At 68.4% G+C, this 113,678-nt stretch carries 110 protein-coding genes, 1 tRNA gene and 1 pseudogene (2 of these 112 running past the window's edge); 61 read left to right on the forward strand and 51 right to left on the reverse strand.

Annotated features, from left to right (window positions below):
- Together FHU38_RS18175 and FHU38_RS18180 are read left to right on the forward strand one after the other, a co-directional pair.
- Positions 1-70, forward strand: the 3' portion of a protein-coding gene (locus FHU38_RS18175) for a globin (protein WP_167173026.1). 332 nt of this gene lie to the left of the window's left edge; the window shows 70 of its 402 coding nt (coding positions 333-402); its start codon lies beyond the left edge, outside the window; its stop codon occupies positions 68-70.
- A 4-nt stretch (positions 71-74) separates the two neighbouring features.
- Positions 75-1,583: an alpha-amylase family glycosyl hydrolase gene (locus FHU38_RS18180; RefSeq protein WP_167173028.1), complete on the forward strand. Its 1,509-nt coding sequence runs from the start codon at positions 75-77 to the stop codon at positions 1,581-1,583.
- Between the two features lie 8 nt (positions 1,584-1,591).
- Here FHU38_RS18180 and FHU38_RS18185 read toward each other — a convergent pair whose 3' ends face one another.
- Positions 1,592-2,515 carry an NBR1-Ig-like domain-containing protein gene (locus tag FHU38_RS18185; RefSeq protein WP_167173031.1) on the reverse strand — a complete coding sequence of 308 codons (924 nt, stop codon included), beginning with the start codon at positions 2,513-2,515 and terminating at the stop codon, positions 1,592-1,594.
- Positions 2,516-2,789: 274 nt separating this feature from the next.
- On the opposite strand from FHU38_RS18185, the gene FHU38_RS18190 reads away from it, so the two are divergent.
- From FHU38_RS18190 to FHU38_RS18200, 3 genes are read left to right on the forward strand one after another with little or no spacing between them, the layout of a single operon-like run.
- Positions 2,790-3,638: a peptidoglycan-binding domain-containing protein gene (locus FHU38_RS18190; RefSeq protein WP_167173033.1), complete on the forward strand. Its 849-nt coding sequence runs from the start codon at positions 2,790-2,792 to the stop codon at positions 3,636-3,638.
- A gap of 41 nt (positions 3,639-3,679) precedes the next feature.
- The gene (locus FHU38_RS18195) at positions 3,680-4,546 is read left to right on the forward strand and encodes a M23 family metallopeptidase (RefSeq protein ID WP_167173035.1); all 867 of its coding nucleotides are present in this window, start codon (positions 3,680-3,682) and stop codon (positions 4,544-4,546) included.
- Positions 4,547-4,562: 16 nt separating this feature from the next.
- On the forward strand, positions 4,563-5,411 hold the full coding sequence (locus FHU38_RS18200; protein WP_243852293.1) for a peptidoglycan-binding domain-containing protein: 849 nt from the start codon (positions 4,563-4,565) through the stop codon (positions 5,409-5,411).
- A gap of 96 nt (positions 5,412-5,507) precedes the next feature.
- Here FHU38_RS18200 and FHU38_RS18205 read toward each other — a convergent pair whose 3' ends face one another.
- From FHU38_RS18205 to FHU38_RS18240, 8 genes are all read right to left on the reverse strand, one after another.
- The gene (locus FHU38_RS18205) at positions 5,508-6,143 is read right to left on the reverse strand and encodes a hypothetical protein (RefSeq protein ID WP_167173038.1); all 636 of its coding nucleotides are present in this window, start codon (positions 6,141-6,143) and stop codon (positions 5,508-5,510) included.
- A complete protein-coding gene (locus FHU38_RS18210; protein WP_167173040.1) occupies positions 6,140-6,577 on the reverse strand; it encodes an acyl-CoA thioesterase in 438 nt (145 codons plus the stop codon). Before FHU38_RS18210 ends, FHU38_RS18205 begins: the two co-directional genes overlap by 4 nt.
- On the reverse strand, positions 6,574-11,556 hold the full coding sequence (locus FHU38_RS18215) for an NAD-glutamate dehydrogenase (RefSeq protein ID WP_167173042.1): 4,983 nt from the start codon (positions 11,554-11,556) through the stop codon (positions 6,574-6,576). The genes FHU38_RS18210 and FHU38_RS18215 overlap by 4 nt, the downstream gene beginning before the upstream one ends.
- Before the next feature lie 100 nt (positions 11,557-11,656).
- Positions 11,657-13,813, reverse strand: a complete 2,157-nt coding sequence (locus FHU38_RS18220) for a hypothetical protein (RefSeq protein WP_167173044.1) — start codon at positions 13,811-13,813, stop codon at positions 11,657-11,659.
- A gap of 72 nt (positions 13,814-13,885) precedes the next feature.
- On the reverse strand, positions 13,886-15,562 hold the full coding sequence (gene ettA / locus FHU38_RS18225) for an energy-dependent translational throttle protein EttA (RefSeq protein WP_167173046.1): 1,677 nt from the start codon (positions 15,560-15,562) through the stop codon (positions 13,886-13,888).
- A gap of 111 nt (positions 15,563-15,673) precedes the next feature.
- Positions 15,674-16,138: a single-stranded DNA-binding protein gene (locus FHU38_RS18230; RefSeq protein WP_167173049.1), complete on the reverse strand. Its 465-nt coding sequence runs from the start codon at positions 16,136-16,138 to the stop codon at positions 15,674-15,676.
- Positions 16,139-16,313: 175 nt separating this feature from the next.
- Positions 16,314-18,281, reverse strand: coding sequence for a cytochrome c oxidase assembly protein (locus tag FHU38_RS18235; protein WP_167176247.1), 1,968 nt, complete (start codon positions 18,279-18,281; stop codon positions 16,314-16,316).
- Positions 18,282-18,370: 89 nt separating this feature from the next.
- Positions 18,371-19,558 (reverse strand): MFS transporter, encoded by a 1,188-nt coding sequence (locus tag FHU38_RS18240; protein WP_167176249.1) that lies wholly within the window; start codon positions 19,556-19,558, stop codon positions 18,371-18,373.
- 96 nt (positions 19,559-19,654) lie between these two features.
- Here FHU38_RS18240 and FHU38_RS18245 point away from each other — a divergent pair, with 96 nt between their 5' ends.
- From FHU38_RS18245 to FHU38_RS18285, 9 genes are all read left to right on the forward strand, one after another.
- Positions 19,655-20,737 carry a LacI family DNA-binding transcriptional regulator gene (locus FHU38_RS18245; protein ID WP_167173051.1) on the forward strand — a complete coding sequence of 361 codons (1,083 nt, stop codon included), beginning with the start codon at positions 19,655-19,657 and terminating at the stop codon, positions 20,735-20,737.
- 190 nt (positions 20,738-20,927) lie between these two features.
- Positions 20,928-21,329, forward strand: a complete 402-nt coding sequence (locus FHU38_RS18250; RefSeq protein ID WP_167176251.1) for a peptidase inhibitor family I36 protein — start codon at positions 20,928-20,930, stop codon at positions 21,327-21,329.
- Positions 21,330-21,349: 20 nt separating this feature from the next.
- Positions 21,350-21,493 carry a hypothetical protein gene (locus FHU38_RS18255; protein WP_167173053.1) on the forward strand — a complete coding sequence of 48 codons (144 nt, stop codon included), beginning with the start codon at positions 21,350-21,352 and terminating at the stop codon, positions 21,491-21,493.
- Between the two features lie 219 nt (positions 21,494-21,712).
- Positions 21,713-21,789: transfer RNA gene (locus FHU38_RS18260), tRNA-Arg, on the forward strand.
- A 79-nt stretch (positions 21,790-21,868) separates the two neighbouring features.
- Positions 21,869-22,087, forward strand: coding sequence for a hypothetical protein (locus FHU38_RS18265; protein ID WP_167173055.1), 219 nt, complete (start codon positions 21,869-21,871; stop codon positions 22,085-22,087).
- Positions 22,088-22,631: 544 nt separating this feature from the next.
- On the forward strand, positions 22,632-22,823 hold the full coding sequence (locus FHU38_RS27510) for a hypothetical protein (protein ID WP_243852294.1): 192 nt from the start codon (positions 22,632-22,634) through the stop codon (positions 22,821-22,823).
- Between the two features lie 721 nt (positions 22,824-23,544).
- Complete coding sequence (locus tag FHU38_RS18275; RefSeq protein WP_167173057.1) at positions 23,545-24,840, forward strand: ATP-grasp domain-containing protein; 1,296 nt, start codon at positions 23,545-23,547, stop codon at positions 24,838-24,840.
- A complete protein-coding gene (locus tag FHU38_RS18280) occupies positions 24,841-26,865 on the forward strand; it encodes a CocE/NonD family hydrolase (RefSeq protein WP_167173059.1) in 2,025 nt (674 codons plus the stop codon). It abuts the gene before it with no gap.
- A gap of 470 nt (positions 26,866-27,335) precedes the next feature.
- Entirely contained in the window at positions 27,336-28,841 is a 1,506-nt protein-coding gene (locus FHU38_RS18285) for a SulP family inorganic anion transporter (protein ID WP_167176253.1), read from the forward strand.
- Between the two features lie 30 nt (positions 28,842-28,871).
- Here FHU38_RS18285 and FHU38_RS18290 read toward each other — a convergent pair whose 3' ends face one another.
- Entirely contained in the window at positions 28,872-29,261 is a 390-nt protein-coding gene (locus FHU38_RS18290; protein WP_167173061.1) for a RidA family protein, read from the reverse strand.
- A 96-nt stretch (positions 29,262-29,357) separates the two neighbouring features.
- Here FHU38_RS18290 and FHU38_RS18295 point away from each other — a divergent pair, with 96 nt between their 5' ends.
- The 10 genes from FHU38_RS18295 to FHU38_RS18335 all read left to right on the forward strand — a co-directional run bounded on the left by FHU38_RS18295 (position 29,358) and on the right by FHU38_RS18335 (position 40,341).
- Positions 29,358-29,711: a winged helix-turn-helix transcriptional regulator gene (locus tag FHU38_RS18295; RefSeq protein WP_390623304.1), complete on the forward strand. Its 354-nt coding sequence runs from the start codon at positions 29,358-29,360 to the stop codon at positions 29,709-29,711.
- Positions 29,712-29,865: 154 nt separating this feature from the next.
- Entirely contained in the window at positions 29,866-30,252 is a 387-nt protein-coding gene (locus tag FHU38_RS27800) for a LysE family translocator (RefSeq protein ID WP_279590186.1), read from the forward strand.
- Positions 30,252-30,515, forward strand: coding sequence for a LysE family translocator (locus FHU38_RS27805; protein ID WP_279590187.1), 264 nt, complete (start codon positions 30,252-30,254; stop codon positions 30,513-30,515). Before FHU38_RS27800 ends, FHU38_RS27805 begins: the two co-directional genes overlap by 1 nt.
- 206 nt (positions 30,516-30,721) lie before the next feature.
- Positions 30,722-30,904, forward strand: coding sequence for a hypothetical protein (locus FHU38_RS18305; protein ID WP_167173063.1), 183 nt, complete (start codon positions 30,722-30,724; stop codon positions 30,902-30,904).
- Positions 30,905-31,209: 305 nt separating this feature from the next.
- Positions 31,210-33,000: an acyclic terpene utilization AtuA family protein gene (locus tag FHU38_RS18310; RefSeq protein WP_167173066.1), complete on the forward strand. Its 1,791-nt coding sequence runs from the start codon at positions 31,210-31,212 to the stop codon at positions 32,998-33,000.
- Positions 32,987-34,465, forward strand: a complete 1,479-nt coding sequence (locus tag FHU38_RS18315) for a CoA transferase (RefSeq protein ID WP_167173068.1) — start codon at positions 32,987-32,989, stop codon at positions 34,463-34,465. The genes FHU38_RS18310 and FHU38_RS18315 overlap by 14 nt, the downstream gene beginning before the upstream one ends.
- Before the next feature lie 160 nt (positions 34,466-34,625).
- A complete protein-coding gene (locus FHU38_RS18320; protein ID WP_167173070.1) occupies positions 34,626-36,128 on the forward strand; it encodes a polysaccharide biosynthesis tyrosine autokinase in 1,503 nt (500 codons plus the stop codon).
- Between the two features lie 18 nt (positions 36,129-36,146).
- Positions 36,147-36,782 (forward strand): arsenate reductase/protein-tyrosine-phosphatase family protein, encoded by a 636-nt coding sequence (locus tag FHU38_RS18325; RefSeq protein ID WP_167173072.1) that lies wholly within the window; start codon positions 36,147-36,149, stop codon positions 36,780-36,782.
- Positions 36,783-37,129: 347 nt separating this feature from the next.
- A complete protein-coding gene (locus tag FHU38_RS18330) occupies positions 37,130-39,067 on the forward strand; it encodes a nucleoside-diphosphate sugar epimerase/dehydratase (protein WP_167173074.1) in 1,938 nt (645 codons plus the stop codon).
- On the forward strand, positions 39,064-40,341 hold the full coding sequence (locus FHU38_RS18335; protein WP_167173076.1) for a nucleotide sugar dehydrogenase: 1,278 nt from the start codon (positions 39,064-39,066) through the stop codon (positions 40,339-40,341). The genes FHU38_RS18330 and FHU38_RS18335 overlap by 4 nt, the downstream gene beginning before the upstream one ends.
- Positions 40,342-40,353: 12 nt before the next feature.
- Here FHU38_RS18335 and FHU38_RS18340 read toward each other — a convergent pair whose 3' ends face one another.
- The 4 genes from FHU38_RS18340 to FHU38_RS18355 are packed head-to-tail and all read right to left on the reverse strand — an operon-like array spanning position 40,354 to position 44,344.
- Positions 40,354-40,965: a GTP-binding protein gene (locus FHU38_RS18340; protein ID WP_167173078.1), complete on the reverse strand. Its 612-nt coding sequence runs from the start codon at positions 40,963-40,965 to the stop codon at positions 40,354-40,356.
- Positions 40,946-41,314, reverse strand: a complete 369-nt coding sequence (locus tag FHU38_RS18345) for a DUF742 domain-containing protein (RefSeq protein WP_167173080.1) — start codon at positions 41,312-41,314, stop codon at positions 40,946-40,948. The genes FHU38_RS18340 and FHU38_RS18345 overlap by 20 nt, the downstream gene beginning before the upstream one ends.
- On the reverse strand, positions 41,311-41,733 hold the full coding sequence (locus tag FHU38_RS18350; protein WP_167173082.1) for a roadblock/LC7 domain-containing protein: 423 nt from the start codon (positions 41,731-41,733) through the stop codon (positions 41,311-41,313). Before FHU38_RS18350 ends, FHU38_RS18345 begins: the two co-directional genes overlap by 4 nt.
- A gap of 46 nt (positions 41,734-41,779) precedes the next feature.
- Positions 41,780-44,344, reverse strand: a complete 2,565-nt coding sequence (locus FHU38_RS18355) for a sensor histidine kinase (RefSeq protein WP_167173084.1) — start codon at positions 44,342-44,344, stop codon at positions 41,780-41,782.
- Positions 44,345-44,644: 300 nt separating this feature from the next.
- On the opposite strand from FHU38_RS18355, the gene FHU38_RS18360 reads away from it, so the two are divergent.
- From FHU38_RS18360 to FHU38_RS18375, 4 genes are all read left to right on the forward strand, one after another.
- The gene (locus tag FHU38_RS18360) at positions 44,645-45,190 is read left to right on the forward strand and encodes a rhodanese-like domain-containing protein (RefSeq protein ID WP_313886823.1); all 546 of its coding nucleotides are present in this window, start codon (positions 44,645-44,647) and stop codon (positions 45,188-45,190) included.
- A 111-nt stretch (positions 45,191-45,301) separates the two neighbouring features.
- Entirely contained in the window at positions 45,302-45,757 is a 456-nt protein-coding gene (locus FHU38_RS18365; RefSeq protein WP_167173086.1) for a MarR family winged helix-turn-helix transcriptional regulator, read from the forward strand.
- 57 nt (positions 45,758-45,814) lie between these two features.
- Positions 45,815-46,159, forward strand: a complete 345-nt coding sequence (locus tag FHU38_RS18370; RefSeq protein ID WP_167173088.1) for an L-rhamnose mutarotase — start codon at positions 45,815-45,817, stop codon at positions 46,157-46,159.
- Positions 46,160-46,172: 13 nt separating this feature from the next.
- Entirely contained in the window at positions 46,173-46,856 is a 684-nt protein-coding gene (locus tag FHU38_RS18375; RefSeq protein ID WP_167173090.1) for a FadR/GntR family transcriptional regulator, read from the forward strand.
- Between the two features lie 21 nt (positions 46,857-46,877).
- Here the strand turns inward: FHU38_RS18375 and FHU38_RS18380 are convergent, their stop codons facing one another.
- Positions 46,878-47,627, reverse strand: a complete 750-nt coding sequence (locus FHU38_RS18380) for an SDR family NAD(P)-dependent oxidoreductase (RefSeq protein ID WP_167173092.1) — start codon at positions 47,625-47,627, stop codon at positions 46,878-46,880.
- 3 nt (positions 47,628-47,630) lie between these two features.
- The gene (locus FHU38_RS18385; protein WP_167173094.1) at positions 47,631-48,488 is read right to left on the reverse strand and encodes a fumarylacetoacetate hydrolase family protein; all 858 of its coding nucleotides are present in this window, start codon (positions 48,486-48,488) and stop codon (positions 47,631-47,633) included.
- A 154-nt stretch (positions 48,489-48,642) separates the two neighbouring features.
- Between FHU38_RS18385 and FHU38_RS18390 the strand changes: the two genes are divergently transcribed.
- The 12 genes from FHU38_RS18390 to FHU38_RS18445 all read left to right on the forward strand — a co-directional run bounded on the left by FHU38_RS18390 (position 48,643) and on the right by FHU38_RS18445 (position 60,260).
- Positions 48,643-49,920 carry an enolase C-terminal domain-like protein gene (locus FHU38_RS18390; protein WP_167173097.1) on the forward strand — a complete coding sequence of 426 codons (1,278 nt, stop codon included), beginning with the start codon at positions 48,643-48,645 and terminating at the stop codon, positions 49,918-49,920.
- Entirely contained in the window at positions 49,913-50,863 is a 951-nt protein-coding gene (locus FHU38_RS18395; RefSeq protein WP_167173099.1) for an aldo/keto reductase, read from the forward strand. The genes FHU38_RS18390 and FHU38_RS18395 overlap by 8 nt, the downstream gene beginning before the upstream one ends.
- Positions 50,860-51,720: an amidohydrolase family protein gene (locus FHU38_RS18400; RefSeq protein WP_167173101.1), complete on the forward strand. Its 861-nt coding sequence runs from the start codon at positions 50,860-50,862 to the stop codon at positions 51,718-51,720. The genes FHU38_RS18395 and FHU38_RS18400 overlap by 4 nt, the downstream gene beginning before the upstream one ends.
- Positions 51,717-53,297, forward strand: coding sequence for a sugar ABC transporter ATP-binding protein (locus FHU38_RS18405; protein ID WP_167173103.1), 1,581 nt, complete (start codon positions 51,717-51,719; stop codon positions 53,295-53,297). Before FHU38_RS18400 ends, FHU38_RS18405 begins: the two co-directional genes overlap by 4 nt.
- Positions 53,294-54,301 (forward strand): ABC transporter permease, encoded by a 1,008-nt coding sequence (locus FHU38_RS18410; protein ID WP_167173105.1) that lies wholly within the window; start codon positions 53,294-53,296, stop codon positions 54,299-54,301. Before FHU38_RS18405 ends, FHU38_RS18410 begins: the two co-directional genes overlap by 4 nt.
- 52 nt (positions 54,302-54,353) lie before the next feature.
- Positions 54,354-55,319 carry an ABC transporter substrate-binding protein gene (locus tag FHU38_RS18415; RefSeq protein ID WP_167173107.1) on the forward strand — a complete coding sequence of 322 codons (966 nt, stop codon included), beginning with the start codon at positions 54,354-54,356 and terminating at the stop codon, positions 55,317-55,319.
- Positions 55,320-55,442: 123 nt separating this feature from the next.
- Positions 55,443-56,603 (forward strand): acyl-CoA dehydrogenase family protein, encoded by a 1,161-nt coding sequence (locus FHU38_RS18420; RefSeq protein ID WP_167173109.1) that lies wholly within the window; start codon positions 55,443-55,445, stop codon positions 56,601-56,603.
- A 325-nt stretch (positions 56,604-56,928) separates the two neighbouring features.
- Positions 56,929-57,618: an FkbM family methyltransferase gene (locus tag FHU38_RS18425; RefSeq protein WP_167173111.1), complete on the forward strand. Its 690-nt coding sequence runs from the start codon at positions 56,929-56,931 to the stop codon at positions 57,616-57,618.
- Positions 57,615-57,788, forward strand: coding sequence for a hypothetical protein (locus FHU38_RS18430; protein WP_167165483.1), 174 nt, complete (start codon positions 57,615-57,617; stop codon positions 57,786-57,788). Before FHU38_RS18425 ends, FHU38_RS18430 begins: the two co-directional genes overlap by 4 nt.
- 65 nt (positions 57,789-57,853) lie before the next feature.
- The gene (folP, locus tag FHU38_RS18435; RefSeq protein ID WP_208416682.1) at positions 57,854-58,666 is read left to right on the forward strand and encodes a dihydropteroate synthase; all 813 of its coding nucleotides are present in this window, start codon (positions 57,854-57,856) and stop codon (positions 58,664-58,666) included.
- A complete protein-coding gene (locus FHU38_RS18440; protein WP_390623305.1) occupies positions 58,645-59,175 on the forward strand; it encodes an SRPBCC family protein in 531 nt (176 codons plus the stop codon). Before folP ends, FHU38_RS18440 begins: the two co-directional genes overlap by 22 nt.
- 5 nt (positions 59,176-59,180) lie before the next feature.
- On the forward strand, positions 59,181-60,260 hold the full coding sequence (locus FHU38_RS18445; RefSeq protein ID WP_167173115.1) for an NAD-dependent epimerase/dehydratase family protein: 1,080 nt from the start codon (positions 59,181-59,183) through the stop codon (positions 60,258-60,260).
- A gap of 43 nt (positions 60,261-60,303) precedes the next feature.
- On the opposite strand, the gene FHU38_RS18450 is transcribed toward FHU38_RS18445, so the two are convergent.
- Complete coding sequence (locus tag FHU38_RS18450; protein ID WP_167173117.1) at positions 60,304-61,485, reverse strand: site-2 protease family protein; 1,182 nt, start codon at positions 61,483-61,485, stop codon at positions 60,304-60,306.
- Between the two features lie 87 nt (positions 61,486-61,572).
- Here FHU38_RS18450 and FHU38_RS18455 point away from each other — a divergent pair, with 87 nt between their 5' ends.
- On the forward strand, positions 61,573-61,800 hold the full coding sequence (locus tag FHU38_RS18455; protein WP_208415732.1) for a Rho termination factor N-terminal domain-containing protein: 228 nt from the start codon (positions 61,573-61,575) through the stop codon (positions 61,798-61,800).
- 22 nt (positions 61,801-61,822) lie between these two features.
- On the opposite strand, the gene FHU38_RS18460 is transcribed toward FHU38_RS18455, so the two are convergent.
- The 3 genes from FHU38_RS18460 to FHU38_RS18470 all read right to left on the reverse strand — a co-directional run bounded on the left by FHU38_RS18460 (position 61,823) and on the right by FHU38_RS18470 (position 64,148).
- Entirely contained in the window at positions 61,823-62,227 is a 405-nt protein-coding gene (locus FHU38_RS18460; RefSeq protein ID WP_167173119.1) for a hypothetical protein, read from the reverse strand.
- A 71-nt stretch (positions 62,228-62,298) separates the two neighbouring features.
- Positions 62,299-62,613: a DUF2795 domain-containing protein gene (locus FHU38_RS18465; protein WP_167173121.1), complete on the reverse strand. Its 315-nt coding sequence runs from the start codon at positions 62,611-62,613 to the stop codon at positions 62,299-62,301.
- A 206-nt stretch (positions 62,614-62,819) separates the two neighbouring features.
- Entirely contained in the window at positions 62,820-64,148 is a 1,329-nt protein-coding gene (locus FHU38_RS18470; protein ID WP_167173124.1) for an aminotransferase-like domain-containing protein, read from the reverse strand.
- Positions 64,149-64,217: 69 nt separating this feature from the next.
- Here FHU38_RS18470 and FHU38_RS18475 point away from each other — a divergent pair, with 69 nt between their 5' ends.
- Complete coding sequence (locus FHU38_RS18475) at positions 64,218-65,015, forward strand: alpha/beta fold hydrolase (RefSeq protein WP_390623306.1); 798 nt, start codon at positions 64,218-64,220, stop codon at positions 65,013-65,015.
- Positions 65,016-65,290: 275 nt separating this feature from the next.
- Positions 65,291-65,842 carry a hypothetical protein gene (locus tag FHU38_RS18480; protein ID WP_167165485.1) on the forward strand — a complete coding sequence of 184 codons (552 nt, stop codon included), beginning with the start codon at positions 65,291-65,293 and terminating at the stop codon, positions 65,840-65,842.
- A gap of 18 nt (positions 65,843-65,860) precedes the next feature.
- On the opposite strand, the gene FHU38_RS18485 is transcribed toward FHU38_RS18480, so the two are convergent.
- On the reverse strand, positions 65,861-66,967 hold the full coding sequence (locus FHU38_RS18485; RefSeq protein WP_167173126.1) for an NAD(P)/FAD-dependent oxidoreductase: 1,107 nt from the start codon (positions 66,965-66,967) through the stop codon (positions 65,861-65,863).
- 417 nt (positions 66,968-67,384) lie between these two features.
- On the opposite strand from FHU38_RS18485, the gene FHU38_RS18495 reads away from it, so the two are divergent.
- Positions 67,385-68,431, forward strand: a complete 1,047-nt coding sequence (locus tag FHU38_RS18495) for an iron-containing redox enzyme family protein (RefSeq protein ID WP_167173128.1) — start codon at positions 67,385-67,387, stop codon at positions 68,429-68,431.
- Between the two features lie 18 nt (positions 68,432-68,449).
- Here the strand turns inward: FHU38_RS18495 and FHU38_RS18500 are convergent, their stop codons facing one another.
- Genes FHU38_RS18500 through FHU38_RS18520 form a run of 5 tightly spaced genes read right to left on the reverse strand, consistent with a single transcriptional unit; the run spans position 68,450 to position 70,279 of the window.
- Entirely contained in the window at positions 68,450-68,707 is a 258-nt protein-coding gene (locus tag FHU38_RS18500; RefSeq protein WP_167173130.1) for a CDGSH iron-sulfur domain-containing protein, read from the reverse strand.
- On the reverse strand, positions 68,679-69,338 hold the full coding sequence (locus FHU38_RS18505) for a HemK2/MTQ2 family protein methyltransferase (protein ID WP_167173132.1): 660 nt from the start codon (positions 69,336-69,338) through the stop codon (positions 68,679-68,681). Before FHU38_RS18505 ends, FHU38_RS18500 begins: the two co-directional genes overlap by 29 nt.
- Before the next feature lie 4 nt (positions 69,339-69,342).
- Complete coding sequence (locus tag FHU38_RS18510) at positions 69,343-69,615, reverse strand: DUF4235 domain-containing protein (protein WP_167173134.1); 273 nt, start codon at positions 69,613-69,615, stop codon at positions 69,343-69,345.
- Positions 69,612-69,869, reverse strand: coding sequence for a DUF3618 domain-containing protein (locus FHU38_RS18515; protein WP_167173136.1), 258 nt, complete (start codon positions 69,867-69,869; stop codon positions 69,612-69,614). The genes FHU38_RS18510 and FHU38_RS18515 overlap by 4 nt, the downstream gene beginning before the upstream one ends.
- Positions 69,866-70,279, reverse strand: coding sequence for a phage holin family protein (locus tag FHU38_RS18520; protein ID WP_167173139.1), 414 nt, complete (start codon positions 70,277-70,279; stop codon positions 69,866-69,868). Before FHU38_RS18520 ends, FHU38_RS18515 begins: the two co-directional genes overlap by 4 nt.
- 140 nt (positions 70,280-70,419) lie before the next feature.
- On the opposite strand from FHU38_RS18520, the gene FHU38_RS18525 reads away from it, so the two are divergent.
- From FHU38_RS18525 to FHU38_RS18540, 4 genes are all read left to right on the forward strand, one after another.
- Positions 70,420-70,863 carry an ATP-binding protein gene (locus FHU38_RS18525; protein ID WP_167173141.1) on the forward strand — a complete coding sequence of 148 codons (444 nt, stop codon included), beginning with the start codon at positions 70,420-70,422 and terminating at the stop codon, positions 70,861-70,863.
- 83 nt (positions 70,864-70,946) lie between these two features.
- Positions 70,947-71,393 carry a DUF4383 domain-containing protein gene (locus FHU38_RS18530; RefSeq protein ID WP_167173143.1) on the forward strand — a complete coding sequence of 149 codons (447 nt, stop codon included), beginning with the start codon at positions 70,947-70,949 and terminating at the stop codon, positions 71,391-71,393.
- A 38-nt stretch (positions 71,394-71,431) separates the two neighbouring features.
- On the forward strand, positions 71,432-72,376 hold the full coding sequence (locus FHU38_RS18535; RefSeq protein WP_167173146.1) for a glycosyltransferase: 945 nt from the start codon (positions 71,432-71,434) through the stop codon (positions 72,374-72,376).
- Positions 72,377-72,392: 16 nt separating this feature from the next.
- Positions 72,393-73,604, forward strand: a complete 1,212-nt coding sequence (locus tag FHU38_RS18540) for a glycosyltransferase (protein WP_167173148.1) — start codon at positions 72,393-72,395, stop codon at positions 73,602-73,604.
- Between the two features lie 58 nt (positions 73,605-73,662).
- Here FHU38_RS18540 and FHU38_RS18545 read toward each other — a convergent pair whose 3' ends face one another.
- From FHU38_RS18545 to FHU38_RS18560, 4 genes are read right to left on the reverse strand one after another with little or no spacing between them, the layout of a single operon-like run.
- Positions 73,663-76,194 (reverse strand): ATP-dependent Clp protease ATP-binding subunit, encoded by a 2,532-nt coding sequence (locus tag FHU38_RS18545; RefSeq protein WP_167173150.1) that lies wholly within the window; start codon positions 76,192-76,194, stop codon positions 73,663-73,665.
- A 57-nt stretch (positions 76,195-76,251) separates the two neighbouring features.
- Positions 76,252-77,151 (reverse strand): glycosyltransferase family 2 protein, encoded by a 900-nt coding sequence (locus FHU38_RS18550; protein ID WP_167173152.1) that lies wholly within the window; start codon positions 77,149-77,151, stop codon positions 76,252-76,254.
- Positions 77,148-77,987, reverse strand: coding sequence for a glycosyltransferase family 2 protein (locus FHU38_RS18555; RefSeq protein WP_167173155.1), 840 nt, complete (start codon positions 77,985-77,987; stop codon positions 77,148-77,150). The genes FHU38_RS18550 and FHU38_RS18555 overlap by 4 nt, the downstream gene beginning before the upstream one ends.
- The gene (locus FHU38_RS18560) at positions 77,984-78,853 is read right to left on the reverse strand and encodes a polysaccharide pyruvyl transferase family protein (protein WP_167173156.1); all 870 of its coding nucleotides are present in this window, start codon (positions 78,851-78,853) and stop codon (positions 77,984-77,986) included. Before FHU38_RS18560 ends, FHU38_RS18555 begins: the two co-directional genes overlap by 4 nt.
- Before the next feature lie 62 nt (positions 78,854-78,915).
- Between FHU38_RS18560 and FHU38_RS18565 the strand changes: the two genes are divergently transcribed.
- The 9 genes from FHU38_RS18565 to FHU38_RS18605 all read left to right on the forward strand — a co-directional run bounded on the left by FHU38_RS18565 (position 78,916) and on the right by FHU38_RS18605 (position 89,051).
- A complete protein-coding gene (locus FHU38_RS18565) occupies positions 78,916-79,890 on the forward strand; it encodes a UDP-glucuronic acid decarboxylase family protein (protein ID WP_167173158.1) in 975 nt (324 codons plus the stop codon).
- 150 nt (positions 79,891-80,040) lie between these two features.
- On the forward strand, positions 80,041-81,672 hold the full coding sequence (locus tag FHU38_RS18570; protein ID WP_167173160.1) for a carbamoyltransferase family protein: 1,632 nt from the start codon (positions 80,041-80,043) through the stop codon (positions 81,670-81,672).
- Positions 81,672-83,153, forward strand: a complete 1,482-nt coding sequence (locus tag FHU38_RS18575; protein ID WP_167173162.1) for an HAD-IIIA family hydrolase — start codon at positions 81,672-81,674, stop codon at positions 83,151-83,153. The genes FHU38_RS18570 and FHU38_RS18575 overlap by 1 nt, the downstream gene beginning before the upstream one ends.
- Positions 83,150-84,202 carry a glycosyltransferase family 9 protein gene (locus FHU38_RS18580; RefSeq protein ID WP_167173164.1) on the forward strand — a complete coding sequence of 351 codons (1,053 nt, stop codon included), beginning with the start codon at positions 83,150-83,152 and terminating at the stop codon, positions 84,200-84,202. Before FHU38_RS18575 ends, FHU38_RS18580 begins: the two co-directional genes overlap by 4 nt.
- Positions 84,199-84,762 carry a D-sedoheptulose-7-phosphate isomerase gene (locus tag FHU38_RS18585; RefSeq protein WP_167173166.1) on the forward strand — a complete coding sequence of 188 codons (564 nt, stop codon included), beginning with the start codon at positions 84,199-84,201 and terminating at the stop codon, positions 84,760-84,762. The genes FHU38_RS18580 and FHU38_RS18585 overlap by 4 nt, the downstream gene beginning before the upstream one ends.
- Positions 84,759-86,120, forward strand: a complete 1,362-nt coding sequence (locus tag FHU38_RS18590) for a PfkB family carbohydrate kinase (RefSeq protein WP_167173168.1) — start codon at positions 84,759-84,761, stop codon at positions 86,118-86,120. The genes FHU38_RS18585 and FHU38_RS18590 overlap by 4 nt, the downstream gene beginning before the upstream one ends.
- Before the next feature lie 18 nt (positions 86,121-86,138).
- Complete coding sequence (locus tag FHU38_RS18595; RefSeq protein ID WP_167173170.1) at positions 86,139-86,813, forward strand: SDR family oxidoreductase; 675 nt, start codon at positions 86,139-86,141, stop codon at positions 86,811-86,813.
- Positions 86,804-87,736, forward strand: a complete 933-nt coding sequence (locus tag FHU38_RS18600; protein ID WP_167173172.1) for a glycosyltransferase family 9 protein — start codon at positions 86,804-86,806, stop codon at positions 87,734-87,736. Before FHU38_RS18595 ends, FHU38_RS18600 begins: the two co-directional genes overlap by 10 nt.
- Positions 87,729-89,051 carry a UDP-glucose dehydrogenase family protein gene (locus FHU38_RS18605; protein ID WP_167173174.1) on the forward strand — a complete coding sequence of 441 codons (1,323 nt, stop codon included), beginning with the start codon at positions 87,729-87,731 and terminating at the stop codon, positions 89,049-89,051. The genes FHU38_RS18600 and FHU38_RS18605 overlap by 8 nt, the downstream gene beginning before the upstream one ends.
- Before the next feature lie 67 nt (positions 89,052-89,118).
- On the opposite strand, the gene FHU38_RS18610 is transcribed toward FHU38_RS18605, so the two are convergent.
- Positions 89,119-89,472 carry a CBS domain-containing protein gene (locus FHU38_RS18610; protein ID WP_167176265.1) on the reverse strand — a complete coding sequence of 118 codons (354 nt, stop codon included), beginning with the start codon at positions 89,470-89,472 and terminating at the stop codon, positions 89,119-89,121.
- A 195-nt stretch (positions 89,473-89,667) separates the two neighbouring features.
- Between FHU38_RS18610 and FHU38_RS18615 the strand changes: the two genes are divergently transcribed.
- The 4 genes from FHU38_RS18615 to FHU38_RS18630 all read left to right on the forward strand — a co-directional run bounded on the left by FHU38_RS18615 (position 89,668) and on the right by FHU38_RS18630 (position 93,246).
- Positions 89,668-90,054 carry an STAS domain-containing protein gene (locus FHU38_RS18615; RefSeq protein WP_167173176.1) on the forward strand — a complete coding sequence of 129 codons (387 nt, stop codon included), beginning with the start codon at positions 89,668-89,670 and terminating at the stop codon, positions 90,052-90,054.
- Between the two features lie 50 nt (positions 90,055-90,104).
- The gene (locus tag FHU38_RS18620) at positions 90,105-90,557 is read left to right on the forward strand and encodes a hypothetical protein (protein WP_167173178.1); all 453 of its coding nucleotides are present in this window, start codon (positions 90,105-90,107) and stop codon (positions 90,555-90,557) included.
- Positions 90,558-90,612: 55 nt separating this feature from the next.
- A complete protein-coding gene (locus FHU38_RS18625) occupies positions 90,613-91,533 on the forward strand; it encodes a hypothetical protein (protein ID WP_167173180.1) in 921 nt (306 codons plus the stop codon).
- Positions 91,534-91,617: 84 nt separating this feature from the next.
- Positions 91,618-93,246, forward strand: coding sequence for an MFS transporter (locus tag FHU38_RS18630; RefSeq protein ID WP_167173183.1), 1,629 nt, complete (start codon positions 91,618-91,620; stop codon positions 93,244-93,246).
- 64 nt (positions 93,247-93,310) lie between these two features.
- On the opposite strand, the gene FHU38_RS18635 is transcribed toward FHU38_RS18630, so the two are convergent.
- The 20 genes and pseudogenes from FHU38_RS18635 to FHU38_RS18730 all read right to left on the reverse strand — a co-directional run.
- Positions 93,311-94,177, reverse strand: coding sequence for a sugar phosphate isomerase/epimerase family protein (locus FHU38_RS18635; RefSeq protein WP_167176267.1), 867 nt, complete (start codon positions 94,175-94,177; stop codon positions 93,311-93,313).
- Positions 94,170-95,189: a sugar phosphate isomerase/epimerase family protein gene (locus FHU38_RS18640; RefSeq protein WP_167173185.1), complete on the reverse strand. Its 1,020-nt coding sequence runs from the start codon at positions 95,187-95,189 to the stop codon at positions 94,170-94,172. The genes FHU38_RS18635 and FHU38_RS18640 overlap by 8 nt, the downstream gene beginning before the upstream one ends.
- The gene (locus tag FHU38_RS18645; protein WP_167173187.1) at positions 95,186-96,586 is read right to left on the reverse strand and encodes an alkaline phosphatase family protein; all 1,401 of its coding nucleotides are present in this window, start codon (positions 96,584-96,586) and stop codon (positions 95,186-95,188) included. The genes FHU38_RS18640 and FHU38_RS18645 overlap by 4 nt, the downstream gene beginning before the upstream one ends.
- Positions 96,583-97,683, reverse strand: a complete 1,101-nt coding sequence (gene eboE, locus FHU38_RS18650) for a metabolite traffic protein EboE (RefSeq protein ID WP_167176269.1) — start codon at positions 97,681-97,683, stop codon at positions 96,583-96,585. Before eboE ends, FHU38_RS18645 begins: the two co-directional genes overlap by 4 nt.
- 2 nt (positions 97,684-97,685) lie before the next feature.
- Complete coding sequence (locus FHU38_RS18655; RefSeq protein WP_167173189.1) at positions 97,686-98,549, reverse strand: TatD family hydrolase; 864 nt, start codon at positions 98,547-98,549, stop codon at positions 97,686-97,688.
- Positions 98,546-99,943 carry an EboA domain-containing protein gene (locus tag FHU38_RS18660; RefSeq protein ID WP_167173191.1) on the reverse strand — a complete coding sequence of 466 codons (1,398 nt, stop codon included), beginning with the start codon at positions 99,941-99,943 and terminating at the stop codon, positions 98,546-98,548. The genes FHU38_RS18655 and FHU38_RS18660 overlap by 4 nt, the downstream gene beginning before the upstream one ends.
- Positions 99,940-100,812 carry an SCO3242 family prenyltransferase gene (locus tag FHU38_RS18665; protein ID WP_167173193.1) on the reverse strand — a complete coding sequence of 291 codons (873 nt, stop codon included), beginning with the start codon at positions 100,810-100,812 and terminating at the stop codon, positions 99,940-99,942. The genes FHU38_RS18660 and FHU38_RS18665 overlap by 4 nt, the downstream gene beginning before the upstream one ends.
- The gene (locus FHU38_RS18670; RefSeq protein ID WP_167173195.1) at positions 100,794-101,942 is read right to left on the reverse strand and encodes an inositol-3-phosphate synthase; all 1,149 of its coding nucleotides are present in this window, start codon (positions 101,940-101,942) and stop codon (positions 100,794-100,796) included. Before FHU38_RS18670 ends, FHU38_RS18665 begins: the two co-directional genes overlap by 19 nt.
- Before the next feature lie 147 nt (positions 101,943-102,089).
- Positions 102,090-103,478, reverse strand: a pseudogene (locus tag FHU38_RS18675) (ThuA domain-containing protein); the annotation flags it as partial.
- Positions 103,479-103,577: 99 nt separating this feature from the next.
- Positions 103,578-104,687 (reverse strand): Gfo/Idh/MocA family protein, encoded by a 1,110-nt coding sequence (locus tag FHU38_RS18680; RefSeq protein ID WP_208416690.1) that lies wholly within the window; start codon positions 104,685-104,687, stop codon positions 103,578-103,580.
- 44 nt (positions 104,688-104,731) lie between these two features.
- The gene (locus tag FHU38_RS18685) at positions 104,732-105,787 is read right to left on the reverse strand and encodes a substrate-binding domain-containing protein (protein ID WP_167173201.1); all 1,056 of its coding nucleotides are present in this window, start codon (positions 105,785-105,787) and stop codon (positions 104,732-104,734) included.
- Positions 105,784-106,845 carry an ABC transporter permease gene (locus FHU38_RS18690; protein ID WP_167173203.1) on the reverse strand — a complete coding sequence of 354 codons (1,062 nt, stop codon included), beginning with the start codon at positions 106,843-106,845 and terminating at the stop codon, positions 105,784-105,786. Before FHU38_RS18690 ends, FHU38_RS18685 begins: the two co-directional genes overlap by 4 nt.
- On the reverse strand, positions 106,842-108,329 hold the full coding sequence (locus FHU38_RS18695) for a sugar ABC transporter ATP-binding protein (protein ID WP_167176271.1): 1,488 nt from the start codon (positions 108,327-108,329) through the stop codon (positions 106,842-106,844). The genes FHU38_RS18690 and FHU38_RS18695 overlap by 4 nt, the downstream gene beginning before the upstream one ends.
- A gap of 197 nt (positions 108,330-108,526) precedes the next feature.
- Complete coding sequence (locus FHU38_RS18700; RefSeq protein WP_167173205.1) at positions 108,527-110,020, reverse strand: ArnT family glycosyltransferase; 1,494 nt, start codon at positions 110,018-110,020, stop codon at positions 108,527-108,529.
- Between the two features lie 141 nt (positions 110,021-110,161).
- Positions 110,162-110,569, reverse strand: a complete 408-nt coding sequence (locus FHU38_RS18705) for a nitroreductase/quinone reductase family protein (RefSeq protein WP_167173207.1) — start codon at positions 110,567-110,569, stop codon at positions 110,162-110,164.
- 156 nt (positions 110,570-110,725) lie between these two features.
- Positions 110,726-112,126, reverse strand: coding sequence for a dihydrolipoyl dehydrogenase (gene lpdA, locus FHU38_RS18710; protein WP_167173209.1), 1,401 nt, complete (start codon positions 112,124-112,126; stop codon positions 110,726-110,728).
- 8 nt (positions 112,127-112,134) lie between these two features.
- On the reverse strand, positions 112,135-112,839 hold the full coding sequence (locus tag FHU38_RS18715) for a lysophospholipid acyltransferase family protein (protein WP_313886880.1): 705 nt from the start codon (positions 112,837-112,839) through the stop codon (positions 112,135-112,137).
- A 5-nt stretch (positions 112,840-112,844) separates the two neighbouring features.
- The gene (locus FHU38_RS18720) at positions 112,845-113,024 is read right to left on the reverse strand and encodes a hypothetical protein (protein ID WP_167173212.1); all 180 of its coding nucleotides are present in this window, start codon (positions 113,022-113,024) and stop codon (positions 112,845-112,847) included.
- Between the two features lie 15 nt (positions 113,025-113,039).
- On the reverse strand, positions 113,040-113,447 hold the full coding sequence (locus FHU38_RS18725) for a nitroreductase family deazaflavin-dependent oxidoreductase (RefSeq protein ID WP_167173214.1): 408 nt from the start codon (positions 113,445-113,447) through the stop codon (positions 113,040-113,042).
- Between the two features lie 40 nt (positions 113,448-113,487).
- Positions 113,488-113,678 carry the end of a threonine ammonia-lyase gene (locus FHU38_RS18730; protein ID WP_167173216.1) on the reverse strand. The gene runs 769 nt beyond the window's last position, so 191 of the gene's 960 nt are visible here — the last part of the coding sequence; its start codon lies off the right edge, out of view — the gene reads right to left on this strand; its stop codon occupies positions 113,488-113,490.

Consider the following 113,678-nt stretch of genomic DNA (forward strand, 5'->3'; position numbering starts at 1 on the left):
GCCGTACCGTAGCCAACTCTGGCAGTACCTGGAAATGGCGGCGCACTCGCTGGTGAACAGCTGGGAGTGAACCCGTGCGAAGACGCGGCGCGCCGCCCCGGCCGAATGACTCGTCGTGGTGGCAGCACGCGGTGTGTTACCAGGTCTTCGTGCGCTCCTTCGCCGACTCCGACGGCGACGGTGTCGGCGACCTCGAGGGTGTCCGCGACCGGCTCGGCTACCTGGAACTGCTCGGCGTTGACGCTGTCGCGCTCTCGCCGTTCTACCTCTCCCCGAACGTCGCGGACGGCTACGACATAGCGGGCCCACGCGCGGTCGACCCGGTGCTCGGTGGGATCGACGCATTCGAACGGCTTGCCGGTGACCTACACCGGCGCGGTCTGCGGATTCTCCTCGACGTGGCGCCAGGCCACACCAGCGACCGGCACAGCTGGTTTCTCGACGCGCTGGTTGCCGCACCCACGGTGCCGCAACGCCTGCGCTACCACTTCCGCGAGGGCAGCGGCACGGCAGGTGAGTTGCCGCCGAACGACTGGCTCGATGCCGACGGAGCTTCGGCATGGTCGCGCGCCGACGACGGCCAGTGGTACCTGCACCTGCTCGGGCCAGGCAGGCCGGATCTGAACTGGGCCGACCCCACGGTGCGGGCGGACTTCGAGAGGACGCTTCGGTTCTGGCTCGATCGTGGGGCCGACGGCTTCCGCCTCATCGCCGCACATGCGCTGAGCAGGTCGACCGAGCCGGCCGACACGGTTGTCGGCGGCACCTCCCCGCCCTTGGACCGCGACGGAGTACACGAGGCGCTGCGAGCGATCCGTGCGCTACTCGACCGCTATCCAGGTGCCATGGCGATCGGCGAGGTCGGCAGTCGCGGGTGGCATGCCGCTCTCGGCCGGCTGCTGCCGCCCAACCAGCTACACCTCGCCACCGATCGCAGGTTCGCGTCGGCACCGTTCGACGCCGACGCGGTGCAGGCGACGATCTCCTCCACCCTCGCCGCCAGCGCCGCTACAGCGACGACACCGGCGTGGACGCTCACCACACACGACGGAACCCGGCCGGTCTCGCGCTACGGCGGTGGGCAGCGGGGGCGGGACCGCGCACGTGCGATGGCACTGGTGCAACTGGGACTGCCGGGGACGGCCTGCGTGTTCAACGGCGACGAGCTGGGTCTGCCCGATGGGGAACAAGGGCCACGTTCGCCCGTGGCCTGGCAGGGCAGCGAACCGCCGTTCGGCTTCTCCGCACCGCCCGGCACGTGGGTGCCGATGCCACGTGACTGGGCGGGGCTGACGGTGGAGTCCCAACTCGAGCGACCGGACTCGACGCTGTCGCTGTACCGGCGCGCGCTCGAACTGCGGCGCACCCACCCGGCAGGCACGGGCGAGGAGTTGGAATGGTACGGCGCTCCGCCGGGCTGTTTCGCCTACCGCAGGCCGGGCGGTCTGGTGTGCGCGCTCAACACATCGGCCGCGCCGATTCCGCTGCCCGATGGGGAGGTGTTGCTGTCGAGTGCACCCCTCACCGAAGGCAAGCTGCCCGCCAACGCCGCGGCGTGGCTGATCGCGGCTCGGCGGCGGTAAGACGGCGGCTACCCCCGCACCCTCACCTCGAAGTAGAGCGGCCGGTAACCGGGCATCAGCACGCGGCCTGACGAATCGACCATCTTCCAACGCACCTTGCAGTCCGCGGGCGTCTTCGACGGCGTCCGAACCGTGACCGTGATCTGCACGCTCTGCCGGGGAAAGGTGTGGTTGATCGGAATGCGCTCAGGGGTGGCGCAGTCAGCAGGGCCGATCGGGAGGTCGATCCGTTGCAGGTAGCGGTTACGCCATTCCACCGAGCCGGTGTTGCGGATCTCCCAGATCTTGACGAACTGTGAGTCGGGCTCCACCACGGTGCCGTCGGGGTAGGTCACATCCCGGATGAACTTGCTGGCGTCGCCCTCGTAAACCATGGCCCGGGGGTCCGCGCTCTCGGTGCCGTCGGCCGAGGTGATGCGGAAGGCGACGATGGCCAGCACAGCGACGACGGCCGCGGGGACGAGAATGAGGAGCCACCTCGACCGCCACCACGGCCGCCCTGGACTGAGCGCTTCGTCGGTGTCGGTGTGGTCGGGTGCCTCGGCTTGGACTTCGGCTGCGGAGCCTGCCTCGACATCGGGGCTGGCTCCGGCTTCGGGTTCGGCTTCGGCTTCGGGTTCGGGTTCGGGTTCGGGTTCGGAGCTGGCAGCGGCGTGCTCCCTGGCATCCGACAGCGCGCGCGACACCTCCTGCCAGCGGGTGTGCCACTCGGTCTCGTCACCGTCGCAGGCACGCACGAACTCGCGCACGGTTTCCCACGGTTGCAGCCGATGCCCGGTGACCGTCAGATGCAGTGTCGCGTGGGAAACAGCACCCGATTTGGCGGCCATACGGCGGAAGGACGGCTCGCCCGCCCGCTCCCGAAGGTCCCTCAACTCGGCCATGAACGCTTCGAGCTCGATCGGTCTTTCCACAGCCTCTGGTCCGGGCACGCGTCTCCTCCTCCGGTGCGTACCTGCTCGGCCCGCTGCACCACCACCGATGTGTCAATTTGACACGAGTTCGTGTCACATCATGTGGCGCGGCAACGTTAACACGGGCGTGGCCGACACACCGGTGTGAACAGCGAAATCCCGGTGTCGCACCGCCGCTTGGCCCAGCGGCCGGTGCTGTCTGACGTCAGGGAGATCGTCAGCGGGGTACCGCTCGCCCAGTTGCCCGGCCAAGGTCGCACCAGCGTTGTCATCCGATGCAAGGAGCGGCTTTGTGAAACCACTACCGGCAGGAGTGGCGGTCGCCGCGGGACTCGTCGCGCTCGCGACCGTTCCCGCGATCGCCTCCAGTTCCGCAGACCCGACCCCGGCCGCCCCGGCCACGGTCAGCATGGAAGCGGTACTCCGCGCCGCACAGATCGACCCGCAGCGCCACGACCAGAAGGTGATTTCCGGAGCTGGTCCCAGCGTCACCGCCGTCGAGCGTGCCTTGCGGGCACGGGGGTTGCTCGAACAGCAGTACGTGGACGGACATTTCGGCACCAAGACCGTCTCCGCCTACGCCGCCTACCAACGTTCGCTCGGCTACGAGGGACTCGCCGCCAACGGACTTCCCGGCCGGTCGTCGCTGGTCCGGCTCGGCGCCGACCGCTTCGACGTGACCCACGTCGTCCGGCCCGGTGCCCGCACCACCCACACCGGCAAGGTCGTGAACGAACGAACGAAGGCGATGCTGCGCCAGGCGCAGCGGCTGGCCGGCCGCACGTTCGAGCTCGACCAGGGCTCGTACAACCCAGGCGGCGACCCGACGTCCGCGGGCACCCACGACGGCGGCGGCGTGGTCGACATCAACGTCGACAGCATGAACCGTGCCCAGCGGACCAAAGCCGTGAAGGCGCTGCGCCAGGTCGGTTTCGCCGCTTGGTACCGCACCCCGAGCCAGGACGACTGGCCGTACCACATCCACGCCGTGGCGATCAACGACCCCGACCTCTCCAGCCCGGCCCAGCACCAGGTGGGCGACTACTACCTCGGCAGGAACGGCCTCGCCAACGAAGCCCCCGACGACGGACCGGAGGTCAAGCCCATCCGCACCTGGGAGCAATACCAACAGACGCGTTGACAGCTCCAACGTCGAACACCACGAGAACTTCGGAGGAAGGTATGAGATTGACCGGAAAACTAGCCGCACTCGGTGCGCTCGCTGCCACGACCGCCGCCGCGTTGCTGGTGGGTGGAGCCACGCAGGCTTCCGCGGCACCCAACTTCCAGATGCCGTTCAAATGCGGCTACACCGCCACGGCGGCCACCTTCAGCGGCCACAAACCGGCGTACTCGGTGGACTTCCAGAAGTCCGGCATCACCGGTGACGCGGTGCTGGCCTCGGCGCCAGGAACGGTGACGCGGGTCGACAGCACCGCGCCCGGCGAGAGCTACGGCAAGTGGATCGAGATCAGCCACGGTGGCGGCTGGACCACTCGATACGCCCACCTGTCCGCGCAGTCGGTCCGCCAGGGCCAGCAGGTGCGCCTCGGAACCAAGATCGGCGAGGCCGGCGCGACCGGCGGCGTCACCGGCCCGCACCTGCACTACGAACAGCGCTACAACGGAGCCACCCGCAAGGCCGTGCTCAACGGCCGGTCGGTGCCCTACTACGGCCACACCTCGTTCACGAGCAAGAACAGCTGCGGTGGCGGCGGAGGGGGCAATCCCTACAGCCCCAAGGAAGTCTGCGGTTCGGGCTACTCCGTCATCGACCGCCATGCCCTTGGCAAGGCGGGCACCGTGTACCTGATGTACAACGCGAGCAACGGCAAGAACTGCGTCGCCACGCTGAAGTCGTCCTCACTCGGCAAGAAGACCCCGGCGTCGGCCTTCCTCAAGCCGAAGGGCGGCACGCGGGCGATGGACTCCGGCAACTACACCTACTACGCCGGTCCGGTGCGCAAGAGCGCCGCGAAGACCTGCGTGAGGTGGGGCGGGTCGCTCGGCGACAAGAAGTACACCAGCCCGTTCGAGCACTGTGGCTGATGGTGGCGAATGCGAGATGACCAAATCCATCATGCGGAGACTGACGGCCGCCGCGGTACTGACCGCAGTGTCGGGCGGTTTGCTCCCCGGGACGGCGACCGCATCGCCCGCGCGAAGCGAAGCCGACGGCACGAGTTCCAGCACGGTCAACATGGAAGCCTTGATCAAGGCGGCCATGTGGGACCCCTACAAGTCCGGCCAGGGCGTCACCGACGGGTCCGGCCCCAGCGTGAGGAGGGTCGAGGCCGCCCTCGCCGTCAAGGGTTTGCTCGCCAGAAAGTACGTCGACGGGCATTTCGGTACCTCCACGGTGCAGGCATACGCCGCCTATCAGCGCTCGCTCGGCCACAGCGGCCTGGCAGCCAGCGGCCTGCCGGGCAAGGGCTCCCTCGCCAAACTGGGCAACGGCCGCTACTCGCTGAACCGGATCATCGATGTCGGTGGGCGGACCACCATGGAAGGCAAACCCATCAACCAGCGCACCGCGAGGATGATCAGGGCGGCACAACGACGTGCCGGGGTCGATTTCACGGTGACCCAGGGTTCCTACGGGGGTGTGGACGCCTCCGGCGGCACCCATGACGGCGGTGGGGCCGTCGACCTCTCGGTGCGCGGCCTGCCGAACATCACCGCCGCGGTGAGGGCACTGCGTCAGGTCGGCTTCGCCGCGTGGCATCGCAAACCGAGCCAGGGCCCGTGGGCCGCGCACATTCACGCCGTCGCGATCAGCGACACTGACATGTCCCCTCAGGCGCAGCGGCAGGTCGGCGCGTACTTCAACGGCCGCAACGGACTCGCCAACAACGGCAAGGACGACGGCCCCAAGGTGAAGAAGGTGACCTGGGAGGAATACCGGCGTCGCTGACAACACCGCGGCACCCACCCGGCCGGACGGAAAGGCCCGCCCCGGCCGGGTGGGTGCCGGGCGCGGCGAGAATCTGGGCCGGCACGGCCACACGAATCAGAAGAGCAGCGGCAGTAGTGCTTGCCTGCGACGCAACACCGCACCGTAGCGGGCGTCCAACCGCAGCCATGAGTCCGTCGCGGTCACCCTCACCACATCACCCTCGCGCGAGGAGTCCACGAAACCCATGCCGGACAGCGCGAACAGGCACCGCATGGGCACCTTTACCTCGAGTTCTCCCTCGGAGACCGTGAGCACGGTCTGGTCAAGCAGCGAAGCGGGCGGCGTTCCGTGAGGCCCGACGTTCTCCCGAGCCAGCGCCACGCCACGATCCGCGAGATCGGCGACCACCGTGACTGGCAGGTCGTCCACCCGCCGCCAGCCGTTCACCGCGGGCAACTCCGTGCGCCATAGCAGGTCGCGCGGGGGTCCGGGGTCCATCCGCTCCCCCGGTGCCACGGTCAACGCGGCCAGCAGTTCACTACCCGCGACGCTGACGTCGGTTGGCTCGACCTCACCCTCCACCGCTCGCGTCACCAATACGTCGAAGGGTGTGGCCGCCCACGCCTCGACCACACCGGCCGAGCGCATGCGCAACCGCACGACCGCCTGCCCGTCCAGCCGAACCGCCCTGGCGATGAACGCGCCGAGACTCTCCCTGTCCGCGGGGTCCGGGATACGCAGTTCGGTCACCTCGGCCCTCCTCCGGGGAGGTGGGCACTCAGGTACGCACGTTCGGCAGCGGTCAACCGTCGCGGACGCGCGAGGCTCACGTCGTAGGGAGCGAGCACGGTCCTGGCCGTCGCCGCGACCTCGTCTCCCTCGCCGGACCCGGTACGGACCAAGTAGTCGAGGGTGAACGAGGCATGCCTCAATTGGCTCAACATGATCTCCACCCGCACGTCCCGGCCGTCGACGACAATCGGCGTTCGATAGTCCACCTCCAGCCGCACCACGACGATACCCTTGGCGAACTCCGACAGACCCTCCGCCTCGGCGCCGTCGAACAGCAGCGGCACCCGCGCCTCCTCGAGGAGTGTCACCAGGTTGGCGTGATTGACATGCCCGAAGACGTCCATGTCCGACCAGCGGGGACGCACCAACGCCACGTACTCGCCCACGGTCATCGCACCGTGCTGCGAATCTGTCGCGCAGCCACGGAAAGCATGGCCAGATCCATCCCGCCGGTGTCCTCGATCTCGTCGAGCGTGGCGCGCGCCCTCGCCAGCCGGGAAGCGTTCGCCTGCTCCCACTTGGCGATCTTGTCGGCCACGCTTTCCTCCGGATCGGTGTGCCGCAGCGCGTCGAGGGTGATGGCCCGCAACGAGGAGTACAGGTCATCACGCAGTGCGAGCCTGGCAAGTGCGTGCCAACGGTTGTCCCGCTCGAGCTGGTTGACCGAGACGAGCATGCGCTCCATCCCCAGATGGTCGGACAGCGCGTAGTACAGCTCGGCCGTCTCGACCGGGCTGCGTTCGGCGTCCAGGCCCACCTCCCGCTCGGCGAGCTCGGCGACCTCGATGATGTCGAGCAGGCCGTAACTGGAAAGCAGCAGCGAGACACGTCGGGCCAGCTCTGCTGGCACCCCCTTGCCGACCAGTGACTCGGCCTGCCTGCGCACACCGTCGGCTTCCTCACCCCGTACCAGGTCGCCGAGCCTGGGCAACAACTCGGCGACCGCGGCACCGAACCTGCTGATCTCGGCACCCACCGCCAACGGCTGCGGCCGGTTGGTCAGGAACCAGCGGGCGGCACGGTCGAGCAGCCTGCGTGTCTCCAGCACCATCGCGTCGGCGGTACCGGTGGAAACCACGTTGTCGAGTGCGGAGATGCCCGCCCACAGCTCCGGAAGGCCGTAGACATTGGTCACCACGGCGAAGGCGCGAACGGCGTCGGTCGCCGTAGCGTTGAGTTCCTCGGCCAACCGGAAGGCATACGACACGCCCGCACCGTCGACGACCTCGTTGACCACCAACGTAGTGGTGATCTGGCGACGCAGCGGATGACGAGTGATCCCGTCAGCGTGCTTCTCCCGCAACGGAGTCGGGAAGTACTCCCCGAGCCTGCGCGCGAACACGTCGGCGTCGGGAAGTTCGCTGCCGAGCAACTCGTCCTTGAGATCGAGCTTCACGTGAGCGAGCAGCGTGGCCAGCTCCGGTGAGGTCAGGCTGAGGCCCGCCTTTTCGAGTTCGGCGAACTCCGCGTCGCTCGGCAACGCCTCTAGCTGCCGGTCGAGCGCGCCCTTCTCCTCCAGCGCCGACACCAGTCGCCGGTGAACGGACAACATCGGAGACGCGTGCGCCCTGCTGATGCCGAGGACGGCGTTTTGCCGGTAGTTGTCGGCGAGGACCAGTTCCGCCACCTCTGCGGTCATCTGCTCCAGCAGGTCGTTGCGCTGCCCTCGATCCAGCTCCCCCACCGACACCAGCTGGTCCAGCATGATCTTGATGTTGACCTCATGGTCTGAGCAGTCAACCCCCGCGGAGTTGTCCAGCGCATCGGTGTTGATCTTGCCGCCGTGCCTGGCGAATTCGATGCGCCCGCGCTGCGTCAGCCCGAGGTTGCCACCCTCGCCGACCACCTTCACCCGAAGCTGGCTGCCGTTCACGCGCACCGCGTCGTTGGCCTTGTCCCCCGCGTCGGCGTGGGTCTCGCTCTCGGCCTTGACGTAGGTCCCGATCCCGCCGTTCCAGAGCAGATCCACCGGTGCCTGCAGGATGGCGTGCACCAGTTCCGCGGGCGACATCCGCACCACGTCCTCGGCAAGCCCGAGGGCCGCACGAACCTGGGGCGTGATCGGCACGGTCTTGGCGCTGCGGGGGAACACCCCACCGCCTTCGCTGATGAGCGAGCGGTCGTAGTCCTCCCACGACGAACGGGGAAGTTCGAACAGCCGCTTGCGTTCCCGGTAGGAGCTGGCCGCATCCGGGTTGGGGTCCAAGAAGATATGCAGGTGGTTGAAGGCGGCCACCAGGCGGATGTGCTCCGACAGCAGCATCCCGTTGCCGAACACGTCACCGGCCATGTCCCCGATGCCGACGACGGTGAAGTCCTCGCTCTGGGTGTCGACACCCAGTTCGCGGAAGTGTCGCTTGACGCTCTCCCAGGCACCGCGCGCGGTGATGCCCATCGCCTTGTGGTCGTACCCCACCGAGCCGCCGGAGGCGAACGCGTCGCCGAGCCAGTAGCCGTATTCGGCAGCCACCTCGTTGGCGATGTCGGAGAACGAAGCCGTTCCCTTGTCCGCAGCCACGACGAGGTAGTTGTCGTCTCCGTCGTATCTGACCACGTTCGGAGCGGGAACGGTCTCACCGTCCACGAGATTGTCGGTGAGGTCCAGCAACCCCGAGATGAACATTCGATAGCAGGCGATGCCCTCGGCCTGTTGTGCGTCGCGGTCGGCCATGGGGTCGCCGGTCGGCGCGGGCGGGGCCTTGAGGACGAAACCGCCTTTCGCTCCCACCGGGACGATCACCGCGTTCTTCACGGCCTGCGCCTTCACCAGACCCAGGATCTCGGTGCGGAAGTCCTCCCTGCGGTCTGACCAGCGCAAGCCACCGCGGGCGACGGAACCGAACCTCAGGTGCACGCCCTCCACCCGGGGCGAGTACACGAAGATCTCGTAGGCCGGGCGGGGTTCCGGAAGGTCGGGAACCTGCTGCGGGTCCAGTTTGAAGGCCAGATAGGGACGCGGCCTGCCCTGCTCGTCGCCCACCCAGAAGTTGGTGCGCAACGTCGCCACGATCACCGCGAGCAGCCTGCGCAGGATCCGGTCGCTGTCCAGGCTCGTCACCGCGTCGATCATGGTGTTGATCTCCGCGATCCGGGTGTCGGTGCGCTGCGCGCGCTCTTGCGGATCGAGGGCAGGCCCGAACCGGGTCTCGAACAACCGCACCAGCGCCGTGGCGATCTCGGTGTGGTTCAACACCGCGTTCTCGATGTACTCCTGCGAGTACGGGCTACCTGCCTGCCTCAGATAGCGCGAGTAGGCGCGCAACACCGCCACCTGGCGCCAGTTCAGCCCCGCGCGCAGCACGAGCGCGTTGAAGCCGTCGGTCTCCGCCTTCCCCAACCACGCGGCGGCGAACGCGTCCTGGAACCGGGCGCGCAGGTCGCGCTCCGCGTGCTCGTCCAGTTCGGCGAGCACCTTGGACTCGACGCGCAACCCGAAATCGTAGATCCAGGCCCGGCTGCCGTCCTCCCGCCGCAACTCGTAGGGGCGCTGGTCGATCACCTCGACACCCATCCGCTGCAGCACCGGCAGCAACGCGGACAGCGTGACCCCGTCACCCACCAGGTACAGCTTGAACCGACGCTGGCCCGGGTCAGCGTCGTCGGGCACGTAGAACGACATGTTCAGGTCGTCGGTGCCGTGCAGCGCCTCCAGGTTGCGCAGGTCGGCAAGCGCGACCTCGGCGGGAAAGTCCTCCTTGTAGGCCTCGGGGAACATCTGCGCGAAGCGCTGGCCCTGTTCGGTGGCCGACTCCTCCCCGGCGAGCGTCACGGCCCTGCCATCGCCCGCCCTGACCCTGCGCTCGGCGAGGATCGCATCCACCATGCGGTCGTCCCAACTACGCACGGCCTCGTTCAGCCGTTCCTGGATGCGCAGTGTGTCGGGCTCGGCGGTGCCGACCGGGTCGGTGTGCACGGTGAAGTGCACCTGCGCCAGCATGGTTTCGCCCAGCCGCGTGCTGTACTCGAGGTGGGTGCCGTCCAGCTCGTCGAGCAGCACCTCCTGCATGGCCAACCGGGACCGTGTGGTGTAGCGGTCACGGGGCAGGAAGACCAGGCAGGAGTAGAACCGGCCGTAGGGGTCCCGGCGCAGGAACAGCCGCAGTCGCCTGCGGTCGGCCAGGGTGATCGCGCCGGTCGCCGTCACGTACAGCGAATCGGGGTCGGCGGAGAACAGGTCCGTGCGCGGCCAGTTCTGCAGCACCTCGAGCATCCGCTGCCCGGAGTAGGACTCCATCGGGAAGCCTGCCCTGTGGATGACCTCGCGCACCCTGCGGTCGATCACCGGGATGTCGAGCACGTCCTCGTGCAGCGCCGATGTGGTGAACATGCCGAGGAACCGGTGCTCACCCTTGATGTCGCCGTGCTCGTCGAAGATCCGCACCCCGATGTAGTAGGGATACACTGGACGGTGCACTGTGGACGGCGCGCTAGCGTGCGTCAGCACCAGCAAGGTCGGGTTCAGAGCCTGCGCGGCACGGTCGGCGCCCTCTGTGAGGCTGCGCGCGGCCAGACTGTCCTGCCGTAGCACGCCGAGGCCGGAGGCCAGTACCGCCCGCAGCGCCGGTTGACCACCATCGGGGTCGGCGACCACCTCGTAGCGGCGGTAACCGAGGAAGGTGAAGTGCCCCTCCGTCAACCACCGCAACAGTTTCGTGGCGTCCTCGACGTCCTCCGTGGGCGACGGCGGCGGGTCGGCCTCCAGCCTGTCCGCGATGCGGCGCGCCGCCTCGGCCATCTTCTCGGTGTCCTCGACGACCTCGCGCACGTCCCCGAGCACCGCGGTGAGTCTGCGATCGAGTTCCTGCGCCCGGTGCGGGTCTCCTATCGGGTCGATCTCGAGATACATCCAGGATTCCGTTGCCGCGCCCGCAGGCGGCTCCGCGACGTCGGCCTCTGGATGCACCCGCAGCAGGTGCCCGGTCACCTCCCTGCTCACCACGACGATGGGGTGGACGATGCGCTGCACCTGCACGCCGTTTCGGGACAACTCAGCGGCGACGGAGTCGACCAGGTACGGCATGTCGTCCGTGACCAGTTGCACGACCGTGGCTTCCCTCGCCCAGCCGTCCTGCTCGACGGTCGGGTTGAACAACCGGACGGCCGGCCTGCCAGAAACCCGTTCGGCCGCCAGTTCGAGATGTGAACGCACCGCGCCGACGAGATCCGAGGGCTCGTCGCCGATGATCTCCTCGGGCGGGATGAGTCGGTAGTACAGGCGGATCAAAGCTGCGATGTCAGGGGCCTGTGCGGCGGCGGAGTCGACCAGCTCGTCCCGGATCTGCTCCGGGCTGCGAGACCGTCGAGGACGATCTCGCATCGAGCCGTCCAGCTCCCCTTCGGCCGATCGAACCGAGACTCCGGTCGAACTCATCTTAGGCAACGCAACTCTCCACTCCCCTGGCATTCACACCACGTCGTGCCGCTCCAGGGTTACCTTACTGTGACCGGGCAAGCCTCGGCGCCGGACGCCGTTACTCGTTGCGGTGCTTGCCATTCACGCGAGGTCGTTGGCCGGTCGCGCTTTGTTGACCTGTTTCGCCTTGTTCCACACCGAGCTTCTTCACCAAAGCGGCAGCGCTGGAGGTGCCTGCCTGGTGCTCGGCGAGCGCTCTGGCAAGCAGTTCGGCCAGGCCCGCATCCGGCGGCGGTTCGTCCGCAGGCACCCGGGGTTCCTCCACCGGCTCGGGGCGATCGTGGTTGCCCCCCACGCCTTCGGGCCGACCGGAATCGGAACGGGAGTGCGATGGGGTGGGCTCGTCGGAGCTGAGATCCTCCAGCGGCGCCAAGGACGGCGGCAGTTTCAGTCGAGGCAACCAGTTGTAGCCATCGGACGGCGCCGAACCCGCGGGCGGCAGCGGGCAGGTCTCGTCGGCGGCGGGCATCTCCTGCCTCGCTCCCGGTGAGAACTCTTCTTGCGCGGCAGGACTCACGCCTGCGGCCGCTGGCTGATCCGGTTCCTCGCCGTCGGCCGCCGCCCTGCGCCTGCCGCCGGTACCACCGGGTGAGATACCGAGCCGATCCAGCACCGACTTCGCCGCGACCGAGCCGTGCTCGGAGTCGTGCCGCTTACGCCGGGAGTTGAAGGCTGGTTGGGCGTTGTCCCAGGTCGGTTGCCGCCACCCGGTGCCGGGCTCAAGCTCCTGGCGCTCCCGCTCCTGGCTACCGCGCTTCGGTCCCGGATCGGGATCGGAGGCAGGTTGTGGCGCCTGCGCCGACGCGGCCTCGTACTGCGGTGAGGCACTCTCGCTTGCCTGTGCCTCCTGTGCCATGCGCAACATGGGCAACACGACTTTGCGCTTGCGATCCGGCTTGCCGTACTCCGCGGGCGTGGCCGCCTGCCCGCGGCTTGCGTGCGCGACCTCCGGCTGCTCGCCGTCACCCTGCGCCCGCTGTGGCCGGCCACTCGTCGACCGGCTCTGCTGTGGCGTGGTCGGCGCGGCGGGCGGCCGCGGCGGCTTGCCCGCGGAACCCCGCGCCGCAGCGGCGACAACTTCCGCGAGATCCACGGGTGCCTGCTCGCCGGAGCCGAACTCACCTGTCAACGCACCCCTGGCCTGGCTGCGGGTCCTGGCATGCAGGTGTTCCGACGCGCGGGCGCGGTACAGGCACTGGATCGCTTCCGTTGCCTGGCCGATGCGCTCCTCGACGTTGGCCAACTCCAGCCACAGCCGTGCGGTCAGCGCATGTAGCCCGTGCCGGTCCACGTTGTGCACGGCATGCCGCAGGATGCGTGCCGCCGTCTCGGCCGAGCCGTTGGCCAGGTGTACCCGTGTGGCGACGGCCAACCGGAGCCAACCCACCGGTGCCACGCTCGCCGCCCGCTCGGGTGCGGCGACGAGAGGTTCGGCGATCTCCAGGGCGAGTTCACCGTCACCCCTGTCGAGTAGCGCGCACGCCAGTTCCAGCACCAGGCGGGAACGAGCGAGCCCGCCATCGGCGCCCGCGTCCGCAAGGTTGTCCAGGAAGCCGATTCCGGTGCGCGCGGCATCGGCGGCCCCGACGAGGTCACCGTGCCTGCGCCGGTGTGCCGAGATACCGACTCGCATCATGGCTCTTGCCACCAACCTGGTGTCCGCGTCCATGGTGTCGTCCGCGGATATGAGCCGGTCGCCTTCCATGAGTATCCGGTCGAGCTCTGCCTTGCGGCCCAGGGTGCCGAGACAGCCCACAAGGTGACACAGTGCCGCCGCGCGCTGCGCTGCCGAAAGCCCACTCACGGTCAGCACCGGACGGAGCACGGCGAGGCCGGTCAGCGGCGCTCCGACACTGCGGGCACACACCGCCAGATCGGTCCTGAGCTGGGCGGCCATCGACTGCTGCCCGGCGTCCTCCGCGGCGCGTAAAGCGGCGACAGCCCTGGCCACCGTTGACGCACGGTGACCCAAGCTGACTCTCGCACGCACGACGAGTGTTTCCGCGCGAATCCACAGCTCGTTCCAGCCCGCTGACTCGGCGATCGAGGCGGCACGCTCACCGAGCACCAACGCGAGTTCGGGAGCACGCACCTGCAGCAGAGTCGCTTGCCGGACAAGCTGCTCGACCGCGGTGGTCGCCCCGTCTTCACCCTCGCTGACAGCGGGATGGCGACCGTTGGCCGCCTTTCGGCTGGTGTGCTCAGTGGCTCTCACGGGGACTCCGCTCAACGGTTGCTCCGGGTGTTCGCTCAGTGCTGGGGACGCTGGACGTTCACACCGCTGTTGTCAATCGCGGGTCAGCTTGCGATGCGTCACCCGGTGCGGCCGAGCGGCTTCCTGCCCCAACCGGTCGATCTTGTTCTTCTCGTAGCCCTCGAAGTTGCCCTCGAACCAGAACCATTTCGCCGGGTTCTCGTCATCTCCCTCCCAGGCGAGGATGTGTGTCGCCACGCGGTCGAGGAACCAGCGGTCGTGCGAGATCACCACAGCACAGCCAGGGAACTGTTCCAAGGCGTTCTCCAGCGAACCCAGCGTCTCGACGTCCAGGTCGTTGGTCGGCTCGTCCAGCAGGATCAGGTTCCCACCGATTTTCAGGGTCAGGGCGAGATTGAGGCGGTTACGTTCACCACCGGACAGCACTCCAGCGGGTTTCTGCTGATCCGGTCCCTTGAAGCCGAACGCACTGACGTACGCCCGCGAGGGCATCTCGACCTGGCCGACGTGGATGTAGTCGAGCCCGTCGGAGACGACCTCCCACACGTTCTTATTCGGGTCGATACCGGCCCGCTGCTGGTCCACATAGGACAGCTTCACTGTCTCGCCGATCCGCACGCTTCCCGAATCCGGCTCCTCGAGCCCCACGATCGTCTTGAAAAGCGTCGTCTTGCCCACCCCGTTGGGGCCGATCACACCGACGATGCCGTTGCGCGGAAGTGTGAATGTCAGGTCATCGATCAACAATCGGTCGTCGAAGCCCTTACGCAGGTGCTCGACCTCCACCACGACATTGCCCAGTCGCGGCCCTGGCGGAATCTGGATCTCTTCGAAATCCAGCTTCTTGTTCCGCTCCGCCTCCGCGGCCATCTGCTCGTAGCGATCCAGACGGGAACGAGACTTCGTCTGCCTCGCCTTAGCGTTCGACCGCACCCATTCCAGCTCGCTCTGCAACCGCTTGGCGAGTTTGGCGTCCTTCTTGCCCTGCACCTCGAGTCGTTCGCGCTTCTTCTCCAGGTACGTCGAGTAGTTCCCCTCGTACCCGACGACGCGACCGCGGTCAAGTTCCATGATCCACTGCGCGACGTTGTCGAGGAAGTACCTGTCGTGCGTCACCGCGAGCACGGCACCCGGGTAGTTCGCAAGGAACTGCTCCAGCCACAGCACACTTTCCGCGTCGAGGTGGTTGGTCGGCTCATCGAGCAGCAACAGGTCGGGCTTCGACAACAGCAGCTTGCACAGGGCGACGCGGCGGCGCTCGCCACCGGACAGGTGTACTACCTGCTCGTCGCCCGGCGGGCAGCGCAGCGCGTCCATCGCTTGCTCGAGCTGCGAATCCAGTTCCCAGGCGTCCGCGTGGTCGAGCTCCTCCTGCAGCTTGCCCATTTCGTCCATGAGCTGGTCGCTGTAGTCGGTGGCAAGCTGTTCCGCGATCTGGTTGAAGCGATCGAGTTTGACCTTGATATCGCCGAGCCCTTCCTCGACGTTGCCGCGCACGGTCTTCTCCTCGTTCAGCGGCGGTTCTTGGAGGAGGATGCCCACGCTGGCCCCCGGCTGCAGGAAGGCCTCGCCGTTGCTCGGTTGGTCGAGCCCCGCCATGATCTTGAGAACGGTGGACTTGCCCGCACCGTTCGGTCCCACCACGCCGATCTTCGCACCGGGGTAGAACGCGGTGCTGACGTCGTCGAGGATCACCTTGTCCCCGACGGTCTTGCGCACCTTCTTCATGGTGTAGATGAACTCGGCCATACAACGATCGTAGAGCGAGCCTGCTGGCTCCTTGACGCCGGTCACCGTCCCGGCACCGACCGTAGGCCGTTCTCCCGCTTCGTGTTCGGGCATATACGCAACGCGACGTGCTCATGCCGCCGTCACCCGCTGCCCGTTTCCGGTCGGGTCGCCGCCGGTGGGCCCGAGTTCGCCCGGCCCGTCACACGATGGTGACCCCGATCGGGTGTCCGGACTGCCGCGCCGGACACTGGCATCGCATCTGGCGAGGTTGGGTCCGATCGCCAGCGCTTCAAGCTCGGGAATCGACCGAGGCTGCCCATCGGCCTCGTACCGATTCGTGTAGAGGCGCCCATTGACGATCACTGGGTCACCTTTCGACAGCGAGGCGGCCACGGTGCCCGCGATACGTCGCCAGCAGGTCACCCTGATCGAGAAGTGCCGCCCATCGGTCCAGCTGCCGTTCTCCTTGTCGAACCTTCGCTCGCTGCTGCGCAGCCAGAAACTGACCACCTCGTCGCCGCTGGCCAGCGTCTTGCGGTTCAGTTCACTGCACACGTTTCCGACAACGGTCAGGTGCGTCTCGCCGATCGCCACAGCCCTCATCCCTTCGTTCGCCCAGGTGTTTCGCAAGCTCACCTCAGCCTGCACCGTGGAGGACGTGCGGAACGCGAGGACGAGAAATCTGTGGACAACTTGCCCGCAGTTGAACAACCAGGCCCGTAGCCGCCCGCGGCGGCAGAAGCTGTCGTGGTGATGTGCTAGCGAACCGTCACCGACGTGGCTCGCCCTGCTCGGACAGCCGCTTCAGCATGGCGTTGTACGCGGCGAGGTCCTGACCGCCGGTGGCGTCCTCGCGGCGGTCACGCCGCCGTGCCTCCCGCTCGTCGGCTCTGGCCCACTGCATCAGCAGCGCCACCATCACGATGACGACAGGCAGCTCCCCCGAAGCCCACGTGATACCGCCGCCCAATTGCTGGTCGGCAAGCAGATCACCCACCCAGGGAAGATCGAGCCCCCGATAGAAGGTCTCGCCGATCACCGTCTGCATATTCATCAAGGTCACGCCGAAGAACGCGTGGAACGGGATCGCCGCGAAAACCAGGCCCAGCTTGCCCAGCGGCGGCAACCTGCGTGGCGCCGGGTCGACCCCGATGGCCGGCCAGAAGAAGACGTATCCGGCCAGGAGGAAGTGGGCGTTCATCGCCAGGTGAGCCCAGTGGTAGTTCAAGGCGGTGTCGAACAGTCCCGAGTAGTACAGGCCGTAGAACGAACCGACGAACAGGAACAACGCCACGATCGGGTTGGTGAGCACTCTCGCCAGCGGCGAATGGACCGCAGCGAGCAGCCACTCGCGAGGCCCTGGGGGCGCGTCCCTGCCCGCCGCGGGCAACGCGCGCAACGCGAGAGTCACCGGCCCACCCAACACGAGCAGCACCGGCACGAACATGGACAGCAGCATGTGGTTGACCATGTGCACGCTGAACATCGCGGGCGCGTAGCGTCCGATGCCGGACGAGGTCGCCAACAGCAGCAGCGCGTTGCCTGCCAGCCACGCCGCCGTGCGACCCGCCGGCCAGCTGTCCCCTCGGCTGCGCAACCGCCGCACGCCCGCCAGGTAGAGCACGGCGAGCACGATGGCTGCGGTGCCGTAGACCAGGTCGAACCGCCAGTCGGTAAGCAGCCGCACGAAGGTGGGCGGGCCGTGCAGGTCGTAGCCGATGAGCAGTTCGGTCGTGGAGGGCTGAGCGTAGATCTCAGCGGGCGGTGGCGTGCGGGACAGGGCGGTGGCGAGGCCGATCGTCACGAACATCACGAGCACCTCGACGGCGGCCAGCCGCACGAACTGCCCCTTGGCACCGGAGTCGGTCAACCGCCGCAGTGCGCGCTTGCGATGCTGGTGGCCGAACACGCCCAGCACCGCGAGCGCGACCACCTTGCCGAGCACGAGCAGACCGTATTCGGTGCGCAGCAACTGGTCCGGAGCCACCCGCACGAGTGCGTTCACCACGCCGGATGCCGCCAGCGCCGCCCAACTGACGAGCGCGATCTTCGAGAACCGACCCGCCGCGAGCGACAGCTGGTCACCGCCGCGCCGCGCGTGTGCCAGCAGTGCGATCAGCCCGCCCACCCACACCGCGGCGCCGATGAGGTGGTAGAGCAGGCTGTTGGTCGCCACGTCGTGCGAGCCGCCGCTGGCGGAATGCCCGGTCGCCGCGATCGGGATGATGCCGCCGACCGAGACGAAGAACAGCGCGGCCGTCCAACCCCAGGACAACACCAGGCGGCAGCCCAGCGCGAGCAACATCGCGATCAACGCGGTGATCAGCCACGCCTTCGGTTGCTCGATCGCCTCGACGTAGTTGAGCAGCACCTGCGGGTTCAGTACCTCCATGACCGGCCTGCCCGCACCGTCGGCCGCAGTGAAGAACACCGAGGCCATGGCCAGAACGAACCACACCCAGGCTGCCGAGCCCGCGGTCCGCAGTGCGGCATAGCCGTCCACGGCCAAGGTGCCCGACCGCTGCGGGGGAACCAGGAAGGCGGCGAGCAGCAGTGACCCGATGGTCACCGCCGCGGCGATGTCGGCGCCGACACGCACCACCACGATGCCGTACCTGGTGACATCGCCGGGATCGGTCAACCCCGCGACGGCGTAGCTCAGCCCTCCCGTGAGGGCGACCAGGCCGACAGCGACCACGGTCGCCAACAACACGCCGACGGCTAGCAGCGGCGCCATGGCCGCGCGGCGGCGAGTGGCGACGGCCGGTGCGGGTTCGGCTGCGGTGGACACGGGTACGAGGGTAGGCCGACCTCGCGAAGTCCCGGTCAGCGGACCAGGTCGGCGGCACGCGGCTGTTCCCGCGCGAGCTGTCGCGTGGCGGCGACCGCGGCGGGAGCGATCAGGGCAGCGATGACGCCGACGGCCACGAATGATATCGACAGCGAAGTCAACTGGGCGATACCGCCGATCATGGGAGGGCCCGTGAGGAACCCGGTATAGGCGATGGCGGTGACGAACGCCACCTCTCGTTCTCCACCACTGCCGTCCGACCGCTTTCCCGCTTCACCCGCGAGCCCGAGCGCGATCGGGAAACATCCGGCGAGACCAACGCCCGCGAGCAAGAAGCCGACATAGCTCACCGGAGGGATACCGACGGCGGCCGCCGTCACAAGCCCGAAGCCGGCCAGTGCGGCACCACTGACGAGCACCCGCACCGGGCCAAATCGTGCCTGCGCCCACGAGCCCGCGAGCCGGGCGACCGCCATCGACAGTGTGAAACCGGCGAACGCGAGCGCGGCGAGGCCCTCTCCTGAGCCTTGCTCGGTGGCGAGCAGCAGCGCGGACCAGTCTGAGCTGGCACCTTCGGCGATCGCCGAGCACAGTGCGATAGCGGCGAGCCACCACAGGGTGGGGCGGCGGGCTGGACTGACGCGGCCGGTAGCTGCTGTCGATACCCCTTTCACCTCGCGAGTCCTGCCAGGCAGCCACCGGACGACGGCCATGAGCAGCACACCACCTGCGACGGCGGCCGCCGTGAAATGCCAGGTGGGTGACCAACTCGCGGCGGCGGCCAGTGCTGCCGTACCGGAACCGGCGAGCGCACCGAGGCTGAACCCGGCGTGGAACAGCGGCATGATCGGCCTGCCCTCCCCGCGCTCCACGACGACACCGGCCATGTTCATGGCCACGTCGAGCGCTCCCGACGTCATGCCCAGCCCGAGCAATGCGATGCCGAACCAGGCGAGGGACGGTGCCGAACCCAGCAGCGGAAGAACGCCACAGACGGCGAGACCGGAGACGGCGATGACGGCCCGACTGCCGAAGCGCTCGACGAGTCGACCGGACATCGCCGCCGCGAGCAACATGCCGACGCTGCCTGCCAGCAGGGCAAGGCCGAACCGACCCGGTCCGGCGTCGATCTGCTCCGCGAGCGCGGGGGTGCGCGGTGCCCAGCTGCCCAGCGTCGCTCCGTTGAACGCGAAGATCAGCACAACCGACAACCGTCGCGCCACCTCGACACCCCCCTTACCCGGCAGCATGCCTTGGCCCAGCGTGTCTTAAGCGCTTCAGACACGCAAGCGAATACGCGTGTCGACTAGGCTTCGCGCGTGGCAACCACGCGGCGAAAGCAGCCGACTCTGGACGACGTCGCGCAGGCCGTTGGCGTGTCCAGGGCCACGGTCTCCAACGCATACAACCGACCGGACCAACTTTCGGCCGAGTTGCGAAGTGAGGTGCTGCGGGCGGCCAGCAGGCTCGGCTACCCCGGTCCCGACCCGGTGGCGCGCAGTCTCGCGACCAAACGAGCCGATGCCATCGCCTTCATGTTGGACACGGGTCTTTCCGCCGCGTTCTCCGATCCGGCCCTGTCGATCACGCTCGACGCGCTTGCCGCCGTGGTGGACGCCGAGGGGCACGCACTACTCCTGTTGCCCGGCGGAGACCACGGGGGGCCGCGTGCGCAGCGGGTGCTGTCGGCACAGGCAGACCTGGCTGTGGCGTACTCCCTGGCGGACGGCGCGCCCGCACTGCGAGCCGTCCGGGCTCGAGGGCTGCCGCTGGTGGTGATCGACCAGCCGGTGGTTTCGGGGTCGGCGCGGGTGGACGTCGACGACACCGGTGGCGCCATGGCGGCAGCACGGCATCTGGTGGAACTGGGGCACCGCCAGGTCGGCGTACTTTCGGCCCAGTGCCTGTCCGAGCCGAGGAACGGCCCGCTTTCGATCGCCGAGGCCATGGATAGCCGCTTTCGCGACAACCGCGATCGCCTGGCCGGATACCTCGAGATCCTGGCATCCGCGGGTGTGCCCGGCAAAGCGGTGCCCGTGTGGGAGACCTCAGGAACCTCGCGTGAGCAGGCGTTCCATGCGACGGTCGAGTTGCTGCGGTCGCGGCCTCGGCTGACCGCGCTGCTGTGCATGTCTGACGAACTCGCACTCGCGGCACTCTCGGCCGCCCGGCACCTCGGGTTGCGCGTTCCGCAGGACCTGTCGGTGGTCGGTTTCGACGACACCCCACCCGCGAGGTGGGCGGAACCTCCGCTGACGACGGTGCGGCAGGATCTGGTGCGCAAGGGCACGTTGGCGGGCGAGCTGGCGTTGCGGTTGCTGGCCGGACGTAAACCGCCGAAGCCACTCACCCTGGCCACGGAACTCGTGGTGCGGGAATCCACCGCGCCTCCACCCCGTTAGCATTTCACACCTCGACGCACAAGCCTCCCCGGTATTCTTGTGGATAACTGCCACTCGAACGAGTTGCGCGCGTCTACTTATCCACAGTCGCGCAAATTTCCGGTGACCCCAGCCTCGACCATTCGGCATTGTTGACTCAACTTCCCAACCCGAACGAATCCGTTCCTGACCCGACAGGAGATTCGACATGATGCACGGTTACCTCGCGTTCCTACGAACCTGGCTGCCCGGCGTTCTGGTGCTGACGACGCTGCTGCTGTCCGGGTCGACGGCCGCGAACGCGGTGCAACCACCGAATCCGTCGCCATCGGCAGCACACTCCTGCCAGAAAGGAGAGTTCTGTAGCTGGCCTGAAGCGGACTACGGCGGAGCCATCACACGCTTCGACTTGCGTAACACAAATCCAGAGGAATGCGTGCCATTTCCCGACGGTTTCGAAGCGAACGCGTTCGCCAACCGGATCGATCGGCACGTGACCGTATATCAGGATCGAGAATGCTCCACCGAGGCCGACTTCAGCACCTATCCCGGGCCCGAGACGTTCGTGCCACGAAGTCCCTACATCGTGCGAGCGATCCAGATATGGAACTAACTGACATCGCAGGAGTCTCGATGACACCCGCCGTGGAGCGCGCCATGTTGCCGAGGGGCGGCACGGCCACCGCCACACCGCGCATCGGCGGACACGTCAGGTGCTGGACGCGCGGCTGCCGCGAATGGGGAACGGTGAGCGGCCGCGTGCTCCGGGGGCCGTGACTGGCACACGGCCCTGGCCGCGGGCATACCCTCGACCGCCGTATGCCCGCGGCCTCCGTGGCCAAGAACCGGCGTCTGGTGTGGCATTGCTCACCTGCAGCGACGCTGACGTCACCAGTATGGGTGAGGGGTGAAACGAATGGCCGGTCTCGGACGATCAGATCGACAGTGGTGGCTAAGCTGGAGTTACGTGGCGTGACCAGCAACGACCGCCACTGGGCCCTCGTAGCTCAGCTGGATAGAGCAAGAGCCTTCTAATCTCTAGGTCGCAGGTTCGAGTCCTGCCGGGGGCACCACGAGGATGGGACCAGGTTGGTCGCCCGTTGCGGCGACTCCTGGCCCCCTTCGCATTGTTGTGCTGCTCCCGTCGTTGCCGTGCCGGGACGACGGGCACTGACCTACGACGAGGTGCGGTCCCTGTTTGACGCCGCCGACGATCGTGCCGAGCAGATTCGCCGCCGTGGCTGGAAGGGTGCTCCGGCGGCGCTGCGGGATGCGGCCCGGCTGGATCTGGCGGACTTTCGCTGCAATGCGCCCGAAGTGCAGGCAATTCGGGTCGGTGCTGGCTCGCAACGGCAAGGCATCACGCGGTAGCCCACCGAAACGACGGACGATGCTGACAGTGCCGGAGTTCGACTGGATCGTCGACGTGCTGCGCCAGTGGGCCAGGAGGTGCGGCCCCTGCTGAGGCCCGAGCTGGCATCCCGCGTTGTGGATCCCGCGTTGTGGATCACTGAACGGCGCGGTCGGATCTCAACCAACCGCCTCAACACCAGGTACACCCGCACGCGAGGAGGGCGGAGCGTCGACCCCTTCGCTGAGCAGGGTACGACGCCACGACGGTGGCGCAGATCGCCGAGCGCGCCGGTCACCAGAAGCACGCTTTTCCGTCACTACTCCGACAAGTGCGAGGTCTCGGTAGCCGGACAGGAGACGCTGAGCCAGCTGCTGGCCGAGGGGATCACTGAGGCGCCCGTAGGTGCTAGCCCGCTCGAGGCGGTCGCCGCCGGTCGAACGCGCGTCGAGTGAAATGGGGGCCACTGAACCGGGAGCTGGGACCCCGCCTCAAGGCAGCCGTGGCGGCCAGCACCGAGCTACAGGGGCGGACGCTCTGAAGAGCGTCGGTCTCGCGGCCGCGATGACAACCGTCCTCATCGCCCGCGGCGTGCCCGACTCGGTGGCACATCTCGCAGCCGAACTGGGGGTCCTCGCGTTCAAGCGTGGCTACGCGCAGTGGCGCGAAGGTGATCGTGATGATGGCGGAGGGCTCGCGCAGCGTGCACTTGCTGCCCTGAACGACCTGCGCGCGGCAACGACGTCGCTGGGTTGATCGCCCCCCGACTCGTCGCCGACTCAGGTCGGCGAATACCTCGCCCTTCGAATACCGCTACACCACCAGTTATTAGGGCTCGTCCGTGCCTGCTGGGGCATCCACGAACGCGATTGAACCATTCCCGACCGAGCAGCCCGCGGTGAAGTGCCTGTATCTCGTGACCCGCAACCTGGACCCCACCGGCACAGGCCGCGCCGGATGGATGTTGTCGGTTCCGCGGAATACTGATGGTTACGCGCGGATTCAAGTGCTTGTCGCAACACTCCTGATCATGAAGTGCGTAGTGATGGCGAGGCGCGGGCATAAGCGCGGGTTTGAGTTGCAGTCGGAGTACTGCCTCCGCCCCGTTCACGACCGGCTCAACCACCGGCCCCGCATGGGCCTCGACTGACGCACACCACACACCGTGTTCCACACCGCAATGGCATCCTCATGACCGGTACCGTTGCGATGATCACTCGAATCCGCCGAGATTCCAACAGCCTGCCCGCTCGACACGACTGCGGTGAACCCGCCGATCGCGCGGCAGCCGTGGTTCGCGTGTGGGAGCGCACAGAGGGTGACCGCCTCTGCTCGACATGTGAGATCCTGCCAGCGTTGCGTGACACTGAGACTCCAGTGACGTTTGTGGCTACCTGGTTCGTGGGTACGCCCGATCGAACGACAACAAAGGACGCATGGCGTCGTAGTCGCCGTGCGCGGTGGGAGGTGTGGGCCGGTGAGCCAGATCGACGTTTTCGTGCTGGGTCTCGACGAGGCGAATCGTCGCACACTCGGCGATGTTCCCGGTTCTGTGCGTTATCGGTTCCATCCATTGCTCAGCCCGGAGGAGCTGCAGCACGGTCAGATCTCCGTTCCCGATCTCCTTGCCAAGGCACAGGAGGAGTTGGACAGCTTCGAGGGCGACATCGGCGCCATAGTGGGCTACTGGGATTTCCCGGTCACCACGATGATCCCGTTGCTGTGCAAGCGCTACGGCCTGCCGAGCGCGACACTGGAAGCGGTAGTGAAGTGTGAGCACAAGTACTGGAGCAGGCTCGAACAGGCCAGTGTCATCGACGATCACCCCAGATTCGGACTGGTCGATCTGGACGACCCCGCTCCTCCTGCCGGACTGAGCTACCCGATGTGGTTGAAACCGGTGAAATCGTTCTCCTCGGAGTTGGCGTTCCGTGTGGACAACGACGCCGACTTCATCGAGTCGGTGAAGCGAATCCGAGCGGGAATCGAACGGGTCGGTAGGCCGTTCGAGTACGTCCTCGAACGACTTGACCTCCCATCCGAGGTCGCGGCGGCCGGTGGCCAGGCATGCCTCGCCGAGGAGGCCATGTCGGGCGCGCAGGCGGCAACCGAGGGCTACGTTTACGACGGCGAGGTCACCGTGTACGGCACGCTCGACTCGTTGAACTACCCCGGCAACTCGTCGTCGTTCCTGCGCCACCAGTATCCCTCGCAACTACCCGGACCGATGGTGCGGCGCATGGAGGACATCTCGGGCCGAGTCATCAGCCAGATCGGACTGGACAACTCGACCTTCAGCATCGAGTTCTTCTGCGACAAGGAAACTGGCGAGGTCAACGTGCTGGAGATCAATCCTCGGCACTCCCAGTCACATGCCGAGCTGTTCGAGTATGTCGACGGTGTGCCAAACCATCACCTGATGATCAGTTTGGGACTGGGTGAGGACCCCGACCTGCCCAGCAGGAAGGGGCCGTACGAACTTGCCGCGAAGTGGTACTACCGCAGGTTCCGAGACGGCGTCGTGCGGCGGGTACCAGAAAGGGCCGAGATCGACCAGGTGCAGGCCGAGATTCCGGGCGTGGTGATCGACGTCATCCCCGTCGCCGGCGGGCGATTATCCGAACTGGACGGACAGGACAGCTACAGCTACGAGCTGGCACACGTCTACGTCGGGGCGGACAGCGAGCCGGAGCTGGAGCGCAAGTACGAGCAGGCGGTCCGGATGCTGCGTTTCGAGTTCGATAATGACGACGAGGAGGAGGCCGGACGCTGAATGCGCACGGTTGACTCGCTGCCTTACGACATCATCGAGGAGGAGAACGTCTGGATCCCGGTGTCCGACGGCACCCGGCTCGCCGCGCGGATCTGGCGTCCTGTCGCATCCGACCACGATCGCTTCCCCGCGGTCGTGGAGTACATTCCCTACCGCAAGCGGGACTTCACTGCGGTTCGCGACTCCATTCACCATCCTTACCTGGCAGGCCATGGCTACTGCTGTGTCAGGGTGGACCTGCGAGGCACCGGGGAGTCGGAGAGTGCGCTCACCGACGAATATCTGGAGCGGGAGCAACTCGACGCCGAGGACGTCCTGGGGTGGGCGGCGAGCGCACCGTGGTGCACCGGCAAGGTCGGGATGATGGGCATCTCGTGGGGTGCCTTCAGTGCGCTGCAGGTGGCGGCGCGACGACCGGCCAGTCTGTACGCCATAGTCATCGCCTCGTTCACCGACGATCGCTACGCCGATGACATGCACTACATGGGTGGCTGCCTGCTGTCGGACAATCTCGCCGAAGCGGGAACGATGTTCGCGCACAGCACGCTTCCGCCGGACCCGGCGCTGGTAGGCGAGCGGTGGCGGCAGATGTGGCTGGAGCGGCTGGAAAACGCGAGACCGTGGGTCACCGAATGGCTGCGTCACCAGTACCGCGACGACTACTGGCGGCACGCTTCGGTCTGCGAGAACTACGGCGACGTGCGCTGCCCCGTGCTCGCCTCGAGTGGGTGGGCGGACGGATACTCCAATGCCGTCATGCGGCTACTGCGGCAGCTGGACGTGCCGCGCAAGGGGCTGGTGGGCCCGTGGTCACACAAGTTCCCGCACCTGGGGGAGCCGGGGCCCGCCATCGGCTATCTGCAGGAAGTGGTGCGCTGGTGGGATCACTGGCTCAAGGACATCGACAACGGCGTGCTCGACGGACCGATGCTGTACGCCTGGATGCAGGACAGCGTGCCGCCGTCGACGTCGTACGAGCAGCGGCCAGGACGCTGGGTGGGGGAACCATCCTGGCCGTCGCCCCACATCCGGCCCCTTCGGTTTCCGTTGGACCGTCACCGGCTGGCCGCTCCGGGCGACCGCGTTGCCGAGCGGGAACTGCGGATCAGCTCGCCGCTTTCCGTCGGGCAGTTCGCCGGGAAGTGGGCCTCCTACAACGCGCCGCCTGACCTGCCCTTCGACCAACGGGAGGAGGACGGCGGCTCACTGGTGTTCGAAACCGACCCACTGCCGCAGGCCTGCGAGATCCTCGGTGCCCCCGTTGTGGACCTGGACGTCTCGGCGGATCAACCGATCGCGATGATCGCGGCGCGGCTATCCGACGTCGCGCCCGACGGCAAAGCGACGCGGGTCAGTTACGGGTTGCTCAACCTCACGCATCGGGGCGGCCATGAGCGGCCGGAGTACCTGGAACCAGGCGAGCGGTACCTGGTGTCGATCGAACTCAACGCCGTAGCCCAGGTCTTCCCGTCGGGACACCGTATCCGGCTTTCGCTTTCCACGTCGTACTGGCCGCTGGCGTGGCCGCCTCCGGCACCGGTTCTGCTGTCCGTCCATACCGGATCCAGCGAGCTGACGCTTCCGGTGCGCCCGGTACGGGAACCGGACGATGCCCCGCGAAATCCCTTCGGTGAGGCCGAAGGGGCGACGCCAATCTCCACAACGCGGGTGCGGCCGGGGCGACACCGCTGGGATGTCACCCGCGACCTGGACCGTTCGGTGTCGGCGTTGGAGGTCGAAAAGGATTCGGGAACCGTACGCTACGACGCGATCGGGCTGGAGGTTTCCCGCGCCGCTCACGAGCGCTACACGAGCGCGGCGGACGACTTCCAATCGGTTCGTGGCGAGACAACATGGACTGTTGACTTCGTTCGGGGTGAGTGGCAGGCACGCACCGTCACCCACACCACGTTGTCCTGTACCGAGACCGAGTTCGTCGTCGACGCGCGGATCGATGCCTACGATAGCTCGGGAAGGCTGTTCTCCCGCAACTGGCACGATGTGATTCCGCGAGACCACGTCTGACCCTGCCGCAGCGCTGCACTCCCCCGCTCTTCCTAGTCCTGGGTGGTGTCGCCGTACGCGCACTTCGGGTCGACACCACCCCGACGCCGAAGCAGGTCGCCGCGAAGCGTCGCCGCGAAGCCCTGAAACCGCATGTCGTGGAACGGCCCGGTGTCCGGGGCTGCCGGGCCTTCCACTACCGGCCCGGTGGCTGCGGCCTGCTACGTCGCGACGGTAGTTCCGTCGCCGGCGCGGTGCGCGGCGGGCGGCACCTTCTCGCTTCCCGTACCGATCACCGAAGGTCGTAGCGTGCTCGGCTTACCTGCCTGCGATCCGGTGTCCGTGGCCACGGCCGGCACACCGTAGCTGGTCCTAGATCACATTCCGGGCGACACTAACGTTGCGTGAAGGTACGGTCGAGGCACACGGTGCGGGCCTCGTCGGAGCGGCTCCTTGCTGTCCTCTTGCCCTCCTTCGCTCGAAAGAAGCTGATGTCGCTGCCTGCTGTCTCGCGCCCGAAAACCCGACGAGTGCTACCCGGTCGTCCCGCGTGGCTCTCCCCGCGCGTGCTGCGTACCGAGACGCTTTCCGGCTTGGTCGTCGCGCTCGCGCTCATCCCCGAGGCGGTGTCGTTCTCCATCATCGCGGGCGTCGACCCACGCATCGGGCTGTTCGCCTCGTTCACGATGGCTGTCACCATCGCCGTCACCGGCGGCCGACCTGCCATGATCTCCGCGGCCACCGGCGCCATCGCGCTCGTGCTCGCACCGCTGGTTCGCGATCACGGCGTTGAATACCTGCTCGCCGCCGTCGTCGTAGGCGGCATCCTGCAGGTGCTGCTGGCCGTGGCCGGGGTGGCCCGGCTCATGCGGTTCCTGCCCCGCAGCGTCATGGTCGGCTTCGTCAACGCCCTGGCCGTCCTCATCTTCCTGGCCCAGCTGCCCTACCTCATCGACGTACCGTGGCCGGTCTACCCGCTACTCGCCGCTGGTCTCGTGGTCATGATCGGGCTCCCGAGACTCACCAAGGCCGTCCCCGCACCGCTGGTGGCGATCGTGGTGCTCACCACCTTCACCGTCGCCGCCGGAATCGCCGTGCCGACCGTCGGCGACGAGGGCGAGTTGCCCAGCAGCCTGCCCGTGCTCGGGGTCCCTTCGGTGCCGCTGACCCTCGAAACCCTGACGATCATCACTCCCTACGCACTGGCCATGGCTCTGGTCGGGCTCATGGAGTCACTGATGACCGCCAAACTCGTCGACGACATCACCGACACCCACTCCGACAAGACCCGCGAGTCCTGGGGACAAGGCATAGCCAACATCGTCACCGGCTTCTTCGGCGGCATGGGCGGCTGCGCCATGATCGGCCAAACCATGATCAACGTGAAGTCCGGCGCGCGTACCCGCGCCTCCACCTTCCTCGCCGGAGTGTTCCTGCTCGTCCTCGTCGTCGCCCTCGGCGAGATCGTCGCGAGGATCCCCATGGCCGCCCTCGTCGGCGTCATGATCATGGTCGCAGCCGGCACGTTCGACTGGCACAGCATCCGCCCACGCACGCTACGCCGAATGCCCAGGAGCGAGACTGCCGTGATGCTGTCCACAGTGGCCGTTACCGTGGCCACCCACAACCTCGCCATCGGCGTGATCGTCGGCGTGCTGGTCGCCATGGTGCTCTTCGCCCGCCGCGTCGCCCACCTCGTCACCGTCGACAGCGTGCTCGACCCCGACGGCAGCACCAAGATCTACCACGTCACCGGCCAGCTGTTCTTCGCCTCCAGCAACGACCTCGTATTCCAGTTCGACTACGCGGGCGACCCACCCAACGTCATCATCGACCTGTCCGACGCCCACATCTGGGACGCCTCCTCCGTCGCCGCACTCGACGCCATCACCACCAAATACGAATCGCGCGGCACCACCGTCACCATCATCGGCATGAACTCCGACAGCCGGCAGCGGCACAACACACTGGCAGGCACCCTCACCGGCTCGCATTGACGTGCTGGCGTCGAATGCGAAAGGCGGCGACTACCCTGCCACCGCGATCGCGTCGATCTCCACCAGCCAGTCGGGTTGCGCCAGCCCGGCCACGCGCAGCAACGTATCGGCCGGGTAGGGCGCGGTGAAGTACTCCTCGCGTAGCCGCACGATCTGGTCCAGGTAGCTCATGTCGGTGACCATGATGGTTACCTTGACAACGTCGTTGAGGCTGCTGCCGCCCTGTTCCAGCACCGCAGCCAGGTTGCGGAACGCCTGGCGTGCCTGGGTTTCGAAATCTCCGACACCGACGGTACGACCGTGCTCGTCGATCCCGGCCTGGCCGGATACGAAGATCAGGCCGTTCGCCTTGATCGCCAGCGAAATGCGGTAGGGCTCGTACCAGTCGGGGTCGTGTTCCACACGTTGCAGCAAGGTCATGGGGAAAGCCTCGACCCTAGCTACGATCAGAACAAGTACGGTCTTTTGCGACCAGTACTATCACACTGGATAGTATCGAGGTCAGGGGAGGCTCACGTGGGCGCCCGTATCGAGGCGTTGGCCGAGGAGTGCATGGTCGAGGCCGCGCTGGAGGTCATCGGTGGCAAGTGGAAGCTGGTAATCCTTCGACATCTGCTGCAGAGCACCATGCGCTTCGGTGAACTCGACAGGGCACTGCCTGGTATCACTCCCCGGATGCTGACCCGGCAACTGCGGGAGCTGGAAGCCGACGGGCTGGTGCGGCGCACCGTGCACCACCAGGTGCCGCCCAAAGTGGAGTATTCGGTCACCGAGATGGGCACGAGCCTGCGCGACATCACCGAGCAACTCGAGCGCTGGGGACACGACTACCGGAAATGGAAAATCGGCCGAGACGACACCGACGGCTGACCGGACTCGCCGTGGCCTCCCGTGCGGACCGGTTGACGCGTCGCGCCACCGGTCGTTGGCTGCTGGCACCCGCCGCGCCGAACGGTCCCGGAACAACCGCGTTCACCGGTAAGTCGGTTGAGCCCGCCTGCCGCGCCCGAGCATGATGCGGCCCATGGAACTGCTTGGCTCGTTGCCCACCTTCGTCGCCGCCGTCGTGCTGATATCCGCCTCACCTGGTCCGGCGATGGCGTTGATCCTGCGGTGTGCGGCGCTGCGGGGGTTCGCGGGCGCGGTACCGACGGTGCTTGGACTGCAGGCCGGTCTCTACCTGTGGGCGCTGCTGGCGGCGGGAGGGCTGGCCGCGCTGGTCGCCGCGTCACAGGTCGCGTTCGTCGTGCTTCGTGTGCTCGGTGCGGGGTTCCTGCTTTATCTCGGCATCAGGATGTGGCGTGAGGCATGGCGCGGCCGCGAGAGCCTTCCGCGACCGGTGTCGGTGCGGAAGTACCCGCCGAAGCCGAAAGGGGCTGGCTCAAGGCGTTCGCCGAGGGTGTCGTGGTGATGCTGGCCAACCCCAAGGCGGCGGCGTTCATGGTGGCCTTCTACCCGCAGTTCGTCCCGGCCGACCGCCCGCTGTTCGCCACCACGGCGGTACTGGCGCTGCTGCAGGTGGCGATCGAGATCGTGCTGTACCTCGGGCTCGCGGCCGCCGTCGGACGGGCGAGCGGCTGGTTCCGGCGGCCCATGGTTCGGCGCAGGCTGGAAGCGGTGAGCGGCACCGTTCTGGTCGCTCTCGGTATCCGCATGGCCGCCGAAGGCCGCTAGCAACCGCAGCGGGAACCATTGGTCGATGCCGGCGAGAAGGCGTCGGATCGCGGGGCCGAGTGCGGCGGCGAGATCGTCGGCCGTGCGCAGGTCGGCCGAGCACGCGTCGGGGAGGAGCCGGGCATCGGGCAGTACCTGTGCTACGCGGTCGGCCAGCGCGGTCGGGTGGCGCCGATCTTATCCCGGGAAACACCAACGTCGGCGCGGTGATCGGCGCCAGTCCGGCGACGTCGCGAAAGGCGCGGTCGCGCCCGATCGCCGCTGCCGCCGCGACGCTCTCCTGGTCCGACCGTGGAATGGCGGCGCGGACCTCGCTCGGCGAAGGCATCCATGAAGCCGATCTCCTCGGCTTTGGCGGCATCATCCTCGATGTCTTCGAGCCGAGTTGATCGAGCAGGGCGACCACGTCCTCGGCGTAGCTCAACCAGGTATGGCAAGCGGAACCAGGCTGTGATGATCAGGTCCACCGCCGTGCAGCAGGACCACGGCAGGGTCCCTCTGCGACCGTGCGGCTTCGCGTCGACAGCGTTTACCTGCCGAGCGAGGTCAGGCAGGGTCCCGCCGAGGTCCGCCCGGCTTGAGCCTACGCAGCGTGTACCCGTTGCTGGTGGGGCGCCAGCCTGGCGGCTTTTTGGCACGCGTTCAATAAGCTAGGGTTGGTCGAGTCCCCCAACACCACGAGGAGGTGGTGACAATGGCCCGCGGGCCCATCCGTGTCGCGAACTTCTCCGGATATCTCGGCGACCGATTCACCGCCGTCGACGAAGCCATTGCGGGTGACCCCGTTGACGTTCTGGTCGGGGACTACCTGGCCGAGATCACCCTCGCCGCGCTGGCGGCGAGGTACCGGCACGACCCGGCCAAGGGTTACGTCGGGTACTTCCTCGACCAGGTACGCCCCCACCTCGCCACGCTGGCCGAACGCGGGATCAAGGTCGTCACCAACGCAGGCGGTTTTCACCCCGCCGGGCTCGCGGCCGCCCTGCGCGAGCTCGCCTCGCGACAGCGGGTACCGCTACGCGTCGCCCACATCGAGGGCGACAACGTACTTCCTGACCTGCCACGCCTGCGAACGGACGGCCACCGGTTCGAGCATCTCGACACTGGGCAACCACTTGACAGTTGGGGTCTGGAGCCGATCGCGGCCAACGCCTACCTTGGCGGCTGGGGCATCGCGGCCGCACTGGCCGACGGCGCCGACATCGTCGTGTGCGGGCGGGTGACCGACGCTTCGCTCGCCGCAGGCGCCGCAGCCTGGTGGCACGGGTGGGGTCGCGGCGACTGGAACGCCATGGCGGGCGCCGTCGCGGCCGGACACATCATCGAGTGCGGCTCACAGGCGGTCGGCGGCAACTTCTCCGGCTTCACCCACATACCCGGCATGACCACCCCCGGCTTCCCCATCGCGGAGATCGCCGCCGACGGCACGAGCGTTATCACCAAACATGCCAGGGACGGCGGCGCCGTCACCGTGGACACGGTCACCGCCCAGCTGGTGTACGAGATCCAGGGCCCGACATACCTCAACCCGGACGTCACGGTTCACCTCGACACGCTGCGGCTCACCGCCCTCGGGCGTGACCGGGTCGGAGTCTGCGGAGTCACCGCAAGCCCTCCCCCGCCTACTACCAAGGTGGCCGCCTTCGCGCAGCTGGGCTTCGGAATCGTGGACACCGTGTTCGTCACCGCGCCGGACGTCAACGACAAGATCGAACTGCTTCGTGCACAGGTGAGCAAGGACCTGCCCGATGGCGTCGACCAGCTGGAGTTCACCCGCCTGGGTACGGCGGCCACGGACCCGGAAAGCCAGTGGGACGCGACCGTGGCGGTGCGCGTCGCAGCGACCGCACGGGAGCAGGAACCGCTCGTGCGACTTGGCCTGGCCCGCAAGCTCGCCAGCCTGTATCTGCAAAGCATTCCCGGCTTCTTCCACGACGCCGACGCGGCACCGGCCACCAAACCCAAGCCACGGATCGACTACTGGCCCGCGCTGCTGCCACAGGCAGCCGTCACACACCGAGCGGTTCTCGACGACGGCCGGGTCGTGCGGATCGATCCGCCCGCCGACACCGCCCTCAGCGAGCAACCCCGGCACCCCGAGCCCGCAGCCGCGCCACCGGCCACCGCCACCCGCAGCGCGCCACTCGGTTCGGTCGCCTACGCACGAAGTGGCGACAAGGGCGGCAACTGCAACGTCGGGGTGTGGGTGCCCGAGCAGCGGGCCTGGCCTTGGCTTCGGCAGGCGCTGTCCACCGAGGAACTGCGCAGGCTACTGCCCGAGGTCAAGGACCTCGACATCGTCCGCCACGAACTACCGACGTTGCGAGCCGTGCACTTCGTGCTTCGCGGTTTGCTCGGTACCGGCGGCTCGGCCAACACCCGCGTCGATCAGGCAGGCAAAGCGGTGGGCGAGTACCTGCGCGCCAAACACCTGCCAATCCCGGAAGAACTGCTGACCTCTCAGGAACACGATGCTGCTCACTGAACGGCTGACCAGCGCGCTCGCCTGTCCAGCCAGCGATGACGCCTTCGACCCGCATGCCGCGCTCACCGACGTACTGGCGGGGTTGGGAATGAGCGCCGCCGACACCGGCGGGACGATCACCTTCACCGGCGCCGACCCCGTCGTACCGAGCACCCTCCGGTTGGGTGGTGCGGCAGCAGTCGCACTCGCCGCGAAATCAGCGGCCGTCGCCAAGCTGTGGCGGCTGCGCGGCGGCTCCGGCCAGGACATCGCCGTCGACCTGCGCGTCGCACCACACCGGCTGTGCCCCTTCTACGACCGCAAATGGGAGTTGCTCAACGGCTACCCGCCCGGCACGCAGGCGAACGCGACGCAGGCGCTCGGCCTGCGGTTCTACCGAACCGCCGACGGCAGGTGGGTAATGCCGCTCAACCCGTACCCCAAGATCAAACTCGCCGCCCAGCGGCTGCTCGGCGTTCCCGAGGACAGCAAGGCCGTTGCCGCCGCGATCGCCAGTTGGCGCGGCCGGGAACTGGAGGAGGCCGCGGTGACGGCTGGCACGGTGCTGCCGATGCTGCGCACCACGGAGGAACTCCTCGCCGAACCGCACTACACCGAGGCACTGGCCGGCATGCCGCTGGTGGAGATCACGAAGATCGGGGAGAGCGACCCCGAGCCGCTCACCTCGGCCACCGATCCGCTGTCCGGGGTAAGGGCGCTTGGCATGGGTCACGTCATCGCGGGCGCGGGCGTGGGCAGGGCACTGGCACTGCACGGCGCCGACGTGCTGAACCTGTGGCGACCGGAGGAACTCGAGCACGACGCCATCTACACCACCGCCAACGTGGGGGTGCGATCGGCGACCATCGACCCGTACCGCGAGGACGGTCACGCGCTGATTCAGCGGCTGCTTTGCGGTGCCGACGTGTTCTATGCCAACCGCCGCCCCGGCTACCTCTCCCGGATCGGACTGTCCGCGGAACAGGCGGCGATGAGCAGGCCCGGCATCATCCACGCCACAGCTTCGCTGAACGGCGAGCGGGGGCCGTGGGCCGATCGCATCGGGTTCGACCAGACGGCGGGCAGCCTCGTCGGGATGATGCACCTGGAAGGTGACGGGGAACGCCCTGGCCTGCCTCCGATCATGGTCGTCAACGACTACATCGTCTCGTGGTTGCTGGCCGCCGGGGTCGTGGAGGCACTCGCGCGCAGAGCGCGGGAAGGCGGCAGCTACCGGGTGCACGTCTCGCTCACCCGTGCGGCGCTGTGGATACTCAGTCTCGGCATTTTCGACAAGGAGTACGCCGAGAACACCGCGGGCCGGGGTGAGGACCATACCTATCTCGACCCGGAGACGTTCAGCGCGCGAACCCCGCTCGGCCATTACCAGGGAGTCACCGAACAGGTGTCCATGTCACGTACCCCCGGGCGATACCCGTTCGTGCTCGTACCTCGAGGCTCCTGCCGTCCGGAGTGGACCGAGTAGCCCGGAAGGGGGAACACCGACACTCCACTACCGTCAGCGTTGCCGCTGCGTTGCCCATGTGCGCCTTGCCCGGTAGCGTCCGGTTACGGGTCGCATGACCCTCCGGCCCAGTCCTTGCCGGGTAAGCGACGTCGACGACGAACTGGGCGGAGGTGCCGTGTTGACCCTGCACGACTATTTGCAGGTTGCACGCGAACGCTGGAAAACCATCCTGGTGGGCCTGCTGCTCGGCATCGCCACGGCCGCGACCCTCACCTGGACCATGGTGCCGCAGTACTCCGCGCAGGCGACGATCTATATCTCCTCGCACGCGACCGGCGATCTGACCGATGCCTATCAAGGCAACCGCCTGTCCGCCGACAAGGTCAAGTCGTACACCCAACTACTCACCAGCCACAGGATCGGCCAGGACGTCGTCAACCGACTTGGCCTTGACGTCCCGGCCGACGAGGTGGCCGGGCAACTGAGCTCCTCGTCCGAGCCGGAAACGGTGCTGCTGAGCGTGCAGGCGACCGATCCCTCGCCAGCACGGGCACGCGACCTCGCCAACGCCGCGGCGGGCTCGTTCACCGGACTGGTCGGCCAACTCGAGCGCCCCGCCGGTGGCGGGCCACCGACCGTGACAGCGCAAGTCGTCGAATCCGCTCGCATCCCGGCAGGGCCGGTCAGCCCGCGACCCGTACTGAACATCGCCGTCGGTGTCCTCCTCGGCCTGCTCGGTGGCTACGGCGGCGCCATGGTCAGGCACCTGCTGGACACCAGCATCAAGTCCCAACAGGTCCTCGCGAAGATCACCGACGCACCTCACCTCGGGAATGTCGCGTTCGACCCCGAGGTCCCCAAACGCCCGCTGACCGTGCACACCGACCCGCAGTCGCCACGCAGCGAAGAGTTCCGGAAGATCAGGACCAACCTGCAGTTCGTGGACGTGGACAGCCCGAACAAGGCCATCGTGGTGACAAGCGCCATCCCCGACGAGGGCAAGACCACCACGCTGTGCAATATCGCCATCGCGGTGGCGCAGGCGGGCAGCAGGGTGCTGGTGGTCGAGACCGATCTGCGGCGTCCGCGAGCGGCACACTATCTCGGCGTCGAGGGGGCCGTCGGTATCACCAGTGTGCTTTCCGGGCGCGTTTCGCTAAGCGACGCCGTGCAGCCGTGGAACTTCAACATGCTCGACGTACTCGCCAGCGGCCCGATCCCGCCGAACCCGAGCGAGCTTCTCGCGTCGCAGCAGATGAGTACCTTACTCAAGGAGCTTCGTAGCAGGTACGACTTCATCATCTTCGACGCACCGCCGCTGCTTCCGGTGACCGACGCGGCGGTGCTGGGCACGCAATGCGACGGGGCCCTGATCGTCGCCCGGCACGGTAAGACGACGACGAACCAGGTGAAAGCCGCGGTTTCCGCGCTGGAAGCCGCCTCCGTACGAACGCTCGGCACGGTTCTCACCATGGTTCCGCAACCGAAATCGACGTCCTACTACCACTATTACTACTACTCGGAGGAGCGGCGGCCCGCGGCGTCCCGTCCGGCACAGCGCAGCGCCGCCACCGACACCGGGCAGACCACCACGAACGGCCATGGTGAACAGCCGAGACAACAGCAACCCCTCCCGGTTCCGGAACAAGGCTGGCGACACGAAAGGCACCGCGTCCGGTGACCATCACGAGGTGATGCAATGACCACCAGCCATACCGGCCAGAACTTTCGAATACTCTTCGTCTGCACCGGAAACATCTGCAGATCACCGTTCGCGCAGTTCCTCACGGACAGCCTTATCAAGGCCAGGCTCCGCCCCGTCGACGCCGATCGGTTCGTCGTCGGCAGCGCCGGAATCGAGGCGCTGCCCGGTGCGCGAATCGATGTCCTGGCACACGCCGAACTCGCCAGGCGTGGCCTGGCCGGGTCAGCGGCGGAGTTCAGGGCACGGCGGCTACAGCCGGAAACGGCGGCGAACGCGGACCTGGTGCTGACGGCCGACCGTGATCATCGTTCGGCGGTCGTCCATCTCGCGCCTTCGGCTCTGCGCAAGACCTTCTGCATCCGCGAGTTCGCCAGGCATATCCGCGACATCCCCCCGGTCGGGCTTCCCCCACACCCGGTGGATCGAGCGACGCGGCTGGTCGCGCTGGCGGCCCAGCGTCGCGGTGCGGTCTGCTATGCCACCGAGCACGACGACACGATTCCCGATCCTCGCGGCCGCTCGGCCGCCGTTCATCGCAGCATGGCCGAGACCATCGCAAGCGCCATAACACCATTCGTAGGAAGGTTGGCCGAACCTGTTATGGAAACGCCAGCGCGGGAAACCGTGTGAAAAGCAATCCGGCCAGTCAGACAATTACCCGAATGGTTCAACGAGCTCGACGGCACAATGCGAGGCCACAAGCAACGGTGCTAACGTGACCACGTAACCGGACCTCCCCGGACCCTCCCGGACCAAGCGATTCCCCGGGGAATCAACGAAGGCAAATCAGAGACGGCACCGCCTGAACCAACAGCGGCGTGATTTCCGCCCGGGTCGATATTGCCACTTTGAACTATCTGCCCTGGCATGCGAACTCCCGCTCGCTGTCTGCCTGGTGAATGTTGTCCACCGGCCTTCGGTTCAGCCTCGGGTCGCGCGACGCCCGCGTCCAGGAGATCAGAGTGCGAGGTAGCACCATGCACGACCTTGTCATGGCCTTTTCCGCGCCATGGCGGCGAAAGACCGCCCTGCTGGCAGCCGTCGACGGATTTTCGTGGCTGCTCGCGATATTGCTCGCCAGTTGGCTGCGTTACGAGTTCACACTCGATCAGGTCTTCGGCGGCGCGCTTGTCCGTGCGACGGCGGTCGCCGTGCTCGCGTCGTGGGTCACCGGCTGGGCGAGCCGTCTTTACTCCGGCGGATATGCCGTCGGCAGCCTCGACGATGTCCTCAACCTTGCGAAATCCACGATTCTTGGTGGATTCGCCCTGTTGATCGCCCTACTGCTGGGGCTGACTCCGTCGATCCCGCGATCGGTCCCGGTGATCGCTACGCTGCTGGCCCTTTCCATGTCCGCCTCGGCGCGACTTCTCGCCCGCGCCTACCGCGGCCGCAGGCTGCGACCAAGGCAATCCTCGGCGCGCCGGGTCATCGTGTACGGCTCGGGACCGCAGGGTGAACAGCTCATCCGCTCGATGCTTTCCGGAGCTGCGGGCGATCTGCTCCCGGTGGCCGTACTGGACGACGACACCGAAACGCCAAACGCGAGGGTGGCGGGGGTGCCGGTGCGCGGAGGAACGGGACAGCTCGAGGCAGTGTCCAGGGAGACCCGCGCGCAACTGCTGATCGTCGCGATGGTGAACCCCGACCCCGCCGCCATGCGTTCACTGGTCTCCGCCGCCGCGAACACCTCGCTCGACGTCAAGGTGCTGCCGCCGCTTTCGGAACTGCTGCGGCCGTGGGCCGACTTCTCCGATCTGCGCGACCTCAACCTCACCGACCTGCTCGGCCGGGCACCGGTGGACACCGATGTGCAGTCCATCGCCGGATACCTCGCGGGGCAGCGCGTGCTCATCACCGGCGCGGGTGGGTCGATCGGTTCGGAACTGTGTCGCCAGGTCGACAAGTTCAAGCCGGCCGCACTGATGATGCTGGACCGGGACGAGTCCGCTCTGCACGCGGTGCGGCTGTCTCTCTACGGCAAAGCGGACCTCGACTCGCCGAACGTCATCCTCGCCGACATCCGCGATGCGGACCGGATACGGGAGGTGTTCCTGCGGTACCAGCCCGACGTGGTGTTTCACGCGGCGGCGTTGAAGCACCTCGCCATGCTTGAACGGTATCCGGAGGAAGCGTGGAAGACGAACGTACTTGGCACGATCACGCTGCTGGAAGCGGCATGCGAGTCGGGAGTCAGCAAGTTCATCAACGTGTCCACCGACAAGGCCGCCAATCCCTCCAGCATGCTCGGTCGCTCAAAGCGAATCGGTGAGCGCCTGGTCGCTGGCACCGCCGCGCGCTGCGGCGGCACGTTCCTTTCGGTGCGGTTCGGCAACGTCCTCGGCAGCCGAGGGTCGGTGCTCACGACGTTCGCCGAGCAACTCTCCTCGGGTGCACCGCTCACCGTGACACACCCGGACGTAACCCGGTTCTTCATGACGGTCCCGGAAGCGGTCGAGTTGGTCATCCAGGCGGCCGCTATCGGCCGCTCAGGCGAGGCTCTCGTCCTCGACATGGGAGAACCGGTGCGGATCGCCGAGCTCGCCGAGATGCTGATGGCGCTGTCCGGGCGACAGTCGCCGATTGTCTACACCGGCCTTGGCCGTGGGGAGAAGCTGCACGAGGAACTCTTCGGCTCCGGCGAGTTGGACAGACGGCCGGTACATCCGGCGATCTCTCACATCCGGGTGTCCGGAATCGACACGGCGACGGTGCGCACCGTGGGCTCCCAGCTTGACGTCGCCCGCGCGATGACCGAACTCGTCGACAGCGAGGTGTCCATCCCACGGGTACGTGAGCCGCAGCCGGTGGAGCTTCGGCCGGCCGAGCGATCCGACAGCCGCGAACAGGCGCACCTGACATCCAACCATCACTTCGATCCGGGCAGCTCCACACCGCAAAGGGGGCATCGGTGAGTACGGTCGTGAAATCGCCGGGGCGGCTGGTAGTCGTCGGGCAGGGCTTCGTAGGGCTTCCGATCGCGATGCGTGCCGTCGAGGTCGGCTTCGACGTGGTCGGTGTGGACGTCGACGTGGTCAGGGTGTGGTCGCTTCGGGACGGGCGTTCCTACGTCGAGGATGTGACCGACGACGAGCTCGAACGGGCTCTTTCGTCGGGCAGATACCGACCGACCGACGACTACGCCGACGTCGAGGGGTTCGACGCCGCAATCATCACGGTCCCGACACCGCTTCGGGACTCCTCGCCCGACCTCAGCTTCATCGAGGCAGCGACGAAAAGCATCGCGGAGCACGTCCGCCCGGGTGTCACCGTGGTGCTGGAATCCACCACCTACCCCGGCACCACGGAGGAGCTGGTGGTGCCTCTGCTCGAGAAGGGCAGCGGGCTCTCAGCCGGGCAGGACTTCCTGGTCGGGTACAGCCCCGAACGCATCGACCCGGGAAACACCCGCTGGCGATTCGCGAACACACCCAAGGTGGTTTCGGGAATCGAGAGCCGCTCGCTGGCCGCCGTGCAGCGGCTGTACGACCGGCTCGTCGAGCGAACCGTGCCGGTTACGACGCCGAAGGAAGCCGAACTCGCGAAGCTGCTGGAAAACACGTTCCGGCACGTGAACATCGCGCTCGTCAACGAATTGGCCGTCTTCGCACACCAGCTGGGCGTCGACATCTGGGAGGCCATCGACGCGGCCACGACCAAACCGTTCGGCTTCATGCGGTTCACGCCAGGACCCGGTGTGGGCGGGCACTGCCTTCCGGTGGACCCGACCTACCTGTCCTGGCGCGTGCGTCGTGACCTCAAGCGGGACTTCCGGTTCGTCAGCCTGGCCAACGATGTCAACGACCACATGCCGGACTACGTGGTGCAGCGACTGGGAGCATCGCTGAACCGGATGCGCAAGCCGGTCAACGACAGCACCGTGGTGCTGTTGGGCCTTGCCTACAAACCCAACACCGGTGACATCCGCGAGTCACCCGCACTCAGGCTCACCGAGTTGCTCACCGAGCAGGGTGCGAACGTGCTGGCCATCGACTCCCATGTGGAACCCCATAGGTGCCCTTCGAACGTGAAGCTCGTCGAGTTGTCCTGCCAGGTTGTGCGTGACGCCGATGTCGTGGTGCTGCTTACCGACCACGACGACGTCGATTACACACTGGTGCAACGCAGCGCGACCGCCGTCCTCGACACCCGGCGCCGACTGTCCGGCTCGAACGTCGAATACCTGTGACGGCGGCCGACCTCACCGAGACGGTTGTGGAGCGCGGGCACCGGCACTGCGAAGTTTGATCAGGTACTCCATGAGCGTGACAAGCGCGTGCTTGCTGAGTTCCTTGTCCCGTGCGTCGGTGAGCGTTATGGGAACCTCTCGGTCCACGTCGAGCGCGGCCCTGACCTGTTCGACGTCGTAGACGGGCGCGTTCTGGAAGCAGTTCACCGCCACCATGAACGGCACCTTCCTGCGCTCGAAGAAGTCCACCGACGCGAAGCAGTTGTCCAGCCTGCGGGTGTCGGCGAGCACAACCGCGCCGAGCGCTCCCTTTGCCAGTTCGTCCCACATGAACCAGAACCGTTGCTGGCCCGGTGTCCCGAACAGGTACAGCACCAGTTTGGGATTGATCGTGATCCTGCCGAAGTCGATCGCGACCGTCGTGGTGGTCTTTGCCTCCACCCCGGAAATGTCGTCGACGCCGGCCCCGACCTCCGTGAGCATCTCCTCCGTGCGCAGTGGTGGGATCTCGCTCACCGCGCCGACCATCGTCGTCTTACCTACACCGAATCCTCCGGCTATGAGGATCTTGACCGCGGACGCGAGCGCGTTCGTGCCGACCCGCTCAGAGCCTTCGAATACCATCGAGAACCGCCTGCAGTAGCTGTGGGCTGGGAATGTCGGTCGTGGTCGGAGGCGAGCGGAACACGAGATACCCGCGTTCGATGAGGTCGCTCAACATCACCTTCACCACGACAATGGGCAGATCAATCTTGGCCGACACCTCGGCCACCGACTGGGGCTGCTGGCACAGGCGCACGATCTCCGCGTGTTCCGGTCCCAGCGATCCCCTCGGGTCCACGGTCGTCGCCACGACCAGACTGATCAGCTCAAGATCGTGCCGTGTCGGGCGGGCCCTACCCCCGGCCAGGAAGAATGGGCGGACCAGCGGGTCCGCGGGTGCTTCCTCCCAAGGCTCGCCGTACCGGTTCATGGCGATGTGCTACCTCGTGCTGCTTCCTGGGCGGAGGTACGGGGCGCCGCGGACAGCGTCGCGCCGACCCGCTTCACGAGCCGGTTCATCTCGTAGGCCACCAGACCGAGGTCCGGCTGCGCGTTCGTCAACGCCGCCAGGCACGCGCCCCGGCCTGCCGCGGTGACGAACAGGAACGCCTCGTCCATCTCCACCAGCGTCTGCCGTACTTCGCCGCCATGGAAGTGCCGCGCCGTGCCACGGGACAGGCTCTGAAAGGCCGACGCCACGGCCGACAGGTGCTCGGCTTCCTCTTCCGTGAGGCTGTGCGAACGGCCGAGCAGCAGGCCGTCTGTCGAGAGGACCACAGCGTGGTCGATTCCGACGACCCTGCGGGCGAAGTCGTCGAGTAGCCAGCTCAGGTCAACCGTTGTCGTCATCTTCCGATCCACCGCCAGTTCTTGTCGATCAGCGTGCCGAGATTATCTATGGACGCCACGGGCCCTGGTCCTCGGCGCGGCCACGTTCCGTTCCTCGCTGGAACGCACTCATTACATTGCGCGCCTGCGCCGCCCGTTCATCGAAGTCAGGCTCGGCCGACTCATGTTCGGGCTCCGGCTCCTGGTCGGGTGCCGGGTCGTCCTGCAACTGTGGCGCCAGATGGGTTTGCCTTCGGCGTCTCGGCAGCGGCGGCAGGTCACCGTCCGATTGCGCCGGCCACTGCGGCTGCTGCGGCGGCGGCGCCTGGTGTTGCGGGCCCTGTGGCCGCTGCGGCGGCACCTGTTGCGGCGCCTGGTGCTGCGGGCCCTGTGGCTGCGGCGGCACCTGTTGCGGTGCCTGCGGCGGTGGCGCAGCCCCTGGCCTGCGCCTCGTCCGAAACTCTTCCTCCACACGAGCCTCCCCCGCGCCGTTCGTGCTCGGCTCGGCGCTGGGATGTGCCACCTTGCCGTTGCCCTGGTGTTCGGCGAACAGCGACGAATGACCGTTGGATACGCCCGCAGCGGCCGGAACTCGAGGTATGGCGCGCAAGGTGACGTCGTCATCGGCCGGGTCACTGTCCTGATTGGCCGCTTCTGCGGCGGTAAGGTTGGTGGGCAGAAGCACCACCGCCCGCACGCCCCCGTAGATCGACTCAAGCAACGTGATCTTGATGCCGTGCTCGTGGGCCAGCTTCGCCACCACGAAGAAGCCGATACGTGAGTCCTGGGTCAGCGCCATCACGCTGAAGTCGGGCGGCTCACGGAACATCGCGTTGTAGTCCTCGCGATCCTCCAGGTCGATACCGATGCCCTGGTCCTCGACCTCGATGACCGTGCCCTTGCCCACCGGGTTGCTGCGCACCTCGATACTGGAACCGGGAGGCGAGAACTCGATGGCGTTGTCCACCAGCTCCGCCAGCAGGTGGACGACGTCCGCCACCGCGCGGCCGACCAGCGTCATGTCAGGGATGCGGCCGATGTTCACGCGGTTGTACTGCGAGGTCTCCGACACGGCGCTTCGCACCACATCGATGAGCCTCGCGCCGTCCCGCCACTGACGGCCAAGCTGGCCGCCACCGAGGATGATCAGGTTCTCGGCGTTGCGCCGTTCGCGGGTACTCAGATGGTCGAGCTGGAACAGCAGCTCCACCTGGTCCGGGTCCTCCACGGCACGCTCGGCCTTGTCCAGAACCTGCAGCTGGCGCTGCACGACCGCCTGACTGCGGCGCGCGATGTTGAGGAACACCGCGTTGGTGCCCTCCCGAAGCTGCGCCTCCTGTACGGCGGCATTGACAGCGGTCTGCTGTGCCTTGTTGAACGCCTGGGCCACCTCGCCGATCTCGTCGTATCCGACGTGGAGTTCAGGCACTTCCTGGGATACGTTGACCGGTTCCCCGTCCCTGATTCGCTGCACGACCGAGGGCAGTCGCTCGTCGGCTCGCAGCGTGTCGTCGCGAAGCTTGCGAAGCCGCCGCACGACGCTGTTGCCCATCCGCATGGCGAGCAACAGCACCGCGGTCGCCAGCACCAGGCTCGCCACCGCGATGAGCACCGAGCGCGTCAACTGGTTCTCGGCCGCTTCCTTCTCCATCGCCGCCGCGGCGGTGCCCAGTTCACGAAGGCCCATGCTGCTAAGCGCGATCGCACTCTCCCGCATCACCGTGTGCCACTGCTGGTCGCTGAGTGGCAACTCGACGTCGGAAGCGGTGGGGTCGAACTGGCTCGTCGGCTCTAGGTAACCCAGTTCCTGGGCCTGCTCGTCGAACGCGATAACGCCCTGGTTTGCCAGAGCTGTCTCCATCTGGCCCAATTGCTGCCACTCTGGCGAGTTCTGCAGCTCCTGGAGTTTCCGCTGTTCCTCCTCGGGCAGCCGCGGGACGACGGAGGCCAACTCGGCGCGATAGGCGCGCGTGAGCGAGCTGAATTCCTCGAGCTCTGCCTGCGTCATGCCTTCGGCCTGCATCGAGGCCGCCGCCAGTGAGTTGCTTCGCACCAACCAGTCGGAGATGCGCATCAGGTCGGAGGCCGTCGAGCGGTAGAGGGCCGTTTCCTTGTCGGTGGAGTCCCGGCCGATGGAGTCCGCCGCGACGATCATCGCATCGGCGATCTGGTTGAACGCCTGATACACCTGCAGGCGCGAGATCCTGCCGCTGTCGACGTTCTGCCTCAGCTCCATCATTCGCGGCATGGCGGAGACGAACCTGGTGATGGCATCCTTCGCGCGCTGCGGCATCGCGTCGGCCACCTGCGAGGAGATGTCGCTGAACCGCGACATCAACTGATCCATGCCTTGCCGCGCCTGCGCCAGGGCTGCCTTGTTCCGCTGCGACGGGTTGGCTACTACGGCAAGGCTCGCCCTGCGTTCCTCGCTCATGGCCGGCATAAAGGGAACCGCCATGTTGTAACCGTCGGCGAGCAGTTCCGCGGTATCCCGTTTCTGTACGGCTTCAATCAGCGCGTAGGTATTGAACCCGACCCCTGCGGCCAGCAGCACGAAGCTCGGGACCAGCGCGATCGCGAGCACGCGAGCTTTCAAGGAGATGACGGGCTTGCGCCCGCTGGAGCCGCTCATGAAGCTTCGCTTTCTGGAGTATACGGACACATCGAGGCAGTTGCCGCGGGCCGGAGCCCGCGGGACGTGATCCCCGAGTCACGACGGCGGCTCAGGTTACATCACGGCTCGGAAACGGTCACCATGCTCCCGCAGAAGGCCGGTAGAATCCCGCGACCAGTATTGATTTCCGAATAAGTCTGCCTTACTGTGCCACGCGGACTCGGGAGCCGCTGCGATCCAGCGGACCGCTGTCCATTTTTACTTTCTATCCCGCTACCATCCGCGAGCTCATGCTCGCGCACAGTGACAGGAGATACCGTGCCCGACACGATCCCCGCGACCGCCGACGTCATGCAGATCAGCCAACTACTGCAGAACGGTTCGGGCGCGCGACTGATCGACGTCCGGACGGAGGCCGAGTTCAACCAGGCGCACATCCCCGGTTCCCGACACCTGCCGCTGTCGACACTGCGCAAGAACGTGGCTGAGCTGGCGAGCACGCCACAGGACCACCTGGTGCTGGTGTGCGCGGGCGGGGCGAGGGCCGAGCAGGCACGGCAACTGTTGCAGACGGCCGGGTTCAGCAGGCTCACCGTCCTGCGTGGCGGCCTCAACGCCTGGGAGCAGAGCGAGGCCCCGCTGCACCGCGGCAGCTCGAACTGGACGATGGAGCGCCAGGTTCGCCTCGTCGCAGGCATGCTCGTGCTCATCGGTGTGTTGTCGAGCCTCGCGTTCGAGCCGCTGAAGTGGATCGCCGGGTTCGTCGGCGCCGGGTTGACCTTCGCCGCGCTGAGCAACACCTGCGCGATGGCCAAGGTGCTGTCCTTGTTGCCGCACAACCACGCGAGGCGCTGCGACTGCTGAGCGCACTCCAACGGTCCGGCTCCGTAGCGCTGTGGGGTGCGTCACATCCACCCCGCGGCGCGAGTACCCCGCTTCGTTGGTGCGACGAACGCAGGCCACTAGGCTTCCTACATGGACAGACCGGCCTCGGACTCCGCGCCAGAACGCCTGCGAACACTGCCGAGCTGGCTGCTCACCCAGACCGCGTTGCCCGCGCACCGGCTGGTGTCGGAGCAACTCGCCGCGGTCGGTGCGCGTGGCTACCATTTCCGCCTGCTGACCACCCTCGATGAGTTCGGTGCCGCCAGCCAGGCCACGCTTGGACGGCGCAGCGGTATCCACCTCAGCGATGTGGTCGCCGCCGTCAACGAACTCGCCGACGGCGGCTTCGTGCGACGCAGCCCGGATCCGTCCGATCGCCGCCGCAACGTCATAACGATCACCGCGGCGGGCCGGCAGCGCCTGCGCGAGCTGGCGGACGTGCTCGCCAGCGTGCAGGACGAGTTGCTGGCACCGCTTTCCACGCCGGAGCGCGAGGAGTTGGTGCGGCTGCTCACCGTGCTGCTCGAGCACCACGGACGAGGTTAAGCCAGCACACCAAAGGTCGGATGTATCCTGGCGGCATTCTCGACAGAGGGAGTGCCGATGCCGCAGATCGTCCTGCACACCGTGCTGAAGCCGGGAAGGGAACTGGACTACGAAGCCCTGCACGCCACCATCCCATCGGATGTCGCGGCGGCACTTGCCGAACACGGCGTGCGGGACTGGCGCATCTGGCGGGACGGCAGGCACCTGTTCCACCTCATTGATGTGGCCGACTACAGGGCGATGCGCGCGGCCCTGCGGGACCACCCCGGCAACGTGCGATGGCAGGCCACGGTGGGACCGCTGCACGAGAAGGCGGACGACTACTCCGGCGGCGACGACGGCATCGCCTTGCTGTGGAGCCTCGCCGAACAACTCGGCCTGGGCCGGGACCAGGGGGAGTAAGGGGGAATGCGCCATGTCGGTCACCGACGACGCCATCGAGGCGATCAAGCAGATGATCGTCGATGGGGAGTTGTGCCCGGGAGACCGGTTGCCGAGGGAGGCGGACCTCGCGGACCGGCTCGGACTGTCGCGGAACTCGCTGCGTGAGGCTGTCCGCGCGCTGTCGCTCATTCACGTGCTCGACGTCCGGCAGGGCGACGGCACCTATGTGACCAGCCTGGAACCCGCGCTGCTGATGGACGCCATGGGCTTTGTCGTGGATTTTCACCGCGACGACACCGTGCTGCAATTCCTTGAGGTGCGGCGCATCCTCGAACCCGCGGCCACCGCGATGGCCGCGCTCACGATGCCGAAGCATGACATCGACGAACTGGCCGTGCTGCTCGACTCGCTCGGTGACCGGCCGACCGTGGAGCAACTGGTGGTCAACGACCTGGAGTTCCATCACCGCATCGCGGCAGGCTCGGGTAACCAGGTGCTGTGCTCGTTCGTCGACAGCGTCTCCGGCCGTACCCAGCGCGCGCGCACCTGGCGCGGCATCACGCAGGAAGCCGCGGTCGAGCGCACACTCGCCGAGCACCGCGCGATCCAGCGTGCGCTGTCGGACCGGCAGCCCGACGTGGCGCGGGCGTGGGCGACCGTACACATCGCGGGCGTGGAGCAGTGGATCCGGCAAACCTTGGTGGAACAGATCTGAGCGCGGCCGGCTCCGGTTTGGTCAGCTCCGTGGCCGCGGCCGCAGTTCCTGCATCCCGCCGTCCACGGCCAGCCCGACACCGTTTGTCGAGGACGCCAGCGGGCTGGCGAGATAGGCGACGGCGTGCGCGATCTCTTCGGCGGAGACCAACCTGCCGTGCGGTTGCCTTGCCCGCAGCGCCGCCCGTTCGGCCTCGGGATCGTCGGCGGCGTCTAGCAACCTGGCGATCCAGGGTGTGTCGGCGGTTCCAGGATGGACACAGTTGACGCGGATGCCCTCTGGAAGATGGTCGACGGCCATCGCCCGGGTCAGCGCGGTGACCGCCCCCTTCGTGGCGCTGTAGAGCGCCCGCCGGGGCAACCCCGCCGTCGCCACGATTGATCCGATGTTCACGACGGCCGCGGCCTTCGACCGCCGCAGGTAGGGCAGTGCCGCTCGACTGGTCCGCACCACGCCGAGCAGGTTGACGTCCAGCACCCGCAGCCACTCCGCGTCGTCGTTGTCGGCTACCGTGCCCTGCGCGCCAACCCCGGCGTTGTTGACCAGGATGTCCAGGCCGCCGAATCGCTCAACCACGGCGTTGATGCCGGCGCGGACCGAATCGTCGTCCGTGACGTCGGTGCGCACGCCGAACACGCCCTCGGCATCGACCGGCGACACGTCAAGTGCCGCGACTTCGGCACCCCGCTCCCGCAGTACGGCCACCACCGCGGCGCCGATCCCCGATGCGCCACCGGTCACAGCGGCGACCAGTCCGGTGAACTCGGCCATGACCTACTCCCCCTCTCCCGCCACGAATCGTTGTCGTTGCCTGCCGAGACCCTCGATCTCCAGTTCCACCACGTCGTCCGGCCGCAGGTAGGGAAACCGGCCGGAGAGCGCGACACCCTGCGGTGTTCCGGTCATCACCAGATCACCTGGTTCGAGCGCCAGGTAGGTACTGATGTGCCACACCAGGTATTCCACGCCGAACACCATGTCGGCGGTGGTGGAGTCCTGCCTCGGCTCACCGTTGACCCAACTGCGCAATCGCAACTGGGTGTGGTCCACCTCGTCAGGGGTGACCAGCCACGGCCCGGTCGGCATGAAGCCGGGAGCGCACTTGCCCTTGCTCCACTGCCCGCCGGACTCCTCCAACTGGTGTCGCCGCTCGGAGACGTCGTTGCCGATCACGAACCCGGCCACGTGCTCCATGCTCTGCTCGGCGGACGCCAGCCGGTAGGCGCGCTTGCCGATGACCACGCCGAGCTCGACCTCCCAGTCGGTGCGCTCGCTGCCGTGCGGGATCGCGACCGGATCGTCGGGACCGACGACGGTGTTGGGCGTCTTGAGGAACAGGATCGGCGTGCTCGGCGGTCGCGAGCCCGACTCGGCGGCGTGCTCGGCGTAGTTCATGCCAACGCAGACCACCGCGCTTGGCCTGGCGACGGGTGCTCCAACTCGCGACCGCGCCTGCTGCGGCAGCACCGGCAATCGCCGCTGCGCCAGCGCTGTGCGGGCACGCTCGATCCCACCCGAGGCGAGGAACGCGCCATCCACGTCGGCGGTGAGCCCGCCCAGGTCGTAGACCTCTCCTTGATCGAGCACGGCGGGACGCTCCGCACCCTGCGGTCCGAACCGAGCGAGCTTCACAACAGACCCTCACCTTCATTGGTCGGGTGTCTTCCCGAAACGGACTCTAAATCATGAACGTCCACAGCGACAGGCATGAACCTTGACGGTCTATACATCGGATGTCTAGGGTTCGCCGCAGTGACAGAGACCATACGACGAAGGCGGTCGGTCCGTGGCGCGCATCATCGCACTGCAAACGCACGACATTCGGTTCCCGACGTCGAGGACGCTGGACGGATCGGATGCGATGAACCCCGACCCGGACTACTCCGCCAGCTACGTGCGGTTGCGTACCGACGCTGCCGACGGCCTCGAAGGCCACGGATTCGTCTTCACCATCGGCAGGGGCAACGACGTGCAGGTCGCCGCGCTGCGCGCGCTGGAGGGCCACCTCGTCGGCCGCGACGTCGCCGAAACCCTCGACGACCTCGGCGGCGTGTGGCGCGAACTGGTGCACGACTCCCAACTGCGCTGGCTCGGCCCAGAGAAGGGGATCATGCACATGGCGATCGGCGCAGCGGTGAACGCGCTGTGGGACCTTAGAGCCAAACGCGCCGGGGTTCCGTTGTGGCGGCTGCTGTCGTCGCTTTCGCCGGAGCAGATCGTCGACCTCGTCGACTTCCGCTACCTCACCGACGCACTCACCAGAGAGGAAGCGCTGACCCTGCTGCGGTCGGCTGAACCAAGCCGTGCCGAGCGCGAGTCACGGCTACTGTCCGAGGGCTACCCCGCGTACACCACCACACCGGGCTGGCTGGGCTACGACGACGACAAACTGGCCAAGCTGTGCCGCGAAGCCATCGCGCAGGGCTTCACCCACATCAAGCTCAAGGTGGGTGCGGACCTCGACGACGACCTGCGCAGGTTGCGCATCGCACGCGACATCTGCGGGCCCGACGTCAAGATCGCCGTGGACGCCAACCAGCGCTGGGACGTCGCGGAGGCGATCCGCTGGACGAAGGCACTGGAGCAGTTCGACGTCGCGTGGGTCGAGGAGCCGACGAGCCCCGACGACGTGCTCGCGCACGCGGCCATCGCCAAGGCGGTGGCGCCGGTGCCCGTAGCCACGGGAGAGCACGTCGCCAACCGGGTGGTGTTCAAGCAACTGCTGCAGGCAGGCGCGCTCAGCGTGCTGCAACTGGACGCCACCCGGGTGGCGGGCGTGAACGAGAACATCGCGATCCTGTTGCTGGCGGCGAAGTTCGGTGTTCCGGTGTGCCCACACGCGGGCGGGGTCGGCCTGTGTGAGGCGGTGCAGCATCTGGCGATGTTCGACTTCGTCGCCGTCTCCGGCAGCCTCGACGGCCGCGTCATCGAGTTCGTCGATCACCTGCACGAGCACTTCGTGACCCCCGTCGAGGTGCGCGACGGCCGCTATCTCGCTCCAACGGCACCGGGTGCGGGCACCGAGATGTACCCGACCTCCATCGCGGAGTACACCCATGCTTGACCTCGGGCGCTTCTCACTCGGCACGGCGGGCCTCGGCAATCTCTACGAGCCGATGTCCGACGAGCAGGCCTGGGCAGTCCTCGACGCCGCGTGGGAGTGCGGCGTGCGCTACTTCGACACCGCGCCGCACTACGGACTCGGGCTCGCCGAACGCAGGCTCGGCGCGTTCCTTGCCACCAAGCGGCGCTCGGAGTTCGTGGTCTCGACGAAGGTGGGGCGGCTGCTGGTGCCCGACCCGGCGGGCGCTGACAGGCTGGATCTCGCCAACCACTATGCGGTTGCGGCCGACGCCCGCAGGGTCTGGGACTTCACACCCGTCGGGGTGCGCCGCTGCCTCGAGGAGTCACTGCTTCGCCTGGGGATCGACTCCGTCGACGTGCTGTACCTGCACGACCCCGACGAGTACGAACTGGAATCCGCGCTGGAGCAGGGACTGCCCGCGCTGGCCGCGCTGCGTGAGGAAGGCGTGGTCTCGGCCATCGGCGTCGGCTCCAAATCCGCCGACGCGTTGGCGCGGGCAGTGCGCTACGACCTGCTCGACCTGGTGCTGGTCGCGGGCCGGTTCACGCTGCTGGAGCAGCCCGCGCTGGAGGAGTTGGTTCCCTGCTGCCACGAGCATGGTGTCGGAATCGTCAACGCGGGCGTGTTCAACTCCGGGCTGCTCGCCGCTACGTGGCCGTCGGCCGAGGACAGGTACGAATACGGCCCGGTGCCCGCCGACGTGCTCGCCAAGGCACGCGCCGTCGCCGAGGTCTGCGCCGAGCACGGCACCGACCTGCCCACCGCCGCGCTGAGGTACTCCCTGCGCGAGCCGTTGGTCCGTACTGTTCTCACCGGCGCGGCCGCGCCGGACCACGTGCGCGCCAACCAGCGACGGCTGGCCACGCCGGTTCCGGACGGGCTGTGGACCGCACTGCGAGACAAGGGGCTGACGCGACTATGACTGGCGATGTCGGCACCATTGTGGACACCCACCTGCACCTGTGGGACCTGGAAGTGAGCGACTACGCCTGGCTACCCCGCGGCAGCCCGCTGCATGCCAGCTTCACAGCCGCGCGGGCGAAAGCGGAACTGGACGGCGCCGGGATCGGCTCGGCGATCCTGGTGCAGGCCGAGGACTCCTCGCGTGACACCGAGTTCATGCTACGGCAGGCCGAGATTCAGCCGTGGATCATCGGCGTGGTCGGTTGGATCAAGCTCGACGAGCCGGATACCGCGCGACGCCAACTGGACAATCTGCTGCCACATCCGGCGTTTCGAGGGGTTCGTCACCTTGTGCACGACGATCCGCGTGCGGACTTCCTCGCCATACCGGAGGTCAGGCGGTCGCTTACGCTACTGGCCGATCACCAGGTGCCCTTCGATGTACCTGACGCGTGGCCGAGGCATCTGACCGCGACCACCGAACTCGCCACCGCTCTGCCTGCACTGCGGGTCGTGCTGGATCACCTCGGCAAGCCGCCACGCGGCGACCGCGACGGGTTCACGGCGTGGCGCAGGGCGATCGCCGAACTTGCCCGGCGCCCCAACACCGTTGCCAAGGTGTCGGGACTGCAACTGGCAGGCCAACCACTCACCGCGAGCGCGCTGCGGCCCGCATGGGAAACGGCGCTCGAACATTTCGGACCGCAGCGGCTGATGTACGGCGGGGACTGGCCGATGACCGTGCCACACGGCGGATACCAGCCGATGTGGCAGGTACTGTGCGAACTGATCGGCGAACTCGGCCACGCCGAGCGGGCTCGCCTGTTGCACGGAACAGCACACGCCGTCTACGGCGGCAGGGAGGTTCCGCGATGACCGAGCCCGCCACGAACCCGCTGCTCGATGTCGAAGGTGTGCACAAGAGCTTCCCCGGTGTGCGGGCCCTGCGGGACATGCGGCTGCAACTGCGGCACGGTGAGGTGCTCGCCCTGGTCGGCGAGAACGGCGCGGGCAAGTCCACACTGATGAAGCTGCTGTCCGGCATTCACACCGCCGACGCGGGCACGTTCCGGCTCGACGGTAAGCCGCTCGCCGTCAGCAGCCCCCGGCAGGCGCTGGAACGAGGGATCAGCATCATCCACCAGGAGTTCAACCTGGTGCCGCACCTGACGGTGGCGCAGAACATCTTCATCGGCCGCGAACCGCGCAGGTGGCGGATGTGGCTGGACGAGCGCGTGCTCAACCACGAAGCCTCGGCACTGCTGACCAGGCTGGAGATGAAACTGGACGCCAAAGCTGTGGTCGGTGGGCTGACCGTCGCCAACCAGCAGTTGGTGGAGATCGCCAAGGCATTGGCACACGACCCGAAGGTGCTCATCCTCGACGAGCCAACGGCCGCACTGAACGAAGCCGAGGTGGCCACGTTGCACGAGCTGATCCGCGCCTTCGTCCGTCCTGGCACCGGCGCCATCTACATCTCCCATCGCATGGAGGAGCTGAGACGGATCGCCGACAGGGTGACGGTCATCCGCGACGGCGAGTACATCGACACGCTCGACGCCCGGTCGGCCACCACCTCGCAGATCATCTCGCGAATGGTGGGAAGGTCCGTGGACACCGACATCGGACCGCGGGGCGTGCGGCCCGACCGCGACGTCGTGCTCGAGGTGCGCGGGCTGCGCACCAAGGAACTGCTCAAGGACGTGTCGTTCGAGTTGCGGCGCGGCGAGATCCTCGGTTTCGCCGGGCTGATGGGCGCGGGGCGCACCGAGGTGGCGAGGGCGCTGGTCGGCGCCGATCCCGTGACAGGCGGCACGGTCCTGTTGCACGGCAACCGCGTGCGCATATCGAATCCCGCCGAGGCCGCGCGGTTGGGCATCGGGTACCTGTCCGAGGACCGCAAACGGTACGGGCTGCTGCTCGACCATGATGTGGCCGCCAACATCATGCTCGGCTCGCTGCGCGAGACGTTCACCACCGCCGGGTTCGTGCGCGATCGGGCGGCGAGAACGACGGCCGCCGAGTACGTCCGAACCCTGCGGATCAAGACCCCGGCGCTGGAGCAGCAGACCAAACATCTTTCAGGTGGCAACCAGCAGAAGGTGGTCATCGCCAAGTGGCTGGCCAAGGACTGCGATGTGCTCATTTTCGACGAGCCGACCCGCGGCATCGACGTCGGGGCGAAGGAAGAGATCTACGGCGTGCTCAACGAGCTCGCATCGCAGGGCAAGTCGATCATCATGATCTCCTCCGAGCTGCCGGAGATCCTGCGCATGTCGCACCGCGTCGCCGTGCTCAGCGAGGGACGACTCACCCGAGTGCTCGACGCCGACGAGGCGACCCAGGAGAACATCATGCATTACGCGACATTGCGGCCGGACGAGAACCCCGCCGATGCCGCCGAACTCGGCCTGGGCGGCACGGGGCGGGTTAGGGAGGCGAAGCGGCCATGACAGCGGTCAAGACCACGAGTTCGGCGCAGCAGCGGCAGCCGCGGGGTGGGCTCGCCGCCGTGCTGAAAAGCAGGCTGCAACAGTTGCTCGCGTTCGGCAGCCTCGTCGTCATCTACGCGTTCTTCTCTCTGGCCAGCCCGTACTTCCTCAGCTACGGCAACTTCATGGCCATCCTGTTCTCGACCGTGGTGATCGGCACGCTCGCCATCGGCACCACGTTCGTGATCATCGCGGCCGGCATCGACCTTTCCATCGGCACCGGGATGGCGCTGTGTGCGGTGATGTCCGGAGTGTTCCTCGTCAAGCTTGGGTTGCCACTGGCGCTCGGCGTCCCCGCCGCGATCCTGTTCGGCGGGCTGATCGGGCTGGTCAACGGCCTGAACGTGGCGCTGCTGAAGATCCCGCCGTTCATCGCGACGCTGGCTATGATGCTGGTGGCCGAAGGGCTCGCGCTCGTGTTGTCCGACAGCACGCCCATCTACTTCAACGACGTGCCCGGATACGTGGAGCTGTCGACGGGCAACCTCGTCCCCGGGCTGAACTTCCCCAACGCGGTGTTGATCCTGCTTGCGGTCGCATTGCTGGCTGGCCTGTTGCTGACCAAGAGCGTGCTCGGCCGCTATACCTACGCGATCGGCAGCAACGAGGAAGCCACCGAGCTTTCCGGCATCGCCGTACGTCGCTGGAAGATCGTCATCTATGCCTTCGCGGGGCTGTTCACCGGGCTGGCCGGTGTGATGATCTCCGCTCGGCTCGGCTCGGCCCAACCCGCTACCGGGATGGGCTACGAGTTGCAGGCGATCGCGGCCGTGGTGATCGGAGGCACGTCGCTGTCCGGAGGCAAGGGCTCCATTGTGGGCACGCTGATCGGAGCACTCATCATCTCGGTGCTCAACAACGGGCTGCAGATCATGTCGATTCCCCAGGAATGGCAGAACGTGATCCTGGGTTGCGTGATCCTCGTGGCCGTCTACACGGACAGGATCAGGAAGAAGGCGGCATAAGGCGGCCGGATACGCCGTCGCGCGCCCCAACCAGAACAAAGGAGATCTGGTCATGAGGATGAAACGGCTCTTCGCGGCGATCGCGGTCGCCACGCTGACCCTGACGCTGGCGGCATGTGGTTCGGGTGGTGACTCGGCGGGTGGTGGAGAGCAGCCCTTCATCGCCATCGTCTCCAAGGGATTCCAGCACCAGTTCTGGCAGGCCGTGAAGAAGGGAGCGGAAGAGGAGGCCGCCAAGCAGGGCGCCAGGGTCACCTTCGTCGGCCCCGCCACCGAGCAAGAGGTGGAGGAGCAGGTGAACATGCTCACCAACGAACTTGCCAAGAGCCCCGACGCGGTCGGGTTCGCGGCACTCGACAGCCGCGCGGCCGCACCGTTGCTGCAACAGGCCAAGTCACAGGACATCCCCGTGATCGCATTCGACTCCGGAGTGGACAGTGACGTACCGGTGACCACCGTCGCCACCGACAACAAGGCGGCTGCCGCGGAGGCCGCGAAACACATGGCGCAGCGACTCGGTGGCAAGGGCAAGGTCGCGATGGTGGTGCACGATCAGACAAGCAAGTCGGGCACCGATCGCCGCGACGGGTTCAGGGAATGGATGCGGCAGAACGCTCCAGGCATCACCGTGCTCGACGCACAGTACGGTGGCGGCGACCAACTGGAGTCGGCGAACATCACCAAGTCGATCATCTCGGCGAACCCTGACCTGGCGGGCATCTACGCTTCCAACGAAGGCTCCGCCATCGGCGCGATCAAGGGCGTGCAGGAAAGCGGTAGGAAGAACATCACCGTGGTCGGCTTCGACTCCGGCAAGGCTCAGATCGACGCGATCGAGAACGGGGTGATGGCGGGCGCGGTGACCCAGGACCCGATCGACATGGGACGCAGGCTGGTCAGCTCGGCGATCAAGGCGATCAACGGCGAGCAACTGCCCAAGACCATCGACACCAACTACTACTGGTACGACAAGACCAACATTGACGACCCGAAGATCCAAGCGGTGCTGTACCGGTGATCCGCCAGGCGTGCCGCTCGGCACCGCGCTGCGGGCTCCCGGTCGGCGCCGAGCGGCCGCCAGGCTTCCACTGAACGAAAACAGCCTGGACCCAACCCGCCCGGATGTCGAACCGTGGGGCCGGTGAGAACCGAGTTGTTCACCGAGGAACATGAGCTGTTCCGCGACAGCGTGCGGAGTTTCGTCGAGCAGCGGATCGCACCGCACCTCGAGGAGTGGGAGTGGGCAGGGCGGATCGACCCCGACCTGTGGCGGTCCGCCGGTGAGCTGGGGTTGCTCGGTCTAGGGGTGCCCGAGAGCTACGGCGGAGGCGGGTCAGCCGACTACCGCTTCCGCTGCGTACTGATGGACGAGCTCGCGCGGGTGGGCGCGGCGGCGGTCAACGTGGCGCTGGGCGGCTTCGACGATCTCGTCGGTCCGTACCTGGTTGACCTCGGCACCGAGGAACAGAAGCTGCGCTGGCTGCCCGACCTGTGCGCGGGCCGCAGGCGAGCCGCGATCGCGATGACCGAGCCGGGTGCGGGCAGCGACCTGCGCGGTATCCGCACCACGGCCATCCGCGACGGCGAGCACTGGGTACTCAACGGCAGCAAGACCTTCATCACCAGCGGCGGCAGCGCCGACCTGGTCATCGTGGTCGCGCGCACCGACCCGCAAGCGGATGCACGCGGGTTCAGTTTGTTGGTCGTGGAAGCGGGCATGCCCGGATTCACCAGGGGCAGAGCGTTGGACAAGCTCGGTCAGCGGGCGGAGGACGTCTCCGAGCTGTTCTTCGACGACGTGCGCGTGCCCGCGACGAACCTGCTCGGCACCGAGGGCGGCGGCTTCGGCCACCTCATGGAGCGGCTGCCGAGGGAGCGGCTTTCCATCGCCTACTACGGACTCGCCGCCGCGGAGGCCGCGCTGGAGTGGACGTTGCGGCATGTCAGCCAGCGGACCGCGTTCGGGCAGCCCGTCGCGCAGTTTCAGCACACGAAGTTCAGCCTCGCCGAGATCGCCACCGAACTCGAGGTCACCCGAACCTACGTGGACCGCGCCGTGCTCGCCCTCAACGCGGGCACCCTCTCGGCGGTGGACGCGGCCAAGGTCAAGTGGTGGGCGACCGAACTACAGCAACGGGTGCTCGCCCGTTGCCTGCAGTTGCACGGCGGGTACGGCTACATGCGTGAGTACCCCATAGCGCGCGCGTTCGTCGACGCCCGCGTGCAGACCATCTACGGCGGCACCACCGAGATCATGAAGGAGATCATCGGCAGGGACCTGACTCGTCCCGGTGGAGGCTGACCGGTTGCGGGCATACCGCGCGAATGGGCAACTCGCGGTCAGGAGCGCAGGACTCGCGGTCATGATTGCACTCACGACACATTCGAGTGAACGAATTCAGCAGCAGCAGCCAGAACGACGAGCATTCACTATCATATCAATTTGAATGCCAGACTGAATTGAAAGTTTCAAATTCTCGAATGGAACCCGTAACGTGAATGCCGTGACAACTGCGCGCGATGTACTGAAATACGTATGGACACACCCCGCCAATCAAAGGAAGCGGCTACGCGGCGCAATGCGGGCAGCCGCATACCAAGTCCGTGCACGTTTAGGACATCGAACGATGGCCACCCTGGGCGACAACGCCCGAATGTGGGTTGACTTGCACTTCACAAGCGCGGCTAGCGTAGTTTACGCCAACCCGCCGGACTGGAACGAGATGCAGGCATGGAAGAAGTGGCTGCGTCCGGGTGACCTATTTGTCGACGTGGGTGCCAACGTCGGAGTCTATTCACTGTGGGCAGCACAACTGGGCGCGAAGGTCTATTCCCTGGAGCCAAGCCCCGAAGCATTCGACAAGCTCGAGGAGAACGTTGCGCTGAACGACTTCGCTGTCAAGCCAATGCAATACGCATTGGCTGACCGGCCAGGCAAGATGCTTATTTCCAAGGGCCAGGGAACGGTCAATCACTTGCTACGCGACCCGAACGCAGGTGGCGAAGAGGTGCTGGTCGATACACTTGACAACGTACTCGGCGATCAACGTGCGGCAGGCGTGAAGATAGACGTCGAAGGCGCGGAAAGACTCGTCCTGGAAGGGGCCCAAAACGCGCTCGCCGAACACCGCATCCGGCTGCTCCAACTGGAGTGGAACCGTCGCAGTGAGATCCATTACGGCGAGACACGGCAACCTGTGCAGCGGCTTCTCAGCAAATACGGCTACCAGTTCCTGCGCCCCGACAGGTACGGGGTCTTACACCCGACCGATCCTTCGGAAATGAGCACCGAGGACATCTTTGCTCTCGCACCTTGAGGTTCGCCCGCCGACAGGACGTCGCGGGCAGGAGCGGGGGACTCGCGGGCAGGAACGCAGGACTCGCGGGCAGGAACGCAGGACTCGCGGGCAGGAACGCAGGACTCGCGGGCAGGAACGCAGGACTCGCGGGCAGGAGCGGGGGACTCGCGGCGGGCGGGGGCGATTAGAGTCGCTAGTCGTGGTGGCTCTGCGATTCCGAGGTCGTGCGGTGAACCGCGACCGTGCGCTTGTCATGGCGATCGTCAACCGGACCCCGGACTCCTTCTACGACCGTGGCGCCACCTACGAGCTCGACCAGGCGCTGCGTGCGGTGGACTCCGTCGTGGCCGACGGGGCGGACATCGTCGACATCGGTGGTGTCAAGGCCGGGCCAGGCAGCGAGGTGGACATCGATGAGGAGATCCGGCGCGTGGTGCCGGTCGTGGCGGCCGTCCGATCCCGGCATCCCGACCTGGTGATCAGCGTGGACACTTGGCGCGCGGAGGTGGGCAGGCAGGCGTGCGAGGAGGGCGCCGACCTGATCAACGACACCTGGCAGGCAGCCGATCCCGGGCTCGCCGAGGTCGCCGCCGAGTACGGAGCCGGGTACGTCTGCTCCCACACCGGCGGGGCGCGGCCTCGCACCCTGCCACATCGCGTGCGCTACACCGACGTCGTCGCGGCCGTCGCCGAGGAGGTCACCGGCAAGGCCGAACGACTCGTGCGGCTCGGCGTGCCCCGCGAGGGAATCCTCGTGGACCCGACGCACGACTTCGGCAAGAACACCTGGCACGGCCTGGAACTGCTGCGCAGGCTCAGCGAGCTGACCGCCACTGGCTGGCCGGTGCTGCTCGCGCTGTCGAACAAGGACTTCGTAGGGGAGACACTCGGAGCTCGGCTCACCGACCGCGTCGACGGCACGCTCGCGGCCACGGCCGTCGCCGCGTGGCAGGGCGCCGCCGTCTTCCGCGCCCACGAGGTCCGGCGCACCAGGCAGGTCGTGGACATGGTCGCGAGCATCGCGGGTACCCAGCCGCCCGCGCTGTGCCTTCGCGGCCTTACCTGAGCGGGCAGGCACCACTCGACCTGCTCGCCGCCGCCGCGCCTGCGTACTCGCATATCTTTTCCCGGCCTGGGTACCTCAACGGCATGGCCGAATTCGAGCACCGCAGGACCATCCCCGCGCGAGCGCGGACCGTGTTCGATGTCGCGGCGGAGGAGCCGACCCTGAACGAATGGGCTCCGGACGGTGTTGAGGTAGAGCCGGAGGGGCCCGGCACGCTGCACGCGTGGGTTTCCAGCGGCAGCGAGGTGTACGACACGACCGGCTATGTCGAGGCCGACCCCGACCGGTTGCGGCTGGAGTGGGGTGGCACGGAACACGACTACGAGGGTTGGCTTCAGGTCGAACCCGACGCGAGCACGCCGGAACGCAGTGTCGCGACACTGCATCTGACCTTCGCAGGCGAGCAGCCCGAGACATTCGGCGGTGAAGCTAGCGAGCAAGCCGACCGCAGGGTTGCCGAGGCGCTGGACCGGCTCGCGGCACTCGCGGTCGAACGCGCGGGAGGCTGATCGCCATGAACCAGCCGAGGACCGACGGCTTACGTGTCGTCGTCACCGGAGCGACCGGCAACATCGGAACGAGCGTGGTCGACGCGCTCAGCGACGACTCACGTGTCGGGTCGATCGTCGGGATCGCACGCAGACAGCCGGAATGGACCCGGCCGAAGCTGCTCGTCGAGCCGTTGGATCTCACGACAGCGCCACGGGACCGCCTCGACGGCGTCCTCGACGGGGCTGACGTGGTCATCCACCTCGCCTGGCTGTTCCAGCCCACCCACGACCCGGCCGCCACCTGGCGCGCCAACGTCATCGGCGCCATGCGGGTGTTCGAAGCCGTCGCGCGCTGCGGGGTGCCCGCGCTGGTGTACTCCTCGTCGGTCGGCGCATACTCCCCCGGCCCCAAGGACCGGCCGGTGGACGAGCGCTGGCCGACACACGGTTGGCCCGGCGCCGCCTACACCAGGGAGAAGGCATACCTTGAGCGGGCGCTGGACGCCTTCGCCGCCTCCCACCGCGACATCAGGGTGGCTCGGCTTCGCCCGGCGTTCGTGTTCAAGCGAGAGTCGGCACAGCAACAGCGCAGGTTGTTCGCGGGCCCGTTCGTGCCGGGTTTTCTAGCCCGGCCGGAGCTGATTCCGTTCGTGCCCAACGTGCCAGGGCTTCGCATGCAGGCGGTGCATTCCGCTGACATCGGTGAGGCCTTTCGTCTCGCGGCACTCAATCCGGTGCGGGGAGCCTTCAACGTCGCGGCGGATCCGGTCGTCGACGCCGCGCTGCTGGCAAACCTACTGCACGCACGTACCGTTCCTGTGCCCGTGAGCGTCGTGCGGGCCGCGGTGGCCGCCGCGTGGCGGATGCACGCCGTTCCCGCCTCGCCGGACCTGTTCGACGCCGTGCTACGAATCCCGATCATGGACACCACGCGTGCGCGCACCGATCTTGGCTGGCACCCCCGGTACTCGGCGAAGGACGCGCTCGGCGACTTCCTCGCGGGACTGCGTGAACGTAGCGGGATGGACACCCCGCCACTGGCTCCGTCGGTGCGGGGCGGGCGACTCGGTGAGGTCGCGACCGGTGTCGGCAGCAGGCCCTGAGACGAAAGGCATCGGTATTCGGGACCTTTTCGCCCAGCCCCGGTCAGATCCGTCGCCCCGGTGGCTGTGGTGAGGTGAGGTCCGAACCACCTTGGCTCCAGCCCGCGTCCGTCCCCCGTAGAGTCACCACGCGGCTGATGTCGGTCGGGCTGACGATGCCGACGAGCCGGTCGTCCTCGAAAACCAGCGCCCTGCCGTCGGTGCAACCTTCCATGCGGCGCAGGAGGTCGATCAGCGGCTCCTCAGGTGTCGCCGTGGGGATCTGGTCGGGAGGGCACGCCGCCTGCCGCAAAGGTGTCGCGTCCCGCTGCTGGGCAGGCACTGAGCGCAGCCGGTTCAGAGTAACCAGCCCCTCCACCCCACCACGGGCATCCAGCAGCGGAAAGGCCGAGTGCTTGCGCGACAACGCCACCTCGTCAAGGAATCGCCGCACCGACATGTCGCCGTCGGTGGTGTCCGGGTCACGGGTCATCACGTCGGCGACGGCTACGTCCGCGAGCATCGCGCCCAGTCGGGCCTGCCGCTCCTCAGCGCTGGCCATGCTGGTGATGAAAAGCCCGATCAGGATCCACCACAGGCCGTCGCCGACGCCCGCGAACAGCAGCCGCCAGGTGCCGAGCAGGATCAGGGCGAAGCCGAAGACTCGGCCTGCCCTCGCGCTCCACACAGCGGCGCGCGTACGATCACCGCGCCATGCCCACAGCGCGGCCCGCAGGACGCGTCCTCCGTCCAGCGGCGCGGCGGGCACGAGGTTGAACGCGGCCAGCACCACGTTGATGAGTGCGAGATAGCCCGCCGTCGCCACGAGCAAGGTGGTGGCGTCGACAGCCACCAACAGCCAGGCGATGAGTCCGAACAGCGCGGCTGTCAGCAGGCTCGCCAGCGGTCCCGCCCCCGCGATACGCAATTCGGCGCCTGGCGTGCGAGCCTCGCTGCGTAGTTTCGCGACACCCCCGAGCAACCACAGCGTGATGTCCTCCACCTCGATCCCGTTGCGCCGCGCGACGACGGCGTGCGACAGCTCGTGTGCCAGCAGTGAGACCAGGAAAAGCACCGCCGCCACAACCGCGGCCAGCAGGTAGACCCACGTCGAGTAGCCGGGCACGAGAAGCGGCCACCGTGCGAAACCGAGGGCGAACACCAGCACCAGGAGGATGCCGAGCACGCTCCAGTGCACTCCGACCCGGACACCCGCGACCGTACCGAGCTTGATCGTCGGGTTCATAGGTTGCTCACCTCTGCTTTCGCGCGGTTAACCTTTCGCGCGGCGGGTTACCCGAAAGCAGGACACGCCAGACGTGTGGAGGCAGTAATGGTGACTGAAAGTGGTGACCTGCAACGCATGACGATGGCCGAGCTGGCGAGGGAAGCACACCGGGTAGGCATCGCGAACGTGCAGCACATGAGCACGCAGGAGCTGATCGAGGCGATCGAGCAGCAGCGCGAAACCAACGCACTGCAACCGCTGGAGCCACCCCCGCGGGAAAACTGGTCCGAGGACACCAGCATGCCGCGGGGCTGGGAGAACTTCCCCGGTTGAGTTGTCGTCGGCGTTACCGCCGCTACTGCTGTTGCTGCTTGGCCAGATCCACGCTCGCCGTCTGCGCGACCTGCAGCTCGCGGCCGAGTGCGGAGCTCATTCGGTGTGCCCGCGAAAGCGCCGAGGTCACCTCGAAGATCGATTCGGTCAGTTCGTCGTACCCGGCCGCTGCCGGGCTTTCCCCGCCGAGCGTGCCCGTCCACAGCCGTTCCTCGAGCCAGATCCCCAGCTCCGGCAGGCACCTGGTGATGCTCTCGACAACGAGCTTCAACGAGCCGAGCACCTCGTGCATCTCGCCTGCGCTTGCCAGGCTGTCGGCGTCCACAGTGCTCGATGTGCGCAGGTAGAGGGCCCGGGCGGCCTCCTCGGCTCGGGCGGCCAGTTCGGCGGGTGTGTCATCGACACCGCTGTTACCGGTTAGGTCCATCGTCGGCATGTCCCTTACATCAAGCGGACTCGCGCCGGGTGACTACCCAGTACCCACCGTGGCCAAACCGTTCAACTCCCCCGGTTCTCGCCGAGTTCGTCAGCAATCGGATGCCCGGGTACATCTTTCTCCCGCTGAGCGAGTCCGGGCTTGTCGTGCAGGCGGCGCCGTGCGGCCTCCTCGCTCGCGTCCGGACCAGCGTCGAAGGACACCGACTGCTTTACCTCGGTGAGGTTGGAGTACACCACGGGAGGGATCGCCCGCAACGCCTTCAGCGTCGCCCCGTCGGCCTCGGCGTGCTCGGCCTGCCGCAGCAGTTGCGACTTGTCGGCGGGAAAGTCCGCCTCGGACAGCGCGGTGCGCAGCCGTTCGACGGTGGTTGCCATCGTGCTCACCTCCGGTGATCGCCTACCCCGCACCACCTTGGGCGAAACGCCGGAACCAGGGTCCATGCGGGACGGTCTGAGACTGAGCCGACTGAGCCGACTGAGCCGCAGCCGAACCGGGGAACTCGCGGACGGGAGCGCAGGACTCGCGGACGGGAGCGCAGGACTCGCGGACGGGAGCGGGGGACTCGCGGACGGGAGCGGGCTTATTCGATGGCGTGCTCGTCGGGGTCGGAGTCCGCGAGCGCCGCGAGCGCGTCCAGCGCCGCCGCCAGCGTGGGTATCGGTGGCGAGGCCAGCGCGAGCCGTACCGCGCTGGGGGCATGCGCGGGTCCGACGGCGAACGCGCCTGCCGGGCTGACCGCGATGCCCCTACGCGCGGCCGCGGCGACGAAGGTCTCGGCGCGCCACCGCACTGGCAGTTCCCACCAGCAGTGGTAGGAGGCGGGATCGGCGTGCACGCTGAACCGCCCGAGTCGCTGGTGGACGATCGACTGCCTGCGTTCGGCATCGGCGCGCTTGTCTTCCTGAACGCGCGCCGCGGTCCCGTCCTCGATCCAGCGTGTGGCGGCGGCCAGCGCGAATCCGGGTGCCGCCCACGCTCCCGAACGCAGCGCCGATGCGAGCGCCTCCTTCAGCTGCGCGGGTGGCGCGACGAAGCCGGCGGTCAGACCCGGCGCGAGCCGCTTTGTGAGGCTGTCAACGACAACCGTGCGCTCCGGGGCATACGCGGCGAGTGGCCGCTCCTCGCGCAGGAACGCGTACACGGTGTCCTCGATCGCCGGCACGTCCAGTTCCCGCAGCGTCTGCGCGAACTCGGCACGTCGCCGGTGCGGCATGGTCACCCCCAGCGGGTTGTGCAGGGTGGGCTGCACGTAGACAGCGTGGGGCGAGGTCCGCCGCAGCGAGGCGGGAACCACCCCGTGCTCGTCCACCGCCAGCGGCACGAGCGTGACACCGAGCCTGGCCGCGATGCCCTTGACCAACGGGTACGTCAGCGCCTCCACCCCGAGCCTGCCGCCGGGTGGGACAAGGGCGACGATCGCGGCCGCGATCGCCTGCTTCCCGTTCCCCGCGAACAGCAGGTTGTCGGCGTCCGCGGTCCAGCCCGCACGCGAGAGCAGCGCCGAGGCAGCGGCCCGCGCGGTCGGGGTGCCTGCTGCCCCTACCGGCCGCAACGCGCCGGACAGCGTGTCCTCTCGGGTGAGTTCGTTCAGTCCCCGCGCGAGTTGGTCAGCACGCCCCGGTGGCATCGGAATGTTCAGCTCCAGATCCACCCGCCCTGCCGGATACTCAGCGGGTTCGACCAGCGCTGGTTCGGCGAGCGGCTCGCCTGCCCGTACATAGGTTCCGCGCCCGACTTCCCCTACCACCAGCCCGCGCCGCACCAGTTCCGCGTAGACCCGTCCCGCGGTGGAGACCGCGATGCCGTGTGCGCGCGCGAAGCGGCGCTGCGGCGGCAGCCGCTGGCCAGGTCTGAGCTTGCCCGTATTGATATCCGTGGCGACGGCGTCGGCGAGTGCGCGAAAGTCCACGCCCCCATTATTGCACCGAGATCAATGTTTTCATTGCACCGACCTGATGTGCTGGTTAGCGTCGTTGTCGTGACCACGATGACGGTGAATGGCAGCACGATCGGATACGAGGACGAAGGCAGCGGTCCACCACTCGTCCTGCTGCACGGACACCCGTTCGACCGCACCATGTGGCGGCCACAGGTGGAGCGGTTCAGTGCGGAAGGCTGGCGCGTGATCGCGCCGGACCTGCGCGGCTACGGCGAGAGCGGAGGCGTCGAAGCCACCACACCGTTCGAAGTCTTCGCACGTGACGTCGCCGAGCTGCTCGACGAGCTCGGCATCGACCGGTTCGTCCTGGGTGGACTGTCGATGGGTGGGCAGCTCGTCATGGAATGCCAACGGCTGTTCCCCGAACGCATCCGTGGCCTGCTGCTCGCGGCGACCTCGCCACACGCGGAAACCGCGCGCGGCAGGGCCGACCGTGAGGAGCAGGCACGCAGGCTGCTGCGCGAGGGAATGGCGGGCTACGCGGCCGAGGTGCTGCCGAAGATGCTGGCACCGCACAATATCGCGGCACTGCCTGCGACGGCGCGGCATGTGCTACGCATGATGCGCTCGGCCTCTCCGGAAGGGGCGGCGGCGGCGCTTCGGGGACGGGCGCTGCGGCCCGACTACGTGGCTGCACTCGGCCGCATCGAGGTGCCTGCGTTGATCGTGGTCGGCAGGCTGGACGAGTTCACGCCCGTGGCGGTGGCGCGCGAACTGCACGAACGCATCCCCAACTCCACGCTGGCGATCATCGAGGACGTCGCGCACCTACCCAACCTGGAACACGAGGTGCGGTTCAACGACATCCTGGCCAAGTTCCTGAGTGAACTCGCGTGACCGACCGCGTGTCACACCGGCCCGAGCGGGAACCGCTGTGTCTACAACAGACGAACTGGGGCCGGTGGGCATGTGATCCGGCGACTCGGTCCGACTCGTACCGATCGATGGACCTTCCTCGCCAGGTGCACGCGCTGCGTAACAGCCGCTGTCGCACACCGTGACCATGCCGGGACGGGGCACTTCACGACGTCGCGGCCGACGCAGTAGCGCCACCGCGCTGACGCGATCCCGGACAATTCCCCTATGTCGGTCATGATCTAGGGTATGAGCGGTTGGGCTGCTTCCGGTGGCGAAAGGGCACCCCGGTGGACTACGACGTGTCGGTGACACGGCTCTCCGACGGCGAAGACTGGGACGACCGAGTCCCGCCGAAGCCGAGGTCACGCCTGCGTGTCCTCGCCGTTATGGGGGCGGTCGTGGTCGGCTGCGGCGTCGCGGCGTTGTTCGTCAGCTCCATGCCGGACGACGAGGTGACCGCGCCCGATCCCGACGACGCAGCCATCGTCCTCTTCCCCGACGACCCCACCTCCGAGGTCTCGTGGCCCAGCTCGACCCCGACCAGGCGTGCCACCTACGAGTCCTCCGCGACGGCCACCGCCGCCGAGGCCTCCACCACCGAGCAGACCACAACCACGACGACGGGGTCCGAGGCGATCACCACGACCACCGAACCGGCGTCCAGTTCGGTCGAACCCACCGGATCAGCCACCGACGAACCGCAACCGCCGCCGCGGTCGTCATCGCCGAACACGACGACCTCGCCGATCACGACAACCACGACCGAACCCGAGGACGACTGTCCGTGGTGGTGGATCTTCTGCTGAGCGGCGACCGGGGCCGGCTCAGCGGCCGGTGGCCGACCTCACGGCGTAGCGCACAACGCATTCCTTGATCACGGCCGCCGCAATACCGGTAATGATCTTCTCATGTGGACTGTCGTCAGCGGCGACGAACTGGATCAACCCGTCTCGCCTGCCAAGGCTGACGCACTGGATCACGTACCTGAACCGTAGCTCGCGCGGCTGGTGGCCGTGAACCCGTGCGGCGATCACGTCGGCGGCGTAGCGCCCGAGCGGCAGAGCCGTCGCGCACGACAACCGCATCGGCCGCCCGCCCGGCCCATGAGCGGCGGCACTGTCACCGACGGCGTAGACGTCGCTGTGCATGCGAGACCGCAGACTGGAATCCACGGCGACCCGCCCGCCGTCGGCGACCGCGATTCCCGCCCACCCCGCCAGATCGGGCACGCCGAACCCGCTTGCCCACACGGTGAGCCCTGCCTCGACCTGAGTACCGCCCGCCAACTCCACGCCGCCGGGGTGCACGCCGACCACCTTCGCCTCCGGATGCACCTCAACGCCGAGTCGGTGAAGCGCGGCCCGCACGTGTCGGCTGCCTCGAACGGACAGTGTCGACCCCGGCGCGGTGGCCGACAGCAAACGCACCCGCAACTCGGGGTGGCTCTCGGCCAGTTCGGCGGCGGACTCTATCCCGGTAAGTCCGCCTCCAACGACTACGACCGTGCCGCGGTCGCGGGCGAGCGAGTCGACGCGGTCGCGCAACCGGCTCGCCTGCCCCAGGTCGGCCACGGTCACCGCGTGCTCGGCCGCTCCGTCCGGACCGGCCTCCGCGACACTGCCCAGCGCGTACACCAGCGTGTCGTACGGCAACGGCTCGGCGAGCGTGTCGACCTCCAGCAGGCGGCCGCGCAGGTCCAGAGTCTCGACCGTGCCGACGACAAGCTCGGCGCCCTCGGCACGCAGCAGGTCCCGCAATGCGTACTCGCGCGGACGGTAGCCCGCGGCCACCTGGTGCAGCCGGACCCGCTCGACGAACCGCGCGCGCGGGTTGACCACGGTCACCGACGCCTCGGGCAGCAACCGGGCGAGGCGGCGTGCCGGCCTGAGTCCGGAGTAACCGGCGCCGATGACCACGATGCGGTGAGCCATCTTCCCTCTCCTTCTCCACTGGTATGGACACCGGTTGAACCGGATGGGGCGCGCGAAGCTGACAACACCCGGCTGCGACCGTGCTCATAACAGCTGTGTGGACAGGAAAGTGAGCTTGTCGGGATTGGCGACGATCTTGATGCCGGTGATGCGGTCGGGACCAGGCTCAAGCACCACAGCCAACAGCACGCTGTCCCCCACCACCGCGACCAGACCCGGCTGGTGTTCAGTTCGGTGACGACAACCCGCAGTCCCGCTACCTCGCGGCTCGCGGCTCGTGGCTCGTGGCTCGTGGCTCGTGGCTCGTGGCTCGTGGCTCGTGGCTCGTGGCTCGTGGCCCACCGTGTCGCATTCACCATCCCGTCTCACGTGCCCCGGAAGGGTGTACCGGCGCCGCGCCACGGGTAGCCAAGCGACGTGCGAAATCGGACATTGACGGCGACACCCGCGGCACCGGGCACCGAGGAGGAGGTCTCCCCCGCCCTGCCGCTCCCGAGAGGGCCGCTCTCCGCGGCGATCGTCACCGCCCTCGCGGGGAACCCGGGTGCGCGGCACCGGCTGCCCACGGACGTCACCGGCAGCCATGCGTACGGCGATGACGTGCAGTTGGCCTTGCAGATCTGCTACGAGCTGCACTACCGCGGTTTCGCGGGCGTCGACCCGGACTGGGAGTGGCACCCGGCGCTGCTACGCACCCGCGCCGCGCTGGAGGGACGGCTGCTTTCCGCGCTGCGCGCCGATGTGTCGGAGGGTGACGAGGTCGAAGACGTAGAAGGCGTGCTCGACGACCTGCTCGTCGAGCCCGTCAACGGCGGCGGCGTCAGCCACTGGCTGCGCGACGAGGGCACCTGGTGGCAGCTTCGCGAGTACCTCGTGCACCGCTCGATCTACCACCTCAAGGAGGCTGACCCGCACGCGTGGGTCATCCCCCGGCTACGCGGGCAGGCCAAGGCCGCGCTGGTGGCGGTGGAGTTCGACGAGTTCGGCGGCGGCAGGTACGAGCGAATGCACTCAAGGTTGTACGCCGAGCTACTCGCATCTGCGGGACTGCACGCGGGCTACCTGCACTACCTCGAACACGTCCCGCCGCAAGCGTTCGCGCCGGTCAACCTGATGTCGCTGTTCGGCCTGCACCGTGGCCTGCGTGGCGCACTCGTCGGACACTTCGCCGCCGCCGAGATCACCACAGCGCCCAGTGCGATGCGCATCGTCCGCGCGCTGGAACGGCTCGGCGCGCCCTCGGGCTGCCTGCCGTTCTTCACCGAACACGTCGAGGCCGACGCCGTGCACGAGCAGGTCGTGCGCCGCGAGGTCATCGGCGACCTGCTCGAGCGCGAACCCTGGCTGGCCGCGGACGTGGTGTTCGGGGTGCGGGCGACCGAACTGCTGGAAAGCCACCTCGCCGAGCACCTGCTCTCCCACTGGCGCTCGGGTGAGTCGTCGCTTCGGCTTCCACTCCGGTAGCGGCAGGAGCCGCGGCGCTCAGCGCTTTCGCCGGTGGCTGGTGTCGCAGAACGGGTAGGCCTTGCTCCGGCGGCACGCGCAGATGGCCACCTGGAAGCGTTCCGAGACGACGGTGGCGGCGCCGTTGCCGCCTTTCCCGTCTTTCCCCCCGGCTTCGCGGCCGTGCTCGCCGCTGGGCTGGACACGGATCTCGACGGGTCCCTCCACCAGGATGGGCCCGCCCGGCACGACGGTGACTCGCCTCGGCTCACGCCGACGGCTTGGTTCGGTCCGCACGGATCACCACCAACTCCTCCTCGCGCTGTCCGGGCTCGATGAGCCCGGCCCGTTCCAGGTAGGCCGTCCTGCCGCGCAGTACCGACCCGAACGGCAAAACGCGGCGCGCCACCACCGACGTCTTCAATCCCGACCCGCGAAGCCGGTCCTCGGTTCGGTCCACACCGCACAGCCTCGACTGCACCAGCAGCAGGAACCCGTGTGGTGCCAGCAGTTCGGGCACGGCGACGCACAGCGGATCGAGTACTGCCCTGCCGTCGGGCCCGGCGTCCCAGCGCGGGCAGCGCCGCCCACCGCCTGGCCACGGCACGTACGGCGGGTTGGCCAGCACCAGGTCGAACCGCCCCAACGGCCGCTCGGCGACATCGACGGCGTCGCCCCTGCTGGTACGCACGGGTAGCCGCCGAAGCCTCGCGTTGGCCCATGCCGTCACCAGCGCGCGGCGCGACACGTCGAGTGCCACCACCTCGGCCGCCCCGGCGCGGGCCGCCCGCAACGCGAGCGCCCCCGTTCCGGTCCCGATGTCCAGCACCCGGCCACGTGCGGGTACGGGGGCGGCGAGCATCGCGTCACAGAGCAGGCCGGTGTCCTCCTGGGGCCGGTAGACCCCAGGCGCCCTCAGTAAGACCACGCGGCTACTCGTCCCCGTCGTCCCCCGGCCAGGAGCCGGTCGCCTTCTCGTAGCCCGCGGCTCCAGCGCGGTCAACGGCGGCGCGGACCGCCCCCGCGACGGCGCCCTGCACCGCGGCGGCGGCGACCACCTCCCAGATCGAGAACCTGCGATCCATGGGCCGGGGCGCCTCGTCCTCGCCGCTGACCAGTCGCCACACCTTGCGGAACACGGCACCGGCGAGCAGTGCGCCGCCCGTGCTCACCAGCAGGCTCAGCGGCCGGTAGAGCACCTTCATCGCTTCGTCCTCCAGATCAGCACCCCGCCGACGACGAGCGCGGCGAGCGCACCGACAACGGCAAGCGGTACGGCGTTCTCACGCAGCCTGCTCACCGCGACCGACGACCGCAGCCGCACCTGTTCCCTTGCGCGCTGCGGCACGTTCAGCTTGTGCGCCAACGCCTGCGCGGTGTCTCCGAGTTCCTCGCGGGTGAGCTCGATATCGGTGCGTGCCTGCTCAACCGTTCGCGGAAAGTCCTCTGGCGTGCTCATTGCCGGAACCGCTCCCTGACGGTGTCGATATCCTTGCGCACGCTGTCGACCGCCTCCCTGGGTACCGGCGGGCTGGCGCGCCGCACCTGGCCCTTGCCGATGAGGCCGATCAGTCCGGCCAGCAGCAGCAGTCCGCCACCGATCACGAGTGCGGCCGCCCATGCGGGCAGAACGAGGGCGAGTGCGAGCACGGCCGCGGCGAGCATCGTGCCCGCACCGAAGAACGCGATCACCCCAGCAGCGCCCGCGAGTCCGGCGCCAACGCCGAGGCGCTTGCCCTTGCTCTGCAACTCTGCCATGGCGAGCTTCATCTCGTCCCGGACGAGCCTGCTCGTCTGCTCGGAGAGATCAGTGACAAGTTGCGCCACCGAGCGCTCGTCGACCATGGCGTCGTGCCGTTGATAGACCATGGCTCTTCCTCCCCTTCGTCCCGGGCTGTGCGCGCGGGCGCTGGTGAACGGTTTGCCCCGGCTCGGAGGGGGACAAACATCCCGCGAGAGGTCACACGGCGTTGTGTTGTCCGGCTACCGCCGGGTATCCGAACAAGACCATGCACAAGCGTGAACTCGCCGACTGGCTCGGTCACAGAACCAGCGGGCACGTCGAACTCCGCGTCTGCGCGGAGCCACGGCTGCTGCCGCTGCTGAGGTCGGTGGCGCGGATGGTCGCCTCGGGTGAGGGACTCGATCCCGACGCGGTCACCGACGTCACCGTGGCCGTCGACGAGGCGTACACGAGCCTCATCCAGCACTCGGTGCCAGGGGCAGTGCTCACCTGTCGTTACGTCGTCGCCGGTGGGTACCTGTGTGTGGCCGTGTCGGCCACGACGAGCCACGGCTCGGTGCCCGACAGCCGCACCTTCGGCTGGCGGGTGCTGGACGGAGTCACCGACGCGGTGTCCGCCTGGCGGCTGGAGCCGGATACGCTGCGCGCGATCGATCGCGTGGTGCACATCGACTTCGCCAAGCAGTTTGCCCGCGGCCGCGGCGGGTAGGCGCAAAACGTACGACCCAACCGCAACCATCGGGAACGGCCCGTGCGGTGGGTAACACGTCGCATGAGGCGCTGGTGTCGACCATGAGCGATGTTCCGGTCAACGTCGGCCACGGGTGGCGTCCACGAGTCTCGTGGCTACAGCTCACGGCCCTGCTCATCGGGCTGTGGTATCTGGCGTTTGGCATCGCCGGATTCGTCAGTCACGGCACCACCATCGGGCCTGACGAAACGCGAACCGTGTGGGGTTTCGCCAACAGCGTGTTGCTGAACTTCTGGCATACGCTCATCGGCCTGCTCGGGGTGCTGGGCGCGTATCGGGAAGCGACCACTCGGGTGTTCGGCGTGCTGACGTTCCTCGGGTTCACCGGACTGACCGCCTACAGCATCCTCGCCACTGTCCTCACCGATCAGGCCGACCTGGCGAACGTGGCGGCCTCGAACGCGTGGTTGTACGGGTTCACCGCACTGGCCGGGCTGTTGCTCGCTTTCCTTCCGGTACGGCAGGAGGACCCGCGACGACATCGCTAGGCGTTTAACCACCGCTACCCGCGGGCACCTTGCCAAGCATGAGGCTGCTCGTGTGGCACGTCCACGGCTCCTGGACTTCCGCCTTCGTCCGGGGCGGCCACACCTACCTGCTGCCCACTGTGGACACAGCAAGGCCGTGGGGAAGGGGCCGCTGCGGCAGGGACTGGCCCGACTCGGCCGTGGAAGTGCCCTTCGAGCAGGTCGGCGGCGCGGGCGTGGACGCGGTGGTGTTGCAGCGGCCTGAGGAGATCGAACTCGCGCAGCGCCTGCTGGGGAAGCGGATCGGCAGCGAAGTGCCCGCCGTGTACGTCGAGCACAACACGCCGCGCGACCATGCCGCCACGAGCAGGCATCCGCTCGCCGATCGCGACGACATCCCGCTGGTGCACGTCACGCACTTCAACGAGTTGATGTGGGACAACGGGATCGCACCCACCGTGGTCATCGGGCACGGCATCGTGGACCCCGGCTACCGCTACACCGGCGAACTGCCGAGAGCGGCCGTGCTCATCAACGAGCCGGTGCGAAGGGGCCGGATAGTCGGTACCGACCTGCTTCCCGCGTTCGCCGAGGTCGCCCCCGTGGACCTGTACGGCATGGGGCTCGACGACCTGTCCATCCGCGGCGTCACCCCGGTCGGCGACCTGCGGCAGGAGGAACTGCACACGCGGATGGCGCGCGACCGCGTCTACGTGCACACGGCTCGCTGGACCTCGCTCGGCCTGTCCCTGCTCGAAGCCATGCACCTCGGCATGCCGGTGGTCTCGCTGGCGACCACGGAGGCCGCCACATCGGTGCCGTCCGAGGCCGGGTTCGTCTCCACCGACGTCACCGAACTCACCTCAGCGGTACACACGCTGCTCGAATCTCCCGACCTCGCGGCAGGGATGGGCAAGTCGGGGCGCGAGCACGCCCTCGCGCGTTTCGGGCTCGACTCCTTCCTGCGCGAATGGGACTCCCTGCTCGGCCGGCTTCTGCCGTGAACACACAGGAGGAAGCATGAAGATCTCCATGGTTTCCGAGCACGCCAGCCCGCTGGCCGCACTCGGCGAAGCCGACGGCGGAGGCCAGAACGTGCATGTCGCCGAACTGTCGGCGGGCCTGACCAGGGCCGGGCACGAGGTGACCGTCTACACGCGGCGCGAGGACGACGTCCAACCCGACGAGGTGCGCATGCCCGCCGGGTACCGCGTGGTGCATGTGCCCGCCGGGCCACGCAGGCACGTGCCCAAGGACGAGTTGCTGCCGCACATGGGCGAGTTCGCCCGCTTCCTGGAACGCGAGTGGCGCGGCGAGCGGCCGGACGTGGTGCACGCGCACTTCTGGATGTCGGGGGTCGCCTCGCTGCTCGCGGCCAAGGAGATGAACACCCCGGTCGTGCAGACTTTCCACGCGCTCGGTGTGGTCAAGCGGCGCAACCAGGGCCCGGCCGACACCAGCCCGGCCGACCGCATTCGCCTGGAACGCCTGGTGGGGCGCAACGCGGCCAGGGTGGCGGCCACCTGCTCCGACGAGGTGTTCGAGCTGGTGCGGATGGGATTGCCTCGATCCCGCATCTCCGTGGTGCCGTGCGGGGTGGACCTGGAACGCTTCACGCCACACGGCGAGCGTGCGCGAAGGGACGGCGGCCGCCACCGCGTCGTGGCCGTCGGCAGGCTCGTGCCGCGCAAGGGATTCGACATCGCCATCGCCGCGCTGCGCCACCTGCCCGACACCGAACTGGTCATCGCGGGTGGGCCGCGGGAGGGCAGGCTAGCCGAGGACGAGGAGGCAAGGCGGTTGCGGCACTGTGCCGCCCAGCACGGTGTCTCCGACCGGGTTCGACTGGTCGGCCAGGTCGCGCGGCCCGACGTGCCCGCACTGCTGCGCTCCGCCGACGTCGTGGTCACCACGCCGTGGTACGAGCCGTTCGGGATCGTGCCGCTGGAGGCGATGGCGTGCGGCGTGCCGGTGGTCGCTGCCGCCGTCGGCGGCCTCACCGACACCGTCGTGGAGGGCGTCACCGGCATCCACGTCCCCCCGAGGCAGCCGGACGCCGTGGCGACGGCGGTGCGCAAGCTGCTGTCCGACGGCGCGCTGCGCGACGCCTACGGCATCGCGGGCGCCGACAGGGCCCGGTGCCGCTACTCCTGGGACCGCATCACCACCGACACACTGCGCGTCTACGAACGCTGCGTGCCCAGCATCGCGCTGGACGAGGAAACCGGCTGAGACCGGCCGTGCGCCCGCGAGCCGGGGAGTGTGCGGCCCGCGGGCGCCGACCCCACAGTCAGGCCGGTGTCCTGCTGGAGACGTCGAAGGTCAGGTGGCCGTCCCGGACGGCGATACGGACCCGGTCGTTCTCGGCGACCTCGCCGTTGAGCAGCATCCGCGACAGCACGTTGTCCACCTCGCGCTGGATGGTGCGGCGCAGCGGGCGGGCACCGTACTCCGGCTGGTAACCCGCCTCCGCCAGCCAGCGCACCGCTTGCGGGTCGAACTCGACCTCCACGGCCTGCGCGTGTGCTTTGCGCCGCGTCTCCTCCAGCAGCAGCGACGTGACCTGCTCCAACTGCACCGCCGACAGCTTGCGGAACACGATGATCTCGTCGATGCGGTTGAGGAACTCGGGACGGAACGTCTCGCGCAGCCGTCGCATCAGCCGCTCCCGCAGCGGCTCGTCGGTGTCCTCCTCGCGTGAAGGAGCGAACCCGAGCGCGCCCTGCGTACCGCTGAGCACGAGCTCCGACCCGACGTTGCTGGTCATGATGAGCACGATGTTGGTGAAGTTCACCGTGCGGCCGCGCCCGTCGGTGAGCCTGCCGTCGTCGAGCACCTGCAACAGCATGTTGAACACGTCGGGGTGCGCCTTTTCGATCTCGTCCAGCAGCACCACCGAGTAGGGCCTCCTGCGCACCGCCTCGGTGAGCTGGCCCGCCTCCTCGTAGCCGACGTAACCGGGTGGCGCGCCGACAAGCCTGCTCACCGTGTGCCGCTCGCCGTACTCGGACATATCGAGCCGGATCATCCTGTCCTCGCTGCCGAACAACGCCTCCGCGAGCGCGCGGGCGAGTTCGGTCTTGCCGACCCCTGTCGGGCCGAGGAACAGGAAGCTGCCGGACGGCCGGTTCGGCTCGGCCAGCCCCGCCCTTGTCCTGCGCACAGCCTCGGAAACCGCTGCAACGGCGTCGTCCTGGCCGACGACCCTGCCGTGCAGGTGCTCCTCCAGGTGCAGCAGCCGCTCCCGTTCCTGCTGGGTCAGTTGCGCCACGGGAACGCCGGTGAGCCGCGAAACCACCTCGGCGATGTCGACGGCGCTCACCTCGGGCGCGCCCGTCACCCCGTTGCCACGCTTGGCCTCCGCGAGGCGGCCGCGCAGATCGTTGATCTCGTCTCGCAACGAGGAGGCTCGTTCGTAGTGTTCCTCGCTAACCGCCTGGTCGCGGTCTCGGCACAGTTGCTCCAGCCGCGCCTCCAGCTCACGCACCTGCTCGGGCTCTCGGCCCGTGCGCATCCGCACCCTCGCGCCCGCCTGGTCGATCAGGTCGATCGCCTTGTCGGGCAGGTAACGGTCGGTGATGTAGCGGTCGGAAAGCGACGCCGCCGCGTTCAGCGCCTCGTCGGTGAAGCTCACCTGGTGGTGCGCCTCGTACTGGTCACGCAGCCCGTGCAGGATCGCCAGCGTGTCCTCCACGTCCGGCTCCGGAACCAGGATCGGCTGGAACCGCCGTTCGAAGGCCGGGTCGTTCTCGATGTTCTCGCGGTACTCGTCGAGCGTCGTAGCGCCGACGATATGCAGGTCTCCCCTTGCCAGCGCGGGTTTGAGCATGTTGCCCGCCCCCATCGAGCCCTCCGATGCCCCCGCGCCGACCACGGTGTGCAGTTCGTCGATGAACACGATGAGCTTGTCCTTGTTCGACCGGATCTCGTCGAGCAGCTTGCTCATGCGTTCCTCGAAGTCACCCCGGTAGCGGGTACCCGCCACCATGGCGGTGAGGTCGAGTTGGATCACCCGCCGCTCGCCGAGCGTCTCCGGCACCTGCCCGTCCGCGATGCGCTGCGCGAGACCCTCCACGATCGCTGTCTTGCCGACACCGGCCTCACCGATGAGCACCGGGTTGTTCTTCGTCCGCCTCGACAGCACCTCGATGGTCTGCTCGATCTCGTCGTCGCGGCCGACCACGGGGTCGATCTCGCCGTCACGGGCCATCGCGGTCAGGTCGCGCCCATAGCTGTCGAGCGTGGGGGTGTCGCTGCTCGCCTGCTGCTGGCCCGCCCGAGCGGCGCCGGGCGTGGCGGTCGGGTCGGTGAAGGCCCGCTGCATCGTCTCCGGTGTCACGCCCGCCTCGCCGAGCAACCGGCCGACCTGCGACTCGTGGTTGGCCACCAGCGCCAGCAGCACATGCTCGGGACCGATGTAGGACGAGCGCAGTCCCCGCGACATCTGGTGTGCGTCCAGCAGCGTGCGCTTGGCGGCCGGGGTCAACACCGGGTGGGCAGCGGTGCGCCCGTGGCCACGTCCCGCCTCGCGCTCGACCCGGTCGGCGAGTGCGTCCGGGTCGGCTCCGGCCCGCTGGATCAGCTCCCTGCTGCCAGGGACCCGGGTCGCCGCCCACAGTAGGTGTGTGGAGTCCAGTTCGTTGCCGCCCCACTCCTCGGCCTTGCGCACGGCCGCCGAGACCAGCGCGAGCGCCTGCTCGCTCATCAGGCGCGTGATACCGGCCGCGGAGGGCCGCCTGCCCGGCATCGCGTTGCCGAAGAACTGGGCGAGCAGCTGGTCGAACGGGCTCGGACCTGGGTCGGCCCCGAAGAAGCCGGTCATGGGCACACTCCTTTGGCGAACGGTTGCTGACCGGGGCCTACCCGGTCGCCAGGACCGTCAACCCACGTAACGGCGTGCCACGGAGCTTCGCTGCGCGTGCTCGAGCGCGCGAAGCCCCCGCTCCACGCTGTCGGGCACGACCCGCCGCTGCCTGAGCACCCACGGCAACCCTCGCAGTGCCTCCAGCACGGCCGACGCGGTGGCGAGGTCGGCAGGTGCGGAGCGCAGCACGTCGGCGGTTCTGCGTGCGGCGCCGGGCACCGGCCTGCGCAGCCACAGCGTCCACAGCGTGTTGCGGATGCCCAGTTGCCTGCGCCGTCTCGGGTCCCGCAGCCGCGAGGGCGCGTGGTGGATCACCACGTCCTCGGCCCAGCACATCCACCAGCCTTGTGAGGCCAGATCGAGCGCGAGCAGTTCCTCCTCACCACCGAGCCACATCCTGGGGTTGAATCCGCCCACCTCGCGAAACGCCCGCACCCGCAGTGCGGTCAGGCCTGCCATGATGCCGAGCAGCGCGGGCCCAGGCAGCCAGTCCGGCCCCCGCACCGGCGAGTGGCGCAGCTCCGGAGTGATCGGGTCCTCGGTGAGGTCCGGCTCGACGAGGCAGCGGCCAGTCACCGATCCCAACCCCGGGTGGGCGTCCAACAGGTCGGCGGCGCGAGTGAGCGATCCCGGCTGCCAACGGGTGTCGTCGTCGCAGAACGCCACGTACGGGGTACGCACCTGATCGACAGCCACGTTGCGCGCCAGCGCACCCAGGTTCGTCTCGCAGGCAAGCAACGGCACCTGCGGGTGGTGGCGCGCGATCGCGTCGGCCGTGCCGTCCGTGGAGGCGTTGTCGGCGACGATCAGCGGCGCCGCGTCCGGCAGCGTGGTCATCACCTGCAGAGTCCGCAGCACCTCCTCGCGCCGGTTGTGGGTGATCAGCACGACGGTGACACGCGGCTCGCGGCTCATGTCAGCTCCCTGATCTGCGCTTCGACGTGCCGGGGAAGCCGCCTGCGCCTGCCGAGGGCGTGCGGCAGCCTGCGCAAAGCGCCCGCCGCGGCGGCAGGCTCGTTGAGCAACGGGCCGAGACTGCGCAGCAACTGCGGCACCGGCCTGCGCATCAGGGCGATCAACGCGTTGTTACGCAACTCCAGCCTGCGCCGCCACCGCGCGGGCGGCCGGGTCGTGGAGGGATGGTGGTGGGCCCGCAGTTGATCCACATAGCTCAGTGCCCATCCTGCTGCCGCAAGGTCGTAGGCGAGCAGCGTCTCCTCCGCCCCGAAGTGCAGCAGCTCGCTGAAGCCACCCACCTGGAGAAAGGCCTGCCTGCGCACGATCGCCGAGCAGGCGAGGAAGCCCAGCACCAGCGGGCCTGGCACATCCGGCGCGGTACCGAGCGGGCTGTCGGCCAGCAGCGCGCACACCGGGTCCGGCTCGGCCCGCGGCCCCACCAGCGTCGTCGCCGCGAGCAGGCCCACCCTGGGATAGGCGTCGAACAGCGTCTCCGCTCTCGGCAGCGCACCCTGTTCCCACCAGGAGTCGTCGTCACTGAACGCGACGTAGGGTGTCTCGGCGCGCCGCACCCCGATGTTGCGTGCCGCCACACCGGCGTTGCCTGCCAGGCTCACCAACCGCACTTCCGGAAAGTCCCGCCGTACCAGGGCCGCGGTGTCGTCGTATGAGCCGTTGTCCACCACGACGACAGGTGGCGTCGGCCGCAGCGCCCGCAACTCGCGCAACGACCGGTCCAGCTCGGCCGCGCGGTTTCGGGTCGCGATGACCACGGTGGTGCGCGCGTCGCTCATCCGAGAACCTCGCGAAGCAGCCCGGACACCAGTTCGGCACCGTCAGCGCGGCCACGCGCGGCCTCCCGCCGCCCGGCAGCCGAAAGGCACCACCGCCACCACGGTTCGAACGCCTCCGCGCCCGCGTCCTCGGCTGCCACCACCGCGGGCCAGTCGAGCGCGTGCCCCTGTGCGCTCACCTTGCCGCCGCCGGTGACCGGGTCGACGGCCAGCGCGGGCACCCCCGCCGACAGCGCGAGTACCAGGCCGTGCATCCGCGTGGTAACCACCACGTCCAGCCGTTCCACCAGCGACAGGAAGGCGTCAGGGGTCGCGCAGTGTCGCCAGTCGGCGGTCGCCAGCCGCGTCCGCAGCGGAATCCGCGCGCAGTCCAGTCCCTCGACCCAGGTCAGCAGCGCCTTGTGCACCTGTTCGTGCCTGCGCCGCTCGCCGTACTCCCGCTGGCCGGGCGCGAGCGCGATTCCCGCGACCGGTACCCGCGACGAGCGCGCCGAGACCGACAGATCGGGCGTGCCGCTCCCGTCGCCGTCCCTGGCGAGCACGCGGTGGAAGCCGGTGACCGCGGCAGCCGTCGGGTCGATCACCGACACCCCGACGGCGATGCGGCGGCAGCGTGCGTACCGCTCGTGCAGCCACTCCACCTGCTCACCGTGGGCGGGTCCACACGCGAACACCAGGTGCGTGTAGTGACCAGGGTCGGCATCGTCGAAATGGAGCACGCCAGGGCGGTATCCGGGACTCCACACCAGATCGGTTGGAACGCCTGCCGCACGCAGCGCGTCGGCGACACGGCGCATACTCAGCACGTCCCCTGCCGTGGCCTCACCGTGCAGGAAGCTCGGCCACCCTGTCACGAGCGCACGCATGCCGCGCGGACTACCCGTTACCCAAGGGTTTCACACCCGGCGGGCAGGGTAGCCGAGACGCCATGGCTAATCGGTTCGGGCACGCGCTGGTAACCGGCGGCGCCGGGTTCCTCGGCTCACAGCTGTGCGAACGGCTGCTGGGAAACGGCCACCGGGTGACCTGTGTGGACAGTTTCGCGACAGGAAGGCCGGACAACATCGCGCACCTACACGGGCATCCGCGGTTCGAGCTCGTCGAGCACGACATGACGCGACCGGTCGAAGGCAGCGCCGTACCAACCGATGTAGACCTGGTGTTCCACCTGGCCTCGGCGGCGTCGCCGAAGGACTACCAGCGACTCGCTATCGACACACTCCGCGTCGGCGCTCTCGGCACCGAGCACGCGCTGCGGCTTGCCGCCAACGCCGGTGCCCGGTTCCTGCTGACCTCCACCAGCGAGGTCTACGGTGACCCACTCGAGCATCCGCAACGCGAAACCTACTGGGGCAACGTGAATCCGATCGGTCCACGCAGCGTCTACGACGAGGCCAAGCGCTACGCCGAGGCACTCACCATGGCCTACCTGCGCGAGCACGGCACCAACGTGGCGATCGCGAGGGTGTTCAACACCTACGGGCCACGGATGCGGGCCGACGACGGCAGGGTCATCCCGGCCTTCATCACGCAGGCGCTGACAGGGCGACCGCTGACGGTGGCGGGGACCGGGGAGCAGACCCGCTCGGTGTGCTACGTCGACGACACCGTCGGCGGGCTGCTGAGCCTGGCATACAGTTCACTGCACGGCCCCGTGAACATCGGCAACCCTGACGAGCTTTCGGTGCGGCGCATAGCCGAGGAGATCCTTTCCCTGACGGGAGTGTCGGTGGCGGTCACGACGGTGGAAGGAGCTGTCGACGACCCCAGACGCCGCTGCCCGGACATCACCCTCGCCCGAGCAGAACTCGGCTGGCTGCCCAGTGTCGGGTTGCGGGAGGGGCTGAACCGCACCATCGCCTGGTTCGCCCGAAACGCCGTCGCCGACCACGTCTCAGCGTAGCCACCAACTCGGCCGTCACGTGTTCTCGTTCACAGCAAGTAGCGACGTCCTGGGGTTTTGCACCGCAACGGTTTAGTCGTCGCTGCGCCGGGTAGCGGTTTACTGGCGGTCGCGATCGCGACCGAACTGCCACAGCCGGGAGGTAACCAGGTGCGAATACTCGGCATCAACGCCGTTTTCCACGACCCGGCCGCCGCACTGGTGGTTGACGGCGAGATCGTCGCCGCAGCGGAAGAGGAGCGGTTCAGCAGGCGCAAGCACGGCAAGGAAGCCGTTCCGTTCTCGGCGTGGGAACAGCCACGGCACAGCGCCAACTGGTGCCTGCGGCACGCCGGTCTCGCGGCGTCCGACCTGGACGCGGTCGCCTACTCATACGATCCGACACTCGTCGACGAGACGCTGCCCGGAACCGACCAGGGCGGCTGGGAGAAACTGCGCACCCTCTACGCGCGCCGCGCACCCGCCTTCCTCAAGACGGCACTTCCCGGCCTGGACCCGGGCAAGGTGCGGTTCGTGCGGCACCACGTCGCGCACGCCGCCTCGGCCGCGCTGGCCGCGCCGTTCGGCGACTGCGCGGTGCTGACTTCCGACGGCCGCGGCGAGTCGGAGTCCTATGTGTCCGGTGAGTACCGGGAGGGAAAGTTCGTCGAGCTGGCGAACCAGCCGCTGCCCCACTCGCTCGGACTGACCTATGAGGACGTGACGCAACATCTGGGGTTCAAGCGTTCCAGCGACGAGTACAAGGTGATGGCGCTGGCCTCGTACGGCACGCCGAGATTCCTGCCGCGGCTGCGGGAGCACATCCACGCGGGTGCGGACGGTGGGTTTCGCACCGGCCCGATCGACTGGAGCCAGTTCGCCCCCGAACGGGCCCCCGAAGGCGAAATGCTGCCCGAACACGCCGACCTCGCCGCGAGCGTGCAGCGTGCCGTCGAGGACGTGCTGCTTGATCTCGCCCGCTGGCTGTACGAGCGCACCGGGCGCCGCGACCTGGCGATGGCGGGCGGAACCGCGCTGAACTGCGTGGCCAACACCCGGCTGCACGCGGAAAGCCCGTTCGAGCGGGTCTGGGTACAGCCCGCGGCGGGCGACGCCGGAACCGCACTGGGGGCCGCGCTGCAACTCGCGGCCGACCTCGGGGAGTCCACCCGGCCGATGCTGGCAGCCGACCTCGGCCGCGACTGGCCGGAGGAGGAGATACGGGAATGGCTCGACACCGCCAGGGTTGCCTACGAGCGGCCACGCGACATCGCCGAGACCGCGGCCGAAACACTCGCCGAGGACGGCATCGTGGCGTGGTTCCAGGGCCGCGCCGAGTTCGGCCCACGCGCGCTCGGCCACCGCTCCCTGCTCGCACATCCTGGCAGAGCGCAGAATCTCGAACGCCTCAACGATGTGAAGGGCCGCGAGCAGTTCCGCCCCGTCGCTCCGATGGTGCTGGCCGAAAGGGCGGCCGAGTTATTCACCCGCGGACCCGTTCCGAGTCCCTACATGCTGTTCGTGCACGACGTCGAACCCTCCTGGCGCGACCGCATCCCCGCGGTGACGCATGTGGACGGTACCGCCCGTATCCAGACCGTGGACGGTGACGCCGAACCGCTGCTCGCCAGGATGCTGCGCGGCTTCGAGCGGCGAACCGGGCTGCCAACCGTGGTCAACACCAGCCTCAACACCTCGGGGCGCCCGATGGTCGACGACCCCAGGGACGCGCTGGAATGCTTCGGATCCGCGCCGATCGACCTGCTCGCGATCGGACCGTTCGCCGTGCGGAGGACCGCGTGATGGGCAGCCGGAACGGGGCCGTCACCGTCGTCATCCCAACGACGGGCAGGGACAGCCTCGCCGCCCTGTTGCGTGCGCTCGACACCGCCACCGGCCCACCCCCCGCCGAGATTCTGGTGGTCGACGACCGCCCAGCGGGGCAACCGCTGCCGCTGCCTGCGACAAGGCTTGCGGTGCGCGTGCTGCGCTCCGGTGGCCGAGGGCCCGCGGCCGCGCGCAACACCGGCTGGCGGGCGGCGCGCACCGAGTGGGTCGCTTTCCTCGACGACGACGTGCTGCCCGACGACGACTGGCCGAGCGCGATCGCCGACGACCTCACCGGGCTCGACGACGATGTCGCGGCCTCCGTCGGCAGGATCGTCGTGCCGCTGCCGCGCGAGAGGCGGCCCACTGACGACGAGCGCGACACGCTGGCGCTGATCCGCTCGCGGTGGATCACCGCGGACATGGCATACCGGCGTGCGGTGCTGGTGGAGGCCGGTGGCTTCGACGAGCGATTCCCACGCGCCTACCGCGAGGACGCCGACCTCGCGTTGCGGGTGCGAAAGGCGGGTTACGCCATCGCCGAGGGTGCGCGGACCACCAACCACCCGCCGCGCAACGGTGACTTCTGGGCCAGCGTGCGCAGGCAGCGAGGAAACGCCGACAACGCGCTGATGCGCCGCAAACACGGCCCCGGCTGGCGCGCCAAGGCCGGAGAGGGCGGCGGCAGACTCGGCAGGCACGCGCTGACCACGCTCGCGGGTGCCGCCGGAGTCGGGCTGCTCGCCATGGGACGTACCGGACCCGCGGCCATGGCCTGCGGCATGTGGGCAGGCCTGACAACGCAGTTCGCGGGCAGGCGCGTGGCCGACGGTCCGCGCACGCCCGCCGAGATCGCCCGCATGGCCGTCACCAGCGCGGTTATCCCACCCGTCGCATGCGCGCACCGGCTGCGCGGTGAACTCGCCGCCAGCCGGCACAGTGCGGTGCTGTTCGATCGCGACGACACCCTCATCGAGGACGTCCCCTACCTCGACGACCCGGAGAAGGTACGGCCGATGCCTGGCGCGGAGCAGGCGCTGGACCTGCTTCGCGAGGCGGGCGTGCTGGTCGGCGTCGTCAGCAACCAGTCCGGAGTGGCTCGCGGGCACATCACACGCGAGGAGCTGTGGGCGGTAAACGAGCGGGTGGACGAGCTGCTGGGCCCGTTCCACGCGTGGCAGCTGTGCCCGCACGCGCCCGACGACGGCTGCGCGTGCCGCAAGCCGAAACCGGGGCTCGTGCTGCGCGCCGCGGGCGCCCTCGGGGTGCGCCCGCGGCGTTGCGTCGTCATCGGCGACATCGGCGCGGACGTGGCCGCTGCCGCGGCGGCAGGGGCGCAGGCCGTGCTCGTTCCAACCGCCCGCACCATGCCCGGCGAGATAGCGGAGAGCCGCCGCGACGCCCACGTCGCGGCGGACCTGCCTTCGGCCGCCCGGCTGGCCATGGAGTTGCTATGAGCGGCAGGGTCCTCGTCGCACGGCTCGACAGCGTGGGCGACGTCCTGCTGGCGGGCCCGTGTGTGCGCGCCGTCGCAGCGGGGTCCGAGCAGGTGACCCTGCTCGCGGGCCCGAGGGGCCGCGCGGCCGCGCGGCTACTTCCCGGCGTCGACGAAGTGATCGAGTGGTGCGCGCCGTGGATCGACCCCGATCCGCCCGAACTCACCGCCGAGTCGGTGGAAGCCCTCACCAAGCAGCTGCGCGACCTTCGGCTGGACGCGGCGCTGATCCTCACCTCGTTCCACCAGTCACCGCTGCCGCTGGCGGTTGTGCTTCGCATGGCTGGCGTGCCCTGGATAGGCGGAATCAGCGAGGACTATCCAGGGTCGCTGCTCGACCTGCGGCACCGCGTCGACGGCGACCCGCCAGAGGCACGGCGCGCGCTGTCGCTGGCGCGCGCCGCGGGGTACGAGCTGCCGGAGGGCGACAAGGGCCTGCTCGCGGTGCGGGGTCCGCTGCCCGACACCCGAGAGCTGGCCGGCCCGCCCGGCTACGTCGCCGTGCACGCGGCCGCATCAGTGCCCGCTCGGCAACCCACGGCTGAGCGGACCCGCGCCATCGTGCACGCGCTCGCCGAAGCGGGGCATCGCGTGGTGGTCACGGGATCGCAGGACGAGCGCGAGCTCACCGCCTTCGTGGCGGACTGTCGCGCCACGGACCTCGGCGGGGCCACCGACCTTCGCGAGCTGGCCTCCGTACTCGCCTCGGCCCGCGCCGTGGTGGCACCCAACACCGGCCCGGCACACCTGGCCGCCGCCGTTGGCACGCCGGTGGTGTCGCTGTTCGCGCCCGTCGTTCCCTCCGCCCGCTGGGCACCCGACGGCGTCGCGACGATCCTGCTCGGCGACCAGGAGGCCCCGTGCAAGGACACCAGGGCAAGGCGCTGCCCCTTCGAGGGGCACCCGTGCCTCGCGATCGACGCCACCGAGGTGGTCGACGCCGTCGCCACCCTCTGCAACGCGCACGACGACCGTCGCGTCGGCACAGGACCCACTGGAGGTGTGTCGTGATCGAAGAACACTTCACCGCACTGCACGGTGCGCTGGACAGGACGCGGACCGCGGTGCCGACGATCAAGGTGTGGGGTGCCCACCTCGCCACTGTGCTCGCCGACGGCGGCAGGTTGCTCGCCTGCGGCAACGGCGGCAGCGCCGCCGAGGCTCAGCACCTCACCGGCGAACTCGTCGGCAAGTTCCTCAGCGACCGGCAACCACTGTCAGCTATCGCGCTGCACGCCGACACCTCGGCAGGCACGGCGATCGTCAACGACTACGGCGAGCACGAGTTCTACGCGAGGCAGGTGCGCGCCCACGGCAGATCCGGTGACGTTCTGGTCGCGCTGTCCACAAGCGGCCGCAGCCAGAACGTGGTCGCCGCCGCGAAGGTCGCCCACGAGCTCGGCATGGTCACCTGGGCACTGACCGGCCCAGCGCCCAACCCGCTCACCGCACTGTGCGACGACGCTATCGCGGTGGAGGCCGGCAGCGTGGCGACGGTGCAGGAGGTGCACCTTGCGGTGGTGCACGCGCTGTGCACACGGATCGACGAGTCACTGGGGGCGCGGGCATGAGGCCGCTGGTCGTTGTCGGCGACGCGCTGCTCGACGTTGACGTCGAGGGCCGCAGTGACCGGCTGTGCCCGGAAGCTCCGGTTCCGGTCGTGGACGCCGAGGGCGAGTGGGTGCGACCTGGAGGGGCAGGCCTCGCGGCCGCGCTGCTGGCTACCCGGACGGCACCGCGGACGCTGCTGGTCACCGCACTCGGCGACGACGACACGGGGCGGCGCCTCGCCGAGTTGCTCGCCCACGACGTGCGGGTGCTGCGACTGCCGCTGGAAGGGGAGACGGTGCGCAAAACGCGGGTCAGGGCGGCAGGACAGTCGCTGGTGCGCCTCGACACCGGTGACGGGCGCGCGGCGCAGGCGCCGCTGCCCGCGAACGTCGAGCGGTCGCTTCGCGACGCGGGCGCCGTCCTGGTCTCCGACTACGGGCGGGGCGTGGCGGCCCACCGGGGGCTGCGGCGGCTGCTCACCGACCTGGCCAGGCGCATCCCCGTGGTGTGGGACCCGCACCCGAGAGGACCAGCTCCCGTGCCTGGGGCCACGCTCGTCACCCCCAACGATCGCGAGGCGCTGGGTTTCGTGCCCGGCTGCGGCGGACCCGAGCAGGCCGCCGCGACCTTGCGCCGGGAGTGGGCGTGCTCGGCGGCGGCGGTGACGGTCGGCGCGAACGGAGCCGTGCTCGCCGACGGCGACTCCGGCAGCGTCCGGATTCCGGTGCCGACCGGCGCGGCCGCGACCGGGCAGCGGCCGGACACCTGCGGGGCGGGCGACCGCTTCGCCAGCGCCGCCGCGGCGGCTCTGCTGGAGGGGGCCGACGTGACGCAAGCCGTACGTTCGGCGGTGGAGGCCGCGTCACGGTTCGTCGCCGCGGGCGGAGCGTCGGCACTTTCGGTTGAGGAATCCGCCCTGCCCCGCGTGGACGGCGACGCGTTCGATCTCGCCGAGCGGGTGCGCAGGCAGGGCGGCCGCCTCGTCGCCACCGGAGGCTGCTTCGACCTGCTGCACCCCGGACACGTGAGCCTGCTGAGGCAGGCGCGGTCCCTCGGTGACGCCCTCGTGGTCTGCCTGAACTCCGACGATTCGGTGCGCCGGTTGAAAGGCCCTGGCAGGCCGGTAGTGCCGGAGGCCGACCGAGCAAGGCTGCTGGCGGAGCTGGCCATTGTGGACGCCGTCGTTGTCTTCGACGAACCGGCTCCCAGCCAGGTGCTGAACCAGCTGCGGCCGGACGTCTGGGTCAAGGGCGACGACTACGCGGGTGCGGACCTGCCCGAGGCCGACGTGGTGCGCCGCCATGGCGGCGAGGTGGTGCTGGTGCCCACCGTGGACGGCTACTCAACCACCCGGCTGCTGCAGGACGCGGGCCGGTAGCGAATGCGGGAGGCAGACATGAACGTACTGATCACAGGCGGTTCCTCCGGGCTGGGCGCCGCGACGGTCGATGCGGTGCTCGCCGAAGGCGGCACCCCGCTCGTCATCGACAGGGCCGCTCCACCCGCCGATGTCCCGTACGCGCTGGCCGACCTCGCCGACACGCCGTCGGCGGAGAGCGCGGTGCGGGAACTGGCCGAGCGCGTGGGCGGCCTCGACGCGGTGTTCACGGCGGCGGGCATCGATTCGCCCGGCGCGCTTGGCGCGGTACCCGCCAAGGAGTGGGAGCGAGTGGTGCAGGTGAACCTGCTCGGTACGGCCGCGGTCGTACGCGCGGCGCTTCCCTACCTGGAGCGCTCCGGCGGCACCGTGGTCACCTGCGGGTCCACGCTGGGCCTTCGCTCGGTTTCCGACGCTACCGCCTACTGCGCTTCGAAGGCAGGCGTAGCCGCGTTCACCCGGGCACTCGCCGCGGAAACCGCGGGAAGGGTCGGGGTGACGCTGCTGGTCCCCGGCGGTATGGACACCGCGTTCTTCGACGGCCGCGACGAGCAGTACAAGCCGCCACCCGGCGCCAAGCTGAACCGACCGGAGGACGTCGCGGCCTCCGTGCTGCACGCGTTGCGCACCCCGGCGGGTTGCGAGGTGCGTGAGTTGGTGGTGTGCCATTCGGAAGAGGGCTCGTGGCCGTAACGCTGGTGCTGCGCGCGCTCGGGCTCGGCGACCTGCTGACCGCCGTGCCCGCACTGCGGGCGCTGCGCAGGCACCGGGAGCAGCGACTGGTGCTGGCTGCGCCCGCCGCGCTGGCGCCGCTGCTGCCGCTGACAGCGGCGGTGGACGAACTGCTTCCCACGCCCGGCCTCGGCGAGCTGCACTGGCAGGCCTCACCTCCCGACCTGGCGGTCAACCTGCACGGCAGCGGCCCGCAGAGCACCAGCGACCTGCTGGCCGCCCGTCCCCGCGCGCTGCTAACCCACCGCCACCCCGACCGACCCGAGGTGGAGGGTCCCGCGTGGCGGCCGGACCTGCATGAGGTGGACCGCTGGTGTGCGCTGCTGGAGTGGCACGACATCCCCGCCGACCGTGACGACCTCACCCTTGCCGAACCAGCCGTGACCAGCCCCGCCCCCGGCGCCGTGGTGGTCCATCCTGGAGCCGCGTACCCGGCGCGCCGCTGGCCACCGCGGCGGTTCGCGGCCGTGGCGGCCGAACTCGCGCACAGCGGGCATGAGGTGGTGGTCACGGGCAACGTCGCCGAGCGGCCGCTTGCCACCGAGGTGGCGCGCCGCGCGGGGCTACCCGCCGACGCCGTACTCGCCGGCCACGACCTCGGCTCACTGGCCGCACTTGTCAGCAAGGCCGCCCTGGTCGTGTGTGGCGACACCGGCGTCGGGCACCTCGCAACCGGCTACGGCACACCGTCGGTGCTGCTGTTCGGCCCGACACCACCCGCGCTGTGGGGCCCGCCCGAGGCCAGGTCGCGACATGTGGCGCTGTGGGCGGGCCACACCGGCGACCCGCACGGCCGAACCCCCGACCCCGGGCTGCTGCGCCTGACCACCGACGAGGTGCTCGCAGCGGCACGCGGCCAACTCTGGGAGGTCAGCCATGTCTGACATGCCTGAACCGCCCGTCGAAGGCACCGAGAACGCCCACGTCGGCGTGGTCGGAGCGGGGTACGTCGGGCTCACCAGCGCGGCCTGCCTCGCCCGGCTCGGGCACACCGTCACCTGCGTCGACGTCGACACCACGAAGGTGGCCGCGCTGCGGAGCGCGCGGGTTCCCATCGCCGAACCGGAGTTGCACAGGCTGGTGAGCGAGGGCATCAGCACCGGCAGGCTGTGGTTCGCCAGCGAACTGGCTTCGGTCGCCCGAAGCGATGTGGTGATGCTGTGCGTGCCCACACCCGCGCGAAGCGACGGCACGGTGGACCTGGGCGCGTTCGATGTCGCGCTCGACGCGCTGCGCCACACCCTCGACCCGCGGGCGGTTGTCGCGGTGAAGTCCACCGTGCCGGTCGGCACCACCGCCCGCGCCGAGGGGTTGCTCGGTGCCGCCTCGGTCAGCAACCCGGAGTTCCTTCGGGAGGGGCACGCGGTGTGGGACTTCCTGCATCCCGATCGCATCGTGCTCGGCGCGACGCGGAAGGAAGCCGCGGAACGGGTGGGCAGGCTCTACCGGGGGCTGGACGCGCCGGTGATTCACACCGACCCGGCCAGTGCGGAACTGGCCAAGTACGCGAGCAACGCGTTCCTCGCGCTGAAGCTGTCGTACGTGAACGTGCTCGCCGAGCTGTGCGAACACCACGGCGCGGACATCACGCACGTCGCGCATTCGATGGGGCTCGACGACCGGATCGGCCCCGCGTTCCTCGCCCCCGGTCCCGGCTGGGGCGGCTCCTGCCTGCCCAAGGACACCAGTGCACTGCTGCACGCGGCCGAGTGCGCCGGGGTCGACTTCGCCATGCTTTCCGACGCGGTGGCGGCCAACTCCCACCAGCACGAGCGCGTGGTGCGCAAGGTGCGGCTGGCCGTGACCGGCTCGGCGGACGGCAGCTTGCGTGGCATCCGGCTGGGACTGCTGGGGCTGACGTTCAAGGCGGGCACCGACGACCTGCGTGACTCACCCGCGCTCGCGGTGGCCGAGCGGCTCGCCGACGAGGGTGCCTCGTTGACCGGCTACGACCCCGGCATCCGGGGGTCGAGGGATCTGGGACGTATCCAGCTCGTCGACGAGCCCGCGCTGGTGGCCAAGGACGCCGCGGCGGTGGTCTTGCTCACCGAGTGGCCGCAGTTCCGCGAACTCAACTGGCCGCAGCTGGCCCAGCTCACCGAGCACGCCACCGTGGTCGACACGCGGAACCTGCTCGATCCTGCCGAGTTGACCGCGGCGGGCTTCGCCTACCACGGGCTCGGCAAACCCCTGCGGTGACGCCCTGCGGTGCCCGGCGGCTCGCGGCGCGCCGCCGGGCACGGAAGGCGGGTTCAGACCGTCGGATTCAGGACCGGCGGCGTGCCACGTCAACCTCCGAGACGATCCCGACGAGTTCCGGACCGTCCATCACCGGCAGTCGCCGCACGTGGTGCCGGGACATCTGCTCGAGCGCTTCCTCCACGTCGGCGTCCGCGCGCACCGTGTGCAGCTCGCCCTCGACGAGTTCGCCGACGTGCACGGCCATCGGGTCCTTGCCTTCCGCGAGCACCTTCACCACGATGTCACGGTCGGTGACGATGCCCTTGAGTCGGTTGTCCTCGCCCCGCACCGGCAGCGCCCCCACGTTGTTGCGAGCCATGATCCGAGCTACTTCGGACACCGCCTCGCTGGTGTCCACGAACTTGGGATCGCTGGTCATGATGTCGCGCACCTTGGTAGAAGTCGTCACGGTGGGTCACTCCTTGCGTCGTCGACATGTCCGTTCGGGGAATACCCGACCCAACGGGGTTTGCACCCCAGACCGTTCTCGCTACGCTCAGGTTCCGTCGGGCGGTTAAACAGCCAGCGGCCACGACGGCGATCCTCGAACAGCGCACTCACCGCTGGAGGTGCCGTGCCCGAGCTATCACACTCCGACATTCCACTGCACACACCCGCATTGGACGTTCGGACGCAGCAGCGTGGACAGACCGTCATCGTGAAGGTGCACGGGGAGATCGACCTGAGCACCGGTGGCGGGCTGGAGCGGGAACTGCGGCAGGCGTTGGCCGCTACACAGCCACCCCATCCGCTCGTCGCCGACCTGGCCGAGGTGAGTTTCATCGGTTCGTCCGGACTGGCGGTGTTACTCGAAGTGAGCAGGATCGCCGAGGAGCAGGGCACGCAACTGCGGGTGGTGTCCGCCCGGCGCGCGGTCCGCAGGCCGGTGGAGGCCGCGGGCCTGCAAGGCACGCTGCGACTGCACCCCACGCTGGAGTCGGCCCTTACCGGCACGGCCTGAAGGCTCGTCCGCCGAGGTTGCGTAGGCCGAAGCCGGGTACCTCGTCTGGTATGACGTCACACAACCGGCGTTGGGCAGGGCAGCTTCGCAGGCAGGCGTGCTCGGTGCCGGACCTGAGCCGGGTCGCGCGGGATCACCTGCCGGGATCGCGCGGGGCGGCGTCGTTCGAGTTCACCTTCGCCGGGCCGCTACACCTGGTGCTGCCCGTCGTCGGGCAGTTGCGGGTGGAGGCCGACGCCATCGAGGTGCATTACGGACCGTGGTGGTTTCGCACTCCGCGGTCCAACCTCGCGGCAGTGCGGGCGCGGCCGGGTCAGGTGTCGCTGACCTTCCGCGATCCGGTGCACGGTCACGAGCCGGTGGGCGTGCGACACCACGAGTTGGCGCTGGCGGTCGATGATCCCGACCGGGTGGCGCGGTCCCTGCTTCGCGCACCCAACGCCAACGGCCGCCCGCGAACCCGGGGTACCTGCGGCCGCGGCGAACAGCGGTCGAAGCGGTGAGCCGCGTCCGATCCGTTCAAGCCGACCGCCCATGCTCGCGGGCACGATTCGGCTCATGACCATCGACCTCGCGGCCGCCGAGACCTTCCTCCACACCCATGCCCGCCTGCTCGACCGGCACCGCCTGCGCCTGCTGCTCGGTGACGGTGACGAGCAGGCCGCGGTGAGCGCCCTGCTCGGCTACCGCAACACCGACGGCGGCTTCGGCAACGGCCTTGAACCCGACCTGCGGGCGAGGCAGAGCCAGCCCGCCTGCGCGCTGCACGCGTTCGAAGTGTTCGCCGACATCGCACCCGCCACAAGCGGTCACGCCGCGCGGCTGTGCGACTGGCTGGCCGGTGTGACACTCGCCGACGGCGGACTGCCGTTCGCGCTCCCGGTCGGCAACCCGGCCGGATGTGCGCCGTTCTGGCTGGCGGCCGACCCGAACACCTCGTCGTTGCAGATCTCGGCGATCGTCGCGGCGAACGCGCACCAGGTGGCGCGACACGATCCCGAAGTGGCGGCGCATCCGTGGCTGGCCAGCGTTACGGACTACTGCGAGTCCGCGATCCGTGCCGTGCGCGACCGCACCCCACACGCGATCGAGTTGGCCTTCGCGGTGCGCTTCGTCGATGAACTGCACGCCAGCGCGCCCGCCCGCGGCGAGGAGTTGCTCGCACTGCTGGCGCGGCACCTCCCTGCCGACGGGCTGGTACACGTGCGGGGCGGGACCGAGGAGGAGTTCATGCGCCCGCTCGACTTCTCCCCGCTACCCGGCATACCGTCACGCGAACTGTTCCGCTCCGAGGTCATAGAGTCGGAACTTGACGCCTTGGCGCGACGACAACAGGATGACGGTGGCTGGCCGGTCGACTTCAACAGCTACTCCCCTGCCGCTCGCCTGGAATGGCGCGGCTACGCCACCGTGCAGGCGGTGTGGATCCTGCGCGGAAACGGCCTGCTCCCTCGGTCACCTCAGCGGGCAGGCGGCTGAGCGGACCGGAAAGCGCCGCGACCGGTCTACCCGATCGCGTGCAGGCGGACTGCGTGCGCGGCCGAGCGTTCGTAGCATCCGGGTGTGGCGCTACTCGGCCGGATGACGCGGCGGCAGCAAGCGATCATGGCGGCCTCCGTCATCAGCAACGGGATGATGTTCGCCACGTTGTCCAGTGTGTCCGTCGCGCTGCCTGAGATCCAGCGCGAATTCGACGTCAGCCGCTCCGCGATCAACTGGGTGATCGCGGGAGCACTGCTGCCGCTGGCCTCGCTGGTGCTGGTCGGCGGCAGGCTCGGCGACCTTTTCGGCAGACGAAGGATGTTCCTGATCAGCGTCACCGGGTTCGGGCTGGCTTCCGCGTTGTGCGGGCTCGCGCCGGGGGAAACCCTGCTTGTCGCGGGCAGGGTCGGGCAGGGCCTCATGATCGCGATCGGTGCTCCGCTCGCGCTGGCCAACGTCACCGAGGCCTTCGAAGAGGAAGAAAAGGGCTGGGCGATCGGGGTGCTGTCGGCGGGTATCACGCTGGCGACGCTCAGCGCGCCGCTTGGCATGGCTCTTGTCGTCCAGTTGGCGAGCTGGCGATGGTTGTTCCTGCCGATCGCACCGGTATGCGCGCTGCTGGTGCTACTGACCTGGCGATACATGAGCGAGACGCGCGTTCCGCAAGGCAAATCGCTGGATCTGCGCGGGCTGGTACTGCTCGCGGCCGGGCTCACCATGCTGGCCGTAGGCAGCGAGCAAGCCGGGTACTGGGGCTTCGACTGGCGGACTTTCACGCTGGTGTCGGCCGGTGTGGCCACACTCGTCGCGTTCGGCTTGGCCGAACGCCGCGCGAAAGCTCCGTTGCTGCGGGTGGAGTTGTTGCGCAAGCGCGGGGTCACCGGATCGGTGGTGTGCCTGGCGGCCATGCAGTGGGCGGCGATCGGGTTCAGTGTCTACCTGATGCTGTACGCGCAGCAGGTGCTGGAGTTGGAACCACTCGCCGCGGGCCTGTTGCTGCTGGCGTCCGGGCTCGGTCCGCCGCTGTTCTCCTCACTGGCCGGTTGGCTGACCGACCGCGGTATGGCCGCGTGGCTTGTCGTCGGCGGGCTCGCGGTCGCGGCGCTCGCCCTGATCTTCACGGCTTCCGGTGTGCAGCGGTACCAGGACGTGCTGCTCATCCCGCTGTTCTTCGTGTTCGGCACCGCCGCCGCGTTCGTGTACACGCCGAGTTCGGCCAGCACGATGATCGCCGCGCCTGAGGCGGAGGAGGGTGTCGTCGCGGGCCTGACCATGCAGGCCCGACAGATCGGTAGTGTCGTCGGCATCACCGCCACCAGCGCCGTGCTCGTCGCCGTCGAGTGGAGGATGCGCGACGCGCTCCTGCTTGGACCGGACGCGTACTTCAGCGCGGAGCAGCGGCACGCGCTCGACGGGCTGCTATCGGACAGCGAAACCGGCAACCGGCTGCTGAACTCGCTTCCGCCGGGGCAACGGCCGAACGTGGTCGAGGCGGCCAAGGAGGCTTACGTGACGGGGCTGGAGACGGCGCTGCTGGTCAACGCGGGACTGCTGGCGCTCGTCGCGATGCTGGGATTCGTGTTGCTACGCCCCGTGTGGCGGCGGATCGAGCCGCCCGCGCTGGAAGATCTTGAGCTGCCGTTACGGTTGCGTGTCTCCGAACTGCGACCGCCGCGATACCGGCCCGCGTCGCAACCGCCTTCGTGGTAACCGGCCCCGGGTCGGGAGTGGACGGCAGGCCGGGACTGCCGGACACTCTCGACCTACGGATAGGTCAGAACCGCACGTTGGAGAGGTAGTCGAAGCCAACCTGTGCGCTGTGCAGCGCGTCGCGGGGCTGGTCGTTCTCGACGATGTACTGCTTCATCGGCCCGCGCCAGGTCCTTGCGAAGATCTCGGGAAAGTCGATCGTGCCCTCACCCAGGTCCGCGAAGGAGCCGTCGGCCGCCCTGTCCTTGACGTGGAACTGCCGTACCCTGCCGAACCTGCGCCAGTACTCCCGCACCGGGTCCGCGCCACCGGTGACCACCCAGTAAAGGTCGTACTCGAAGTGGATGTTGCGTGGATCGGTGTTCTCGGCGATCACGTCCATCGGGCGCACACCGTCGATGGGCTGGAACTCGTGCGCGTGGTTGTGGTAGCCGTAGGCGATCCCCGCCTTGCGGAACGCCTCGCCCGCGCGGTCCAGTCGCCGCGCGAACGCCGTCCACTCCTCGATGGTGGAGTAGTTGGCCCATGCGCAGTCGGCGACGCTGTAGCCGATGATCCTGGCGTCCTCGATGAGCTGGTCGACGTCCGCTCCGTCGAAGCCGACGTGCGCCGAGGTCGCGCGAAGGTGGTACCGGTCGAGCAGCGCGCGGAACTCGGTGGCCGAACGCCCGTAGGTCCCCGCGAGTTCCACCGAGCGGTAGCCGATGTCGGCGAGCGCCTCGAGAGTGCCCTCGGTGTCCTCCCCAAGCACGTCTCGCAGGGTGTAGAGCTGGATGCTGATCCGGTCCTTCGGGATTCGCCTGGTGCGTGGGTGGTCGACGGCAGCCGCGGTGGCGGGCAGCGCCGCGGTGAGCCCGACGGCCGCCGCCCCCGCCGCGGCCGTGCGGAGCAGGTGCCGCCGCGAGAGTGGGTTCCTGGCGTTGTCATTCATCACTCGAATTCCCTTCGGTGCTGAACGCGGCGTCGAATGTCGCCGCTGGTTTGTCGAAAAGCACGTCCTTGATGTAGGTCACGGCCTCGGCAGCGCCGCGCAGCCGGTCCATGCCGGCGTCCTCCCATTCCACGGAGATCGGGCCGGTGTAGCCGATCGCGTTCAGCGCGCGGAACGCCCCCTCCCAGTCGACGTCACCGTGCCCTGTGGACACGAAGTCCCAGCCCCTGCGCGGGTCCGCCCACGGCAGGTGGGAACCGAGCCTGCCGTTACGGCCGTCGAAGCGCTTCTTGGTGTCCTTGCAGTCGACGTGGTAGATGCGGTCGGCGAAGTCCAGGATGAAGCCGATCGGGTCGAGGTCCTGCCACACGAAGTGTGAGGGGTCCCAGTTAAGGCCGAACGCGGGGCGATGACCGACGGCTTCGAGCGCCCGCTTGGTGGTCCAGTAGTCGTAGGCGATCTCGGAAGGGTGCACCTCGTGGGCGAAGCGCACACCGACCTCGTCGAACACGTCCAGGATCGGGTTCCAGCGGCCGGCGAAGTCGGCGTAGCCGTCGTCGATCATCGGCTGCGACACCGGCGGGAACATCGCGACGTACTTCCAGATCTTGGAGCCGGTGAACCCGACAACGGTGTCCACCCCGAGCTTCGCCGCGGCCCTCGCGGTGTCGGCGACCTCGGCGGCGGCGCGCTGCCGCACACCTTCCGGTTCGCCGTCGCCCCAGATCCGCGAAGGCAGGATGTTGCGGTGCCGCTCGTCGATGGGGTCGTCGCACACGGCTTGCCCGACGAGGTGGTTGGAGATCGCCCACACCTTCAGGCCGTAGGAATCCAGCAACTCCAGGCGTTCCCGCACATAGTTGTCCTCGGAAAGGGCGCGGTCCACCTCGAAGTGGTCGCCCCAGCACGCGATTTCCAGCCCGTCGTAGCCCCACTCGGAAGCCAGCGAACACACCTTCTCGAAAGGTAGGTCGGCCCACTGGCCGGTGAACAACGTAACCGGTCGGCTCATCGATGTGCTCCCTGTCTTATTCCTTGCAGTTGCAGCAGTAGATCGCGGACCTCGGTGGCCGCCAGCCCGCCACCTGATTCCACAGTGGATGGAACCGCTGGATCGGAGCACAGCAACACCGGCCCGTCGGCGACGGAGTCGGGCAGTCTGCCGTGCGTACCCATCACCCACCTCGGGTCGGTCGGCACCACGTTCATCGCGTACCGCAAACCCGCCTTCTTGCGTGCCAGGTTGAGCCCCGCCTTTGCCTTCGCGAGCTTGTCGGCGGGATCGAAGAACAGCTCCGCAGGGTCGTACCCGGGTTTGCGATGGATCTCCACTCCCCTGGCGAAGTCGGGCGCGCGCTCGTCGTCGAGCCAGTAGTAGTAGGTGAACCAGGCACCCGGTTCGGCCACTGCCACCAGTTCGCCCGCGCGTTCGTGGTCGATCCGGTAACGTGCCTGCCGCTCGCGGTCAAGCACCTCGTCCACGCCGGAAAGTCCGGCGACGATGGCCGCCACCTTCGACACATCCGCCTCTTCGGCCACGTAGACGTGCGCTACCTGGTGGTCGGCCACCGCGAACGCCCGCGACGTCCACGGGTCCAGATACTCCATCCCGTCCTGGGTGTAGACCTCGAGCAGTCCCTCGCGGCGCAGCGCCCTGTTGATGTCCACCGGCTGCGACGCGGGCGTGATTCCGTACTCGGACAGCGCGACAACGGCGGCACCCTCCCGCTCGGCGTCCGCGAGCAGCGGAGCCAGTTCCGCGTCGACCGCTCGCGCGGCCTCGACCGCCTTGGCCGAGTCCGGACCGAACCGTTGCAGGTCGTAGTCCAGGTGCGGGACGTAGACCAGCAGCAGGTCGGGGCCGGGACTGCTGAGCAACCTGCGGGCCGCCGCGACGATCCACCTGGTGGACGCGATCGATGCGGTAGGTCCCCAGTAGTTGAACAGCGGGAACGGGCCGAGTTCGGCGGTCAGCTCGTCGTGCAGCGACGGTGGCCGGGCGTAGCAGTCGGGCGACTTGCGGCCGTCGGCGTGGTAGATCGGCCTCGGCGTGATGGTGAAGTCGGTGGAGGCGCCCATCGCGTACCACCAGCACACGTTCGCCGCGGTGTAGCCGGAATGCGCCACCCGTGCGGTTTCCCACACCTTCTCGCCCCGCACCAGCCTGTTGTGCTGCCGCCACAGGTAGACCTCGCCGAGATCGCGGAAGTACCAGCCGTTGCCGACGATGCCGTGCTCGGCGGGCATCGTGCCGGTCAGCAAGGTGGACTGGGCGCTGCACGTCACCGCGGGCAGCACCGTGCCGAGATTCGCCTGCCAGCCGCGGTTCGCCAGCGCGGTCAGATTCGGCATGTGCCGCAGCAGCGTGGGCGTCAATCCCACGACGTCGACCACCAGCAGTTTCCTCATGAGCTCACCTTTCGTGCCCAGCGCAGCTCGTCGGCGATGCCGTCGGCGAGGTCCTGCCGGTGCCGCTCGGGCAGGACGTTCCAGGTGTAGGTCTCCACCTCCACATGTGGCCGCCGAGGTCCCGCCTGCTCCGCCACGGCGGCCAGACTCTCGGCCAGCACGTCGGTGGTGGACGTCAGCGGCGGTTGCGGCGCGGCGTGCAGCGGCACGTGGAAATGCACACGCCAGGGCCCGGTGGCGGGCAGCTCCGCCAGCGCCCGCGGCAGATCGTCACTGGCGAGTACCCTGCCGTCCGGCAGCAGCTCACGCACCTGGTGCAGGTAGCGCGGCTCGGCGAACTCGGCGAGGGCCGCCCGCGCCGCCTCGGTGTCCGGCCGTTCGATGTGCAGCGCCGAGGAGGCCTGCACCTTCACCACTTCGAGTCCCGCCTCGACCACGCGCGCGACGGTGCGGCGGGGATCGGCGAACGACACCGCGAGATGGCAAGTGTCGAGGCACACGCCGACGTGTCGGGGGTCCACCCGCCCGGCCAGCCAGTCGACCGCGTCCGCCATCGTGTCCAGCACGCAACCCGGCTCCGGCTCCACGGCCAGCTTCACCGGCCGTCCCCGCCGCACGAGCGTCTCGCCGAGTACCCGTGTCACCTCGTCGAACGCGACCTTCGCTCGCGTGTCGTCGGAAGGCGTCCACGGCTCGCGCCAGCCCAGCGGCAGGGTGGAGATGCTGCCGTACTCGGCGTCGGCGGGCAGCAGGTCGGCCAACACGGTCACACAGTCCACGGTGTACTTCAGTCTGCGCGGGTCGGTCCACCTCGGCTGGTACACCGAGTGCTTGACGACGCTTTCGTGGAATCCGCCGTAGGGAAAGGCGTTGAGGGTCTGCACAGCCAGCCCCCTCGCCTCGAGTTCGGCGGCGAGCCTTCGGCGTGCGCCGGGGTCGTTGGCGAGGCCCTCTGCGACGGTGGCGGCCAGCCACAGTCCGACACCGAGCCGATCCTCTCCCAGCTTCTCCCGCACCGCCACGGCGTGGGTGTCGAGTTGGCGCAGGATCGCGTCGAGGTCCTGCGCCGGGTGAACGTTCGTGCAGTAGGAAAGCAACATCACTTCCTCGATCCCCGCAGCACGGAGTTGCCCTCGAACGTCTCGCCGGTCGGTGTGGAGTGCTCGATCGGGTCGAGCAGCAACCTGCCGCTCTGCCCGTAGAACTCGACCGGGTTGCTCCACAGCACGTTGTCCACATCGGACTCGGAGTAGCCCGCCTCCAACATCGCCTCACCGGTGCGGTAGGTCTTCAGCGGGTCCGAACGGCCCCAGTCGGCCGCGGAGTTCACCAGCATCCGGTCGGTGCCGTACTCGCGCAGGATGGCGACCATGCGCCGCTCGTCCATCTTGGTGTCGGGGTAGATCGAGAAACCCATCCAGCAGCCGGAGTCCGCGACGAGCCCTACGGTCACCTCGTTGAGATGGTCGACGACGACCAGTTCCGGCGCGATCCCCGACTCGGCGACGACGTCGAGCGTTCGCTTGGTACCTGCCAGCTTGTCCCGGTGCGGGGTGTGTACCAGCACCGGCAGCTCGTGCTCCACCGCCAGCGAGAGCTGGTATGCGAACGCCTTCTCCTCCGCTTCGGTCATCGAGTCGTAGCCGACCTCGCCGACGGCCACCACGCCGTCCTTGGCCAGGTAGCGCGGCAGCACGTCCAGCACGCCCGCGCAGCGCGGGTCGTTGGCCTCCTTGGGGTTGAGGGCCATCGTGCAGTGGTGCCGGATACCGAACTGCGCGGCGCGGAACCGCTCCCAGCCGATCAGGCCGTCGAAGTAGTCGGTGAACGAACCCACATTGGTGCGCGGCTGGCCGAGCCAGAACGCGGGTTCCACGAGCGCGCGCACCCCTGCCGCGTACATCGCCTCGTAGTCGTCGGTGGTACGCGAGGTCATGTGGATGTGTGGGTCGAAGATCCTCATCGAACCTCCTGCAGTATCGCTTCGGCGTCGGAGGGCACGGTCCGGCCCGCCGCCTTTCGCTCGGCCACGTAGTCGGCCACCATCCGGATCAGTTCGGCGTCGGTACGGTCGGCCAGCCCCGCGACGGCGGCCGTAGGTACGCCGACGAACAGGCACTTCAACACGCCGTGCCGCCAGGAATGGTCGTCAAGGTGCGCCGCGGCGAACGGCCCGAGTGCCGCCGCGACGAGTCCGGTGTCGTTGGCCCGCAGCGCGTCGGCGACCAGGCCGGCGCCGGTGTCGGCGATCTCGTCCGGCAGCAGGTGAAGTCCGCGTAGCACACCCCTTCGCTCGGCGCCGTCGCCGTAGCGATACAGCTCGGCCACCTCCTTGGCGAGGTCCTGCGGCGGCAGCGAGTCGGCCAGCGCGGCCAGCAGCCTTCCGCGCCCACGGTCGTCCACCGTGCCGTACACCAGACCGCCGGGATCGACCTCCGGCCGCAGCGCCGCCCTGCCCACCTTGCGCCCCACGGCGGGAAACAGCGTGCGGATCCTGACTGGGTCGGCGCGCACGGCGCGCTCGGCGTCGGCAAGCCAGTCGGCCGCGCGCAGCGCCTTCAGGCCGCGCCGCGCGACATCCGGGGCGGCATGGCTGTGGCGCGGCAACTCGACGGCGGCCAGACCGCGGTAGCCGACCTCGGCCAGCGCCGCGAGCGTGCCGGTCAGGTCGAGCTCACCCTCGCCGAACTCGAGATGCTCGTGCACGCCGGTTCGCATGTCGTCCAGCTGGACGTTGAACAGCACGTCCGCGACCCTGCGCACGCATTCCGCCGCGCTCACCGGCTCAACCGCGACGCAGTGCCCCACGTCGAGGGTGATGCCGAGCCGCCGCGGCGAGTCCAGCTCCGCGCGCAGCCGCAACGCCTGCTCCACATGCTGTACGAAGTGACCGGGCTCGGGTTCCAGCGCAAGCCGCACGCTCGTGTCGTCCAGCACGTCGCTGATGCCGTCCAGTAACCGTTGCCACGCCGTCGCCTCGTCCACATCGGACGGCTTGACGCCGGACCAGAACGAGACGCATTCGGCGCCAAGGTCCTCTGCGATCGCCGCGGCGCGGCGCAGGAAATCGAGCCGGGGGGCAGGCTCGTCCGAAAGCAGGGTGGGCTGGTGCTTGTGCCAGGGATCGAGCAGGAACCGGGCACCGGTCTCCACCACGACACCGAGGCCGAGCTCGCCGAGGCGGGTGGCGACGCGGCGGGTCTGTCGCGCCACGTCTTCGGCGAACGGGTCGAGGTGAGCGTGATCGAGGGTGAGCGCCACCCCCGAGTAGCCGAGGTCGGCGATGACGGCGAGCGCGTCGTCCAGCCGGTGGTTGGCGAAGCCGTTGCTGCCGTAGCCAAATCGCAGTGTGCTCATGTCGGGCTCACCTTCCGCACCAGGCGCCGCGCCAGCGGCACCGCCCCGGCGAGCAGCGCCGCCGCGCGCACCGCGCCGTGCCGGGCGGCCAGGCTTGCCTGCAACGGCACCATCCCCTGGATTCCGGCGACCGTCGCCGCCCGCACCCGCGCGGCCGAGGAGGACTCCAGCGCGCGGTACTGCGCCGTGCCGACGACGGCCGCGTATCCGGCACCGAAGGCCAGCGACGCCACCCGGTGCGCGCCTCGGGAGGCGCGACCGTACAGCGCGAGCCCGGTCGACACCGCGGTTCCGGCGAGCGCGGCGCCCGCGGTGCGCGGCGAACCGCCGTGCACCTCGCCGCCGGACAGCGCCGTCACACCCATGGTGTGCACCGCGAGCGCCGCGGCGGCCGGTGCGGCTTCCCGCCACCGGCCGCCAGCGCCCAGCAGCACGTCAAGCGCCCGGCACGCCGACATGCCGCATGGTCCCAGTGGTGTTCCCTTCAACACCGTGTCGTAGGCCCACACCGACGCGGCCAGCGGCACCGCCACGCGCAGCGAGCGCTGACCACCGCCGAGGCACGCGAGCCCGAGCCCGGCGGCGGTCAGCACACCCCCGGTGCGCAGTGCTGCTCGCGCGCTCACCCTGCCGGACGGGATCGGTCGCTCCGGCCGCTCGACGGCGTCAAGCTCGCGGTCCGCCCAGTCGTTGACAGACATCCCCGCCCAGTAAAACGCCATGGAGGCCAGCGGAAGTGCCCAGCGCCTGCCACGGAGCCGCTGCCCCGCGGCGGCCGAGCCAGCCACGGTGTCGCCGACAGCGGTCAGCGCGGCGGGAGCGCGCACGAGTTCGTACAGATCGGGCGCCTTCACAGTGAGCCCGCCCATTCGGCCAGCATGGCGAACTGCTCGGCCAGCCGGTGCTCATCGGTGCCGAGCGGGTCCTTGAAGAAGAACGCCAGCGGGGCGAGCGGGCCGGACTCGCCGTTGGCGTGCGCCGCTGCCATGAACCGAGCCAGGTCCAGCACCAGCGGTGCCGCGAGTGCCGAGTCGTAGCCGCTCCAGGTGAACTGCAGGCTCATCCTCACGCCGAGGAAGCCCTCGAACGAAACGTGGTCCCAGGCGACCTTCTGTTCTCCGAGGTCGGGCACATTGTCGATGTGCAGCGGCGCGGTCACCTCGCCACCGAGCAGTGTCGCGAGCCCCCTGCCCTTGGATGCCAGCTTGCTGCCCGCGTGCTCGGCGTCGGCGAGGGTCAGCCCGTCTCCGCCGCCTAGCAGGTTGGTGCCCGCCCAGGAGCGCACGGCCAGTGCCCGCGTCGCGAACATCGGCGCGAGCGCGCTGCGTACCAGTGTCTCTCCGGTCTTGCCGTCGCAGCCTGCGTAGGGCAGGTCGCTCAGCCCTGCCAGTTCCCGCAGCCCGGGAAGCCGGATACCCGTCGATGGCGTGAAGTCGACATACGGACAACCGGCGCGCAGCGCGGCGTAGGCGGACACCGAACTTGGCGGCAGCACCGTCCGGCCGGGCACAGCCATCGCGGCTTCCAGCGCTTTCAGTGTGGCGTGCTCGGGCAGGGACGGGAACACCGGCTCGGTCGACGACACGCTCAACACGACGACGCGAGCGAGCCCGTTGCGTTGCGCGAACTCGGCGAGGTCGTCGGACAGCCGCCTCGCCGCGTCAGCCTGTGAGCCGGCATGGGTGGCCGGGTGGTAACCGCAACGAATCTCGGTATCCACTTCGGACAGCCCGGTACGAACAGCCTCGAACACGGCCGGTGGGATCACACCGGATTCGGCGAGCAGTTCGGCCCGCTTCTCCAGCGGGGTGTCCACGATGTCGTGCCCGCCGAGGTGGATCTCGTCCCAGTCCGGCAGGCCGGCGTGCTCGAATGTGGGCAGCGCGCTGACACAGCCGACCGGCCTGATCACCTTTGCCCGCAGCGCGAGCAGTCCTGAGATCGCCGTCGTGGCGACCGAACCTCGAGCACCGATCAACCACAAACCTGTGGGTGCCATAGTGCAACAACCTCAGCTCTTTGTTCTTCGCGAGTACGCGCGCGACACGGTCACGCCAGGCTCGACCTTCTCACCGTCACGGCTTCGCCGCGCGCTGCGACGCGCCCCGGTCCGTCATCACCTCCTTCCCCGCCCAGGCGCGGGGAAGATCTCCTTGATCTGGATGTCACGGAACGACACGTCGTCGGCCTCGCCGTGGTTCTGGATGCCCACGTAGCCGCGGGTGAGGTCGCGAGCGGGGTCGGTGTTCACGAAGTCATTGATCAACGCGCCGTTGAGGTAGACCTTGATGCGCTGCCCGATGACCACGATCTTGTAGGAGTTCCACTCGCCGGGCGGGTTCAGCGCGGCGTCACGGGCCTCTAGGTCGGCCGACTGGAAGCCGTAGATGGCGCCCGTGGTCTTCTCCGGCGCGTCGGTGGCGTCGATCTGGATCTCGTAGCCGTTGTTCACCGCCACCCAGGGGTCGTCACCCGGATCGGGGAACCCGACGAATATGCCGGAGTTGTCGTCGCCAGCCAGCTTCCAGTCCAGCTTGAGGCTGTATCCGCCGAACTTCTGGTCGAACCAGTACAGCCCCATGCCGCCGACCGAGCGGATGGAACAGTCCGGCTGTAGCTCGAACGATCCCGGGCCTGCCTGGTTCCAGCTTCGCAAGCTGTGCCTGGTGCCGTCGAAGAGCATCCGGTAACCCTGATCCGGTTGCACGGGGTCACACTCGACCGGCTCGGTGGAGCAGTCCCCGTCGGCCAGCCCCGTCGCGTACCGGATGCCGCCGGCCAGGTGGGTACGGAAAGCCTGCTCGCCGTAGGACTGTTCGGTGTGGCCGCCGCCGGTGTACCAGGCACGACCGCCCGCGTTCTCGTGGCACCACGCGATCGGGTGATCGTCGCCCATCGCGCCGGAACCCGCGTCGTAGCTGCTCTCGTCGAGCGAGGCCAGCACGTGCACATCGCCGCGCGGGTTGTCGCGGAAGTTGTACCACTCGTCGGTGCGGACCCACTGCTTCGGCAGGTCGGACGTGGAGGGATGCCGCTGGTCCTCCACGTTCACCGTGGCCTGCTGAATCTGCGGGTGTGAGTCGAAGTACGCGCCGACGAGGTCGCCGTAGAAGGGCCAGTCGTACTCGGTGTCGGAGGCGGCATGAACCCCGACGTACCCGCCGCCGGCTTCGACGTAGCGCTCGAACGCCGCCTGCTGCTCGGCGTTCAGTACGTCTCCGGTGGTGGAGAGCCACACCACCGCGTCGTAGGAGGCGAGGTTGGAGTCGGTGAACGCGGCCGAGTCCTCCGTGGCGTCCACCTCGAAGCCGTACTCGGCCCCGAGTTCTTCGATCGTCGCGATACCCGTCGGGATCGATGCATGCCGGTAGCCCGCCGTCTTGGAGAACACCAACACACTGGCGTCCTCCTCGGCCTGGGCGGCGGCGAGCCCGCCACCGCCCAGCCCCGTGCACACGGCGAGTGCCACCGCGGCGATTCGCCTGCCGAGGCGCGCGGACCGGCGTTGTGTTCTGGTACTACTGCTGCGCTGCACTTGTACCTTCTCCCGTCGAACCGGTGGAACTCCTCGTCTTGCCGTTCAGTGCTTGTCTCTGCTTGTCTCTGCTTGTCTGCTCGTTCCTCGCTGTCGCCCTCAGACCTGCTTCCAGCGGGAGCCGTCCGCGGCACTGTCCGCCACGGCCTGCAGTACCCGCTGCACCCGCAGCCCCTCGGCGAAGTCGGGCTGAGGCCGCTCGCCCACGCCGATGGCCGTCAGCAGATCCGCCACCTCGTGGGTGAACGTGTGCTCGTAACCGAGCACATGGCCGGGCGGCCACCACGCACCGAGATAGGGGTGCTCTGGTTCGGTCACCACGATCCGGCGGAAACCCGCGGTGTCTGGCGACTCGCCACCGTCGTAGAACCACAGCTCGTTCATCGACTCGAAGTCGAACGCCAGACTGCCCAGCGAGCCGTTGACCTCCAGCCGCATCGCGTTCTTCCTGCCGAGCGCGTAGCGCGTCGCCTCGAAGGTCGCGACCGCACCACGGGAGAAGCGCCCGGTGAACAACGCGCAGTCGTCCACCGTCACTTCCTCCTCGCCCCCGGAGCCGGACGGGCGCCGACGCACGAAGGTGTCCGTCAGCCCGGAGACGCCGACCAACTGCTCGCCTGTGACGAACTGGGCGGCGTCCACGATGTGAGCGCCGATGTCGCCGAGGGCCCCCGAACCCGCCCGCTCCTTACGCAACCGCCAGGTCATCGGCGAGGTCGCGTCGGAAAGCCAGTCCTGCAGGTACACCGCTCGGACATGCCGCAGGTCGCCGAGCCTGCCCGCCGCGACAAGCCGCCGCGCCAGCGACAGCGCTGGCACCCGCCGGTAGTTGAACGCGACCATCGACCACACCCCACGCTCGGCCGCGCGCTCGGCCGCCCGCACCATCCGCTCGGCCTCCTCGACGCTGTTGGCCAAGGGCTTCTCGCACAGCACGTGCTTGCCAGCCTCCAGCGCGGCCACCGCGATCTCGGCGTGGGTGTCGCCTGGCGTGCAGATGTCGACGAGTCGCACGTCGTCGCGTTCCAGCAGGGCACGCCAGTCCGTCTCCACCGAGGCCCAACCGAACCGCTCGGCCGCCTCCTTGGCCCTGCGTTCGTCCCTTCCTCCCAGCGCCACCATTCGCGGTGCGATCGGGAGGTCGAAGAATCTGGCCACATTGCGCCACGCCTGCGAGTGCACCGCCCCCATGAAGGCGTGCCCGATCATGGCGACTCCCAGTGTGTCGCCCCCCGGCTCCGTTCCTTGCTGCGTCACGAGTCGAACCCGACGTCCATGTAGTTGTCCACGTTCTCCTTCGTCACGACCGCCGAATAGGTCGTCACCTCGGCGGGAATCTCGTGCTCCGCCAGGTCGCCGAGTCCCTTCGACTGGCCGAGTAGCCGCGCGAGCGCGATGGCGGAGGAGGCCATCGACGGGCTGTAGAGCACGGTGGCTTTCAGCGGCCCGGAGTCGGCCTTGATCAGCTCCATCATGTTCCGCGAACCGGCACCGCCGACCATGAGGAAGTCGTCGCGGCCGGAAGCGTCGATGGCCGCGACCACGCCGACTCCCTGGTCGTCGTCGTGGTTCCACAGCGCGTGCAGCGTCTGCGCGCCCTGCAACAGGTTCGCCGTCTGCCGCTCGCCCGACTCGGGGGTGAACTCGGCGGCGACCCTGGGGCCGACGCGGAAACCGTGCCGCCGCAACGCGTCCCGGAAACCCTTGCTGCGCTCCTGGGTCAGCGGTAGCGAGTCGATACCTGCCACCTCGCCGATCACCGGGTTGTTCACGTTCCGCCGCTTGAGTTGTTCAGCGATGTAGTTGCCCGCGTTGACCCCCATGCGGTAGTTGTCGCCCCCGATCCAGGTCCGGTAGGCCAGCGGAGTGTCGAAGACCCTGTCCACGTTGATCACCGGGATGTCCTGGTCCATCGCCTGCCGCCCGACCTGCGTGAGCGCCTTGCCGTCGAACGGCAGGATCACCAGCACGTCCACTCCGCCGTTGATCAACGACTCCACCTGTGCGATCTGCTGGTTGACGTCGTTGGTGCCCTCCGTGGCGTTGAGGGTGACGTCGGAGTACTGCTCGGCCATGGAGCGCGCGTTGATGGTGACCGCCGCCATCCAGCCGTGGTCGGCGGCGGGCGCGGAGAACCCGATGGTCACCGGCTTGCCCGGCTCGGCGTTGGAGCCCTGCCCCGCGGCGGCCGCCTGGCCCTGGTTCTGCGGCTCTCGCTCGTTGGAGGTGCAGCCGGCGAGCACCGCGCCCGCACCGATCCCCGCCGCGGAGAACAGAAAACCGCGGCGCGCCAAATTCGTTCTGATCATGATTTGCTCCCGCTCGGTTGGGTTGCGGTGTTGGACGAATCCGGTTCGGACGAAGGTCTTGGCTTACCTTTTCGACTGCGGGCGGTGTGCTGCAGCAACACGGCGGCGACGATGATGGCACCCTTCGCGATGTTCTGGATGTCGGTGTCCAGGTTGTTCTGGGTGAAGATGCTGTTGAGGACCGTGAAGATCAGTACGCCGATGAGCGTGCCGATGAGACTGCCCCTGCCACCGGCAAGCAGCGTGCCGCCGATGACCACCGCGGCGATGGCGTCGAGTTCGTAGAACAATCCGTTGGTCGAGGCACCCGACGTCGTCCTTGCCACGATCATGATCGCGGCGATGCCGCAGCACAGTCCGCTGATGCCGTAGACGAGCGCGGTGTGCAGCTTGACGTTGATGCCGGACAGTCGTGCCGCTTCGGCGTTTCCACCGATGGCGAAGGTGCGCCTGCCGAACGTGGTGCGGTTGAGCACCACCCAGCCAACGACGAACACCAGCGCCAGCATCCACACGAGTACCGAGATGCCGAGGAAGGAGCCGCGGAAGAAGTCGGTGAAGCCGGTCTCGGTGACGACCTGCGTCTGCCTGCCGCTGATCCGTTCGGCGAGTCCACGCGCGGACGCCATCATCGCCAGCGTCATGATGAACGGGACCACCTTGCCGTAGGAGATCAGCAGCCCGTTCACCAGCCCGCAGCCCATTCCCACCAGCACCGCGCACAGCACCATCACCACGGGCCCGTAGGACTGTGTCGCCAGCGTCGTCATCCACACGCTCGCGAGCGCCACGATCGAGCCGACCGAAAGGTCGATGCCGCCCGCGATGATCACGAATGTCATGCCGACGCTGACGACCCCGATCGCGGCGGCCAGCCGCAGCATCGTGGAGATGTTCCCCTCGGTGAGAAACGTACCGGGGCTGCTGAACAAACCGATGAGGCAAAGCAACACCAGCACGCCTGCGAGCCCGAGCAGCCGCACATCCAACTGCCACGAGCGGTGTCGCGCGCCTGCGCCCGCCGGGCGTACCGGGGGGCGGTCGAGGGCCTTGGTCACGCCGCGCTCCCTTCCATGACCATGTCGAGAATCTCGGCTTCGGTGATCTCCTCGGCGAGCCGGTCGGTGAGCACGTCGCCCTCCCGCAGCACGAGCACACGGTCGGCGAGGCCGAGCACCTCGGGAATCTCGCTGGAGACGAGCACGATGGCGACGCCTTCCGCCGCGAGTTCGTGGATGAGCCGGTACAACTCGGCCCTGGCGCCCACGTCGACGCCCCTTGTCGGCTCGTCCAGCAGCAGCACGCGGCAGCCGTGCACCAGCCAGCGCGCGACCACGGCCTTCTGCTGGTTCCCGCCGGAGAGGGTGCGCACGATCCGCTTCGGATCGGCAGGGCGCAGGTCGAGCCGCAGCAGCGTGGACCTGGAGTCGGCATTCTCCCTCGAACGCTGCGAGAAGCCGAACCTGCTGTAGTCCGCGAGACTGGCGAGCGTCACATTGTGGGTGACCGACATGTCCAGCAGCAGCGCCTGGCTCTTGCGTTCCTCCGGCGCCAGCCCCACACCTGCCCGCACGGCGGCGGCGACACTGCCCGGCCGCAGCCGGGAACCGGCCACCGACACGGTGCCCGCGTCCGGCTTGCGTGCCCCGAAGATCGTCTCGAGTATCTCGCTGCGCCCGGCTCCCACCAGACCGGCGAGGCCGACGATCTCTCCCGCGTGAACCGTGAAGCTGACGTCGCGGAACTCGCCGTGCCTGCTCAGTCCGTCAACGTCGAGCACCACATCGCCGAGCTCGACCTTCGCCTGCCCCGCCTCGCGGAACGCGGTCTGCACCTTGCGGCCCGCCATGAGGTCGACGAGCTCGGAGGTGGCCGCCGAGCGCGCGTCGAGGTTGGCCGCGACGGTCTTGCCGTCCTTGATGACGGTGACCCGGTCGCCGATGCGGCGGATCTCCTCCAGCCGATGCGATATGTAGACCACGGCGACGCCCTCGTCGGTGAGTTCACCGATGATGCGGAAGAGGTTGTCGACCTCATCGCTGGCGAGTGCCGCGGTCGGCTCGTCTGCGATGATCAGCTTGGCGTCGTGGGCCAGCGCCCTCGCCATCGACACCAGCTGCTGCCCGGCGGCGGAGAGATCACCGACCTCCGCATCCGGCGAGATCTCGGCGTGGCCGAGCCGGTCGAGCAACGCCTCGGCCTCCGCCCTTGCCACCGAGGGCCGGGTGAAGCCGTACCTCGCGCGCTCGTGACCGAGGAAGATGTTCTCCGCCACCGACAGCGTCGGGATGAGGTCCAGTTCCTGGTACATGGTGGCGATTCCGCGGTTGAGGGCCGCCACCGGCGACGGCAGCTCCACGCGCTCGCCCTGCCAAAGGATCTGCCCCGCGTCGGGCTGGTGTGCCCCGGCGAGCGTCTTGATCAGGGTGGACTTACCCGCACCGTTCTGCCCCAGCAGGCAGTGCACCTCGCCGGCACCTACCTCCAGATCGACGCCGTCCAGCGCCCGTACCCCTGGGAAGAGTTTGACGATGTCACGCATCACGAGCAGGGGCGCGCCGCTCACATCGTCGTTCGTCGCGTGCAGACTTAAATCCACATCAGCCCCACTTTCTCCTGTGACATGCAAAAGTAAGGTGACGACGACCACGCGTCAAGGTCGAGTTTCCGGCTGTGACTACAACGCCATCTACCGTGCCGTCTGCTACGCCACCTGTAACACCACGCCGACGGCGCGGTTCACCAGCGAAATGTCATATGGCGGAACGCGGGCCACAGCTCCTGCCAGGAGCCCCTGCGGCCCTCACAGAGCCAGATCGGCGCACCCTGGTTGAGGTTGTTCACCCGATGCCCGTTGTCGATGCTGGCGATGCGTCGCACGCTGGCGAAGTGCTCCAGCAGCTTCTCGCGGTCGGCGCCGACGAACAGGGTGTAGCCGGCGTTTTCGGTGCTTGCCGTGCCGTCGTCGGGGGGACCGAAGTACCAGAATCCCCTGCCACCACTGTGGGGCTGTGGCAGCCGCGGCTCGAACTGCTCGATCGCAGAGGCCTGCCAGTAGGTCTCGGTCACGATCGTGGTGTCGGCACGAATGGCGGGTGGCAGCGAGTCGTAGGCTTCGGCGACGTTGCGGGCCATCTCCGGCCAGCCGAACTCCTCCAACTCCATGTTCATCGGGCTGTACGGCTCGTCGGCGTAGGCGGAGATGGGCTTCACCGGCAGCCAACTCACCGCCACCGCGGCCGAGACGGCGTAGGCGGCGACAAGAGCGGGCCGCCAGCGCGCGGGTAGCAGGTGGTCAAGCCGCACCGCCGACGCCGCGAAGCACAACGCGAACATGCCACCCACGTAGTAGGGCCTGCCCGCGCTGAGCCAGAACACCGCCGTCACGCCGAGCACGGTGACACCGAGAAATCGGTAGGGGCGAAGCTCCGGCGAACGCAGCAGCCACCACACCCCCAGCACGACGAGCACGGCACCGACCCCGATCCCGGCCTGCTCCAAAGCCATCGGCAGGAAGGTGACCCGGCCACCCGCGTAGGCGACCTCCTGGGCGACGATCTCGTTCATCTCCAGTTGCGGCCAGCCGTTGGCCGCCTGCCACGCCCAGGTAGGTACGCAGGCAAGCACCGCGACGGCCGCGCCGACCCACAACAGCGGTCTGCGCAGCAACTCCGTCGGCCCGCACAGCAGCACGGAAAGCGCCACCATCAGCCAAAAGACCGGGATCAGGAACTTCGCCTGCAAATCAACGGCCGTCACGAGTCCGGCGGCGAGCAACAGCCGGTCGTCGCGCAGCCGGACCCACCGCACGAGCAGCCAACCGACGACCGTCCAGAGGAAGGCGTCCAGCATGTGTGTAGCGAGAATGTGCCCCGCACCGGCGAGCAGGAACGGCGAGCAGGCGTAAGCCCCCGCGGCCATTGTCTGCGCCCGCGCACCACCGCCGAATTCACGCGCCGTCAGCGCGGCGACGACGATCCCTAGGCCGGTGAACAGGATCGCGGGCAGCCGCAGCCCCACAACCGAGTTCGGGAACAACCCGTCCATGACCCGTGCCAGCAGCGGCAGCAGCGGAGGCTGATCGGCATAGCCCCAGGACAGGTGCCTGCCTGCCGCGACGAAGTACAGCTCGTCACCGTGGTAGCCGTAGCGGTTGCTGAATGCGAACAGCACAGCCATCGCCGCACCCGCGATGAGGAACACGGGTAGCCGAGCCAGCCGGTGTTCCACCATGCGGGTGACTCTAGGTCACGGCATCGAGACCATCGAGCCCCGCCCGCGAGTCCCCCGCTCCCGCCCGCGAGTTCTGCACTCTCGTCCGCGAGTCCCCCGTTCCCGCCCGCGAGTCCCCCGCTCAGGGCTCGGCGGCAACACTCAGGCCAGCGTGATCCGCAGCGTGAGCAGGTGCGTGCCGAACTTGCGCACCATTCGCACGTGCCGTGCGTCGTCGAAGGTGTCCAGCCGCGCCTGCGGATCGTCCCCGTCCATCACCTCGGCCCTACCGCTGTGCCATCGGCCGCGCAACCGCACCCGCACGTCCGGGTTGGCCTCCAGGTTGCGCACGTACCCCGCGTACCTGCCCTGCTCTGCGACGATCCACAACGTGCCGTTCTCCTCGCGCACACCTACGACCGTCCGGCGGCGCCTGCCGGTTCGCCGCCCCACCGTCTCCACAATGGCGTGCCCGGGAACCAAACCAAGAAACACACCGAGCTTCGTTGGTGGGTTGATCAGGTATTTCTGCACCAACCGCACCTTGCGGCGCTTATCGTGATCACTCATCAGCCCATCATGCTCGATTTCCGGCACGGGAAGGGGGAACTCGCGGGCGGGAACGGGGGACTCGCGGGCAGGAGCGGGCAACTCGCGGGCGGGAGCGGGCAACTCGCGGGCGGGAAGGGGGAACTCGCGGGCGGGAACGGGGGACTCGCGGGCGGGTCACATGTTGATCATGTGGCCTGCCAGGCCGTGAATCGCTTCCTTCACGGCTTCGCCGAGGGTCGGGTGCGCGTGGACGTTGCGGGCGACCTCGTGCACCGTCAGGTCCCACTGCTGGGCAAGCGTCAGCTCGGGCAGCAACTCGGTCACCTCGGGGCCGATCAGGTGGCCGCCGAGCAGCTCGCCGTACTTGCCATCGCTGATGATCTTGGCGAAGCCAACGGTGTCGGCGAGACCGTGTGCCTTGCCGTTGGCCGAGAACGGGAACTTCGCCACCCGCACGTCGTGGCCGGCCGCGCGCGCCTGCTCCTCCGTCAGCCCGAAGCTGGCGATCTGCGGCTGGCAGTAGGTGGCCCTCGGGATCATGCGGTAGTCGAGTTCCATGGTCTCCGCGTCCGCGATAGTCTCCGCCGCTACGATGCCCATCGACTCCGCGGCGTGGGCGAGCATCAGTTTCGCCGTGACGTCCCCGATCGCGAAGATGTGCGGAACGCTCGTGCGGCAGCGACCGTCCACTTCGATAGCTCCGCGATCGGTGAGCCGAACACCGGTGTTCTCAAGCCCATAACCGTCCACATTGGGTTGGAAACCCATGGCCTGCAGCACCTTGTCGGCTTCGATGGTCTGCTGCCCGTCCGGCCCGGACACGGTGACCCGGACCTTCTCGCCGCTGTCGTCGATGGCTTCCACCCGCGTCGAGGTGTACACGTCGATACCCAGCCTGCGGTAGCGCCTCGCGAGTTCGGCCGAAACCTCCTCGTCCTCAGCCGGCACCACGCGGTCGAGGAACTCCACGATCTTCACCTTGGCGCCGTAGTTGTGCAGCACGTAGGCGAACTCCACGCCGATCGCACCGGCACCGCAGATCACGATGCTTTCCGGCAGCTCGGAGGCCAGGATCTGCTCCTCGTAGGTCACCACGCGTTCGGTCACGGCCGTGCCCGGTAGCAGCTTCGGCGTCGCGCCGGTGGCGATGATGCAGTGGTCGAAGGTCACCTCGTCGGTCTCGCCGTCAGCGCGGCTCACCGCCATGGATTTGTCCGATGTGAACGCTCCCCTGCCTTCGTACTGGGTGATGGCGTTCTTCTTCATCAGGTAGTGCACACCCTTGACACGCCCGTCGGCCACCTTGCGGCTGCGCTGGAACGCGGCGAGGTAGTCGAAGGTCACCTCGCCGTCGACCTGGATGCCGAAGGTCCGCACCTCCTTGGTGAACAGGTGTGCGAGCTCGGCGTTACGAAGCAACGCCTTCGACGGGATACACCCGACGTTGAGGCACACCCCGCCCCAGTAGCGCTCCTCGATGATGGCGGTGTCGTAACCGAGTTGGGCCGCGCGGACCGCGGCGGTGTACCCGCCGGGGCCAGCACCCAGCACCACAACGTCGAAGTGTTCGCTCATGGTCGCGATTATGCCCGCACCAGCTCTGGCGGCGGGTCCTGGTCGCGCACCATCGCGAGCAGTGTGGTGATCGCTGCCATGATCCGGTCGGTAGCCTCCCGCAACTGGGTCGCGGTGGGCCGTTCACCCGCGAGGTCGGACAACTCCACCGGCGGGCCGGCCGTAAGGTGGATGGTTGGGCGGGGAATCACCCGCGGCATCCGCGCGCCAGGGGGAAGCAGCCTCCGCGTTCCCCAGCACACCAGCGGAACGACTGGAACACCCGTGGTCAGTGCCAATCTGGCCAGGCCGGTCTTGCCCCGCATCGGCCAGCCGTCGGCGCGTTCGGTGAACGTCCCCTCAGGGAACACCGCCACGCACTCACCCGAGCGCACGGCGGCCACCCCGTCCCGGTAGGCGTCGAGCACACTGGTCCTGCCCCGATGCACGGGAATGTGGCGGCCGGAGACCATCACCGACCGGATCAGCGGCACCTTCCATAACCCCGCCTTGGCGAAGAACCGAGGAACCCGTCCCGCAGCCAGGCAGAACAGCGTGACCAGCGGTGGATCGGCGAACGAGACGTGGTTGCTGGCCACGAGTACGCCGCCCTGCCTTGGCAGGTGGCCCAGCCCGCTGAGACGCCATCGGGTCGTAACCGCCAGCAGAGCAGCCACGACCTCGATGGCGATCCCGAACCACAGACCTCGCCCTCGACGCGGGAACCGGCGGATCGTGCTCAGCGGTCGGAGTCGGCCTCCACCGGCCACCCGGCGTACTCCCGGACGAGCCGCTGCGCCCTGATCAGGCCCGGCAGTTCCGCCGGGTCCAGCTCGCCCAGTTCGGCGTGGTGCTGTGCCTCTACCAGTTTCGTCAGCAGACCGACGACATCGACCGTCGAGTGCTGGGTCACGGTCATCCCCTTCCTTCCCGTTCAGGCGACGCGCTCCAGCACCACAACGGGAATGTCCCTTTCGGTCTTCTTCTGATAGTCGTCATAAGGGGGCCAGACCTGGGTCATGGTCGGCCACAACCGGGCCTTCTCCTCGGCTCCGGCCGTGCGCGCACGGGCGCGGAACTTGTCCGCACGCACCTGCACCTCCACGTCCGGGTCGCGCGACAGGTTCTTGTACCAACCGGGGTGGTCGTCGGCGCCGCCCTTCGATGCGACGACGATGTAGTCACCCTCGTGTTCCTGGTAGATGAGCGCGAACTTGTGTGGCTTGCCCGTCCTTCGGCCCTTGGTGGTAAGGATCAACACGGGCGCACCGTTCTCCCAGTCATGGCCGACCTCCCCATCCGTCTCCTCGTAACGGCGCACGTGCTCGTCGCCGAAAAGCATCAAGCCACCCCCTGTGAAACGGTTACCAACGGCTTCAACCTTACGCCCGGCCGGCGAGCACATCGGCCAGCAACTCCGGGTCCACATTCCCGCCGGAGATCACAGCCACGGTGCGGCCGGCTGGCAGCTCATCGGCCCGATACAGGTAGGCCGCCAGCGCCACCGCACCGCTGGGCTCGGCCACCAGGCGCGCCTTGCGGGCGAGCACGGCCATCGCCGAGCGGATCTGTT

Source organism: Saccharomonospora amisosensis, from assembly GCF_011761185.1.
Classification (GTDB): domain Bacteria; phylum Actinomycetota; class Actinomycetes; order Mycobacteriales; family Pseudonocardiaceae; genus Saccharomonospora_A; species Saccharomonospora_A amisosensis.

What these genes read in the sequence shown, in the direction of transcription:
- FHU38_RS18195 (WP_167173035.1), top strand. Translation starts at nt 3,680, where the DNA reads ATGAGATTGACCGGAAAACTAGCCGCACTCGGTGCGCTCGCTGCCACG.
- FHU38_RS18200 (WP_243852293.1), top strand. Translation starts at nt 4,563, where the DNA reads ATGACCAAATCCATCATGCGGAGACTGACGGCCGCCGCGGTACTGACC.
- FHU38_RS18210 (WP_167173040.1), bottom strand. Translation starts at nt 6,577, where the DNA reads ATGACCGTGGGCGAGTACGTGGCGTTGGTGCGTCCCCGCTGGTCGGAC.
- FHU38_RS18215 (WP_167173042.1), bottom strand. Translation starts at nt 11,556, where the DNA reads ATGAGTTCGACCGGAGTCTCGGTTCGATCGGCCGAAGGGGAGCTGGAC.
- ettA (WP_167173046.1), bottom strand. Translation starts at nt 15,562, where the DNA reads ATGGCCGAGTTCATCTACACCATGAAGAAGGTGCGCAAGACCGTCGGG.
- FHU38_RS18235 (WP_167176247.1), bottom strand. Translation starts at nt 18,281, where the DNA reads ATGGCGCCGCTGCTAGCCGTCGGCGTGTTGTTGGCGACCGTGGTCGCT.
- FHU38_RS18250 (WP_167176251.1), top strand. Translation starts at nt 20,928, where the DNA reads ATGCACGGTTACCTCGCGTTCCTACGAACCTGGCTGCCCGGCGTTCTG.
- FHU38_RS18255 (WP_167173053.1), top strand. Translation starts at nt 21,350, where the DNA reads ATGACACCCGCCGTGGAGCGCGCCATGTTGCCGAGGGGCGGCACGGCC.
- FHU38_RS27510 (WP_243852294.1), top strand. Translation starts at nt 22,632, where the DNA reads ATGACAACCGTCCTCATCGCCCGCGGCGTGCCCGACTCGGTGGCACAT.
- FHU38_RS18280 (WP_167173059.1), top strand. Translation starts at nt 24,841, where the DNA reads ATGCGCACGGTTGACTCGCTGCCTTACGACATCATCGAGGAGGAGAAC.
- FHU38_RS18285 (WP_167176253.1), top strand. Translation starts at nt 27,336, where the DNA reads ATGTCGCTGCCTGCTGTCTCGCGCCCGAAAACCCGACGAGTGCTACCC.
- FHU38_RS18290 (WP_167173061.1), bottom strand. Translation starts at nt 29,261, where the DNA reads ATGACCTTGCTGCAACGTGTGGAACACGACCCCGACTGGTACGAGCCC.
- FHU38_RS27800 (WP_279590186.1), top strand. Translation starts at nt 29,866, where the DNA reads ATGGAACTGCTTGGCTCGTTGCCCACCTTCGTCGCCGCCGTCGTGCTG.
- FHU38_RS27805 (WP_279590187.1), top strand. Translation starts at nt 30,252, where the DNA reads ATGCTGGCCAACCCCAAGGCGGCGGCGTTCATGGTGGCCTTCTACCCG.
- FHU38_RS18310 (WP_167173066.1), top strand. Translation starts at nt 31,210, where the DNA reads ATGGCCCGCGGGCCCATCCGTGTCGCGAACTTCTCCGGATATCTCGGC.
- FHU38_RS18315 (WP_167173068.1), top strand. Translation starts at nt 32,987, where the DNA reads ATGCTGCTCACTGAACGGCTGACCAGCGCGCTCGCCTGTCCAGCCAGC.
- FHU38_RS18325 (WP_167173072.1), top strand. Translation starts at nt 36,147, where the DNA reads ATGACCACCAGCCATACCGGCCAGAACTTTCGAATACTCTTCGTCTGC.
- FHU38_RS18330 (WP_167173074.1), top strand. Translation starts at nt 37,130, where the DNA reads ATGCACGACCTTGTCATGGCCTTTTCCGCGCCATGGCGGCGAAAGACC.
- FHU38_RS18340 (WP_167173078.1), bottom strand. Translation starts at nt 40,965, where the DNA reads ATGGTATTCGAAGGCTCTGAGCGGGTCGGCACGAACGCGCTCGCGTCC.
- FHU38_RS18345 (WP_167173080.1), bottom strand. Translation starts at nt 41,314, where the DNA reads ATGAACCGGTACGGCGAGCCTTGGGAGGAAGCACCCGCGGACCCGCTG.
- FHU38_RS18350 (WP_167173082.1), bottom strand. Translation starts at nt 41,733, where the DNA reads ATGACGACAACGGTTGACCTGAGCTGGCTACTCGACGACTTCGCCCGC.
- FHU38_RS18355 (WP_167173084.1), bottom strand. Translation starts at nt 44,344, where the DNA reads ATGAGCGGCTCCAGCGGGCGCAAGCCCGTCATCTCCTTGAAAGCTCGC.
- FHU38_RS18365 (WP_167173086.1), top strand. Translation starts at nt 45,302, where the DNA reads ATGGACAGACCGGCCTCGGACTCCGCGCCAGAACGCCTGCGAACACTG.
- FHU38_RS18370 (WP_167173088.1), top strand. Translation starts at nt 45,815, where the DNA reads ATGCCGCAGATCGTCCTGCACACCGTGCTGAAGCCGGGAAGGGAACTG.
- FHU38_RS18375 (WP_167173090.1), top strand. Translation starts at nt 46,173, where the DNA reads ATGTCGGTCACCGACGACGCCATCGAGGCGATCAAGCAGATGATCGTC.
- FHU38_RS18380 (WP_167173092.1), bottom strand. Translation starts at nt 47,627, where the DNA reads ATGGCCGAGTTCACCGGACTGGTCGCCGCTGTGACCGGTGGCGCATCG.
- FHU38_RS18395 (WP_167173099.1), top strand. Translation starts at nt 49,913, where the DNA reads ATGCTTGACCTCGGGCGCTTCTCACTCGGCACGGCGGGCCTCGGCAAT.
- FHU38_RS18400 (WP_167173101.1), top strand. Translation starts at nt 50,860, where the DNA reads ATGACTGGCGATGTCGGCACCATTGTGGACACCCACCTGCACCTGTGG.
- FHU38_RS18405 (WP_167173103.1), top strand. Translation starts at nt 51,717, where the DNA reads ATGACCGAGCCCGCCACGAACCCGCTGCTCGATGTCGAAGGTGTGCAC.
- FHU38_RS18410 (WP_167173105.1), top strand. Translation starts at nt 53,294, where the DNA reads ATGACAGCGGTCAAGACCACGAGTTCGGCGCAGCAGCGGCAGCCGCGG.
- FHU38_RS18415 (WP_167173107.1), top strand. Translation starts at nt 54,354, where the DNA reads ATGAGGATGAAACGGCTCTTCGCGGCGATCGCGGTCGCCACGCTGACC.
- FHU38_RS18425 (WP_167173111.1), top strand. Translation starts at nt 56,929, where the DNA reads ATGGCCACCCTGGGCGACAACGCCCGAATGTGGGTTGACTTGCACTTC.
- folP (WP_208416682.1), top strand. Translation starts at nt 57,854, where the DNA reads ATGGCGATCGTCAACCGGACCCCGGACTCCTTCTACGACCGTGGCGCC.
- FHU38_RS18445 (WP_167173115.1), top strand. Translation starts at nt 59,181, where the DNA reads ATGAACCAGCCGAGGACCGACGGCTTACGTGTCGTCGTCACCGGAGCG.
- FHU38_RS18450 (WP_167173117.1), bottom strand. Translation starts at nt 61,485, where the DNA reads ATGAACCCGACGATCAAGCTCGGTACGGTCGCGGGTGTCCGGGTCGGA.
- FHU38_RS18455 (WP_208415732.1), top strand. Translation starts at nt 61,573, where the DNA reads ATGGTGACTGAAAGTGGTGACCTGCAACGCATGACGATGGCCGAGCTG.
- FHU38_RS18460 (WP_167173119.1), bottom strand. Translation starts at nt 62,227, where the DNA reads ATGGACCTAACCGGTAACAGCGGTGTCGATGACACACCCGCCGAACTG.
- FHU38_RS18465 (WP_167173121.1), bottom strand. Translation starts at nt 62,613, where the DNA reads ATGGCAACCACCGTCGAACGGCTGCGCACCGCGCTGTCCGAGGCGGAC.
- FHU38_RS18485 (WP_167173126.1), bottom strand. Translation starts at nt 66,967, where the DNA reads ATGGCTCACCGCATCGTGGTCATCGGCGCCGGTTACTCCGGACTCAGG.
- FHU38_RS18510 (WP_167173134.1), bottom strand. Translation starts at nt 69,615, where the DNA reads ATGAAGGTGCTCTACCGGCCGCTGAGCCTGCTGGTGAGCACGGGCGGC.
- FHU38_RS18515 (WP_167173136.1), bottom strand. Translation starts at nt 69,869, where the DNA reads ATGAGCACGCCAGAGGACTTTCCGCGAACGGTTGAGCAGGCACGCACC.
- FHU38_RS18520 (WP_167173139.1), bottom strand. Translation starts at nt 70,279, where the DNA reads ATGGTCTATCAACGGCACGACGCCATGGTCGACGAGCGCTCGGTGGCG.
- FHU38_RS18525 (WP_167173141.1), top strand. Translation starts at nt 70,420, where the DNA reads ATGCACAAGCGTGAACTCGCCGACTGGCTCGGTCACAGAACCAGCGGG.
- FHU38_RS18530 (WP_167173143.1), top strand. Translation starts at nt 70,947, where the DNA reads ATGAGCGATGTTCCGGTCAACGTCGGCCACGGGTGGCGTCCACGAGTC.
- FHU38_RS18535 (WP_167173146.1), top strand. Translation starts at nt 71,432, where the DNA reads ATGAGGCTGCTCGTGTGGCACGTCCACGGCTCCTGGACTTCCGCCTTC.
- FHU38_RS18540 (WP_167173148.1), top strand. Translation starts at nt 72,393, where the DNA reads ATGAAGATCTCCATGGTTTCCGAGCACGCCAGCCCGCTGGCCGCACTC.
- FHU38_RS18545 (WP_167173150.1), bottom strand. Translation starts at nt 76,194, where the DNA reads ATGACCGGCTTCTTCGGGGCCGACCCAGGTCCGAGCCCGTTCGACCAG.
- FHU38_RS18550 (WP_167173152.1), bottom strand. Translation starts at nt 77,151, where the DNA reads ATGAGCCGCGAGCCGCGTGTCACCGTCGTGCTGATCACCCACAACCGG.
- FHU38_RS18555 (WP_167173155.1), bottom strand. Translation starts at nt 77,987, where the DNA reads ATGAGCGACGCGCGCACCACCGTGGTCATCGCGACCCGAAACCGCGCG.
- FHU38_RS18560 (WP_167173156.1), bottom strand. Translation starts at nt 78,853, where the DNA reads ATGCGTGCGCTCGTGACAGGGTGGCCGAGCTTCCTGCACGGTGAGGCC.
- FHU38_RS18565 (WP_167173158.1), top strand. Translation starts at nt 78,916, where the DNA reads ATGGCTAATCGGTTCGGGCACGCGCTGGTAACCGGCGGCGCCGGGTTC.
- FHU38_RS18575 (WP_167173162.1), top strand. Translation starts at nt 81,672, where the DNA reads ATGGGCAGCCGGAACGGGGCCGTCACCGTCGTCATCCCAACGACGGGC.
- FHU38_RS18580 (WP_167173164.1), top strand. Translation starts at nt 83,150, where the DNA reads ATGAGCGGCAGGGTCCTCGTCGCACGGCTCGACAGCGTGGGCGACGTC.
- FHU38_RS18590 (WP_167173168.1), top strand. Translation starts at nt 84,759, where the DNA reads ATGAGGCCGCTGGTCGTTGTCGGCGACGCGCTGCTCGACGTTGACGTC.
- FHU38_RS18595 (WP_167173170.1), top strand. Translation starts at nt 86,139, where the DNA reads ATGAACGTACTGATCACAGGCGGTTCCTCCGGGCTGGGCGCCGCGACG.
- FHU38_RS18605 (WP_167173174.1), top strand. Translation starts at nt 87,729, where the DNA reads ATGTCTGACATGCCTGAACCGCCCGTCGAAGGCACCGAGAACGCCCAC.
- FHU38_RS18610 (WP_167176265.1), bottom strand. Translation starts at nt 89,472, where the DNA reads ATGACCAGCGATCCCAAGTTCGTGGACACCAGCGAGGCGGTGTCCGAA.
- FHU38_RS18620 (WP_167173178.1), top strand. Translation starts at nt 90,105, where the DNA reads ATGACGTCACACAACCGGCGTTGGGCAGGGCAGCTTCGCAGGCAGGCG.
- FHU38_RS18625 (WP_167173180.1), top strand. Translation starts at nt 90,613, where the DNA reads ATGACCATCGACCTCGCGGCCGCCGAGACCTTCCTCCACACCCATGCC.
- FHU38_RS18635 (WP_167176267.1), bottom strand. Translation starts at nt 94,177, where the DNA reads ATGAATGACAACGCCAGGAACCCACTCTCGCGGCGGCACCTGCTCCGC.
- FHU38_RS18640 (WP_167173185.1), bottom strand. Translation starts at nt 95,189, where the DNA reads ATGAGCCGACCGGTTACGTTGTTCACCGGCCAGTGGGCCGACCTACCT.
- FHU38_RS18645 (WP_167173187.1), bottom strand. Translation starts at nt 96,586, where the DNA reads ATGAGGAAACTGCTGGTGGTCGACGTCGTGGGATTGACGCCCACGCTG.
- FHU38_RS18655 (WP_167173189.1), bottom strand. Translation starts at nt 98,549, where the DNA reads ATGAGGATCTTCGACCCACACATCCACATGACCTCGCGTACCACCGAC.
- FHU38_RS18660 (WP_167173191.1), bottom strand. Translation starts at nt 99,943, where the DNA reads ATGAGCACACTGCGATTTGGCTACGGCAGCAACGGCTTCGCCAACCAC.
- FHU38_RS18665 (WP_167173193.1), bottom strand. Translation starts at nt 100,812, where the DNA reads ATGGGCGGGCTCACTGTGAAGGCGCCCGATCTGTACGAACTCGTGCGC.
- FHU38_RS18670 (WP_167173195.1), bottom strand. Translation starts at nt 101,942, where the DNA reads ATGGCACCCACAGGTTTGTGGTTGATCGGTGCTCGAGGTTCGGTCGCC.
- FHU38_RS18680 (WP_208416690.1), bottom strand. Translation starts at nt 104,687, where the DNA reads ATGATCGGGCACGCCTTCATGGGGGCGGTGCACTCGCAGGCGTGGCGC.
- FHU38_RS18685 (WP_167173201.1), bottom strand. Translation starts at nt 105,787, where the DNA reads ATGATCAGAACGAATTTGGCGCGCCGCGGTTTTCTGTTCTCCGCGGCG.
- FHU38_RS18695 (WP_167176271.1), bottom strand. Translation starts at nt 108,329, where the DNA reads ATGCGTGACATCGTCAAACTCTTCCCAGGGGTACGGGCGCTGGACGGC.
- FHU38_RS18700 (WP_167173205.1), bottom strand. Translation starts at nt 110,020, where the DNA reads ATGGTGGAACACCGGCTGGCTCGGCTACCCGTGTTCCTCATCGCGGGT.
- FHU38_RS18705 (WP_167173207.1), bottom strand. Translation starts at nt 110,569, where the DNA reads ATGAGTGATCACGATAAGCGCCGCAAGGTGCGGTTGGTGCAGAAATAC.
- lpdA (WP_167173209.1), bottom strand. Translation starts at nt 112,126, where the DNA reads ATGAGCGAACACTTCGACGTTGTGGTGCTGGGTGCTGGCCCCGGCGGG.
- FHU38_RS18720 (WP_167173212.1), bottom strand. Translation starts at nt 113,024, where the DNA reads ATGACCGTGACCCAGCACTCGACGGTCGATGTCGTCGGTCTGCTGACG.
- FHU38_RS18725 (WP_167173214.1), bottom strand. Translation starts at nt 113,447, where the DNA reads ATGCTTTTCGGCGACGAGCACGTGCGCCGTTACGAGGAGACGGATGGG.